The sequence below is a fragment of the Sulfitobacter sp. L-8 genome (assembly GCF_056859255.1).
In genome coordinates this window covers 1-112,707 of record NZ_JBSXOD010000035.1, presented here as the reverse complement: position 1 = coordinate 112,707, position 112,707 = coordinate 1, and the positions used below count along the sequence as shown (strand labels likewise).

The window sequence follows — 112,707 nt, the reverse complement described above, 5'->3', positions numbered from 1 at the left end:
GTCATCGAGATCGACGGCCATAACCCCGACGAGATCGACGCCGCCCTGACCGAGGCGCGCAAATCCGATCTGCCAACGATGATCGCCTGCAAGACGCATATCGCGCTTGGTCACGCCGCGCAGGATACCTCGAAAGGTCACGGCGCGCTGACCGACGCCGACCAGATGGCCGCCGCCAAATCCGCCTATGGCTGGACAACCGGCCCGTTCGAAGTCCCCGCCGATGTGAAATCCGCCTGGGAAGAGATCGGCAAACGCGGCGCAGACGACCGCCGCGCCTGGGAAGAGCGTTTCGACGCCATGTCGCGCACAAAGCGTGAAGAGTTCAACCGCGCGCTGGCCGGTGACGCCCCCAAGAAGCTGAGCGCGACGGTCAAGGCATTCAAAAAACAGACCTCGGAAAACGCGCCGAAACTGGCCACCCGCGCCAGCAGCGAAAAGACGCTCGAGGTGTTGAACCCGCTCTATACAGAAACCGTGGGTGGGTCCGCTGACCTGACCGGTTCGAACAACACAAAGACCGCTGATCTGGGTGTCTTTGATGTGGACAACCGTGGCGGGCGTTATGTGTACTGGGGGATCCGCGAACACGGCATGGCCGCCGCGATGAACGGCATGGCGCTGCACGGCGGCATCCGACCCTACGGCGGCACGTTCATGTGTTTCACCGACTACGCCCGCCCCGCCATGCGTCTGGCGGCCCTGATGCAAATCCCGACCGTGTTTGTGATGACACATGACAGCATCGGTCTGGGCGAAGACGGCCCGACCCACCAACCGGTCGAACATCTGGCGATCAGCCGCGCGACACCGAACACCTATGTGTTCCGCCCCGCTGACACCGTTGAAACCGCAGAGGCCTGGGAAATCGCGCTGAGCAGCAAAAAGACCCCGTCGGTGCTGTCGCTGACACGTCAGGGCCTGTCCACCGTCCGGCTTGAGCACAAGAACAAGAACCTCACCGAACAGGGGGCCTATGTTCTGGCGGACGCCGAAGGCAAACGTCAGGTCATCCTGATCGCCACCGGCTCTGAAGTTGAGATCGCGCTGAAAGCCCGTGACCTGCTGCAAGCCGAGGGCATCGGCACACGCGTCGTGTCCATGCCCTGCATGGAGCTGTTCGCCGCCCAAGACGAAGCCTACCGCCGCCGCGTCCTCCCCGCGGGCCCCGTGCGCGTCGGCGTCGAAGCCGCCGCACGTCAGGGGTGGGACCGGTGGCTGACTGGCGAACGTGGTAAATGGAACAAGGCCGATTTCGTCGGCATGGACCGCTTCGGTGCCTCCGCCCCCGCGGAAGAGCTGTTTGAAAAGTTCGGCATTACCGCGCAGAATGTAGCCGATAAAGCCAAGGCGCTATTGTAAGCGGCAGACCCGTATCTGCACGAGCCAACCAGAGACCAATAAGAGCATCCAACTCTGGTTCTTGCTGTGAATGATGCAAATCGCACAGCAAGGATGGGAGGCGACAGCGGTCAAGGGTTACAGAGATCCCGAAGCGGCTTTCGGGGTCTCTGACGCAAGCCGTTGTCAAGACCAAGCCCGTTCCATAAGCGCGGGAAAGGCGGAAGCTCCTTCAGACCCAAGCCATGACTGCGTGTGGCGGTGAGGCGTCAAGTGGCCTTTTTCATCTCGATCAGTTGTATAAGGTTTCCACAGGTGTCATCGAAAACACCCATGCGGACAGAACCGGCATCCAGCGGCTCGGTGACAAACTTTACACCGCGCTCCGTCAGCTTCTTCCATTCCGCATCCAGATCTTGCACCTGAAACGAGTGAGCGGCGATGTTGTCAGCAAATAACGCTGCTTTGTATGGTCCGACCGAGGGATGGTCGCTCGGTTCAAGCAGCAGCTCGGTTCCTTCCGGGTCTTCTTCGGAGACGACGGTCAGCCAACGATTGGCGCCCAGGGCAATGTTGTGTTTGACCTTGAAGCCTAAGGTTTCGGTGTAGAACTTTTCAGCCTTGTCCTGATCATCGACAAAAATGCTGGTTACATAGATCTTCATCAGTTACTCCGTTTTCGTGCTTCGATCACGCACATCGGTGTTCGGCTGTTCAAGCCGCGTGCTTGCTCGACTTTTTGCCGCTGAATACTGCGCGCCACAGCGGGGTGATGATCTTTTCTCCGATCGGGATCAGGATCAAACCCAATGCCAGCCCCAGGACGCCGTCCATGGCGGCGGTGGCGATCCATTCAGCAGCACCGCGATAGGACTCGGGGAACAGATGTGCCGCACTGACCGCATAGCCTTCGATGAGATGGCCAAGGCTGGTAAAGCCCATTTCCTCCATGCCGTGAACGATGATGGACCCGCCGACCCACAACATCGCGGCGGTCCCGACGATCGTCAATAGCTTGAGAAAAGCGGGCATGCCACGCGCAATGCCGCGTCCGATTTTACGGGTCAGCGAGAAGTTGCCATTCTTCGCCAGATAGAGGCCCATGTCGTCCATCTTGACGATCAACGCGACGGATCCATACACCGCGACGGTGATGATAACCGCCGCGGCGGCCAAAGCCGCGGCCTCCATCCAGACGTTGGTCACCGTGAGGTTGGATAGAACAATGGTCATGATCTCGGCAGAGAGGATCAAATCTGTCTTGATCGCGCCCTTGGCCTTTTGCTCTTCCAGATGCGCGGGATCTTTGATCGCGGCCTTGTCGGCACCGGGGGGGTAATCTGTATGCCCCGCCCCGCCGATCCCCACAGCATGCGCGACTTTTTCAGCACCTTCAAAACACAGATATGCCCCGCCCAGCATCAACAACGGTGCAATGGCCCAAGGCGCAAAGTTCGAAAGCAGCAAACCTGCCGGCAGCAGGTATACCAGCTTGTTCTTGAACGACCCTTTGGTAATGCGCCAGATTATCGGCAGCTCGCGGCTGGCTTTGAAACCGTGGACATATTTCGGGGTTACCGCCGCGTCGTCAATCACCGCGCCCGCGGCCTTGGCACTTGCCTTGGTGGCTTGCCCTATAACATCATCAGCGCTGGCCGCAGCCACTTTGGCTATCGCCGCAACATCGTCCAACAGGGCCAGCAAACCGCTCATCTAATATCTCCAAAATCAATTCAGGTAAGGGTAGCGCACCGCGCCGAGAAGGCAAAGCCCCGCCTACCTTTACCGCTAACATAAACTTTTAACGCTAACATGAGGAAATCAGGAGGTTTTAGACCTTTAACCTCGCCATGGCCTCCAGATATAGAGCGCACAAAGTCACGCTTTTGCCAAAGGACGCCCCCCCATGACGATCAAAGTAGGTATCAACGGATTTGGCCGTATCGGTCGCTGTACCCTTTCTCACATCGCGGCTTCGGGGCGCGAAGATATCGAAGTGGTGCGCATCAATGCCACCGGCCCGATCGAGACCGCAGCGCACCTTATCAAATATGATTCCGTCCATGGCAGGTTCCCCAACGAGGTCAAGGTCGGCAACGGGACGCTTGATCTTGGCCGTGGCGAAATGCAGGTCATGTCTACGTACCGTATGGAGGAGCTTGACTGGGACGGCTGCGACGTTGTGTTGGAATGTACCGGAAAATTCAACGACGGCACAAAAGCAAATGTTCACCTGGACCGCGGTGCCAAGCGCGTCTTGCTGTCAGCACCCGGCAAAAACGTCGACAGGACAGTGGTTTTCGGCGTAAACGATAACGAATTGATCGCATCCGATAAAATGGTGTCGAACGGATCGTGCACAACCAATTGTCTGGCCCCGCTTGCCAAGGTTTTGCACGAAGCGTTTGGCATCGAAAGCGGTGTGATGACCACGGTACACAGCTATACCGGTGACCAGACTACGCTGGATCGCCGTCATGACGATCTTTACCGTGCCCGCGCTGCCGCAATGGCGATCATCCCCACATCGACAGGGGCCGCGGCGGCGTTGGGCGAAGTGCTGCCTGCGCTGAAAGGTAAGCTGGATGGCACGGCAATGCGTGTGCCGACCCCGAACGTCAGCGCGGTTGACCTGACGTTCTGCGCCTCGCGCGATGTCACCGTCGACGAAGTCAACCAGGCGGTGCTGGCTGCCACCAATGGCCCCATGGGACGCGTTCTGGCCTATGATCCCGAACAGAAGGTATCGATTGATTTCAACCATACTGAACACAGTTCCATCTTTGCACCGGACCAAACCAAGGTTGTCGGGGGGCGGCTTGTGCGCGTCCTGGCATGGTACGACAATGAGTGGGCATTCTCGGTACGCATGGCCGACGTCGCCGTCGCCATGGGCAAACTAGGCTGAACCCTTGCGACATGGTCGTTGCCCTGTCATATCAACGGGCAACGACCGATCAAGGACCCCAACGATGACAACACCCATAGCTATCGTTCTTGCGGCCGCGGTGATCGTAGCATTGGGCGTCGACACGATGATGTACGGCAATCAGCACCTGATCTTCCTCGTGAAAAAGTTTGTTGATCTCATCGAATGGGTGGCCTTCTGGCGTTGACCCGACCGCGGTCCGATCCAGAAAACCCACAACCCCCCCCCCGGCATCGGTTGACATACCGCGAGATTCATGAATGTTAGCGCTATCACATTCAGGAGGACGCTTTCATGGCCACTAAACTGGCAATCAACGGCTTTGGTCGCATCGGTCGCAATGTGCTGCGCGCTCTGATGGAACAGGACAATACCGATCTTCAGGTGATCGCTATCAACGATTTGGCCCCGGTCGGCACCAATGCACATTTGTTTGAATTCGACTCTGTTCACGGACGCTATCGCGGTCGCGTAACTGTCGAAGGTGATACGATGGACGTGGGCCAAGGCCCGATCCGTGTGTCAGCCGAACGCGATCCCGCTGCACTGGACTGGGGTGATGTCGATATCGTGCTCGAATGCACCGGCATCTTTGTTACCCATGCCGCTGCGGCCAAGCATCTGGAAAACGGGGCCAAGCGGGTACTGATCTCGGCCCCTGGAAAAGATGCGATGAAAACGATCGTTTATGGCGTCAATCATGACCTGATCGACGGCAGTGAAACCGTGCTCAGCAATGCTTCGTGTACGACGAACTGCATGGCTCCGCTTACCAAGACGCTGCACGACGCTTTTGGAATCAAGCACGGCCACATGACCACGATCCACAGCTATACGGGGGATCAACCCACCCACGACACTGCCCACAGCGATCTTTACCGCGCCCGCGCCGCGGCGTTGTCAATGATCCCGACAACCACCGGGGCGGCCAAAACACTTGGCAAGGTGTTACCCGATCTGGACGGGCGCATTGGCGGTACCGCAATCCGCGTTCCCACGCCGAATGTGTCATGCGTCGATCTGGTCGTCGAAGTTTCACGGGACGTGACAAGGGACGAGGTAAATGCGGCGTTGCAGGATGCGGTGAACGGCCCGCTCAAGGGGATCATGGGGATGGTGGACCGCCCACTGGTGTCAATCGACCTTAATCACGACAGCCATTCATGCGTCGTGGCAACCGACCAGACATCGGTACAGGCCAAAACGCAAATACGCTTGCTGGCCTGGTACGACAACGAATGGGGCTTCTCGAACCGGATGCTGGACACCTCCAGGGTGATCGCGAAAACGCTTTAGGTTCGAAACCGTTTCAACAGTTCGGCATTAACGGCGGGCGTCACAAACTTGCTGACGTCGCCGCCAAGCCGGGCGATCTCCTTGACCAACTTGCTGGCGATCGCCTGATGTTCGGCCTCGGCCATCAGAAACACGGTTTCGATACTGTCATCAAGCTTTCGGTTCATACCCACCATCTGGTATTCGTATTCGAAATCGGCGACAGCACGTAAACCGCGTATGATCATCTGCGCACCCACATCACGTGCACAGTCGATCAGCAGGTTTTCAAACGGATACACGATAATTTCGGTACCTGTCTCTACGCGCAATTTGCTGCATTCTTCCTCAATCTGCTGCACCCGCTCTTCCAGCTCGAACAAGGGGCCCTTGTCACGGTTGATCGCAACGCCGATCACCAGTTTATCAACCAATGTAGCAGCACGCCGGATGATATCGATATGCCCCAGAGTGATGGGATCAAAGGTGCCGGGGTAAAGGCCAACGCGCATAGGGCAGTCCAGTCAATTGAAGTCGAAAATTAAACGCACGCAAGCATTTACGCCGGCAAAATGCAACGGGTATTCGGCGGGTCAATGACCCATGATCATCCCTTGCAAGGCATCTTTTTCCATTGAAAGCTCCATCAACCGCGCCTTGACCACGTCGCCCAGTGATATCAGCCCGATCAGCGTACCATCCTCCAGAACCGGCATATGGCGAAACCGCCCCTCGGTCATCTTGGCCAAAATATCATCCGCACGCTCGTTTTTCGCACAGGTGACCAGCTTGCTGGTCATCAATTCCTCTACGGTCTTGGTCAGACACCCGCCGCCCTGCTGGCCAAGAGCGCGGACGATATCACGCTCGGACAGGATCCCGTCGGGGCGCTTGCCATCGCTGGAAATAACCAAGGTACCGATCCGCTTCTCCGATAAAAGCTTCGCGGCTTCCGAGATCAGCATGCTGGGCTTCACTGTCGTCACACTATCATCGGCTTTTGTTTTCAGGATTTGAGAAACCAGCATGGTCAGCCCTCTCGCAATAAAATTACCTACCAGACCAGGTTCTCTTTAATACTGTTGCGTGTCAAGCTATTGCCTCAAGCCGGGCGACTTCTGTTCGAACCCCTTGGGTCAGCTTTTCGGCAAACCGGCTCAGCCTCTGATTTCGCCGGTCGTCCTCGTGACGTATCAGATAGAACGCCCGACTTAATTCCACCTCCCCTGCCAAGATGCGGGTCACCCCCGGTGTCGCCGATAGCGCGAAATCATGAACGACCCCGACACCGCCACCCTGCCTGATCATGTTCATTTGCACCGATACCGAATTGGAGGCGAGCGGTACCCGCGTCAGACTCAATTCGGCCAGATAATCCAGCTCTCGGTCAAAGATCATGTCAGGTATATACCCGACAAGCCGATGGCGCTGAAGATCGGCCACCGTCCGGATGGTATCATGGGCGGCCAGATACCAGTCTGAGGCCGCCAGATGTAGGCGGTAATCGGTCATCTTATGCACGACCAATCGCCCCGCTGTCGGAACGCTGACGCCAATCGCCATATCGGCTTCGCGCCGGGAAAGGTTGAACACCCGGGGCAAGGCGACAATCTGAATGTCCAGTTCCGGATTCTCGGCCACCAAGGCCGCACACACCTGCGGCAACAGATAGTTCGCGCAGCCATCCGGCGCGCCGATGCGAATTTGACCGCGCAGCTGATCCGTCGGATCTGGCACCTCCGCCGTGGCGATTCGCATCGCCTGTTCTGCCGCTTCGGCACGCTCCAGCAACTGACTTCCGGCCTCGGTCACCGCATACCCCGTCGGTGACTTGACAAACAACGCCGTACGCAACTCCTTTTCCAACCGTGCCATCCTGCGGCCAAGCGTAGCCGGGTCCAACCGCAAGACCTTGCCCGCCCCCGACAAGCTGTGTTCGCGCGCCACCGCAATGAACAGCCTCAAATCGTCCCAGTTTTCCGGCACCTTACATACCTTTCCATTTCATTTTGCCAAACAAACTCCGGGGGAGTCCGCAGGACGGGGGCTGGCCCCCGACACTCCCTAGCCACAACCCTACGCTTTGCAAAAATGCAAAGCCACCCTGACTTCATTCCTCTTTTCGTTTGTTTTTCGCAAGGCTACCCTGCCGACAAATTCAAGGAGGATTCCAATGCAAGAGCTCACCCACTATATGAACGGTGCCCATGTCAAAGGGACGTCGGGCCGGTTTTCAGACGTGTTCAACCCTGCGACCGGCGAAGTACAGGCAAAATGTCCCCTCGCCAATGAGGCCGAGCTGGACCAGGCCGTGCAATATGCGATGGCGGCACAACCCGCGTGGGCGGCCGTGAACCCGCAGCGCCGTGCCCGGGTCATGATGAAATTCGTCGACCTGCTGAACCGCGACATGGACAAACTGGCCGAGGCCCTGTCCCGCGAACACGGCAAGACCCTGCCCGACGCCGCGGGCGACGTTCAGCGTGGCCTTGAAGTCGTCGAATATTGCATCGGCGCGCCCGAGCTGTTGAAAGGTGACTACACCGATAGCGCCGGTCCCGGCATCGACATGTATTCCATGCGCCAGCCGTTGGGGGTCTCCGCAGGCATCACGCCGTTCAACTTCCCCGCCATGATCCCGATGTGGATGTTTGCCCCCGCCATCGTTTGCGGCAACGCCTTCATCCTCAAACCGTCCGAGCGTGATCCATCCGTGCCCCTGATGCTGGCCGAATTGCTGGAAGAAGCGGGCTTGCCCAAAGGTATCATTCAGGTCGTTAATGGCGACAAGGAAGCGGTTGACGCGATCCTTCACCACCCTGTTATTCAATCTGTCGGCTTCGTCGGCTCCACCCCCATTGCCGAATATATCTACGGCACGGGCTGCGCGAATGGGAAACGCGTCCAATGCTTTGGCGGTGCCAAGAACCACATGATCATCATGCCGGACGCCGATCTGGACCAGGCCGCGGACGCGCTGATCGGCGCGGGCTATGGCGCGGCTGGCGAACGCTGCATGGCGATATCCGTAGCTGTTCCTGTGGGCGAGGAAACGGCGGATCGCCTGATCAAGAAGCTGGTCCCTCGCATCGAAAAGCTCAAAGTCGGGCCCTACACATCCGGCAAGGACGTGGATTACGGCCCGGTTGTCACCGCAGCGGCCAAGGCCAATATCGAACGTCTGGTCCAATCCGGCGTCGATCAAGGTGCCACATTGGTCGTAGATGGCCGCGACTTCAGCCTGCAAGGCTACGAAGAAGGATTCTTTGTCGGGCCGCATCTGTTCGACAACGTGACCAAGGACATGGACATCTACAAGCACGAGATTTTCGGCCCCGTTCTGTCCACGGTTCGCGCCAATACCTACGAAGAGGCGCTTGGTCTTGCGATGGATCACGAGATGGGCAACGGCACTGCGATCTTTACCCGTGACGGCGATGCGGCACGTGATTTCGCCAACCGCGTCAACGTGGGCATGATCGGCATCAACGTGCCGATTCCGGTACCACTCGCCTATCATACCTTTGGCGGCTGGAAAAAATCGGTCTTTGGCGATCTCAACCAGCACGGACCGGATGCGTTCAAATTCTATACGCGCACCAAAACCGTGACCTCTCGCTGGCCCTCGGGCATCAAAGAAGGCGGAGAGTTCAACTTCAAGCCAATGGAGTGAACCACGTCTTGCGGGGGCCTCGGTCCCCGCACCTGCTTGCGCCTTGTACGGGCAGCGTTATAATTTAACGTACGTTCAATTCGTCAGATCTTGGGAGGGATCACCGCCATGGATTTCGCACTTTCCGAAGAGCAAACCGCCATATTCGATATGGCTTATGGCTTTGGCCAAGAACATATCGCCCCATTTGCGCGCCAGTGGGAAAAGGACGGCACCATTCCGAAAGAGATCTGGCCCAAGATAGCCGAGCTTGGGTTTGGCGGCTTGTATGTATCCGAAGATGCAGGGGGCTCTGGTCTGACACGCCTTGATGCGACGCTTGTGTTCGAGGCGCTGAGCATGGCCTGCCCTTCTGTCGCGGCGTTTCTGTCGATCCACAATATGTGCGCCAAGATGCTGGACAGCTTCGCCAGCGACGATCTCAAGGCGCGCATCATGGATGATGTGCTGTCGATGAATACGGTGCTGAGCTATTGCCTGACCGAACCCGGTTCAGGTTCTGATGCCGCGGCTCTCAAGACCAAATGCGACCGGACCAACGATGGATATACCCTGAACGGTACCAAGGCCTTCATTTCCGGCGGAGGCTATTCAGACGCCTACGTCGCCATGGTCCGCACCTCGGATGACGGCGCTGCCGGAGTGTCCACCGTCTATGTCGAGGATGGCACTCAGGGGCTTTCGTTTGGCGGGCTTGAGGACAAGATGGGCTGGCGCAGCCAACCAACAGCGCAGGTGCAGTTCGACAACTGCAAAATTCCTGCCGGGAATTTGGTCGGTGAAGAAGGCAAGGGTTTTAAATATGCGATGACGGGGCTGGATGGCGGCCGATTGAACATCGCGGCATGTTCACTGGGTGCGGCGCAGACGGCGCTGGACGCCACCTTGCGATATATGGGCGAACGCAAGGCGTTCGGGAAGCCGATCGACCAGTTCCAAGGCCTGCAGTTTCGTCTGGCAGATATGGAAATAGAGATGCAGGCAGCGCGTGTGTTTTTACGTCAGGCCGCGTGGAAACTGGACAGTGGCGCACCGGACGCCACCAAGTTTTGTGCAATGGCAAAAAAGTTCGTCACAGACACCGGCAGCCGGGTAGTGGACCAATGTCTGCAACTGCATGGCGGGTATGGCTACCTTGCCGATTATGGCATTGAAAAGCTGGTGCGTGATCTGCGCGTGCACCAGATATTGGAAGGCACGAACGAGATCATGCGCGTCATCGTCGCCCGCGACATGTTGAAAAACAGATGAACGATATCTCGATCCGCGTAACCGGGCGCGCCGGACGTATTACCCTTGACCGCCCTCAGGCCTTGAATGCGCTGACCTACGACATGTGCCTTGCCATCGAAGATGCGCTCGACCGGTGGTCGAACGATACATCGGTTGATCTGATCGTAGTCGATGCAGCGGGCGAGCGCGCGTTCTGTTCCGGCGGCGACATTGCCGAGCTTTATGCGACGGGTAAGGCAGGCGACTATGACTATGGCAGGAAATTCTGGGCTGACGAGTACCGCCTGAATGCTAAAATTTTCAGCTACTCCAAGCCGGTTGTCTCTTTCATGCAAGGATTTACCATGGGCGGCGGCGTCGGCCTTGGCTGTCACGGGTCGCACCGTGTGGTAAGCGAGACCAGCCAGATCGCAATGCCCGAATGCGGGATCGGGTTGATCCCGGACGTGGGCGGTTCGCTGATGCTGGCCCTCGCTCCGGGACGGATCGGCGAATATCTGGGCGTCACTGCGACGCGAATGTCGGCGCAAGATGCGATTTTTGCCGGATTTGCAGACCGTTACATTCCGCAGCACCTGTGGCCTGACTTGATCGCCAAGCTTGAGGATACCGGGGATGCCGCCATATTGACACCCGCGACACTGGCCCCCCCGGCGTCTGAGCTGCAAGAACACCAGGCCCAGATTGACGCGTTGTTTGACGGAGAAACACTGGGGGACATCCTGAACAATCTGCGCAAAGACGATGGAGAGTTCGCCCGAGAGACCCTGAAGAAAATGGAACGGATGAGCCCGCTCGCGATGGCAAGCACCATCGAGGTGATCCACCGGCTACGTGGCCCGTCGCTCACCATCGAAAAAGCATTGGACCTGGAATACCGGTTTACCTACCGCGCCATGGAGCATGGCGATTTCCTTGAAGGGATCCGTGCCGCAATCATTGACAAAGACCGAAAGCCCGCCTGGCAATTCGCCGATATGAACGTACCCCTTGCTGCCACGGGAAAAATGTTGCGCCCCTTGGGAAACGCGGCCCTAACACTGGAGAACACGAGATGAGCAAGAAGATTGGATTCATAGGTCTGGGCAATATGGGGGCACCGATGGCCGCCAATCTGGCCAAGGCCGGTCATAGCGTCACTGGATATGACGTGGCGGGCACCACCGCCGAAGGTGTGACCGCGGCGAGCAAGCTGGAAAGTGCAGCCGCGGGGATGGACGTGGTCATCACGATGCTGCCGAACGGGTCGATCCTGCGGCAGGTGGCGGCACAGGTTCTTCCTCTTATGGAACGCGGCAGCCTGTTTATGGATTGCTCAACCGTGGATGTGGAGAGTGCGAAGAACACCTCTCAAGCCGCTGAGGATGCAGGGATTCTTGCAATAGACGCCCCGGTATCAGGTGGCATCGGAGGCGCATCCGGCGGGACCTTGACGTTTATGGCCGGGGGGTCGGCGGAGGCGTTTGCGATAGCCAAGCCCCTGTTCGATATCATGGGGCAAAAAGCCGTGCACTGCGGTGATGCCGGCGCAGGCCAGGCCGCCAAGATCTGCAACAACATGATTTTGGGCGTCACGATGATCGCCACTTGCGAAGCCTTCGCGCTGGCGGACAAATTGGGACTGGATCGACAAAAGATGTTTGATGTGGTCAGCACCTCATCGGGGTACAGCTGGTCGATGAACGCATACTGCCCCGCCCCCGGCGTCGGCCCGACATCACCCGCCGACAACGGCTATGCGCCCGGGTTCGCAGCGGAGTTGATGCTGAAGGATCTGGGTCTGTCGCAACAGGCAGCGGAAATGGCCAATGCCGATACCCCGATGGGAGAATTGGCGCGGGCGATCTATGCACAGTTCGTGGAAGAGGAAGATGGCCACGGGCAGGACTTTTCCGCGATGTTGCCGCGGTTTGAAAAGCGCAACCGGGGTTAGTCACAGCAGGCCGGACCGGGGGTTTCACACCCCCGGACCCCCGTGGAGTTTTTCCGGCAAAATGAAAAGGTCCCCTATTCAGCTGCAACCTTTCGAGACGTCAGCATAGGTTTCAGGTATGTGCCGGTGTGGCTTTCGGGGACTTCGGCGACCTGTTCCGGGGTCCCTGTGGCGACTACCTGGCCGCCCCCGTCGCCGCCTTCGGGGCCGATATCGATAATGTGGTCGGCGGTTTTTATCACATCGAGATTGTGTTCGATGACGATTACCGAGTTACCCTGGTCGACCAGTTCGTGCAGGACCTCGAGAAGCTTGCGGACATCTTCGAAATGCAGGCCGGTCGTGGGTTCATCCAGGATGTAAAGGGTTCGCCCTGTTGACCGTCTGCTGAGTTCTTTTGACAGTTTCACCCGCTGGGCCTCGCCCCCGGAGAGGGTCGTCGCTTGTTGGCCCACCTTGATGTAGCCGAGCCCTACCCGCATCAGCGCATCCATTTTCTCGCGGATGCTTGGCACGGCCTGGAAGAAGCTCTGGGCGTCTTCAACGGTCATGTCCAGCACGTCGGCGATGGATTTGCCCTTGAACTTGACCTCGAGTGTTTCGCGATTATAGCGCTTGCCCTTGCAGGTTTCACATTCGACATAGACGTCGGGCAGGAAGTGCATTTCGATCTTGATGACGCCATCACCCTGGCAGGCTTCGCAGCGGCCGCCTTTGACGTTGAAGCTGAACCGCCCTGGCTTGTATCCGCGCGCCTTGGCTTCGGGAAGCCCGGCGAACCAGTCGCGGATCGGAGTGAAGGCGCCGGTATAGGTCGCGGGGTTTGACCGGGGCGTGCGCCCGATCGCGCGCTGATCGATGTCGATGACCTTGTCGAGATGTTCGAGACCCTTGATGGTTTCGCAAGGTGCGGGCGTTTGACGCGCGCCGTTCAGGTTCATCGACGCGGTTTTGAACAAGGTTTCGATGGTCAGTGTCGATTTACCACCGCCAGACACGCCGGTCACGCAGACGAATTGGCCCAGCGGGAAGCTGACGGTGACGTCTTTCAGGTTGTTCCCCGAAGCTTTGACAACCGTGACGGCCTTTTTGTTGCCTTTGCGCCGTTTGGTCGGCACCACGATCTCGCGCTTGCCGGTCAGGTATTGCCCGGTCAGCGAGGCGGGGTCATTGGCGACCTGTTCGGGGGTGCCGTGGCTGACAACCTGGCCGCCATGTACACCGGCACCCGGCCCGATATCGAAGACATAATCCGCTTCGCGGATGGCCTCTTCGTCGTGTTCGACCACGATCACGGTGTTGCCCTGATCGCGCAGGTTCTTGAGGGTTTGCAACAGGCGGTCATTGTCGCGTTGGTGAAGACCGATCGACGGTTCATCCAGCACGTAAAGCACACCGGTCAGCCCGGATCCGATTTGCGACGCCAGACGAATACGCTGGCTTTCGCCGCCGCTGAGCGTTCCGCTGGACCGGGCCAGCGTAAGATATTCCAATCCCACGTTGTTCAGGAACCCCAAGCGCTCGCGTATTTCCTTGAGGATCGCGCGGGCGATGTCGTTCTTCTGGGCGGAAAGGTGATCGGGGACGGTGTTGCACCAGTCGAATGCCTCGCGGATCGACATCTGTACAACCTGACCTGCATGGCGCAGCTGGTCCGGCGCACCATCGGCCGGCCCGATCTTGACCGCGAGCGCTTCGGGGCGGAGACGGTAGCCATGGCAGGTTCCGCAGGGGCGATTGTTTTGATATCGTTCAAATTCTTCGCGGACCCAATTGCTGTCGGTCTCGCGATAGCGCCGCTCCATGTTCGGGATCACGCCTTCGAAAACGCGGCTGACCTCGTAGACGCGCCCGCCCTCGTCATAGCGAAACTTGATCTCTTCCTTGCCGGAACCATAGAGAAAAACCTGCTGCACCTTTTCGGGAAGGTCCTTCCATTTGGTGGTCTCGCTGAATTTGTAGTGTTTCGCGATCGCTTCGATTGTTTGCTTGAAGTAAGGAGATTTTCCTTTGCGCCACGGGGCCAATGCACCGTCGTACACCTTTAGATTCTGGTCCGGGACGACCAGGCGTTCGTCAAAAAACAGTTCTTTCCCCAACCCGTCGCAGGATGGGCAGGCACCAAAAGGCGCGTTGAACGAAAACAGCCTCGGTTCGATCTCGGGGATGGTGAATCCGCTGACGGGGCACGCAAACTTTTCACTGAACGTGTGACGTTCGGGTTCGCCTTCACCCGGCGCGGTTTCGAGTATCGCGATGCCGTCCGCCAGATCCAGCGCGGTGCGCAGGGAATCGGCCAGGCGGGTTTCGAGCCCTTCGCGAACAACGATCCGGTCCACAACCACGTCAATATTGTGACGGAATTTTTTATCCAGCGTCGGTGGTTCATCCAGCTCGTGGAATTCGCCATTGACCTTGACACGCTGGAAGCCCTGCTTGCGCAGCTCAAGAAACTCCTTACGGTACTCGCCCTTGCGATCGCGCACGATAGGCGCAAGAAGGTATGCACGGGTACCCTCCTCCATCGCCATAACGCGGTCCACCATGTCCTGCACCTGCTGCGCCTCGATAGGCTTGCCGGTGGCCGGCGAATATGGCGTGCCGACACGGGCGAAAAGAAGGCGCATGTAGTCGTAGATCTCGGTCACGGTGCCGACAGTTGACCGCGGGTTTTTCGACGTGGTCTTTTGTTCGATCGAAATCGCCGGCGAAAGGCCGCTTATGTGATCGACGTCGGGTTTCTGCATCATATCCAGAAACTGGCGGGCGTAGGCGCTTAGCGATTCGACATAGCGCCGCTGACCTTCGGCATATATCGTATCAAAGGCCAAACTTGATTTGCCAGAGCCTGACAAGCCGGTGATAACCACCAGCTGATCACGTGGGATATCCACATCGATGTTCTTTAGGTTGTGTTCGCGCGCGCCGCGGACTTCAATGTTCTTCAGCTCAGCCATATCGGACCCCCGTTAAGGTTATGTACATAAGGTCGCGATGCGGATTCTCCAATGAAAAAATGAGAACGCAGCAAGAACACGCATATTGGTCACACGCTCGCCCCGCGAAACACGCGTGCTTGAACCATTCCCGGGTACGAAACCGGCTTTGACAGCTGGGGTCGCAGCCCTTGCCACACCCCCACCTGCGGGACGATCGCGGTTAGATGTGGATGACGCGACCGTATGCGGCAAGCACGGATTCATGCATCATCTCTGACAAGGTCGGATGCGGGAACACCGTGTTCATGAGGTCTTCTTCCGTGGTTTCCAACTGACGCCCGACGACATACCCCTGGATCAGTTCGGTCACTTCGGCACCGATCATGTGCGCCCCCAAAAGCTCACCGGTTCTTGCATCGAACACCGTTTTGATCATACCTTCGGGTTCGCCGAGTGCGATGGCTTTACCGTTGCCGATAAATGGGAAACGACCGATTTTCACGTCATATCCCAGTTCCTTGGCTTTTGCCTCGGTATAGCCGACAGAGGCCACCTGGGGATAGCAATAGGTACAGCCGGCGATGCTTTCAGGCTTGATCGGATGTACATCCTGGCCGGCGATCAATTCGGCTACCATGACGCCTTCGTGTGAAGCCTTGTGCGCCAGCCACGGGGCACCGGCCACATCACCGATAGCATAAAGACCGTCAACACCGGTGCGGCAATATTCATCTGTCACCACATGGGTGCGGTCGATAGCGACCCCCAGTTCCTCGAGGCCAAGATCCTCGACGTTACCGACAATGCCGACGGCGGAAATCACCGTATCGAAATCTTGCTTTTGGACCTTGCCGCCGGTTTCTATATGCGCAGTCACCTTCGCATCGGAGCGGTCAAGTTGCTTGACGACAGCCTTTTGCAAGATCGTCATGCCTTGCTTTTCAAACTGTTTTTTCGCGAACTTGCTGATCTCTTCATCTTCGACGGGCAAAATACGGTCCATCACTTCGACGACTGTAGTTTCGGCCCCCAAGGTATTGTAAAAGCTCGCAAACTCGATCCCGATTGCGCCGGATCCGATGACCAGCAGTTTTTTGGGCATATGCGGCGGCTTCAGCGCGTCGCGATACATCCAGACCCGTTTCCCGTCGGCTTCGAGCCCGGGAAGATTGCGGGCACGTGCACCTGTGGCCAGCACGATATTCTTCGCTGTCAGTTCTTCGGTGCCCTTATCGGTCTTGACGGTAACCTTGCCCTTGCCCGCCAGCTTGGCGGTGCCCATGACGACGGTGATCTTGTTCTTCTTCATCAGATGGCCAATGCCGCCCGACAGTTGTCCCGCCACCTTGCGCGACCGCTTTACAACCTCGTCAAGCTCGTAACCGATATTATCCGCCTTGAGGCCGAATTCTGCGGCGCGGTGCATCAGATGAAATACCTCGGATGAACGCAACAAAGCCTTGGTTGGAATGCACCCCCAGTTCAAACAGATCCCACCCAGATTTTCACGTTCAACGATCGCGACCGATAGCCCTAGCTGGGCACCGCGAATAGCAGCGACATACCCCCCCGGGCCAGAACCGATCACGATCAGATCAAAGGATTTGGCAGCCATCAGAAAAACCTCGCAGTGTGGGGGATCAAATATAGTTTAGTGGTAAACTATATAAATCGTGTCAGCAACCGCGAGATTTGTCCCGGTGGTGTACAGCGTCATGCGACCTTGGAGTGTTGCTCGATGTCATTCAATGTCGTCCGATAGCCGCCCTTTGCGATATATGCCTGTTCGACCGCTGTCGGCATTCTTTCGAGCGCTTCGTTACGGTATGGAAAGCGGCCAAAGTCACGGATCACCTGTCGGTGCGCACGTGCATGCAGCAAATTGCTGGCGCTTTCCGGCAGGCGTTCACACATAAGACGGACGCAACGGTCCTGATCAATCAGGTTTTCGGAATGCATGAGCGGTAAATAAAAGAATTGCCGCGCCGGTGGATCAATCTTGATATCCCAACGCTTTTGGATGGATGATTTCGCCGCCGCCAATGCGGCACGATCCGTTGAAAACGCCCGTCCCTCTCCGCGAAACATATTCCGCGGGAACTGATCGGTGAGGATGATATACGCCAACGCGCCGGACGGGTACGTCAACCACAACGAAAACTTGCCTTCGCGTGCCGCTTCCCAAGTTGACAGGAATTGATCTCGAATAGACTGGTCCAACGCTTCATCAACGGCGTACCAGTCGCTTGGGCCGGTCTCGTCCAGCCAGAAATTTAGTATGTCCTCCGGATTTTTCATCGTAGGCTCCTTACTTAAACTTTTTCTTAATTATTACTAACGCCACAAACCGGGTCTTGGACAAACAAAAATTGTAACGAAACGGTCATAAACCCCACATTATCAAGCATTTTCGCTGCTTTGGTCGCTTTCGATGGCATATTCTTGCGCAAGTTCCACCGCGACGGCGGTCGCAGCAGCGTAAATCGGGACAAATTCTCCGGTCTCGGTCGCGGGGACCGCAGGGCGCACCGTCGCACGATACGAGGCATAAACCGCCAGCACCACAAACAGCACGGCCGTGAACAGATAGAACCCTCCGGGGCCAAGGGTGGTGCCCATCATCCAGCCGGTGATTATCGGGCCCATGATAGCACCCAGGCCGTTGATAAAGATCATACCACCGGACGCCGCGGCCATGTCCTCATGTTCCAGAAAGTCGTTGGTGTGCGCGATAAGCAGGGAATACAACGGGTTGGACATGCCGCCGACGACGAACGACGCGACAAGCAGGACCGGGAAGATATGCCCGAATATCATCCCCCCAAATGATCCGGCCGCCCCGATGATCGACGTAATGACAATCAGCAGACGGCGATCCATCCGGTCCGAAATCCACCCGATTGGATATTGCAGAACCACAGAGCCGACAAAAAACGTCGCGACGAAGATCGAGATCTGGGCGACGGTTAACCCCGCTTCGGCACCGTATACGGACGCCATTCCGAACTGTGCCGAGAAAACGCCGCCCAGCAAGAACATGCCGACGCAACCCAGGGGTGAAAAGCTTGCAAGCTCGCGCAGGCTCATCGGTTTGGTTGTGTCAAACGCCGGGGTCGGGCTGATGGACAGCAGGATCGGTGTCACCGCCAGGCTGACCAATACCGACGGAATGACGAAAAGCACAAAGCCCGAAGGGTCTGCCGTCAGCAACAGCGCCTGTGCTATCACGATGCCAAAAGTCTGCACGATCATGTATACCGACAGGGTTTGCCCGCGGTTCTCGTTGGTGGCAGCGTTGTTCAGCCAGCTTTCCGCGGTTACATACACCGCCGAAAAGCAAAAGCCGATCAACACGCGGCCAAGTGTCCAGACCGCCACGTTGGGAAACGTCGGGTAAAGGATCATCACAGCCGAGATCATCGACGCAAGCGCAGCAAAAACCCGCACGTGGCCCACCCGACGGATCATGCCGGGCGCAATACGCGACCCTCCGAGAAACCCGACGAAATACGCGGACATCACGATTGACATGTTAAAAGTCGAGAAATCTTCGATACTGCCGCGGATACCCAGCAGCGTGCCTTGCATGCCGTTACCCACCATCAGCAACCCCATGCCGAGCAAGAGCGCCCATGAGCTGATAAACACCTTGAACATAACTCGAATCCTTTAACGCCGTCTGGCCTCTACTGACGGTCTTCCAGGAGACTGTCACTCCCATGAACGACAATCAGGCGGGTTTTTGCGCCTGTGGGATCAACAAGGAGGCGTCGCCATAGGAAAAGAAGCGATATTTTGACTGGATGGCATGCGCGTATAGCGTCTTGATGGCCTCTTGCCCCATCAACGCCGCGACCAACATCATCAGGGTGGATTTGGGCAGGTGAAAGTTTGTCATCAGCGCGTCGGTTACCTTGAAGGAAAATCCAGGGGTGATGAAGATGTCGGTATTCCCTTCCCACGGCTCGATCGTGCCCCCCCGCGCAGCGGTTTCGATCAGGCGCAAGGCCGTCGTACCAACAGGGATGACACGCCCGCCTGCCTGTTTTGTCGCTGCGATTTCGGCGGCGGCCGTGGCGCTTACCTGTCCCCATTCGCTGTGCATCTTGTGGTCTGCAACATTGTCCACCTTTACAGGCAGAAAAGTACCTGCCCCCACATGCAAGGTCACATGCGTGAAGTTCACCCCTATATCGGCCAGCCGCGCCAACAACGCGTCGTCGAAATGCAAGGATGCCGTCGGGGCGGCGACGGCCCCGCTGTTTCGCGCGAACACCGTCTGATAATCAACCAGATCGCGTTCGTCGGCCGGACGTTTTGCAGCGATGTAGGGCGGCAGCGGCATGGCCCCGGCCGCGTTCAACGCCGCGTCAAACGCGTCGCCGACATGGTTGAACCGCAGGTGTCCTTGCCCGTCCTCGATACGCTCAAGCGTGGCGCTCAGATCATCGGTGAACACGACTTCTTCACCCAGCTTCAACTTTTTGAGCGGTTTGATGAGCGCCGCCCAAGTGCCATCGCCGCGTGGTTCCAGCAGCGTGGCCTCGATCCGGGCCTGCACGGGCCCCTGCGCACTTTGCCGAAAGCGCTGTCCGTTCAGTCGCGCCGGGATCACACGGGTGTCGTTCAGCACCAGACGATCCCCGGGCCGCAACCAGTCGGTCAGGTCAGTGACGTGCCTGTCGTGCAGTACAGGACCGTCGGCAACCAGTAAACGGGCTGACGTACGCGGCACCGCAGGCCGTGTCGCGATCAGCGCTTCGGGTAGGTCGAAATCAAAATCACTTAGTTTCATAGCCGCCGCTTAGCGCCCCTCAAAGCGCGGAACAACCGTTTTTTGCTTTGCCGCGCCAGACGGTGGCAGCGTAGAGCGGGTATTGCCCTCGACCTCGGGCAGTTCTGGAGGCGGGGCGCGAAATATATCACGCAAAAACCCCGGAGCCAGCGCCGACAGCGGATTGACCGAAACCGAGGGCTGCTGGGTGGTCCCGCCGATGGCATAGTTGAAGCCAACCAGGCCCTCGCCCTTGCGGGTCAGAAAACTTGCCATCCCGTTAAGCATATATACCGGGGAGATCACGCCCTGAAGCGCCATGCGTCCGGTATCGGTGCTGAAAACGCCATCCATCGAGATGCCCAATGACGCGCCGGTGGCGCTTGCTTGGGTAAGTGTCACGCGATTGGGCGTCATTCGGAAATCGGCCTCTACCGCGTCAAAATAAATTCCGTCGCCGTTCAATTCGTTGATCAACCCAACAACCGAAACTGCATTGACCAGCGCGGCGATGGTCGGCGCGTTCTTGATCCTCACATCGGTCATTTCCGCACGCCCGTCAAAAGCCCCTCCGGTCCCTACAGGCAGCAAGGTCAATGAAAGGGTGCCCCCCATAACCTGCTGCACCATATTGGCCGACCGCAGCATTCCTCCCGCGTCACTGGATTGTATCTGGATCGCACTGCGCCCGTTTTGCGGAACGACGCGCCCCGATACTGCCGTCCCTTCATTGAGTTCGGCGGTGAAACGGCCATCAAGTCCGCGGGCCAGGTCAAACGAACCTTTCATCGCGGTCAGCGCAATCTTGTCGGTGATTTGCAGGCGGTCGAGGTTCAGCAGCATCGGCGGCCCCGCAATGCCACTGGGTTTGGTTTTTCCAAACTGTGCGCGTCGCATGTCGATTGATCCGTTGCGCACCACGACCTGGACAGGCTTGCCCGCGCCTTTACCAATCAGGTCAACCGCGATGCCCATCCAGTTTTTAACGTTCAATCTGTCGAAATGGACCTTGTCCAGCGATCCGTCCGCCGCCAGGTCAACCCCGCCTTTCGCAGTTAACCCTGCGCCCGAAATCTCGAGCGTGTCGACCTGCGCAACCGATCCCAAGGTGCCCGAAGCGGCAAGCTTTCCGCCGGTGCCAGCGGGTTTTACCCATCCGATTTGAGGCACGGACAACCGCACACCCACCAGGTCTGACTTGATGGAAAAGAGCGGCGCTTTGCCCTTAGCCAGGTCCAGAGAGAACTGCGCCTGTCCCTGCCCCGATACAGTTCCTTCGGGAAGCGCCACCTTGAACGTATCGAGGGTATTCTGATTCAGTGTGACATCGGCACGCACAGTACTGATTGCGCCCGGCCTGCCCAACGGTTGCGACCAGCTTCCGTCAAAGCCAACCCCATCGATCGTGCCTTGGCCCTTGATCGTGATATTATCGTTGGATGCCCTGACAGACAGTTTTTCCGCGCGCAGACTGCGCCCCTTAACCAGCACGTCGCTGTGTACATCCTGAATATCGCCGCTGAAGTCGAAAATGGTCAGCTTGGGGTCTGACCCTTTTTTCATCGGAAACGCCAGCGTACCGGTAAGATTGGCCGTCGCGTCGGCAATCGCCACCGGCAGGTTTGCTTTATCCATCACGCTGAGGGGCGGAAGATTTAGCAACGACAACACCGATGTTACCTCGGTACTGCCGTTCAAGCGCACGATACCTGGCGGGCCGTCCTTGACCGTTACATCCGGCATGATGAACGAGGATGCGCTGATGTTGACAGTGCCGCCTTCGGGCGGCGTGAGCTGCGCTTCGTCCACACTGACGACAAAGCGGTTCTCCAGCAGGCTGGCATGGCCCCGGCCGTTGGTCAGGTTCGGCATGCTGCGCAAAAACCGCACCTCGGCATCCTGAAAATCGAAACCAAGGTAGACAACCGGCTTTTGTGCAGGATCCAGACGGAACGCCATTTCCACGTTGCTGAGACTGCCCTTATAAACGTTCTCGGCCACCCATTTACGCGTTTTGATTTTCGCGTTTTGTGGCCATAGCTCAAGCAGACGTTCTGGTGATATGGCGTTCAGACCGGCGTCTACCGCCACCTTCCACCCGGCATAATCAGCCCTCAGATCACCCGAAATGTTCAGTGTGGTTCCGGCGTCTGTTATGTCCATTCGCCCCAATGACAGGTGGAACGGATTGAATGATATTCTGGCGTCCACATCTGCGCCTGCGATGGAAATCGGGTCGGCGTAAATACCCGCGGGGTTGGTGACAAGATCACGCAGACGAACCTGCGCGACGAGATCGCCAAGCTTGCCGGCGTCGTCGATCCCAAGACTGGCATCGCCCTGAATACGCCCCGTGACCCATTGGCTCTGTACCGACAGATCGTCGAACCGCAACAATTTTTCATCTGGAAGATATCTGAAATAGCTGCGGACCCCATCAAATGGAATTGGTGTCGCGTGTGGACTTGGCTGCACGACCCCGGCCCCGATCTGGAGAGCAGCATTCAACGGTTCAAAGCTTCCGTCTTCGTCCAGACCACTACGTACCGATCCCGAGATAGGGGCGCGCAGAACCTTGAGCCATGCAAAAGCCGGGCTTTGAACGGCGATATCCTCCGACGCCACCCCCGCAAACGACACACCGAACTGCGACGCCGTTTCACCTATCTGACTGGTATAATTGGCCGATAGTGTGGTCACATCGGCTCCGCCCGCCAGCACGGCAAGTTCGGCAGATATCCGAAGGGACTTGCCTTCACGGTCAAGCAGCAGTCGGCCTCCGTCCACTGTCCACGCCCGACCCGCGCGCAAATCGCTGTAACGCAAGGTCAGGGCGCGCAGCTCGATTGAGCGTAAGCGCCGTAATGCGGGGCTGTCGAAAGCAGCATCGAGCTGTCCGATGAGTTGTGGCATCGTCGCGGCGCGACGTTCGACCGGTGCCTGACCGGTGCTTGCGCTCAACGCCACCCGACCGTCGCGGTCGCGCCGCAGGTTGGCGACAACGCCTGACAGTAAAATATCGTGCGGCTGGACCGTTCCTTCAATCAACCCCCGTACCGAGAAACTGGCTCGCACTTCTCGGAAGGCGACAAATTCGGCGCCGGAGGGGTTGGATACCACGACGTTTTGCAAGCGGATACGCGGGCGCCATCCTTCGTCCACGATCAACACCATTTCCCCAAATTCGAAACGCGTCATGGGAAGATCGCGCGCCAGGCGTTCTTCGATCCGCGTCTCGAGCCAATGAGGGATCACGATCGGGCTGCGGATCATGTATATTGCCGTACCGGCAATCGCCGCCACAATCACGACAATCGTCAACAAGGACCATTTTGTCGCCTGCCACAGTCGCTTGCGTCTACGGTACTTTGGTCTTGAGAGGTCGTCTGACATCTTCTTCCGCTTCTGGGGCCGCTAGGGCTTTAAGTTCTGCCAAGCCAGTCTAGTATGACAGCGCGGCCAATGGCTTCCAACACTTAAGCGCAGACCACATAAGAAAGTGACCCATGCCAGATATTTCCCAACCAGCGCCAGATTTTACAATGCCGGTTACGGGGGGCGGCGAAACATCGCTTTCCGACCTGCTGGGCAAAATCGTCGTCCTGTATTTTTATCCTCGCGATGACACACCCGGATGCACCAAGGAGGCGATCGAGTTTTCGCAGGATCTGGCGTCGTTCAGGCAAGCTGGCGCAGAGGTGTTCGGCATTTCCCGTGACACCGTCGCCAAGCACGACCGCTTTGCCGCCAAACACGCGCTGACTGTGCCGTTGCTGGCAGATGTCGATGGTTCTGTCACAGAAGCCTATGGGGTGTGGGTCGAGAAAAACATGTATGGAAAGAAAGCCATGGGCATCGAACGGGCGACTTTCTTGATAGATGCGCAGGGCAACATCGCGCGCATCTGGCGCAAGGTGAAGGTGGCCGGGCATGTCCAGGAAGTTCTTGATGCGGTACGTGCGTTGTGATTGCGCTTGCGGAAATGGCCGTAGCGGTGCTGCGCACCGCCGATGGCCGCGAAAAAACAGCCCTGTCGCGCAAGTATGCCGCGCAATGGCAGGAGGCGCGCCGCGACGGTGAAGCCCCTGCAATCGGCATAAGCGCCCCGCCGCTCAAACCCGCACGACCCGACCGTCCCGAGCTTCTTTCGCCGCGTGACGTGCCACACCGCAAGCCCGGTTCGCCCGAGGGGCGTATTGCCCTGCTGCATGCCGTCGCGCATATCGAGCTCAACGCAGTCGATCTGCACTGGGATATCATTGCGCGCTTTACGGATGTGAAAATGCCGATGGGGTTCTATGATGACTGGGTCAAAGCCGCGGACGAAGAATCAAAGCATTTCAACCTGATGTGCGATTGTCTTGAAGCGTTGGGCAGCCATTACGGGGCCTTGCCGGCCCACGCGGGTATGTGGCGCGCGGCGGAAGAAACGGCGGATGATTTCATGGGCCGGCTGGCGGTTGTGCCAATGGTGCTAGAGGCGCGCGGTTTGGACGTCACCCCCAACATGATCGAGGTATTCAAACGCGCGAAAGCCCATCAGGCCGTCGAGGCGCTTGAAACGATCTATGCCGAAGAGGTCGCGCACGTGGCCTATGGGTCAAAATGGTTTCACTTTCTGTGCGGGCGTCACGAGCTTGACCCGAAGGACGCTTTTCACGACCTTGTTCGCAGATATTTCCACGGGGTATTGAAGCCACCGTTCAACGAAGAGAAACGCGCCGAGGCTGGCATACCCCCGGATTTCTACTGGCCATTAACTGAAAAAGTGTGAATTATCGTCATTAAGTCCTTGAATGGGCGGTTTTTTGCCAAATTATGATTTAATTTCAGTATATCCGCCTGCGATAGGGTCTCAAGGGTTGCCCGATCAGACACCACTGGCTAAGCACATCAGAGGAAAAATAACGCTTTGGTTGGGGGATCAATGCGTTGTTGAAGTACGGGACAAGGATATCTGGCGTGCGGACAAGACTGGCAATTAAAATTCACTCTGCTCTCGAAGCATTGTTTCCTGAACGCCGCGTTTTTCTAAAATCAGATACCGATACCCGATTCATCCGCCTTCGTCCCGTCACTCAGCTGGTTGCTTTCACCGGCTCTGCCCTGCTGGTTGCTTGGGCAATCGTGGCGACCGCAATCATCTTGATGGACAGCATTGGATCGGGCAATTTCCGCGCCCAGGCCAAACGGGATCAAAGCACATACCAGGCCCGTCTTAGCGATTTGTCGGCACAGCGTAATGGGCGCGCCGAAGAAGCGGTTGCCGCGCAGGAACGGTTCAATGCCGCGCTCAAGCAGATCTCCGTGATGCAATCGGAGTTGCTGCAATCGGAAACCCGCCGCAGAGAGCTGGAAACTGGTATCGAAGTAATCCAGAGCACGTTGCGCGACACCATGAAAGATCGCGAGGAAGCACGCACGCAGGTCGCGACTTTGGAAGAGGCCGCTGTAGGTGACGGCGTGGGAACGGCGCAAACTGCCGCGTCGTCAGCGCCTATTTCGCTTCTGGCCGAGGCGCTGGCACGCACCGCCGCTGAGCGGGATCAGGTCGTTGTTGATGCCCAGGACGCACTGATCCAGGCCGACGAACTGACGCAAAGGCTGGCGTTGATGAAAGATCAGAACGACGCCATATTTCGCCAGTTGGAAGAAGCGATGACAGTATCTGTCGCGCCACTGGACAAAATGTTCCGTAGTGCCGGCATGCCCACGGAACGCATGCTGGAAACCGTTCGCCGGGGATACTCTGGTCAAGGCGGGCCGCTGATGCCGCTTAGCTTTTCAACCCGTGGCGAACCGCCGACCGCCGATACCTTGCGGGCCAATCGCCTGCTGAACCAGATGGACCGGCTGAACCTTTACCGCATCGCTGCACAGAAGGCACCGTTCGCAACGCCTGTGAAATCGGCGTTTCGCTTCACCAGCCAGTTCGGCTTTCGACGCGATCCCAAAACCGGCGGCAGACGGATGCACAAAGGCGTTGATTTCGCCGCAAGCACGGGCACCCCGCTATATGCGACAGCCGATGGCGTAGTGACACATTCCGGCTGGGCGTCAGGTTATGGCCGTCTGGTTAAGATACAACATGACTTCGGTGTTGAGACCCGATATGCGCATATGTCAAAATTGCGTGTTAAAGTTGGCCAAAGGGTATCGCGCGGACAGCTTATTGGTGATATGGGGGCATCAGGACGGGTTACCGGTGTCCATCTGCATTATGAAGTCCGTGTTGGTGGCAAGGCTGTAAATCCCATGATCTTTATCAAGGCTGCAAACGATGTTTTCTAAAAGCAAAATCAACGATCCCGCACCCAAGTCTGACACAGACACGTCCAGCACGGCTGCTTCTTCGATGTCTACCTCGCCTTCTGCACCCAAGCAGAGCGATTTCAAGGCAAGCACCCCCAAGGCAAAGCCCCCCGCGTCAATTTTGTCGTCAGACCTCCACATTACGGGAAATTTGAAAACCACCGGTGATATCCAGGTAGAAGGAACGGTTGAAGGCGATATTCGCGCCCACCTTCTGACCATCGGTGAAACGGCAACGATCAAGGGCGAAGTTGTGGCCGATGATGTTGTCATAAACGGTCGTATCGTCGGACGTGTGCGGGGCTTGAAAGTCCGCCTGACGTCAACGGCCCGCGTCGAAGGCGACATCATCCACAAAACCATCGCCATTGAATCCGGCGCGCATTTCGAAGGTTCGGTCCAGCGTCAGGACGATCCTTTGACACCGGGGGCGAAATCAGCACCTGCACAAAAACCGAACCCGGCTTCCTGAGGTTTCATCGACTGAACGTCGAATGACAAAGGGCGTCAGCTATGCAGCGACGCCCTTTTTCTTTGTCTTGGATAGTTCGTTGTCTTGGTTGGGGTAAGCCGGGGGCAGACGCCATAAAGTTGCCCGCCCCGCCCAGACTTGATCAGTCAGTGACCTTGACGCTGACCATACGATCAGGCGTACCTGCCACCGCCCCGTTGCCACCAGTACCGCGCTTGATGGCATCCACGACGTCCATTCCTTCGGTGACCTTGCCCACAACGGTATATTGGCCGTTCAGGAAATATCCCTTGTCGAACATGATGAAGAACTGCGAGTTCGCGGAATCGGGGTTTTGGCTTCTCGCCATGCCGACGACGCCGCGATCGAACGCTATGTCAGAGAACTCTGCGGGCAGGTCGGGAAGATCAGAACCACCCGTGCCTGCCCTGCTGATGTTTTCACCGGCTTTGCCGAATTCCACATCGCCGGTCTGCGCCATAAAACCGTCGATTACACGGTGAAAGACAACGCCGTCATAGGCACCGGAAGCGGCCAGCGTTTTCAAACGCTCTGCGTGTTTCGGCGCGACGTCCTCGGCCAGATCGATTTTGATGACGCCTTGGGCTTCTCCGTCAACGGTGATTTCAAGGCCGTTTGCCAAAGCGGTGCCGGCCAGCAGCATCGACGCCATTCCTGCTGCAATAAAGTTACGCATCCGCAGCAACCTTAACGCTGATCATGCGATCGGGATTCGCCGCCGGTTCACCGCGGGTGATCGCGTCGACATGTTCCATCCCGGAAATGACTTGCCCATAGACCGTGTACTGGCCGTTCAGGAAATCATTGTCCTTGAAGTTGATGAAGAACTGGCTGTTTGCACTGTCGGGGTTTGCCGAACGCGCAGCACCGATACTGCCCCGCGCATGCGGAACCTTGGAAAACTCGGCAGGCAGGTTGGGCAGGTCCGATCCACCGGTCCCTGCCGCACGCAGGTTAAAGTTGCTTTCCATGTTGCCATTGGCCACGTCGCCGGTCTGCGCCATGAAACCGTCGATAACACGGTGGAAGGCTACGTTGTCATACTTGCCGGCACGCGCCAGTTCTTTCATGCGCTCTACATGCTTGGGCGCAATGTCGGGCAGCAACTGGATCGTTACCGTCCCGCCCTTCAGTTCCATTAGAATCGTATTTTCTGGATCTTTGATCTCGGCCATGCCGTTCTCCTGCAAAAATTTCGTTGGCATTTAACTAGGGCGTGTTCGCCCGATTGCCAAGGTGCATTGACCCCGACGGCGATAACGGCAAAACACAGCGCAACTACGACAATGGATGAGGGATAAGATGGGCTGGAAAACTCTGGATGACATGGACCTGCGCGGCAAGCGGGTGCTGGTGCGCGTAGATATCAACGTACCCGTTGAAAATGGTCGTGTTACTGATGACACCCGCATCCGACGTATTGTACCTACATTGCACGACATTCTTGATAAGGGGGGCAAACCGATCCTGCTGGCCCATTTCGGGCGGCCTGACGGAAAAAGGGTGCAGGACCTGAGCTTGCGCATCGTTCAACCCGCGCTTGCGGCCGCGTTGAACCGCAAGGTGGTCTTGGTCGAGACCCTGGAAGGCGCGGAGACCGGGACCGAGGAAATCAACGCGGCCGATGTGCTGCTGTTGGAAAATATCAGGTTTTATCCCGGTGAAACGGACAATGATCCCGAATTTGCGCGTCGTCTGGCCAGCTTGGGTGACGTTTATTGCAACGATGCTTTTTCTGCGGCTCACCGGGCTCACGCGTCAACCGAGGCGCTCGCGCGGCTTTTGCCGTGCTGCGCTGGTCGCCTGATGCAGGCAGAGCTGTCCGCACTGGAAGCGGCGCTTTCGCGGCCTGAGCGCCCGGTTGGTGCAGTGGTCGGCGGGGCCAAAGTGTCAACCAAGATCGAGCTGCTCGAGAATCTGGTAAACCGCCTTGATCTGTTGGTGATCGGCGGTGGCATGGCCAATACGTTTTTGGGAGCGATGGGGGCCGACCTGGGCAAGTCATTGCTAGAACCGGACTTTTTTGAAACCGCCAAGGAGATCATGACGCAGGCCGATAAGGCGGGCTGCCGAATTCTGCTCCCGGTCGATGGACAGGTGGCGCGTGAATTTGCGGCGGGCGCGGCGTATGACGTCATAGCGCTAGGGCCGGAAACCGTGTTGGACGGTGATCAGATGGTGCTGGATGCCGGCCCCGGTTCGGTCGCCTTGATCGAGAAAGCCCTGGCCGGGTTAAAGACGCTGATCTGGAACGGGCCTCTTGGTGCCTTTGAAATTCCACCTTTCGACACCGCAACGCTGGCGGCAGCGCAAACCGCTGCACGCCTGACCCGTGACGGTGCATTGATTTCAGTAGCCGGCGGCGGTGACACCGTGGCGGCGCTGAACCAAGCCGATGCAGCCGATGACTTTACTTATATCTCGACCGCCGGGGGTGCGTTTTTGGAATGGATGGAGGGCAAAACCCTGCCCGGGGTCGCTGCACTTGATCGCTGAGGGTCGTGGGTAAGCTGGAATGAAGCGTGAAAGTGTGCGGTTTCTGCAGAACAAACAGATTTTTGCCGATCGCGCAGCATAGGGATTCCCTTTGCGAATCGCCTGTGACATAGTGGGTGTACGCCCATCAAGAGGCGGCATGAGGCAGACGAGTATGAAACGCAGTGCAAAGCCGGCCTTCGGCACACTTTTATTTTTCGCCATCGCTTTTGCGTTAAGTCTGTACTTTGCCTTTGCGGCGATTCAGGGCAACTTTGGCCTGTTTCGCAGGGCAGAAATTGTCGCCGAAGGGCAAGATTTGCGCGTTCAGTTGGCCCAAGTGAAAACCGACGTCGCCCGGATGGAAAACCTGACCTCTCGTTTATCGGACGATTATCTTGATCTAGACCTGCTGGACGAGCAGACCCGCAAGGTTCTGGGGATGATCCGCTCGGATGAGATCGTCATACGCTAAGCCAATCCAACCCCGGATGTTTTGGTGGTTGCCATCTGCATTCCTAACGGAAACACTGGGCTGTGATGTGCTTGGTTAAATGCCTCTCGCATTCACGGCTCGAATCCGATAAGAGATAGTTTAACGCTAAACTATTTTGCGCGTGCGCGGGACAACTGTACGGAGGAATTGCCCCATGGCTGCCCAGAAACCGACCAAAAAGACGAATGCCAGTGCTGAAGAGCTAAAGGCCTATTACCGGGATATGCTGCTAATCCGGCGGTTCGAGGAAAAAGCAGGCCAGCTTTATGGCATGGGATTGATTGGCGGTTTCTGCCATCTCTACATCGGACAGGAAGCTGTTGTCGTCGGGCTCGAGGCATCGGCCAAAGAAGGCGACAGCCGCATCACCACCTACCGCGATCACGGGCATATGCTGGCATGCGGGATGAACCCTGATGGCGTCATGGCAGAACTGACAGGCCGCGAAGGCGGCTATTCCCGCGGCAAGGGCGGTTCTATGCACATGTTCTCGAAAGAGAAAAAGTTTTACGGCGGCCATGGTATCGTTGGTGCCAACGTGCCGCTTGGGGCGGGCATCGCCTTTGCCGACAAATACAAGGGCAACGACAACGTCACCTTTACCTATTTTGGCGACGGTGCGGCCAATCAAGGTCAGGTTTACGAGACTTTCAACATGGCCGCCCTGTGGAAACTGCCGGTGATTTTCATCATCGAGAACAACCAGTATGCAATGGGCACATCGCAACAACGCTCTACCTCGAGCGCCGAAATCTGGGAGCGCGGCAAAGCGTTCGGAATCCCCGGCGAAGCGGTCGACGGCATGGATGTGCTGGCAGTCAAAGATGCAGGTGAACGCGCGGTCAAACATTGCCGGTCGGGGGATGGGCCTTATATCCTCGAGATCAAGACTTACCGTTATCGCGGCCACTCCATGTCGGACCCGGCGAAATACCGGACCCGCGAAGAGGTTCAGAAAATGCGCGATGAACGTGATCCGATTGAACAGGTCCGCAACATCTTGCTCGACGGGAAACATGCGACCGAAGATGATCTGAAAGCCATCGATAAAGAAATCAAGAAAATCGTCAACGACAGCGCAGAATTTGCCAAGGAAAGCCCCGAACCGACCCCCGAAGAGCTTTGGACAGATATCTACGCAACTGAAGTCCCACAGGAGGCATAAGAAATGGCTACCGAAATTCTCATGCCCGCACTGAGCCCCACAATGGAAGAAGGCACGCTGGCCAAATGGCTTGTCAAAGAGGGCGACACCGTGTCGTCTGGCGATATCATGGCCGAAATCGAAACCGACAAGGCCACGATGGAATTCGAGGCGGTTGACGAAGGTACAATCGGCAAGATCCTGATCGAAGCGGGTACCGAAGGCGTCAAGGTCAACACGCCGATCGCCGTCCTGCTTGAGGAAGGCGAAGACGTGTCGGCCATCGACAGCGCATCAGACGCCGCCCCCGCGCCCGCCGAACCTGGAACGAAGGAACCCGCGGCGGCAAAACCGGCCGAAGCCAAAGCCCCGGCAGCGCCAGAAACGGACACCTCCCCTGACTGGCCCGAAGGCACCAAGCTGAAACAGCAAACCGTACGCGAAGCGTTGCGTGATGCGATGGCCGAAGAAATGCGCCGTGATGAGAACGTGTTCCTGATGGGCGAGGAAGTCGCGGAATATCAAGGGGCCTATAAGATTTCCCAAGGACTGCTGGATGAATTTGGCAGCAAGCGGATCATTGACACTCCCATCACTGAACATGGTTTTGCAGGCATCGGTGTCGGTGCGGCTTTCGGCGGTTTGCGCCCGATTGTGGAATTCATGACCTGGAACTTTGCCATGCAGGCGATCGACCACATCCTGAACTCCGCCGCCAAAACGCTGTATATGTCCGGCGGTCAGATGGGTGCACCGATGGTCTTCCGTGGTCCAAACGGTGCCGCCGCCCGCGTCGGCGCGCAACACAGTCAGGACTATGCCGCTTGGTATATGCAGATCCCCGGGCTCAAGGTGGTGATGCCTTATTCAGCCTCCGACGCCAAAGGGTTGATGAAAACCGCCATTCGCGATCCGAACCCGGTGGTATTTCTTGAGAACGAAATCATGTACGGCAAAGCGTTCGACGTGCCTGATGTCGACGATTTTACCGTTCCGTTCGGCAAGGCCCGCATCTGGCGCGAAGGATCAGATGTCACCATCGTCAGCTTCGGCATCGGCATGACCTATGCGTTGCAGGCAGCCGACAAGCTGGCTGAAGAAGGTATCGAAGCCGAAGTCATCGATCTGCGCACCCTGCGCCCGATGGACACCGCCAGCATCATCAAATCAGTGATGAAGACCAACCGTTGCGTCACAGTCGAGGAAGGCTGGCCGCAAGGGTCCGTCGGCAACTACATCTCCAGCGTGATCATGCAGGAAGCCTTCGACTATCTGGACGCGCCCGTGATCAACTGCACCGGCAAGGACGTGCCAATGCCCTACGCCGCAAACCTTGAAAAGCTGGCACTTGTGACCACGGACGAGGTCATCGCGGCGGTCAAGCAAGTCACATACAAATAAGGAGCGGTCGACATGCCAACAGAAATCCTAATGCCCGCCCTGAGCCCCACGATGGAAGAAGGCACATTGGCCAAATGGCTGGTCAAAGAGGGCGATACCGTGTCTTCCGGCGATGTCATGTGCGAGATCGAGACAGACAAAGCCACGATGGAATTCGAAGCTGTCGACGAAGGCACCATTGGCAAGATTTTGATCGCCGACGGCACCGAAGGGGTGAAGGTCAACACGCCAATTGCGGTGTTGCTGGAGGAAGGTGAAAGCGCCGATGATATCAGCGCACCGTCATCGCCAAAGACCGAACAGTCCTCGAACACGGCCCCGGCCGACGCATCGGATAAAACCGCTCCGGCAGCGGGTTATGGGCGCGGTGCCACGGATGCCACGCCTGCCATTACATCCGCCGCGCCTTCCGGTGGTGATGGCAAGCGGATCTTCGCAACCCCCCTCGCCCGCCGGATCGCGGCAGAAAAGGGCCTGGATTTAAGCCAGGTGTCAGGTTCCGGGCCACGTGGTCGGATCATCAAAGCAGACGTCCAAGGTCTGTCCCAATCGGACGCGCCGAAAGCAGCACCCGCACAATCGGCCCCTGCGGCACCGGCAGCCATAGCGGCCCCCGCTTCAGGTCCATCGGCCGAAACTGTCATGAAGATGTACGAGGGGCGCGACTTTGAGGAGGTTACGCTTAACGGGATGCGCAAAACCATTGCCGCCCGCCTGACCGAAGCCAAGCAATCCATCCCGCACTTTTACCTCCGCCGCGACATCCAACTTGATGCATTGATGAAGTTCCGCGCCGACCTGAACAAGCAACTCGAAACCCGCGGCGTCAAACTCTCGGTAAACGATTTCATCATCAAAGCCAGCGCGCTCGCGCTGCAATCTGTGCCTGACGCCAACGCCGTTTGGGCCTCAGACCGGATTCTCAAGCTCAAACCTTCCGATGTTGCGGTGGCGGTGGCTATCGAAGGCGGACTCTTTACACCGGTCCTAAAAGATTCAGAGATGAAGTCTCTGTCAGCCCTGTCCGCCGAAATGAAAGACCTGGCTGCCCGCGCCCGAGACCGCAAGCTGGCACCGCATGAATATCAGGGCGGCAGTTTTGCGATCTCAAATCTCGGTATGTTTGGCGTCGACAACTTCGACGCCGTCATCAATCCACCGCACGGGTCGATCCTTGCGGTCGGCGCAGGGGTAAGAAAGCCGGTCGTCGGCAAGGATGGTGAATTGACTGTTGCCACTGTCATGTCGGTCACGCTGTCCGTAGATCACCGCGTCATTGACGGTGCCTTGGGCGCTCAATTGCTGACGGCGATCAAGGACAATCTTGAAAACCCGATGACGATGCTCGCCTGACCCGCTTCCAAATGGATTATATCCTCAGGGGGTCCGGGGGGCAGACGCCCCCCGGCGCTCCGGCTTCATAAAGATGATCTGCTCGTAAACCTGACCAAGCCCTTTATACAGCCCGCCACCAAGAATGAGGTTTCCAACATCCTGGCCAAGATCGTCCTGGCCAGGATCGCCTAACGACCATGGGCAAGAGGCCTCTCAGATATCTTGTGGGCCAAGCATATGATCCATCAGCACCGACGGTTGATCGCAGCCAGCCTCCCCAACTACCCGCGCCGGGATGCCTGCTACGGTTTTACACGGGGGGACATCCTGCAAGACCACAGAACCAGCAGCAATCCTGCTGCATTGGCCGATCGTGATATTACCCAGAACCTTGGCACCAGCCCCGATCAAGACACCATTGCCGATTTTAGGATGACGATCTTGCTCTTCCTTTCCGGTACCGCCAAGGGTCACAGAATGCAGCATCGACACATTATCGCCAACCACGGCGGTCTCGCCGATAACCACTGAATGGGCGTGGTCAATCATGATACCCTTGCCCAAGGTCGCAGCAGGGTGAATGTCGACGCCGAAAATCTCACTCACACGCATCTGAACGAAATAGGCCAAATCACGCTTGCCCTTTTTCCATAAATGGTTCCCCACACGATAGGCTTGGACCGCTTGGTAACCTTTGAAATACAAGATGGGTTGGAGCAAACGGTGGCAGGCGGGATCGCGTTCATAGATCGCGACAAGATCGGCACGCGCAGCCTTTATGAGTTCCGGGTCGTTCGTAAACGCTTCCTCCACCATCTCGTGGATCACCATCATCGACATCTCGTTCGATGCAAGCTTAGCCGCAATACGGTAACAAAGAGCCTTTTCAATAGACTTATGATGCAAAATACACGCGTGGACGAACCCGCCGATCAGCGGTTCATCCTGAACCGCCTGCTGTGCTTCAGTTAAAATTTGATCCCAAACCGGATCAACCGAGGCGATGTTTACATGAGATACGGCCATGGCAACTTCCTTCTTTGATCCTTAATGTAGCATCTAAGCGAACGGAACCAAATGCAAACATCCCCCGATTGTTGATAAATTTCTTAAATTGTTGTTTTGCTTGGAGTTAGCCACGCGCAGCTTCAAAAAGACACACTGATCAGCGCGGGCGGTCCGGGTCCATAACTCGCTGAAACCTGGGCTACGCTCATCTCGAAAGCCCCTGCTATGCCATCCGACTGTCGTGTCTCCGCTTCGTATCGCCATTCAGGGTCCGTGGTGATCGCTTCACGGAGAACCTTACCATCTTGCAGAAGTCGAATGATGTATCGTTCATTCTCTTCGGCCAAGGGTACTTCAAAACTGTCCCAACTGTCGCCCCCAACCCTTGTGCGCCGTATCCAGTTGAAGATTACGTCTTCCGTCTGCACACGGGCACGTAAATGACAGGGGCGCAGGGGGCGCAGACCGTTTCCCTCAAAAGCCGCGCCCAACTGAATATAGGATGGATCGTCATATGAACGTGTCGCAGGACCGATGCGGTATTGCTGTTCGACCCGACGCAGGTTGGGGCTTGATGTTATCTGCACAGGTACGTCATTGAGCAGAACAAATCGAGATCCCTGTGGCCACACCGGAGGCATCAATGCATCCGTCCCGGCCTGACCTCTCAGCCTTTTCGACAGCCGGTAAGTGTTCGGGGCAACCAACTCCGCCTGTTCGAACTGGAAAATCTCCCACTGGTCCGCCGACCCGTCACCGATCGCGGCCAAATTCATTCCATTCATCAAAGACGTTTCATCGACGCTTTCCAGTTGCCCACTGTTCAACCTGACTTGAAGCCCGTCACCATGATCGAATACACCCGGTCGCGCCGCGACAAGCTCGGTTTCGGTAGTTCCCATCGTCGCACCAATAGGCAGTATAGAATTCAACCCAAAGCCGGATGTGCCGCTTGATTGATATACCGCGACGCTCCCGGGCCAAGGCGTCGCCGATGCCGCGATATATGGAGCATAAGGGGTTTCATCGCCGCGCAGCAAGGGCAGATCCAGAAACACTGCGGTAACCGGAACAGGCGCGGTAAAGGGCTGGATCTTCGCCAGTTCATCGGCGAACGATGCCGTTTCATAAATCGTCGGCTCAATCCGTACCGCCTCGACAATCTGCATCTCGCCCTGCTCCACCCGATCAATTCGGTACAGGCCATCGCGCTCGCCGTCCTCGGCAGGCAGTTCAACCACGTCGCCGGCACCCAATTCCATCTGCGACGGGGGCAAGGCAAGGCGTAAGGATTCGCGTGACATACGGGCTTCCGCCAACCACCGCTCCAGAATCTGTCGGCCTTCGGTGCGGGTCAAGGACATGTTCAGTTCGGAAGCCACAACCGAATGCGTTGCGTCGTCCGCTAAAACCGCTTCCTCTGCGATGGTGTCAAAGTTGCCGTCCGCTTGCACAAACCGCAACCTTACACGCCCCGCGATTTCGGCATCGGTCTCGCGCGCTTGTTCGGTAGTACCGCCAAGTTCATCGCTGACGGCCAGTGTCCGAGGATCAAGGCGCACAAACCCCGGCCTGTCACGCATTACAAACACAAGACAGCCGTCGCGCTCTACCGCGTCGAACCCAAACCGTAGCATCAACGGCTGAAGACTGGCGCGCGCGTCGCTGATTTGGTCAACGACATATCCGCGAACATACCCATACAGACGCGATGTGTCGTAAGCCAACACACCGGCATCGCGGCAGATTTCCCCCACCAGCGAAGAAAGCGGATACGAGGAACTGCGCCCATTTAGCCAATGCCCGCGCGCATAACTCGACCCGTCGCTCCATAGCACGTCGTTGTTGGGAAAATAGGGATAGGGACGTGCATCCCACGCCCAAACAAATGCCCGAGACATATCAATCATCGGACCGCCGTATTCCGCGGAAACAGGATTGTGGCTGGGATCGTTCCAATAGGCGTTGAAGGCCTGCAAATATTGCATCTGGATCAGGTCGTCGCGTGCGCCGGTCGAATAGCGCGGCAAGCTGCTTTCCGAACTTTTGAGATCAAGAAACTTGTTTGGCTGGTTGGTGCCTTTGTCTATCGCGGCGCATCCGTATTCAGTAAACCAGACCGGTTTCGATTCAGGTATCCACGCGGTTTTAGTATCCGATCTCTGCCCATTGACGCGTTCGTGGTGTGTAGATGCCCACCAACTACGAATATCCTTGTATCTATAGATCCATGCCTCATCTGCATCTTCGTCGGTTATTGGTGTGCGAATTTGTGCGGCCCGCGCTTCGGGGGAATGATAGAACCAGTCAAATCCTTCACCTCCCTCCATGTTCGATTGCAGATAACCAAGATTATAGATCGTATCCCACGTCTGGGCGTCCAAGTGATCGTGCCCATCGCGCCAGTCGGAAACCGGCATGTAGTTGTCGATACCGATGAAATCGATGTTGGCATCGGCCCAAAGAGGATCGAGATGGAAATACCGGTCGTTGTTTCCGTCTTGTGGTTGATATCCAAAATACTCGGACCAGTCCGCCGCATAACTGATCTTGGTGGTGCTTCCCAATAGCGCCCGCGCTTCGGCAGCCAACGATCGTAACGCAGATACAGCCGGAAACCCATCGTTGGCACCGCGGATCTGCGTCAAGCCGCGCATTTCGGTACCGATACAGAACGCATCTACCCCACCAGCGACCGCGCAAAGCGCGGCGTAATGCAATATAAATCTCGAGAACGTCCATTCATCGGGACCCGAGTAGTGTACCTGTCCTGATGTGACATCGAAATCCGCTGCTTTGACGGACCCGAAAAAGGCGGCGACTTCTTCATCGGCGACCGAGGTGCGATCTGGGCTACCTGCCCTTCCCGGGGCCTTGGACAACGTAATCCGGCCACGCCACGGCAATTTGGCTTGCGACGTGGCATCAGTATAAGGATCGGGTAATACGTTGTTATCAAGCTGATCCATAAGAATAAATGGGTAGAACATTACCGCCTTGCCAGCGGCGGACATCGCTTGGATGGCCTCGACCACCGAGGCATCGGTAGGTGTGCCGCCATAAACCGGGCGGTCCTCCTCACGGGCGATAACCTCCGCCTCGGGTCGTGTCAGATCGGATACTTGCCAAGGCATGTTTTCCGCCTCTATCGCAGAACTCTCGACCTTGGGGCGTACATCGCACTGGCCACAGCGCAAGTCATTGCCAAACCACGAAACCACCAACGATGCCGCCTTGAGCTTGGGAAACTCATCAACCAGATTGTCCACTGATGCCGCAAAGTCAGTTTTCCCCGCAGGGGTCGTTACATTTGCGCTCCAGCGGGCACCGTTATGATCGGCGTAATGAACCGGCGTTGTCGCCAACGCGTATTCGCCGGTTCCTGGAATCAGGGCGACCCCATTAACCGCCTGAGTAACACTTTCCACGGTATCTGCTGCATCGGTGGCCTCTGGGCGCGTCACCTCGAAAGAAAACTGCGGGACCCGATTGCCAAACTGTCCCAACGCAAGGTTTTCCATAACCACATAGGCGGTCCCCCTGTAAGCAGGTACATTGTCGGCCCCTTCAATGGCCGAGATGGTCGGATCGGGCAACTGATCGCGCGTACCGTAATAAACGCTCATGTTCAGGTCACGTTCTGCCACCAATGCGCCATCGGCCCAGATGCGGCTGATACCTGTAATTTCCCCTTCGCACAGCGCAATTGCCACGCTTAAAGAATACGAGTACTTGGTCGTTCGCGGCGTAGCTGGTGCCCCCTTGCCTCCGCCACCCGATACCGTCGTGGTCTGCGCAAAGTCCGACGCCCAAATCACCTGGCCCCCGACACGCATACGACCATAAAGCTGAGGAATCGGGGAGCCTTCTCCGGCTTGGGTCAGACGAAAACGATCAACCTTGCCGGTTTCCACCGCTTCTGCGCCTTGTCCCAGCAATCGCTGATCCATCACGCGGCCAAGGGTGGCACCAAATGCGCGCCCTACCGCGACCGAAGATAACCCTGCGACGGTGCCACCCAAGGACCCGCCGACCGCAGCACCCGCTGTAGATAATAGTATCGTCGCCATCAGATCGCCTCTCTCGGGAATTCGAAACGCGCGACAAGCCTGCGTCGCCAAGAGACACCCAGCGGGCTCTCCACTACTCCGTGACCACTATACGCGTGGATAAATCCCGCAGCTGATCCGACCCGTGAAGCCACACCGAGATGCTTTGCCACAGAACCGCTGCGCATACGAAACAGCAGCACGTCACCTACATCTTCAACATTGAAACCCTTGGGGCGCAGATGCCGGCTTGCCGCCTGCCACAATCTCTCCTCTCCCTGTGGTTCAGACCAGTCCTTTGAATAGGCAGGGATCATTTCCGGCTCAGCTCCCACTACCTCGCGCCAGATGCCGCGCAGCAAGCCCAGGCAATCACATCCCGCACCTTTGGTCGCGCTCTGGTGGACGTAGGGCGTACCAATCCAGCTTCTTGCCGATCTCACAATCAGATCTTGACGGAGCGTCATCGCATGGATCCTCCTGTGTTAGTACCCGAAGGCTGAGGCGTCGCCATCATCCAATCGTCACTCGGGATGTCTGGAAACCCCTGAAAGTTCAGCAGGTTATTGAATTTCAGTCGGCATGTGGTCATTCGTTTGTCACAGCCCGCACTGAGCCGAATACCGACGCCTTGTTCAATTGCGCCGCGGATTGGCTCCCATAGTTCTATCTCGCGTTGCCCGTCAAGAACGCGGTCATGCTTGATCATTCCCCACAACCCCTTGGCTGGCCCGTCAGTCACATCGACCCTGCCACGCGTGAACCAACCAACTTCAAAACCCGGCAAGTCATCCCACCGGAATACGCGGCCGTCTTCATGTGATTGAACCGTGGCAAACTGAATATATCCCGAAGTCGCGACGTCAAACCCGCAGGCTCCATCACCCAACACAGCAGTGCATGGCTTTTGAAATATTCGACCCATTGGCCGGTTCAGTGCTTCGGTCAGCCCGCGCAATTCGGCACGAAACACGCCGCCTGCGCGTTGAATTTCTCCGATCGTCCCACGAAAGATTAAAGTTCGTTGGGCGACATCGGTCCAGTTCACCCGCCAACAGGAAACGTCGGCCCCGTCAAACCGCCCTTGTTCGATCTCATCTTCGCGTATGGCAAAGTGGCTTAGCGCTCCCATCGCCTCTGTATTGTTTACCGACAACCCGGTGGAGTGCGACAAGGCACGCACGTTTAAGCCCCGATCTGGCGTAAACTCCAGCCCACCAAAGCTAAGCGGGGCATCATGATCGGTAAATGTCAGTTCAGCCCCATCGCGTCGTCGGATTGCCCATGCGTGGCAAAGGGTCGTCAGGCCGGTCTTTAGGTGTGCGGCCAGACCATCATCCATATTTCCAATCATATCCGCACCTCGATCACCGGAACATTCGGCACTTGCCCCGCCTGAAAACTCGCCACACTGACCAATATGCGGTCGGTGTCGAAACGCACCGGCACGTCAAACTCGTACCCCGCCGAGACTGGCATATCCGGGTCGGGAGCGTGGGCAAAACGGATCATTCCGGTAGACGTATCAACCTCATAATCCACGCCTTCTTGCAGTTCATCTTGCGCAATTCCGACGCGCACCGTTCCCTCGACCGGTTTGGTGACCGGTCGCGCATAGCTGTGTCCACCGGAACGATAGGTCTTTACCAACTGATAGTCGTTTCGCAGCCCGTCGCCCACGCCCAACATCTGGTCCTCAAACGCGACACCCTCCGACGACCTACAGGACTTGAAGTCCGCCCAGTCCTTCCAGCGAAACCCATACATCTGCCCATACCGCGCTTCGAAAAACGCAGTAAGAGCCTGGACATCGTCGATAGATCTCATCCCCAAGCCGGCATCGTATACCCGACGAGAATGCGCCCAAGGCGTGTTGCGTTCTTCAAACCCATTGGCAAGGGTCACCACGTCGGTGCGGCGTTGCGGTCCTCCGAGTGCGCCGAAACTAAGGCTTGGCGGAAATCTAACATCATGAAAATTCACCGGCACATTCCTTTTATCGATTGCGATTGCCGTTGGAGAGCGCGCGGCTCATCTGCGCTGCGATCTGGCTTTGACTCCGCTGAAATCCCTGCACATCCGGTGTCGAGATATTCATGACGACCGTTGTCGCGCCACCGCCACCGCTTCTCACACCCAATTTGCCGTCTGGGCCACGGGCCAATGGCATGATGGCTTCTGGACCGGCTTCCCCCATTAACCCCATGCCCCCGCGCATCCCAAAGCCTGTCGCTGTGCTGACAATCCCGCCCTGAGCGAACGGCATTACCTTTCCCTGAGAAAACGCTGCTCCGTTGGCAAAAGGCAAAATGCCCTGCACCAAAGCCCCCACCCCTTGGCTGACCAGTCCGCCAAACTGATCACTCACGGGTTTTATCGCCGCGTTGAACGTCGTGTTGGCCAAGGATCTAGCGACAGTTGTCAGTGCGTCGGACAGGTTCTTCCCATCGAAAGCAACCCCTTCAAAAGCCCTTCGCAAGCCGCGGCTCAGGCCTTTTTCAAGGGTATTGATGTCTTTTCCAGTAGCCGCCAATGCCGAACGCATACGGCCTAGTTCCCGGTCAAACCCCTCGACCAGCAAACTTGTATCTTCCAGCGTTGCATTAAGCTTTTCGGCACCGCTTCCTAACGTTTCGAAGGATTCTTCATCCTGCATCGCAATTTCCTCTCTTCTCATCGGGATAGGCTGCCATCAGTTGCGCCAGACCATCATTCAACAACGGTACTTGTGCATGGCTTGGCCCTATCATCAGTTGCAGTTCCGCTGGGGTCAGTCGCCAGAATGCGTCTGGCGTCATCCCCAAGCCGTTTAACCCCGCGCGCATCAGCACCGGCCAATTGATCCCCTTGCCGGATGTCATGAAGGAACCGAAAAAGCCCGCGCCAACAGCTCAGCGGCGGCACGGGCAGCAGCCATCGGTCCGCCCTCAATCGAAGCTTGGGCTAACGACGTTTCCGTAAAATCCGCTCCGCCAGCCCGAAGACCGGCTGTAAGTAAGCAAAGGACATCGCGGCTCGAAAACCGGTTAGCTTCGAACCGCTCCACCAAAGCTACCAGAGATGGCTGTTTCAGCGCATCCTCGAGCTCTACCAATGCCCCGAGCGTGAGCCGCGCAACATGTGCTCGCCCATCGATTACCAAAGCTACATCACCGCGCCATTTGTTAACCATCTGCTCAAACCACCGGTTCAGCGATGTCAGGTGTAAAGTTCAGCTGACCGGCGGACTGTAGGCTCAGCTCATAGGTCGCCTCGCCGTTCAACGCGCCCCCATAATCAATCGAGGCGACTTGGAACGGTCCCTGGATGATCCCAAAGCTGGGTATTACAATCTGGAAATCCGGCGTCAGCCCATCGAAAAACAGCTGACGTGCTCTTTCGTCCGTACCGGCGTCACGAAACACCCCGGAGCCGCTGATCGCTGCCGACCTTACCCCCGCTCCGGCAAGAAGCTCGCGCCATCCGCCGTCACTATCCAGCGACGTCACTTCAACCGGCTCGGCGTTAAAGGAGACCCGCGTCGCCCGAAGTCCCGCTATGGTCTCGAATTGACCATCGCTCGTCATGTCCACCTTGATCAATAAGTCTTTACCTGCTTGAACAGCCATATCTAATCTCCTGTATCTGTCTGAAAACACATAGTTTAATCGTCCTGCACCCGTGCCCGGAACCGCATATCGACCCGACGCAATTGTTGGGCTCCGACTGACCTGGCGGTCGCTCGGTCGAAGCTGAGACTGATCAACTGGCCCCTGTTCAACGTCAGCTCACCGTCGTTGAGCACATCGCTGACGGCTCCTGCCACGCGTTTGGCGACAGCAAATCCTGGCTCGGTGCTCACCACGGTAATGTCAAACCAATGTATCGCTCCGCTTCCCGACGCATCCGATGCATCACGCACGGTTTCGCCGCCCAGTTGAACATAAACGGGAGGCAGCACACCTGTTGGCGCAGCGTCGAAAATTGCCGTGCCTACAAGCCCAGCCAGAACAGGATCGTCGCCAAGGGCTGCATAAACGGCCTGCTGCAAAGGAGCGGATAGGGCAAAGCTCATACCACTGTCTCCTCTTTGACGCGACAGATCAGGTAACGTCCTTGCGTGTCCCGTTCAGCGACAGATTTGATGTGAAACACCCTTGATCCCTCGCGAAAGCGCTGTTGCGGTACCGGCCGGGCAGCATTCCCCGCCGGGGCACCGCGAACCGTGATCACAAAATCCACCCGGCTGACCAACACGCCGCCCTGAACGGCTTCTCGGCCGGTTCGGGCGGCGACATGAGCCCATAGTACGCCTACTGGTACCCAACTCTGCTCATAGCCACCTGCTCCATCCGCCTGACGGGCGGGCTTTTCCAGCACGAGCTTTCGGTTCAACTCAACAACACTCATCCGCCGATCCCCATGCCAAGGCGCATCGGCCGATAGCGTTCAATCAAGCTGCTGACGCCAAAAGGCATGCACCCATCGCTCAGCGTGGTCTCATGCCGAAACTCGTAGTAATGCGCCGCGAGCAAAAACACTGCCTGCTGCAAATCGGCCGGCACTTGCGACCAGTCCGAACCCAACCCGGCCTCGAACCCGATCGTTACCATCCCAAACCGAGGGATAGACGCCAGCGCCGCGCCGGTTGTACGCAGCGCCGGACGCTGCATGTCGCGGTCCAACCAATACATTTGCGCGTCGACGAGGGTTTCGACCCCATCCGCGCTTTTTATCGTTACGCTGTCGACAGAGTGCACCGGTGCGATGGGAAAGTGTTGGGCACATTCATTCCGCCACGACGACAAAGACCAGCTGAAACTGCGCCTTATCAAAGCCTTACCGGTGCGTGCCTCGACTGCGGCGACGGCGGCCCGCAGAAAGCTGACCAATACTTCATCCTGCAACGTCTCGTTGCCAAAGCCACTACCCATCCGCAGATGCGCCTTGAACACGTCTACCGGCAGAGTGGTATCCGCCACACCGGTTTCTTCGATCAACATCATCGAGATCTCCAATCATCCCATTCGTCCCAGCCCCTTTTGGAACCCGGACACGCCCCGGCTGCATCGCTCGGTCGGAGGGGGCAGCTAGACAATGCACCCTATCCTTTGGCACGCGTCCGAGCCGGGGCCAGGTTGCCCTGACCCCGTGTTCGACCTCGCTTTAAGCGGTGCCGAATTTCAAAAGCTTAATCGCGGCAAAGTCACTCACGTCGCCCCCGACGCGCTTGGTCGCGTAGAAAAGCACGTGAGGTTTGGCGCTGAAGGGATCGCGCAGGATCCGCAAGTCGGGCCGCTCTGCTACGGTGTAACCGGCGGCAAAATCCCCGAAGGCGACCGAGAATGAATCCGCCGCCACATCGGGCATGTCCTCGGCCACCAGCACCGGATAGCCCATCAGCCGCGCGGGCTGGCCCTGCGTCATCCCGTCAGACCACAAAAACCGCCCGTCCAGATCCTTGAGCTTGCGCACGATCCCCGCGGTCTTCGAACTCATCACAAAACTCGCCTGCGCGCGGTACTGCGCCCCAAGCGCATAGACCAGATCAACCACCGCATCCGCCGTGATCTCGCCTGCGACACCGGTGGGCACATAGCCCAGATTGCCCCACTCCCAGATCACATTGTCGACCGTAGCATGGGCCAGAAACCCCTTGGGCTTGTCGATCCCGTCCCCGTGGATAAAGGCCGCTGCTTCGGCCCGCGAGAATTTGTCGGCGATCCGCCCGGCCAGCCACGCTTCGATGTCAAAGGCACTGTCATCCAGCAACCGCTGCGAGGCTTTGGGCAGCGCGCTCAGCTCGTGCAGCGGGATGGTAATCCGGTCGATCTGCGGCGTATCGGTCTCTGACACGGCCCCCGTTTCTGTCGCCCAACCGGCCCCGACATCCGCATGATCCACCAGCACGTCGTAAGAGGTCGCCTCGACCTGCACCACCGATGCAATCGCCCGGATAGAGGCCGTGGCATTCAACACCGACTTCACCCGATCCGAGGTCTGCGGGTCCACCAGATAGCCACCATCCGAATTTACCGCAGCCGACAGCGCCTTGCTCTCCAGCTCAAGCCCGCGCAGGCCATCATCGTCACCGTTGCGGATATAGGCGTTCATCGCTTTTTGATGGGGTGCACCACCGTCCACAGCCCCAGCCAAAGGCGTGCGCGCGGGCAAAGTCATCTTTCGATCCAACATAGTCATTCGCTCTTCTGTTTGTTGCAACTTGGTCGTCATATCGTCCTGAAATCCTTTGAAATCATGAACAAAATCACCGACAGCGCGGCGTATCTCCACTACCGCGCCACTTGGCTCATCGCCCATGTCATCCACCATCCGCTCCATCCGATCAGCCTCCGTTCCGGTTTAAATTCTGCCGTGCCTCGTCAAAGACACCGGCCACCCCGAGCAAGATTTCTCCGACGCCGATGAAATCCCCCTTGGCCGCAATCCGCGCAGTGGGGAGCATGGGAAAGGTCACCAGCGACACCTCCCACAGGTCCAGCGTTTGCAGCACCCGTTGGCCCGCGTCATTCTTGGCCGCCCGCTGCGTGCGATAGCCAATGCTCAGACCGTCGATCGCTCCTGCCTCGATCAAGGCCGCCGCCTCGCGTCCCCGCGCCACACTGTCCAGCAACCGCCCCTTGACCCAAAGCCCCCGCGCGTCCTCGCGCATCTCGTCCCACACGCCGATGGGCTGTGCCGGATCATGCTGCCACAGCATCTTGATGCGCCGCCCCGCGGCCTGCGCCGCCGCCAGTGACGCGCCATAAGCCCCCCGTGCCACCAGATCACCACCCTGATCGACCCGCCCGAACAGGCTGGCGTAGCCGCTGATTTCGGTACCGCCCTCCACCACAAGCCCCGCGTCGAAATGTGCGAACTTATGCTCCAACCCGCCGCCCATGTGGGGCAAACCTCTCCCGTTCTCCGACCCGAGGCCGAAGCGCATGCCATCTTCCATGACACCCTCCCTTGCGTTCAATTTGCTACGGCGCGACCACCAGAAACGACTGTACCGCCTGCGCCAAAATCACCGCGACCACACCATAGACGGTCAACCACAACCGCCGCTCCAGCCGCTCCATCATCTCTTCCAGCCGGTCGAGCCGCTGCAAAAGGTTCTCGTGGTGGATCGCGCTCACCCTCTCATGCGCCTGCAACCGCAACCCCGGCGCACATTCAAACCGGTCATATCCCATCTCCTCAACCATCCGCCGCCACCGCTGGCAGCCCCAACAAAGACCGCTTTTCCGCCTGCGTCAGGAAATCCGCCCCTGCCACCCGCGCCCATTGCGCGTCACGCTCCTGCGCCAGGGCGGGCACCTGATCCAGATCGGGCTTCAACGTCACCGCCTCATGCGTGAACCCCGCCAGCCACGCACCAAGCGCCGCCGCAACCCGCGTGGCTAAAGGCAGGACCGTCAGCCGGTAGAACGCCCGATGCGCCTCCTGATAATTGGCATAGGTCGCATCCCCCGCGATCCCCAGCAGCATCGGCGGAACCCCGAAGGCCAGCGCGATCTCTCGCGCCGCCGCCTCCTTGGTCTGGTGAAATTCCATATCCGACGGCGAAAACCCCATCGGTTTCCAATCAAGCCCGCCTTCCAGCAGCATCGGGCGCCCGGCGTTACGGGCACCTTGATGATGGCTCTCCATTTCGGTCACAAGACGGTCATATTGATCGTCGCTCAGCTTGCCCTGCCCCTCCGCACCGCGATACACAATCGCCCCCGATGGCCGAGCGGCATTGTCCAGCAACGCCTTGCTCCAGCGCGACGCTGACGTGTGCACATCCATTGCCATTGCCGCCGCTTGCATCGGACTAAATCCATAATGGTCGTCCTGCGGGTGAAAATTCTTGATATGACAGACCGGCACCTCGGCCCTGCTGACATCGAACCGGTGCTTGCGTCCGCCCACGGCATATTCATAGGCAACCGGCCACCCGTCGGCCCCTGGTACCACCGACATGCGATCGGATCGCAACACATGCAGTTCAAAAGGCAACTGACCATCTCCGCCCGCGGCCTCGATATAACCGTTGCCGGTCAACAACATCTGCGCATATAGCGCCTCCAGCAACTCGGCGCGCCCCTGCGCCCCGTTGGGACGCTCGACCAAACTCAATACAGGGTGCGTTTCAAAACGTTGCGTGGCATCCTGCAGAACCAACGGCAATGCCGCCGCCGCTTCCGCAATCAGCTTCACCGACCTGAACCCCACCGGATTTCCGCAAAATCCCGTGCGCGTCAGGCTGGCCACATCGCGCGGGCTCCAGGCTACGCGCCCGCTGGTATGATACGCCACAACCGGTCCAGTGGCCGAAACCTTCTGCTCAGGCACATCAGCAACCGCTCCCCGTTTTAAAAAATCAAAAACCATTCCGCCGCTCTCCCCTGCTCCTTGGCCACCCGATCATAATTTCACCAACCTCTTAAGAACCTCGGACCGTACCGGTCGCCCGTTCCGCAACACAGTTTTCATTTTGCCGCACAAACTCTCCCCGAAGGGCCGCTCTGCCTCGTGCGCCGCGGGTCAAAGCCTACGCACCCCCGGCATCCGCCACTGAGCTGCCGGTTCGATCATCAACTCGTGCAGCGCCCAGACCAGCGCATCGACGCGGTCAGGCGACCCAGTCCCCTCAAATCCTCGCGCTGTCATCCTGCACATCTGGTCCTCCAGCGCGTCCAGTCCCGGCACATGGCCCACACGCCCCTGCTCATAAAGCGCGGCCACAGGCTCCGCTCGCGCAACCTTGCCACGGCTGGCGTGGACCGATTTGACCGGCACCAACGGGTCGACCTGGCGCAGAACCTCTACGACCATCTGCCCACCTTGGTTAACCTCGGCGACCAACCGGTCTGCGCCGTACTGCTCCATCGCGCTGATCGCTGCGCGTGCCCACCCCGACGGAGTCGCCCCCTGCACCGTACAGTCTGCCAGCACGACGGCGCGCCAATCCTGCGGCGGGCCTTGCGTCTGCGCGCCCACCACCACGATCCCGCATTCATCCGACCCCGCGCCGGCGGTGGTGGCAGGGTCCAGCCCCACGACGATCCGGTCCAGCAAGGGCACATCCCGCACCCGCCCCGCCTCGATCCGCTCGGATGTCCACAGCGCCCCCTCGGCATCGGCCAGCAGCACACCATCCAGCTCCTGCCGCCCCAGCCGCGTCCCGCGATACCGTGCGCGTACTTCCTCCAAAAATGACCCCGCCAGATTTGCAGCGTTCGCCTCGGTCGGGGCATGGGTGGTCACGGTCGACGGTGACGCCAGCAGCTTTTTCAGCACGCCGACATTGCGCGGTGTCGTAGTCACGCACACCCGCGGATCATCCCCCAACCGCAAGGCGAACTGCAATTGGTCCCACGTCTCTTCGGCCTTCTTCCACTTGGCCAGTTCGCCCACCCAGGCGGCATCAAACTGCGGCCCGCGCAGCCCTTCGGGGTCGTGCGCTGTGTGCACCGTCGCCACCGCCCCGTTTGGCCAGACCAACCGCTTGCGCGTCGCCTCCCAATCCGGTCGCCGATCCGCAGGCGAGCACGCCAATATCCCGCTGTCGCCAAAGATCATCACCTCGCGCACCTGCTCGATGGTCTCTCCCACCAACGCCACACGGCGACAGCGCCCCGCATCCAAGGGCCGCGCCCCTTCGACCTGCGCGCGCACCCATTCCGCGCCCGCGCGCGTCTTGCCCGCCCCGCGACCGCCCATAGTCACCCATGATCGCCAATCGCCTTTTGGCGGCAGTTGATGCGGCATGGCCCAGAACTCGAACAAAAAAGGGAGAGCCATAAGCTCTCCCTCGTCCAACTCACTTAAGAACCGGTCTTGCACCGCAACATCGGCGGAGCCGATCCAGTTTGCACCCAATGTCAGCCCGCGCCCGGTCAAGGTCGAGCGCATATCCGCCCCGAGCAATGCCCGCTTGTCTGTTTCTACAGTCACTTAGATAGGTCTCCACTTTTACGCAGGTCGCCACCATGCCGCTGGCTTTACCCAGTGCTTTCGACGCCGCAGTTTCGTTTATGTCCTCCCCGGATCTGGCCTGTTCTCTCAGGCTCTCGATTTCACGACGCAGGTCGCGGATTGCAATCTGAAGCGCTTTGAAATGCTCTTCGCTGGTCGCAATCTCCTGTTCCGGAGTAATCATTGTCATTGTTGCTCTGACCTCTCGTTTGGTAATTCCAAACCGAGCGCAAACGAAAAACGGCCACCGGAATTTAATCCGGGGCCGTTTGCCCATCTCGTCTAGCATGCCTATAGTTGTACGCTGGAACGTACGCAAAGTCAAGAATTATTGGGTTAACTAAACCTTACAACCCCTTACGATACTTAATAAATGATTAAGAAACAGGGGTGCAGACGCGCCTCAGTTTCCCCCGGTCGAAGCATTGCCCGCAGCTTCCGCGCCACGCTCGGCTTCTATCTTGCGCCAGCGCGCGACGTTGGCATTATGCTGTTCCAACGTTACGGCGAATGCATGGCCACCGGTGCCGTCTGCAACGAAAAAGACGAAGTCCTCTTTCGCCGGTTGCGCAGCCGCCATCAGGCTGGCACGTCCTGGGTTGGCAATTGGCGCGGGTGGCAGCCCGGGAATGACATAGGTGTTAAAGGGTGTCTCACCGCGTAATTCACTCCGCCTAAGCCCACGCCCCAGCACCCCTTGGCCCTTGGTGATGCCATAGATAACCGTGGGGTCCGTTTGCAGGCGCATTCCCTGGTTCAGGCGGTTCACGAAAACACTTGCCACCTGTTCGCGTTCTTCCGGAACACCGGTTTCTTTTTCTATGATCGACGCGAGGATCAACAGTTCCTCTGGCGATTCCACAGGCAATCCGGGGTCGCGAGCGTCCCATGCCGCTGCCAACCGCTTTTCCTGCGACGCTATCATCAACGAAATCACTTCATTGCGGTCCTCGCCCTCGGTGACCTCATAGCTGTCTGGGGCAAGTATACCCTCGGCCGGTACCTCAGCTACAGTCCCGGTCAGCATATCGATGGCTTTCAGCCCTTCAACGACCTGCCAACTTGTCACACCTTCCGCCATGGCAATACGAAAACGCGTATCGGCCTGCGCTTTGGTTCTGGTATAAACTTCAGGCACTTCGTCGACGCCAGGCGTGAATTCGGCACGCTCTTCAAACCGGTTGGTCGCCGGATCCAGTTCGCGTACTTGGGTGCTGATGCGGTTTACGCCGATCCGGTAAACAACCTCGGTGCCACAGGTGCTGGCCCCTCCGCGTGTTACGGTATCCACGATTTCCTGCATAGACGCATCGGGGGGGATCAGAAAGCTGCCGGCCTTGAGCGCACGGGTTTTGTTTTGATATTCGGCACCGATGCGAAAAATCGAAGCAGAGGTAACTGCGTCTTGAGCAACGAGGTTATCCCCGACGGTGCGCATATTCGACCCGCGTTCCACCTGTAGACAAATCGCTTGGGTAAGCGGACCAGGGGCACTGTATTGCCCGCGGCCCCACATGATCACGCCACCCAGCAAGAACAATGCCACGATCAGAAATGTAACCGCGTTAGACGCTATGTGGCGCCACATTAGGAAGCTTTCCCAAATATCACGCTGGCATTGGTGCCGCCGAAACCAAACGAATTGCTCAGCGCCACCTCAATCTTGCGTTCCACCTTCTTGTTGGGGGCAAGATCGATCTTGGTCTCAACCGCGGGGTTATCCAGGTTGATCGTAGGGGGCGCGACCTGATCACGGATCGCCAATATCGAAAAGATCGCCTCGATGGCTCCGGCCGCTCCTAGCAAGTGCCCCGTCGCCGATTTCGTCGAAGACATGGTCACCCCGTCGACGGCATCACCAAGCATCCGCTCCACAGCGGCCAGTTCGATCACATCTGCCATGGTCGAGGTACCGTGCGCGTTGATGTAATCGATATCTTTCGGTTCAAGCCCGGCGCCACGCAACGCGCTGCGCATGGATCTTTCGGCCCCGTCGCCATCTTCGGCAGGGGCCGTGATGTGATAGGCATCGCCCGACAGACCATAGCCCAGTACTTCGGCATAGATCTTGGCGCCGCGTGCCTTGGCGTGTTCATACTCTTCCAAAACAACAATACCGGCCCCCTCGCCCATCACGAAGCCATCACGGTCTGCGTCATAGGGGCGGCTGGCCTTCTTCGGATCATCGCCGCGCTTGGTGGACAAAGCCTTGCAGGCGTTGAAACCGGCTATGCCGATCTCGCAAATCGCGGCCTCGGCACCGCCGGCAATCATCACATCCGCATCGCCATGCATGATCAGGCGGCTTGCATCGCCGATCGCATGTGCACCGGTCGAACACGCCGTGACAACCGAATGGTTTGGCCCGCGAAACCCATAGCGAATCGATACCTGGCCTGAAATCAGGTTGATCAGCGCACCAGGGACAAAGAACGGGCTGACCCGGCGCGGTCCTTTTTCGTGCATCATCACTGCGGTATTCGCGATCGAATTCAATCCACCGATACCCGATCCGATCAGAACGCCGGTGCGGTCCAGATCTTCGCGATCCGTCGGCATCCACCCCGAATCCTCGACCGCCTGCTGGGCCGCGGCCATACCGAAGAGAATGAACGTATCAACCTTACGTTGTTCTTTGGGCTCCATATACTTGTTGGCGTCGAACGTGCCGTCGGTACCGTCGCCAAGCGGAACCTCGCACGCGTACTGCGTCACCAATCTGCTTGCATCAAATCCCGTGATGGGGCCTGCGCCCGACTGCCCATCCAGAATTCTGGACCAGCTTGCCTCGACTCCATCAGCCAACGGAGTCACCAATCCCAAACCTGTCACAACTACTCTGCGCATATCCAAGCCCCTTGGTGTTTCTTTGCGTTGACCGGCTATACCTTGTTGAGACCGTGAATTTCAAGTCGCGAAGCGCCCTGACGTGGATCAGATGGGCGGCCCCTTGCGCGCCATCAAACAAACCCTGCCACCGTCGGAATCAACTTCGCGCATCGGCTTGTAACCAAGATTCGCGGCCAAGCGCAGTGACGCCTCGTTTTGCACCGAAATCATGCAAACTGTTCGTCCTGTGACCACTCTGTCAAACCAATCATGCGCGGCGCTCGCGGCCTCGAAACCCAAACCTTTTCCCTGCGCCTCCAAAGTCAGGGCCCAACCAGCTTCGGGGAATGGATCGAAATCATCACCAAACCCGCGCGAACCGAAGAAAAAGCCCGTCTGGCCATCCATCTCGCGGGTGCCCCGTGGCTGTATCGCCCACTGCCCAAAGCCAACAATTTGCCAGTGGCCAGCATTTTGCAGGAAAGCTTCCCAAGATTGCGCCTTCCGCTTGGGTGCGGCGGCCTCATGGCAAACCACTTCAGGCATTGCCCAGATCTCGGCGTATCTGGAAAAATCTTCAGATCGCATCCCCCTAAGCGTCAGCCTGGCGGTGTTGATGGTTGGTACAGCTCGTGACATCGGGTGAATTACCTTCACGCTTGAATTTCTGCCTGGCCCATTGTCGCCTACCCGCGCGGGTTGAGACAAGTACGAACGATACGCAGAATAAAAAAACGGCGTGCTTTCGCTAAGAAAGCACGCCGTTTAAGAATTAATGCGCCGATCAACCCCGAAAGGGGCTGGTCAGCCAAGCGTATTAGGACGCTTCTTTGATAAACTTGACTGCGTCGCCGAAGGTCTGAATGTTTTCAGCCGCATCATCGGGGATCTCGATGCCGAACTCTTCTTCGAACGCCATGACCAGTTCAACCGTGTCGAGGCTGTCTGCGCCCAGATCGTCGATGAACGAAGCGTTCTCAACAACTTTGTCTTCTTCAACACCCAAGTGTTCTACAACGATCTTCTTAACGCGTTCTGCGACGTCGCTCATATTCTGTCCTCATTCATTCGGGCTACAGCGCCCTCTTCTGTTTCCGTTCAAAACCGTTACCGGTCTGTCTGGATCGTGCCCCGAAGGGCGGCTATGGTCCTTGTTGTCACAAGGTAAGGGTAGCAATCAAGCCTCCCTGTCGTGGAATCTGCGCTTCCTTTAGCATAAGACACAAGTTTGGCAAACGCTTTGCGGCACAGGGTCACAACATGGCCATACCACCGTTCACATGCAAGGTTGTTCCTGTGACATAAGAAGCTTCTGCACTCGAAAGATATACGACCGCTGAAGCGATCTCGGCAGCATTGCCCATCCGGCCGGCAGGAATCTGCGCCATGATTCCCGATTTCTGATCGTCGGTCAACTTATCGGTCATCGCTGTGGTGATAAAACCCGGTGCAACAGCATTCACTGTGATCCCGCGGCTTGCAACTTCGTAAGCCAGGGATTTCGACATACCGATCATACCCGCCTTGGACGCGGCATAGTTGGCCTGCCCGGGGTTTCCAGTTGCCCCGACGACGCTTGAGATATTTACAATCCGGCCCCAACGCGCCTTCATCATCCCGCGCATCACACCTTTGCACAGCTTGAACGTCGCGGTAAGATTGACATCCATCACCGAATTCCATTCGTCATCCGACATGCGCATGAACAGGTTGTCACGTGTGATGCCGGCATTGTTGACCAGAATATCAACCGATCCCATTGCTTCGATCGCCTGTTTCGGTAGCGCCTCGACCGCCTCCATGTCGCTCAGGTTGCAGGCAAGCACATGCGCCCGCTCTCCCAGCTCCGCTTTAAGGCTCTCCAAGGGTTCTGTCCGGGTCCCAGACAATCCCACAGTCGCCCCTTGAGCGTGAAGAGCGCGCGCAATTTCGGCACCTATGCCGCCGGATGCACCGGTTATAAGCGCCATTTTACCTGTTAAATCAAACATTTGATGTTCCTTTTATCTCGAGGATTCAGGCTGGTTTCATCGCGGCGACATCCGCCGCAGTCCCGATGTTTACCGTGGCGAGGTTCTTGTCGATCCGTCGGATCATACCCGATAATGCCTTGCCTGCTCCGATTTCCCATATTTCAGTGACGCCCTGCCCCGACATCCATTCAATCGACGACATCCAACGTACTTGGCCAGTGACCTGTTTGATCAGCAACTCGCGGATCTCGGCCGGATCACTGACCGCCTTGGCGATGACGTTGGCAACGACAGGCACCGCCGGGGCCTGCATGTCGACCTCTGCCAGCGCGTTGGCCATTTCTTCAGCGGCCGGGGCCATAAGCGCGCAGTGGAACGGTGCCGACACCGGCAACAGCAAGGCGCGTTTCGCTCCGGCAGCCTTGGCCAGATCAATCGCGCGCTCAACGGCGGCCTTGCTGCCGGACACGACATTTTGCGCCGGGTCATTTTGGTTGGCGACCTGGCACACATCACCCTGACCAGCTTGCGCGGCAACTGTTTCGGCTTGCTCAAAGCTAAGCCCCAAAAGCGCGGCCATCGCACCCTGCCCCACCGGAACAGCCGACTGCATCGCGCGGCCACGTATGCGCAGCAACCGCGCGGTGTCAGCCAGCGAAAATGTACCCGCGGCACAAAGGGCCGCATATTCACCCAGCGAATGACCCGCGACATAGGCCGCGCGGTCCAGTGTGATTCCCTCGGACTTCATCGCGGCCATCGCAGCCATTGAGGTCGCCATAAGAGCAGGCTGCGCATTCTGTGTAAGGGTGAGCTCCTCGGTGTCTCCCTCCCAGATAAGCGTTGACAGCTTTTCGCCCAATGCCTCGTCCACCTCGTCAAAGACGGCCTTGGCTGCGGGATAGGCGTCTGCCAGGTCACGTCCCATACCGATGGTCTGCGCACCTTGGCCCGGATATACGAATGCGATGGTCATAAGGTCTCCCGATTTTTCGTTTCATGGGCTTTAACGTGTGGGTGCGGTGCAAACAAGCCTGCACGCAGGATGTGCGCGTATCGGCATTTGTGCCACCCGGTCTGTGCGCTAAGTATCAGGTGCAGCAATTTTCGGAGCCCCTTCATGTCTCTTCACAATACCGCAATTCGTTATGGTGCGGTTACCAAATTTTTTCACTGGTTCATTGCCCTGCTGATTATCACCCTGATCGTTCTTGGGCTTTATGCCGAAGACCTGCCTTTTGACACCCAGGCCGAACTTAGCGCAAAGGCATGGTATTTTTCGCTGCACAAAACCTTGGGCGTCACAGCGTTCCTTGCTGCTTTGGCCAGAATATCCTGGGCGTTTTTCCAACCTCGACCAGGCTCGTTGAACGCCGGTCACAGGTGGGAAAGCTGGCTTGCGGAAACCACGCACTGGGTGTTGTACGGATCATTGGTCATCGTACCGTTAGCAGGCTGGATCGCCCATGCCGCCGCATCGGGATTTGCCCCCATCTGGTGGCCGTTCGGCCAAGGTTTACCGTTCATACCTAAGAACCCCACAGTCGAACATATCTTTGCCACGGTGCACGAGGTCGCGGGCAATGTATTGATCGGCGCGGTGATCCTGCACTTTCTCGGAGCGATGAAGCACCATGTGATCGACCGTGACGCGACCTTGCGGCGCATGCTGCCCGGCACCCCGACGCTAGGCCCGCTGCCAGCTCAATATCACAGCGCCGCGCCCGCGTTGACAGCTACAGCCGCTTGGGCCGCTACCATTCTTCTAGGGCTGGCATTGGGATTTACCGGTGCGAAAGCCGATCAATCCACTTCGCTCGTTAGCTCTTCGGTGCCACTGAACACCGTCGCGTCTGAGTGGCAGGTACAAGAGGGGACGATCGGTCTTAAGGTCACTGCGTTCGGATCACCAGTCGAGGGAAGCTTTACCGACTGGACCTCGTCGATATCTTTCGACGATTCTGTGGAAACCGGTAAGGCGGGTGAGGTCCAGACCACCATTTCCATCGCCTCGCTGACGTTGGGGTCAGTCACCTCTCAGGCGTTGGGGGCAGATTTTTTCAACGCGGCGACGTTTCCAACCGCAACGTTTACCGCAGACATTATAGCAGGGTCAGACGGGTACACCGCCCAAGGTGCGCTGACGGTAAAAGACCTCACCGTGCCCGTGGTTTTGCCCTTCACCCTGGCGCTTCAGAAAAACACCGCGCAAGTGCATGGCACTCTATCATTGGATCGACGTGATTTTGGTATCGGTGAGACAGTTACAGATGCAGGCACCTTGGCGTATGAAGTACAGCTAAACATCGCGTTGACGGCTGCGCGCGAACCGGGCTGACGTGTTTTTGGCTCGTCCTCTGCCGCTAACCTATCCACCATTGCAAACATTGCGCAGCATCCGGCTTCCCCCTTTTCGCCCCGCGACGACCTTTCCAAAGGTCAAGCTGACGGTGTGCCGATCCATATCGGTCGGCTGAGGTACAAAAAACTCGCGGTGACCTCTCGCAAGGGAAACGCCGGGAAGATTTCCCGGCGTTTCTGCTTGCAAGGTGGTGATCGAGGTTTATTCCGCCTTCATCGCTTCAACAGAAATGTTTATCTTTACTTCGTCACCAATGAAGGGAGCAAACTTGCCCAGATTATAGTCCGTGCGGCTGACTGTAGTTGTCGCGTCGAACCCCGCCCAAGGCTTATTCGCCATCGGATGCTCGCCCATCTGGTTTAGCTTGGCATCGAGAACGACAGACTTGGTAACGCCGTTCAGCGTCAAATCGCCCGTGATCAATCCGGTTTTATCGCCCGTAACCTCGATCCCGGTCGATTTGAAAGTAACCATATCCCCTTCCTTGGCTCCAAAGAAATCCGGGCTCATAAAATGTTCGCTGCGCGGGTCCCAACCGGTGATCATGTCCATCACGGGAAATGAAACCGACACCGACGAATTCGCGGGTTCGGCTTCATCCAGCATGATTTCGCCATCGAAACCGCTGAACATTGAAGTGGTGGTCGAGAACCCGAGGTGATTGTAAGTGAAAACAATCTGGCTATGGCCCGGATCAAGAACGTATTTCTCGGCGGCAAAAGATGGGCTGGCCCCCAAGGCAAGGGCAGCGGCGAGTACGACAGGCTTAATATTCATGTAAAACTCCAGTTGGTATTAATCACTGCAACACCATGAAGCAAATCCCGTGCGCGGCAACCCAATAGCGTTCAACAGTTAGTGCGCGGGATTGAACACCGGGGCAGCAGGCGTGTTGAAGCGTCGCAACTGAATCAGACCGCTTGGCCGGAATCAAGCAAGCCAGATATCAGGACATCCATGACGCTTTGATGCCCGATGTACACGTCTGCGATGAAGTCACCCTTTTCATCCCAAAACATCAGCACCCGATCCTCTCGTTTGACCTTGCTCAGATCAGAGAACCGGCATTTTTGCAGCAACAGGTCTGCACCCAAGGGACCGGGACGCACCAGCCGCACTTCGCGTCGCACCGTGTCGATCTGGATTTCCGGTGCGGCGGGCTTCTGACCTGATAAAATCAGCCAAACTCCGACAAGCAATGAGATGGCGGAAAGCGCCATCTTCATGAGCATCACTTCATTGTTCCAGTTCGCACCGGGTGCCAACCACAGGCCGGAGGACGCCATCAACAACGACACACCTACCAACCGTTGCATCAACCGAAGTATCGATCGTGTACCGCTTACCGTACCACCTGTTGATAAACGGATCTGGCCGCTGGTCATAAAATCGGATGTTACCGTCATTTCCTTACCCTACAGATTGTGCACACCCTCCCTGGTACGTTCTGTGGTAGCGGGCAATTTTGACTTAAACGCGGCGGAGGCTTGTCAAAGGTCGGACAACGTCGAACCTATGACAGGCATCGATTTTTCAAAACACGGGTTGCCTATTGCTCAACTGTGGAAACCCTGTATATGAGCGGTTCGTTTTGCATCAATTCATGAACCGCGCAGTCTCTCGTGGTGGGGCCGCAAAACGTTCTTGCCCTACCTATGAAATGCGCCTTGATAGAAATAGGAGTGCACATGCCGCTTTATGAGCATGTTATGATTGCGCGTCAGGATTTGTCCAACACGCAAGCAGAAGGCCTTATCGAACATTTCGGCACAGTTTTGGCTGACAACGACGGCAAGCTCGTCGACAGCGAATACTGGGGCGTCAAAACGATGGCCTACAAGATCAACAAAAACCGCAAGGGCCACTATGCCTTCCTGCGTTCGGACGCACCTGCGACCGCCGTTCAGGAAATGGAACGCCTGATGCGTTTGCATGATGACGTGATGCGCGTTCTGACCATCAAAGTTGATGAGCACAAAGAGCTGCCGTCGGTTCAGATGCAGAAACGTGACGAACGTCCCGAGCGTGGCGAACGCCGCGAACGTCGTTGATCATCAGCTTGACAGAAAGGACATAAACCATGGCTGCAAAACCATTTTTCCGCCGTCGTAAAGTCTGCCCCTTCTCGGGCGACAACGCACCGGCGATCGATTACAAAGACACACGTCTGCTGCAACGCTACATCTCTGAGCGCGGCAAGATCGTTCCATCCCGTATCACAGCAGTTTCTGCGAAAAAGCAGCGTGAATTGGCCCGTGCCATCAAACGCGCCCGCTTCCTCGCCTTGCTGCCCTACGCCGTCAAGTAAGGAGAAAGCACATGCAAGTTATCCTTCTGGAACGTGTGGCCAAGCTTGGCCAAATGGGCGAAGTCGTGGACGTAAAACCCGGCTACGCACGCAACTTCCTGCTGCCCCAAGGCAAAGCGCTGTCGGCTTCCAAAGCCAACATCGAAGCCTTTGAAGGTCAGAAAGCTCAGCTTGAGGCACAAAACCTCGAGACCAAAAAAGAAGCCGAAGCAATGGCGGACAAGCTGAACGGTCAGCAGTTCATCATCATTCGCTCCGCTTCTGATTCGGGTGCTCTTTACGGGTCGGTTACGACACGTGACGCGGCCGAAGCTGCAACAGCCGAAGGCTTCACAGTCGACCGTAAGCAGGTCGTACTGGGTAGCCCGATCAAAGATCTGGGCCTGCATAACGTTAACGTCATCCTGCACCCCGAAGTCGAAGCGACAATTCAGCTGAACGTTGCGCGTTCCCCTGAAGAGGCCGAGCTTCAGGCTGCTGGCAAATCCATCCAGGAACTGGCCGCAGAAGAAGAAGCTGCTGCCGAGTTCGAGATCTCTGAATTGTTTGACGATATCGGCTCTGCCGCGTCCGATGACGACGACGACGATCGGTCCGAGGCTGCAGGCGCGCAAGACGACGACGCCAAAGCCTGATCGACCAACTCAAGATCAAAGCGCCGCTCCAAATCATTTGGGGCGGCGTTTTTCTTTTTCGCGACGGGGTGCGTATCTCGCCACTTCCAAACGTAAACCTGACCTTTCGACCCGCCGATTTTCGGCCCAGACATTGGCAAGAATCGCTTTCCAGCGTCAAAAGCGAGTTTGTCGCTATAAAATTTCATCATTTGTCTACGAAAACATGGACGTCGGAATCCGACCGTTTGCGATTCTACGCTCATTCTCAGTGGCGCTAAGCGGCAGCATGCCCACCCTTTACCAACAATATTGTCCTGCGTCGTTCACTGTGTAGGGTCCTGGAAGCCAACAAAACGAGCTTCATATGAAAGTCTTTACCCGACGTATTATGTGTCAGATGCTGGTGAGCACCCCGACCCTTGCCGCCTGTGCAAGCGCCTCTGACCTTCCGCAGCAAGCATTTGTTGCTGCCCCAAGGATACCTTTGCACCCCAACGAAACCCCCGAACTGCGCCGCCTGATCAACAAATGGGCAGACTTCTACGATGTGCCGCGACCTTTGGTGCACCGGCTCGCAATTCGGGAAAGCACTCACAACCCGCATGCCCGCAACGGGCCCTATTACGGGTTGCTGCAAATCCTTCCTGCCACCGCTCGCGGTATGGGGTTCAGAGGCGATACGGGCGATTTGCTGGACCCGGATATCAACCTTAAATACGGTGTCAAATATCTGCGTGGCGCGTGGCTGCTGGCGGAAGGTGATCATGCCACAGCGATAAAATGGTACGCACGCGGTTATTACTACGAAGCCAAGCGCAGAGGCATGCTGGTCGAAACCGGATTGCGTAAAGGGTGACGCCGAATTGGTCAGGTAGCCATTCTATATCCAGTCAAGGTTGACCTGACGCACGGGGTATTTTTTGGAAAATGCCTCGCGCAACGCACGAAACCGTGGCCGAAGCTCTGCGAATTTGCGCTCGTGAGTTTCAACCACCAGACAGCGGATATCCTTGATCAAGTCGGCGGCATCCATCGCCTCGAGCAAATCAAGTTCGGCCCCTTCAATATCCATTTTCACAAATGCAATTTCACCGCGGTTTTCAATTTCGTCACTCAGTATTGCCAAGAAATCCAGTAACTTTACGTCTACATAATTTTCCGCAGCAATCATACGGCCACCATCAACGATGGTGCTTTTGACCGATGCACTCTTTTTATCGTCATCGAAGTTGGAAGCTCTCATCAGGCGCACGGTACCAGAGCTTGCGCCGACGGCAGCATTGACAAGCTGCACATTCTGCCTGTCCCCCAATGCGGCGTTCAATTGGGCAAAGGCATAGGGATCAGGTTCATAGCTGATTACGTCAGCACCCGTCTCGGCCAACAGCGACGACACTACCCCCACGTTGGCCCCACAATCCAGCGCCAGGTCGCCGGGCTTCAACATGGCCGTGACACCCTTCAGGAATCCCATGGCTTCGGCGTGGCGCAAATTGCGCTTCGCCCGCCGGCGAGCCTTCCGTTCGTCTTCGGTCAAGGGTTGTTGTTTACGGGCCGCGCGGCGCGCTTGCTTGTCTGGTTTGTCCATTCGGGTCGAAACCTCACTGCCAGCCTATAATTATTATGCAGTCTGTTTAGACCAGATAACCGTGCCCAGCACCAACGAAAAAGGCCGCCCGATGACGGGCGGCCCAAGCTACAGAACTGAACGTTACCGCTTATTCGTCTTCGAGCGACTCAACAGCTTTTTGAAGGTCTTCTTTAGACACTTCTTTCTCGGTCAACGTTGCTTGATCGAATACGTGGTCAACAACCTTGTCTTCGAACAGTGGCGCACGCATCTGCTGCTGCATCTGCTGGTTTTGCTGAACGAATTCAAAGAACTGACGTTCCTGGCCAGGGTATTGACGCGCCTGGTTCATGATTGCCTGGGTCATCTCGGCGTCGGTCACCTGAACCTCGGCTTTCTGGCCCAATTCAGCCAACAACAGGCCCAGACGCACACGGCGTTCGGCCAAAGTCTTGTGCTCGTCTGTGGTTTCGATCTCGGGGTGATCGTGGCCTTGTACGTCCGGATTTTCTTCATGCCATAGCTGGTGCGCGATCTGGCCGGCTTCGGCTTCGACCAATGATGGGGGAAGATCAAAGCTGACCAGCTTGTCCAGCTCGTCCAGCAGGCCACGCTTCATGACAGCGCGCGCAGCACCGGCGTATTCGGCCTCAAGGCGTTCGGATATCTGGGTTTTCAGCGCGGCCAGATCTTCGGCACCGAACTTCTTTGCCAGTTCGTCGTCGATCTTGGCGGGAACAGGCTTCTTCACTTCTTTGACTTTACACTCAAAAGTGGCTTCTTTGCCAGCGAGATGAGGTGCCTGGTAATCTTCTGGGAAGGAAACCGTTACGTCTTTTTCATCACCTGCAACAACACCGACCAGCTGCTCTTCGAAGCCAGGGATGAAGGAGTTGGAGCCCAGCACCAGCGGATAATCCTCTGCCGCGCCGCCTTCAAAGGCTTCGCCGTCTACCTTACCGAGGAAATCGAATACAATCTGGTCGCCATCTTTGGCCTTCGTACCGGCCTTGCGAGGTTCGAAATCCTGCGCGGTTTCGGCAAGGTTGGCCAGCGCTTCTTCCACTGCGGCGTCATCTGCTTTGACAACCAGCTTTTCCAACTTGATCGACGACAGGTCGATTTCAGGAATCTCAGGCAACGCTTCATAGGTCATCGTGACCTCAATATCGTCGCCTTCTTTCCAGTCTTCATTCGCCATTTTCACATCTGGCTGCATCGCGGGGCGATCGCCGGTTTTTTCAAAATGTTCCTGCATGGCACCATCGATGCTTTCCTGCATCGCTTCGCCCATGATTTTCTGACCGAACTGCTTTTTCATAAGCGCCAGAGGTACTTTACCTTTGCGGAACCCCTTCATTTCGACTTCAGGCTGCGCTTCGGTCAGCTTTTCGTTGACCTTGGCGTCCAGCTCAGCTGCTGTCACAGTGATGGCATAGCCGCGTTTAAGGCCGTCGTTCAGCGTCTCGTTGACCTGCATGTTTGCTCCATAGGGTAAGGCCGCGCAATGGGTGGCGCGGGCGGAAAAATTTCCGCTCTTCTATTGGGGCCTGCGCTCGGGCGCAAGCGGATTTGGCTTTGAGGCACGGAAAACCCCGCCCGTCCATGCGCTGATTTGCCCACCCAAGACTGTTGCGTTCATTTAAGCCCGCACCCCAAAGTTAAGCATGCGGCTGCCCTTTGTTAAGCGGTTGGAAAGCGCTACGCCACAATTCAACCGATTCCTGACCCCCGAAAATCATTGTGCCGGACCCGGACCGACAGGGTGTGTGCTGCATGCGATCTTATATCGCATCGAACTGTCACCCGCCCTGATAGGGTTGACTATCACAGCTGACCACGATCGCCATCCGATCAGGCCAGGTCAAGATCACGCTTGCATTCTCAAACAGCCCTAAAGCATGTTAATGCTACCTCAGGGTGGTCCACAAGGCAGCCGCCTGTTGGTTCGCGTGCCCATTTGGCGACCGCTTTGCAGCGTGATCAAGCATGCTCCATTTTTTGGCGTTTCGCTTACGCCGCAACGGCAGGGATCACTTGGGCGAAGTTCCATAGGCCCGTTTGGGCAGTTAGGCGATCAATGGCCACAGAACAATCGACATCTCGACGGGCTCACTTCTGGGCGAATTGGCGCTGTTGCCGGTGGCCGGTTAATTGCATTTGCAACCCTGTGGCGCTGGCTTTCGGGGTTGGGGCCCTCCCGCGCCCGCCGCAGTGGGGGAACACACGGCAGGACTACGGGTTGACCCATCAGTCTCAGCAATCATCAACAAGAGGAGTATCACATGATGGGATATGGAATGGGCGGCATATGGATGCTGTTGGTCATCGTATTGGTCGTGTTGGCGATCTTGGCGCTGATCAAATATCTATCGAAGTAATGAAAAGGACACTGGCATGACCTATACCTACAATCGCACTTTGACCGGCGTGGATATCGACGCGGCAGATACCCGCATCCGCGCCGCGCTAAAAGACAACGGCTTTGGTATCCTGACCGAGATCGACGTCAAGGCCACCATGAAAAAGAAGATCGATGTCGAAATGCAGCCTTATCGTATCCTTGGGGCCTGCAACCCCAAGATGGCGTACAAGGCGATCGGGATCGAGCCGCGAGTGGGAGCGATGTTGCCCTGCAATGTAATCCTTCGCGCCGTCGACGGCGGCACCGAAATTAGTGCGATTGATCCGGTGGCATCCATGCAGGCGATAGACAACGACGAACTGCACAGCGTGGCCGGTGAAGTCCGCGACATGATGCGAACCGCCGTGGATGCGGCATAAAAACCGCAATGCGCGGAACGGAAAGGGGTTTATCAATGCCACTGACACGACGTGATTTGATCAAGCGCGCGGGCGCAGCTGGACTTGTCGCCGGCTGGCCCGGGCTCTCACTGGCGCAATCTGGCGGTGGTATTTTGCGGATGCCGCCGCTGGTTGACGCGACCACGTCGCGGGCCTTTGATCTGCTGGCGCGGACTGGCGAAACAAACTTCCTTGGCCAAAGCGCCACGTCAACCTGGGGCTTCAATAATCAGACGTTTCTGGGACCAACCTTGCGGCTTGCCCATAACAGCCTGACAAAAGCGTCAGTTCGCAATGGCGTAAGCGAGCCATTTTCCCTTCATTGGCACGGGCTTGAGATCCCCGGACAGGCTGACGGAGGCCCACACCAGCCCATCGCGACGGGCGCGACATGGGCGGTTGATCTGAACATCGACCAGCCGCCCGCGACGGTTTGGTATCATTCGCATACCCACCTGCGCACAGCCGATCACGTTCAAAAGGGTCTGGCCGGGGTCATACAGCTTACCGACGGGCGTGACGATGAACGCGGCTTACCTTCGGATTATGGCACGGATGACCTGACGCTCGTAATACAGGACCGCCGGTTTGATCGAAGCGGGCGCGCGGTGTACGACCCCGGCATGCATGACAGAATGATGGGTTTTACCGGGGACGTCATCTTGGTCAACGGTCAATTCGGGGCGCAGGCTGTCGTCCCGAAGGGTATCGTGCGGCTGCGCCTATTGAACGGGTCCAATGCCCGTATCTACAATCTGGCCTCTCGGGCCGGTCGTACATTGCACCTGGTGGCAACGGACACTGGGTTCCTGAATCGCCCCATCGCCATTGACAGCCTACAACTGGCACCCGGCGAACGTGCAGAAGTGCTGTTGGATTTCTCGGACGGCACAAGCGACATGCTGGTCAGCAGCTCAATTGCCAATGGCGGTATGATGGGCGGCGGCATGATGGGTGGCGGCATGATGGGCGGCTCTGGCGGCAGCTTCGACATTCTGCCCATCTCGGTTGATCCGTCGCGCCGCGCCCGGATTGATCGTATTCCCGAAGGTATTGGCGGTACGATGCCCGATCTGGATATTCGGGGCGCTTCTCGGCGCGATATAGCGCTTCAATCCGGTATGGGCGGCATGTTTCGGCGCCGTCGCAACCAACATTCCATCAATGGCAATTCATTCGAGATGGATAGGCTGAACTTCAGCGTGCAACGCGGTGCCACCGAAATCTGGGCGATCGATGGCCAGAATATGGCCCACCCCTTTCACGTTCACGGCGTTAGATTTCAGGTGCTGAGCGAAAATGACGGTCCAGTATCAAGCCGCAACAGCGGCTGGAAGGATACCGTTCTGGTAAACAGACGTGCGGAAATTGCCATTCGGTTCGATCAACCGGCACCGGCTTCCACCCCGTTTATGTTCCACTGCCACATCCTCGAACACGAGGATGGCGGAATGATGGGGCAATTCAGCGTAGTTTGACCCCATGTGCTGCCGGGACGGGCCGTTTGTTACGGTCTGTCCCCTGCGGCAATCTAACCACCTGTCCGCAGCGACTGCCCACGTCGCCCAAAAAGCGCACCGGTGCCAGCAGTCTTCAACCAGCGGGGAAAGTGCGCGAACGCCCAAGTCAAACCGCTCGAATATGAATAAAGCCTGAACCTTTTGCCGAGAAGCAGATGCCAGGCGGACATGTGCAATTCTTGTCATTCGGCCAATTAGCTTGAGCGCAACCAATGATTAACAAATTGGTATTTTGGCTGCCTGATTGCCTTGCTTAAGGTGACCCAAGCGTGCCGTCGGGGCTGCTCTGAGCAAAGGATCAACATGCTACCTGAAAAGACGGATACCGTAATTGTCGGCGGCGGTCAGGCCGGGCTGGCGATGAGTGAGCATTTAAGTAAATATGGCATTCCCCATGTGATCCTTGAACGACACCGGATCGCTGAGCGGTGGCGGACCGAGCGATGGGATTCACTGGTGGCAAATGGGCCAGCGTGGCACGACCGCTTTCCCAGCATGGAATTTCCCGATACCGCGCCCGACGATTTTGCAACAAAACACAGTGTCACATCGTATTTTGAAGCCTATGCCAAGCAAATCGCTGCGCCCGTTCATTGCGGTGTCGAGGTGCTCAACGCGACGCGTAACGCGCATGGAACTGGTTTCGTGGTGGACACTTCACAAGGAACGATTGAGGCACGCAATATCGTCGCCGCGACCGGGCCTTTTCAGACCCCGGTCGTTCCGTCGGTTTTGCCTGACCTTCCCGGCATCACCCAGATGCATTCCACCGCTTATCGCAGCCCGGATCAACTGGCCCGAGGTGCGGTGATGGTCGTTGGTGCGGGCTCGTCGGGTACCCAGATCGCGGATGAGCTTCGGCGTTCGGGCCGCGAGGTCTATCTGTCTGTCGGCCCTCATGATCGTCCGCCGCGCAGTTACCGGGGCCGCGATTTCTGCTGGTGGCTGGGCGTGCTGGGTAAATGGCAGGCGAAAACGCCTCCCGCTGGCAAAGAGCACGTCACGATTGCAGTCAGCGGTGCGCGCGGCGGTGAAACGGTCGACTTCCGCAGGATGGCCGCAACCGGGATCACGCTGGTCGGGCGTACGCAGAGATACAGTGATGGTCACCTGCACTTCGGCCCGGATCTTGCCAAAAACATTGCGGAGGGCGATGCCAATTATCTCTCTGTTCTTCGCGAAGCCGATGACTACATCGCGCGTAATGGCCTTGATTTCCCGCCGGAGCCAGAGGCCCATATCATCCCCCCCGACCCTGCCTGTATCAGCGATCCTGTCTTGTCAGTCGATATCGCAAAAGCGGGGATCACAACGGTCATCTGGGCAACGGGGTTTGTGCAGGATTTCAGCTGGCTAAAGGTCGATGCCTTTGCCCCGGACGGGAAACCGTTGCATGACCGCGGGGTCACGGACATACCCGGCGTGTACTTTCTGGGGCTGCCGTGGCTGTCGATGCGGGGATCGGCGTTTATCTGGGGCGTCTGGGTCGATGCGCAGTATCTGGCCGAACATATCGCTGCGTCACCCGCTTTGAAGGCAGGATAGCTTGCTTGTGGACCGAACCGACATCCTGAGACAGTTAATCAGCTTTCCCACCATCAGCGCGAACCCCAATGGCGACCTGATCGCCTATTGCGCGGATCTGCTGCAAAGCGCGGGTGCACAGGTTGTGATTATCAAAGATCCTGTTCAACCCAAGGCCAATCTGTATGCGACCATCGGGCCCGACGACCGCGCGGGCGTCATGCTGTCGGGGCATACGGATGTCGTCCCCGTCGCGGGCCAGGATTGGACCGTGCCTCCGTTCGAAATGACCGAAAAAGACAGCAAGGTCTTTGGCCGAGGCACCACCGATATGAAAGGGTTCGTCGCCTGTGCATTGTCAGCCGCGCTAAGGGCCGCGTCGATGGACCTGAAAACACCACTTCATCTGGCATTATCATATGACGAGGAAATCGGCTGTATCGGCGTGCGATCAATGATTGATATGTTGGCCAAGGCCCCGTTCCGGCCCAAGTTTTGCATCGTCGGTGAACCGACCGGGATGAAGGTCGCCACCGGGCACAAGGGCAAGACCGCATGCCGTGTGAAATGCACCGGACGCGAGGCGCATTCAGCGCTTGCACCGACGGCCCTCAACGCGATCCATCTGGCCTGCGATATGATTGCAGCTATCCGAGATATCCAGAGGGAAATCAGTCGCACCACCACACCTGACACCGATTATGACGTGCCTTATTCCACGCTGCATGTCGGGACGATTACCGGCGGCGTGGCGCTGAATATCGTGCCGAATTCGGCTGAGTTCGCCTTTGAAATACGCAACCTGTCCGAAGATGATCCACAGGATATTCGCGATCGCCTTGACCGGGCGGCACAAGATCTGCTGACCCCGGTGCGCGCCCAATTTCCAGAGGCCAACATCGAAATCGAAACAACTGGCAGCTACCCCGCCCTCGCGACTGGCCCAGACGCAGAGGTCGTCAGCTTTGTGAAGTCGTTGACGGGGCTAAATGCGACGATCAAGGTGGCGTTTGGCACTGAAGGCGGGTTGTTTTCAACGCGGCTTGATATTCCGACGGTGGTATGCGGGCCGGGGTCGATGGCGCAAGGTCACAGACCCGATGAATTCGTGCATGCCGATCAGCTCGCTCAATGTGATGCGATGCTCGACGCGCTGCTTGAGCGCCTTGCAGCCGGCATTTAAGCAGGATCGTGCGGACCCGGCAGCCCGTGTATTTGCAGGTGTTCCTTCACGTGCTTGAAAAACGCCGCCACAATCCCGGAGCGATGTTCAGACTGCTTTGTCGCCAACCCCAGGCTGACCGACCGCACATCCCCCAACAGCGGCAGCACAACCAATTTCTCGCCGTCGGGCGCGATGTCGGACCGGGTGCGCATGTTGACCAACCCGAACCCGAACCCGTTGGCCACAAGGCTGCGCGCCATTGCCATATCCGACGTGCGTTCGGTGATATTCGGGCGAAAACCGCTGTGCTGGAACATCGACAGAAAATATTCCCGGCTCAGCGGAAGGTCGAGCAGGACCATCGGTTCATCTTCCAGTTCCGCCAAACTCAGGGACGGTTGTCTGGCCTTGGGGTGATCTTTTGCCAACATCACATAGGGCGGCAGCGATATCAGTTCGCTGAAAGCGATGTCTTTGGGAATTTCGATGTCATAGGTGATCGCGACGTCGATCTCGGCCTGCCCCAGCATGCGTAACAAATCCGTCTGGCTTCCCTCTTTCAGCGCGACAGAGGCATCGGGAAACTTTGCTTCGAACGTCCGGCGCAATTGTGCGCTTACGACCGGTGCGACGGTTGAAAGCGCACCGATCGTGATCGGGCCGCGCACGGTGTCGACAATATCAATGGCAAGATCGTTTATGCCATGGGCAAGAAACAAGATGCGCTTTGCCTCGTTGAAAACGCGCCGTCCACCGGGCGTCAGCGTCAACCCCTGCGCGTGATGGCGCACAAACAGCTGGACGCCCAGATCCGTTTCAAGCTGGCTGATCGCAGAGGAAATCGAGGGAGGCGATACGTTGACGCGCTGTGCCGCCAACGCAATTGTGCCCGCCTCGCCAACAGCGATCAGATACTCCAACTGTCTGAACGAAAAACGCAAAGCCATGAACCTGCATGACTCTGAGCGCGCGGAATATCAAGCCCCACGCGTCGCAGGTTCCGGGGCCATGTCTTGCCGCGCTTGCCATGCCAAAAAGTCAAACACCGTCCCTTCGTAATCGGCACCGGCAAGCGGACCACCGGTTGCGTGCACCGACGACAGCGCGGTTTGCATGAGCTCCAGCTTTTCGCGATCCTCACGATTGACTTCTTCCCACAACGAAATTCGTTTCTCGATAGTGTCACCGTCAAGTTCGTCACCAAACGTGGACATGGTCCAGGTCACTTCGATTTCATCTACCTTCAGGGGCCGGATCGACAGCGAAACCAACAAAGAAGCCGCGACGCTTGCGACCTGGCAGGGGAACACGGAAAACAGCGAAGATCGCGAACGTTCGTCGTCGTCAAGTTCCGGTGCGCCCTGCCCGCGTGATTCGATGCCCTGGGGGTATTTGGCGAAATAGCTGGTAAACCCGTCGCCCGACGGCCCCTTTTTACTCAGCCCTGTCGGAGTGTAGCCATGCAGGGTTTCGGGATGCACAACCGATAGGTGGTAGCCCTCCATGAAGTTCTCGACCAGGCATTTCCAGTTGGTTTTCCAGATTTCAGTTGCAGTATGGACGATGCGAAACCGTTCTGGCTGATAGTGCCCGATAACGGTTTCCAAACCCGCCAGCGCCTTGTCGAGGTCTGGCGGCGTGCTGTCCAGACAGACATAGACAAATCCGAAACGTTCCTGGCTGACGATTTCCGGCAGGCGGCACGACTTGACGTCAAAGCTGGCATTTTTCATGCGTGCCGCACGCAACAGCGCACCGTCCGTGCCATAGGTCCAGGCATGATAGGAACAGACGAACCGCTTGGCGTTGCCGGTGTCCTTGACCAAAGGCATGCCGCGATGTCGGCACACATTAGAAAGCACCTTGATCCTGTCGATATCGCGCACGACGATCAGCGGCTCGTCCAGAAGCTGGATTGCCCTGTAGTCGCCGACGTTGGCCAGTTCGTCGGCCCGGCCAACGCAATGCCAGTTCCGGCGCAAAACGGTTTTGCGCTCGTAGTCAAAATAGGCGGGGTCTGTATAGAACCGCCCGGATGGGCCTCGCGGTGCGTCGGCAGGCGCGTTGGCAATCTGCGCCAGTTCGCTCCGCATCTCTGTCACCTGCTGTATCACCATATCGTTGTCAGTCATCGCCCGGGACTCCGTAAGATGGCGCTTCTCGAGGGTCGAGCGCCCGCTGCACATAGGCCTTAAGTTGCGGTTTATAGATGCCCCACGCGGTCGCGACAGCTTCAATGGGGCAGTCGTCCGTCCAGTCGCAGCGCAGATCAGCCACCGGCCAGGGAACCGCGTCACACAACTGAAGACCGGCGGAATGAACCGGGCCTGCCTCTCCTCCTGCGGCCAAGCCTGCGCGCATCGCGTCGATCAGACGATCTCCAAGGTGGCCTGCCGCATTTTCAAAGGCGGTAACGATCGCTTGGGGTACGTCTTCGTTGGCCAACAAGTTGCCGGCAGCGATCACTCCGTTACCCTCTGCCTGCGTCCATATCCCAAGAGACCTTGGCCCCGAATGGATTGCGACTCGCCCGGCGCTGTCTATTGCCAGAACCTGCCGGTATTCGATGAACCGCGCCTTGTCCCGCACCTCTGCGATCGCTTGATCTGCGGACATGCCCGCTTGCATCAGGTCCAGCGCGAGCGGCCCCAATGTCGGATCGGTGACGTTCTGGCTCGACACTGCGCCGACGCCGGCCCGGGTATAAGAGCACCGCGCAGCAACCGCGGGCGAAGACGACGCGATGGCAGTGCCGAACATTCCGGTTTCGGCGCAGCGGGCGACAAGCGAAAAGGTCATGACGGGATCACTGCCGTGCCGTCGATTTCAACAAGCCATTCAGGACGCGCCAGTGCTTGGACGACAAGACCCGTGGAAACAGGATGCACACCCCTGATATATTCGCCCATGGTGCGATAAACCGCCTCGCGGTGGCGCACATCGGTGATGTAGACCACGATCTTGACCAGATCAGCCATTTCTCCTCCGGCTTCTTCGATCAGCTGTTTGATATTTTGCATCACCTTGTGGGTTTGCGCCACCGGGTCGTGGCTGTCGATGTTCTTGAAATCATCAAGGTCTTGCGGACATTGCCCGCGCAGATACACCGTTTTGCCGCCCTCTGTCACAACGGCCTGGCACAAATCATTGTCCAGCGATTGTTCAGGATATGTTTCCTTGGTGTTGAACGTGCGGATGCGTGTGTGTGTCATGTCTGAACCTGCTGCTTGGCCGCGGCTTGCAAGCGCGCGTTGATATACTGGGCAAAGTCGTAATTCGGTCGTTCAAGGTGCGAGAGATGGCCGGGTGCGGCCGCTTGCGAACACAGCCCGCGATATACCTTTTCGGTGCAGCCTTTGTCTTCGACATTCACCTCGTCCAGCAACGCCTTGAGCTGTCTGAATTTGTCCTGCGCGTCCGGGTCGTTCGCATAGTCGTTGGACATGCCGCCGCCAAAGCCAATCCTAACCTGCCCGACGCCCTGAGGATGGAGCGAGAGATACCAGAAATACCCCGGCGTCAGCGTAATCAGCAGGCTGGGATAGATGGCCAGCAGAAATGTGGTGCGGCGGCGTTCGCCTTCCATACGCTTGTTGCTTGGGTGCGCCATCGCAATTTTAAGTGTCTCATCCTTCAGGATCGTGTGATAGTTGAACGCGTCTTCGCCCGGGGGGCAAATCATCTCGTTCAGCTTTGACAGCCCGCCGATCGTACCAGCATGACAGACCGGCAGGTGATAGCTTTCCATGAAATTCTCGGCCAGGACCTTCCAGTTGGTGTTCCAGATATGGGTCTCGAAAAAGGTCTCGGAGTAGTTGGCCATGTTATAGTCATTCACCAGCTCTTCGACCTTGGAAAGCTGCCGGGCAACGGGCGGCACGTCCGGGTTCAGGGTTACGAAAACCCAGCCCAGCCATTCTTCGCAGCGGATATCGGGCAAACGGTAGTCGGATTTACAAAACCCCGCGTTTTGATCCATGGCGGGCGCGCCGCGCAACGATCCGTCAAGGTTATAGGTCCAGGCGTGGTAGGGGCAAACGATGCTTCGGGTGTTTCCCCTGCCTTCCAGCAATGTCGACATCCGGTGTCGACAAACGTTCGACATGGCTTTCAAGGCACCCTCTTGGTCGCGCAAGACAATGATCGGCTGATTTGCCAAATCAAGCGTGACATAATCTCCCGAATTGGCCAACGCATCAGCCCGCCCGACGCAAAACCATTCATTCGCAAAAATCGACGATGTTTCGAGCGCCAGAAAATCCTCTGACGTATAGACCGACGGCGGCATCGCACGCGCTTGATCAAAGGGCCGTGACACAGTTTCACGGAGTTCTTCGGCGGCGTCTTTCATCTTGTTTCCTTTTTGCACAGACTGGCTGGGCTATCATGACGTTTTCCAGTGCTCGGCGGGACGTGGCAATGATCAGGTCACGCCCACTCAGCCTACCCCCTTCAAGATTGATCGCTTTCTCCCGTGGATAAAGCACTCTCTTTCGCAGGCTTGCTTTGGAAAAAGCTAATCATGAGTTCAGCGAAGCGGACGAGATCGCGAAGTATCTGGATGTTGCGCTGGCTACCGTGCATGTCGCGCGTTTCGCACGGCGAAAGCTTCGGTCAAACCTGTACCCGTGAAACTGGAGCCGCTATCCGGCACCCTGCAAAACCCGCGCTGTCCCAGTTTGATCGGTTGACAGCGGCGTCTTGTTTGCGCGCACATCCTTTCGCCTTCGAGCGTGATGCGCTGCTGTTGCGCCAGCACAATTCCGTGCAATCCGCCGATGGTCATGGAAGTTCTCTGACAGACCGGAATGACAGATAAATCGATATTTAACTTGTTAGTCAATGACTTGTGCGGCGTTGTGCAACCGTTTTCAGCCTGCACAGCGCCATATTTTTTGTCAATTATTGAGCCGTCTCAATGGCTACGTGAAACCCTCACATCCCAAGCGCTTCTTTGTACATCTCAAGAACGGCTTCTTCTTCGGCGATGTCATCCTTGTCGCGCTTGCGAAGCGAAATGACCTTGCGCAATACCTTAGTGTCGTAACCACGTGATTTCGCTTCGGCCATGACCTCTTTTTGCTGCTCGGCAAGGTCCTTTTTCTCGGAATCAAGCCGCTCGATCCGCTCGACGAACTGACGCAGTTCGTTGGCTGTCACACGGTAAGTGGCGTCGCCTATGGCATCGACGGGTTCAGGGTTGGTTGCGCTATCGCTCATGGGGGGCGTCCTGTATGGGGAATGATCAGCACCCTGAGTACCGCCCTGCCTCACTCCCCGCAAGCCACACTTGCCCCTTGCGCGAAATTCGGATAGCCCGCGCGCCATGGATAATGCTTCTCTTTCGATCTTTAATATCTTGATCTGGGCTGGTGCGATCATTTCGCTGGTCGGGCTTGCGGGCCTGATCTGGTCTATCATCAAGGTCACCCGTGCCAAACGTGCCAATCTTGGCGATGATCAGATGCGCGCCGTCCTGCAAAAGGTGCTTCCGCTGAATTTGGGTGCTCTGTTTCTATCCGTCATCGGCTTGATGATGATCGTGGTGGGGATTTTTCTGGGCTGAATTCCGCTCAGGAAACGGTTGTATTCCTTCGCGGCCGCCATCGGATATGACGCATGGCGCGAACAGCGTCGAAATCCATCGTGTCGCCACGCTGCAAATGCTGGACACAGCCCCATAGGCTGGGTAAATCAACGTCATGGATATTCGTCAAATCACCCCCCGCTTCTTTGCCTCGCCTCAGATCGAACCGGCCGATATGGCTGCGTTGAAAGAGGTCGGCGTTACCTTGATTCTATGCAACCGCCCCGACGAGGAAGTTCCCCCGAACCTTCAGCATACGGCGATCAAGAAAGCTGCCGAGCAAGCGGGCATAGCTTTTGCCTTTCAGCCATTGACCCACCAGACAATGACCCCCGACGTCATTGCCCATAACCGTGACATCAGTGTGGCCCGCGACGAAACGGTCTTGGCCTATTGCGCGTCGGGTACCCGGTCGACCATCGCTTGGGCCTTGGGGCAAGCAGGCGATCAAAGCGCGGACGATCTGATCGACGCTGCACGCGCAGGCGGATACGATCTATCGCATCTGCGGGGTCCGCTCAGCGCGCGCTACGCCTGATCCATCAGGATCTTGGGTTTAGTCTCTTGTACTGAATGCGTCTGGGGCAACCTGATCCGGAAGCCTGTGCCCGGCACATCGGGCATATAGTTGATGGTCCCTTGCAATCTCGTGATGATCTCGCGGCAGATGGCAAGACCCAGCCCTGCTCCCTCCCCCCCTTGTCCCGGCACGCGACTGAACTTTTCGAATATCAAATCACGCGATGCCGGTTCGATACCGGTTCCGTTGTCAATCATATCCACTTCGACGCATCCGTCGATCAGGCGGGCGCGAATCTTCAGTTCGGGTTGGTCCGCACCGCAGTATTTCTGTGCGTTGGTGATAAGATTGATGAACACCTGCCCCAGCCGGTCCAGGTCGGTCTCGAGCTGGACGTTTTCAGAGTTTCGGTCCCGATCGATGACAACCGAACGCGTTGCGGCGGCTCCGGCGGTGGTGATGGCGCGATCCAGCAATTCTTGCAACGTACCGGATTGTCGGTTCAACGTGACCTCGCCGTTTTCCAGCACCGACAGGTCAAGCAGATCATCCAACAGCCGCGTCAATCGGATCGTTTCCGAATGGATAATGGACGCATAGCGGGTTTTTTCTTCGGGATTCAGGCCCTTGGCGTCGCGTAGAATTTCGGAGAACGAACGGATCGACGTCATCGGCGTGCGAAGTTCATGGCTGATCTGGCTCAGAAAACTGTCCTTTTGATGAGACAGGTGCGTCAGCTTTTCATTGGCGCGGCGCAGTTTGGCAGCCGTGTCGGTCAAGGCGCGGGACTTGATTTCCAGCTGGCTCGAATATTCCAGCATCTGCGCCGATTCATCCGCGACGGCCAGAAGGTCCTGCACCGATACAGAGGCCCCGCCCACCAACTGCGCCACCATCGCATGCGCCGTTGCCGCCCCGACCGACGCTGCCAGCTCCCTCTCGAGCGCCTGAACGAACCGAGGTGTCGGCTCCGGCAGGCCTTCGGACTTTTCCTGTAGCCTTGCCTGTGCCCTGAAAAACGCCTGGGCTTCCGGGGCACCCAGTATGCGCTGCGCCATGATCATCAGATCTTCGCTTGCGGCGACTGAAGCGGTCCACCCACGCGCCGGACTGGAATGATCGAATATATTGACAAACTGCGCGCCTTGCAGCCTTTCGACCGGCGACGGAAAGCTGAACAGCGACGCCAGGATAAACGATAGTGTGTTCAACGACAGGCTCCAGATTACCGCGTGTACGGTCGGGTCCAGACCACGCACTCCGAACAGCGCTTCGGGGCGCAGCCAGGCAATGCCGAACAGCCCCTGCTCGAAGGTCGCGGCAGACAACGCGGCCCCCGGGCCGAAACTGGGCAAAAGCATTGTGAAAATCCAAAGCGCAAAACCCACGCACAGGCCGGTCACCGCTCCGATACGTGTGGCACCTCGCCAAAAGATGCCTCCCAACAGCGCCGGCAAAAACTGGGCAACCCCGCCAAAGGAGATCGTCCCGATCGCAGCCAATGCGCCGCCACCGCCGGAAAGACGGTAATAGAAGTAACCCAAGGAAATGATCAGTAATATCGACAACCGACGCGACAAGATCACCACATGGCGCACGTCACCCGATTGCTGTACGGTATTTTGTCCATACGCCAGCCAGATCGGCATGACGATATGGTTGCTGACCATGGTCGATAGCGCCAGCGTCGCCACGATAACCATTGATGTAGCAGACGAAAACCCGCCCAAAAACGCGAACATGGCCAGGTTGCTTTGCCCCTGACTGAGCGGTAGGCTAAGCACGAACAGGTCGGGGTTAGATCCTTCGGGCAGCAGATCAAGACCGACCACGGCGATCGGTACCACAAAGAGGCTCATCAACATCAGGTACAGGGGGAAGGCCCAGCTCGCGATTTGCAGGTGTCGCTCGTCGTCATTTTCGACGACCAGCACCTGAAACATCCGCGGCAGGCAGATAAACGCCGCGGCCGCCAATAGCGTCAGCGCGACCCACCTGCCGCCCTCGACCTGCCAATGCCCCAAAGCGGACCGGTCAATCTGGGCCAGTGCTTCATCGATCCCGCCGGCTAGCCCCCAAACCACGAAAATGCCCACCGCCAACAACGCCAGCAGCTTGACGACCGCCTCTACGGCGATGGCAATGACCACACCGTGATGGCGTTCATTAACATTCAGATTTCGGGTGCCGAACAGCACCGTGAAGAGCGTGAGCCCAACGGCGACCCAAAAAGCCGCTTGGGCAGAGTTGATCGGATCAGCCCCCGGTACCACGCCGTTTTCAGCACTTGCAAATATTGATAACGAGAGGGTAACAGACTGTAATTGCAAGGCAATATAGGGCGTCACCCCGATGACGGCCATGGTGGTCACCAAAATCGCCAGCAAATTCGATTTGCCGTAACGCGAAGAGATAAGATCCGCGACCGACGTGACGCGGTGCGACCGTCCGATACGCACAAGGCGGCGTAATATCCACCACCAGCCAATCATCACTATGCTGGGGCCCAGGTATATGGTCACAAACTCCAGACCCGAACGCGCGGCATAACCAACGGCCCCGTAAAAGGTCCAGGCGGTGCAGTAAATCGACAACGAAAGTGTATAGACCAAAGGGGATCGAAGCAGCCAGTTTCCGTGCCCGCGCACCGCGGCTCGCTCTGCGGCAAAGGCAACCGCGAAAAGGCCGATCACATACAACAAACACACTGCGATCAGCTGATTCAGCGAAACCATCAGCGTTGGGTTTCCTGTTCGATCTGGCTCGACGTACGTCGCCACAACACAAAACACAGTATGACCGCCGCAAGCCAAGCCCCGAATACATATCGCAACGCGTGTGACATGGGCACTGACTCGGCTGTGACGGTCTCGTGAACCGGCCAAAGCAGCGGGACCATCCAGAATGCCAATACGATAAAAGGCAGCATCCGCACCGCGTCCATCAGTCGTCGAAACCGATAGCTGCGCCGTTCGAGAAACAGCGGCGTTCCGGGGTATCGGTTCATGCGTCCGCCGTGCCCGAGGCGGTTAGATCACGCACGGCACTTAACATTTCCTCGTTGGAAAACGGCTTGGTCATGAACCGGCTTACCCCTGCATCCTGGGCTATGTCACGGTCACGCGACTGACCGCGTGCCGTCAGCATAAGGATCGGCAGATCGGCAAATGCTGTGTCCGCACGCAGTTCCTTCAGTATCTCGAAACCACTTTTACCCGGCAGCATGACATCCAGCATCACCAGATCGGGCACCGCCTTGCGAATGACCTCTACCGCTGTGGCCCCATTGGCCAGGGTCTGCACCCGCCACCCCTCGCGCCCCAGCAAAAACCGTATCGCCTCGGCGATGTTCGTCTCGTCTTCCACGAGCACAACATGCTTGCTCATTGGCAAAAATCCTCCCAGTCGGCCCTGGTCACGTTAAAAGGCGATCTTTAAAGGCCGAAGATTAGGATGCACCGTTTTCAGGCCCCTGTCAAAAGCCTGTGATGCGAACCTATACACCGTCGTTCAGTATCGAAGGTTCTCGCCGTGCCGCGCAGGCTTGACGCGGGCAAACACGGCAGGTTGCGCCGACATCAAGCTTCATACTCGTCGCCACGGGATTCCGCGCCGGTAAGATCAACATCACGGCCTGAACCAAGGGCGGGACGTTATACCCCTGAGCGGGGAGCGACTCGCAGGTGGCGACACAGTCGAATTCCGAATGCCCCCGCCCCAATTGTTCCAACCTGGCGTGGGTCACGACCCCGGGGTTGCCCAGAACCGCAAACAATGGCCACAGCGGGCAACATGCCCCGAACCGCGGCACGACAAACCCGTCGATGGATTTGCGGAAGATCACCGTCCCCGACCGGTCGCAAATCAACAGTCCGGCCCGCAATTCAGGCATCGCCGCCATGCGCCGCAATACCCGCCCCACGGGGTGTTGAACCTGCGCCGCCACCGCCACCGGGTCCGGTCCGAGCGTATCCATTGCTTTGGTCAGGGTGACCATTGGCAAAGCGGCGGCATCCAGCGCGACCTGATGCAGCACATCGCGGGCAATATGGCGTGCAGCAACGCTTTTGAGTTCCGGCGCTGTCTGGGTGAGCCTGTCAATGACATCGGCGTCGCGGCCCGCCGTTTCCAACGTGGCAAATCGATAACGATGCGAAGCGAGAAAAGCCTCCACCTCCTCCTGAGGCGAATGGGCGACCGGCGTGGTTTCGGGGTCGGCCTCCAGATACCCCACAAGGGCCTGGGCACTGTCGGCCAGCCGCCGGCTGTCCTGATCTATGTTGATGTGAAACCGGTCGCGCCATTCCGGCTCGAGCGTCTTGGTATCGGCAAGGATCGAAGCCGTGGACCTGATCGCGGCGGCGGTCGACAGAAGTTCGTGCATGGAGGCCGCCAAATGCGGGTCGTGCGCCAAACGGTCAGTCAGGGTTTCGACCGTCCGCTCCAACGTGGCGATACGGCGCTGCGCATTGGCCAGCACATCGGCCCACCCCGGAAAGCGCCCGGCGAATTCATCGGCACGCGCCGCCTCGGTCGCACTTAGACCCGCGTCATCTGCGGCCTCGCGCAATGTCGAAATCAATGCGGCTTCGGCCCCTTCGGTCAGGGTTGTCGGCTCAACCCCAAGTGCGCTTGCAATGTTCAGCAACAACTTGCCGCCGATTCTGCGACGGTTATGTTCGATCAAATTCAGGTAACTTGCCGAGATACCGATCGCTTTGGCCAGGTCGGCCTGCTTTTGACCCGCCATCACGCGCCTCTCTCGGATGCGACTGCCGGTCAGCCCCTCACGAGACATGGGGCCCCACCCAAGAATAACATCTTATTTTCAATGACTTTCTGCACTGCAATATCATAAAATTTACATATCCCCGATAAGCTTTGCGAATATATTTACAGAATAATCGTTTTTATCAAGGGACTTATTGATTGGTTTTCAGTTTTACCATCTTATCATATTTGCACCTCTGTGCATCGTGGACCCGGAACCATAACCGAGCCGCGATTTCAACATTTGGGAGGAACTACATGTCATTTTCGAATTTGACACGTCGTGGCGTGATCAAAACCGGCGCAGTCGCCGGGGCTGGTCTGGCGCTGCCGACGTATCTAAGCGCCGCGGCGCATTCCGGCTTCACGAACGCACCGACAGGCGATACCGTGACGCTGGGTTTCAACGTACCACAGTCCGGCCCCTACGCAGATGAAGGTGCCGACGAATTGCGCGCATTCGAGCTTGCCGTTGAACACCTAAACGGTCAAGGCGATGGCGGCATGCTGAGCACCTTCAGCTCCAAGGCGCTTGAGGGTAACGGCATCATGGGCAAAAAGGTCCAGTTCGTTACCGGCGACACCCAGACCAAATCTGATGCGGCACGCGCATCGGCGCAGTCGATGATCCAGAAAGACGGCGCGATCATGATTTCCGGCGGCTCGTCCTCGGGTGTGGCGGTTGCTGTTCAGGGTCTGTGTCAAGAAGCTGGCGTTATCTTCATGGCCGGCCTCACGCACTCCAACGACACCACCGGCAAGGACAAGAAGGCGAATGGTTTCCGTCACTTCTTTAACGCCTACATGTCCGCCGCCGCTTTGGCACCGGTTCTCAAGAACCTCTACGGCGATGACCGCAAGGTCTATAGCCTGACCGCCGACTATACATGGGGCTGGACACAGCAGGAATCCATTCAGGCCGCGACTGAAGCCATGGGCTGGGAGACCATCAACGACGTGCGCACACCGCTCGCCGCGACTGATTTCTCCTCCTATATCGCGCCTGTCCTGAACTCCGGTGCCGATATTCTGGTCCTGAACCACTACGGCGGGAACATGGTAAACTCTTTGACCAACGCCGTGCAGTTCGGCTTGCGTGAAAAGCAGGTTAACGGCAAGAACTTTGAAATCGTCGTTCCGCTGTATTCCGAGCTGATGGCCCGTGGTGCAGGCAAGAATATCGCCGGTATCGTTGGTTCGCAGAACTGGGACTGGAAGCTCGAGAACGAAAAAGGCGACCGCTATAAAGGTACGAACGCCTTTGTTAAATCGTTTGGCGAAAAGTACGGCTTCCCACCCAGCCAGGCGGCGCAGACGTGCTATGCACAGACGCTGCTGTATGCGGACGCGGTTGCGCGTGCGAAATCCTTTAACCCCTGCGCCGTTGTCGAAGCCCTTGAGGGGTACGAATTCGACGGTCTGGGCAACGGGCCGACGCTGTACCGTGCTGGCGACCACCAGTGCTTTAAGGACGTTGTCGTCGTGCGCGGCAAGGAAAACCCCGAGAACGAATTTGATCTCGTGGAAATCGTCGAAGTCACTCCGGCCGAGCAGGTTACTTACCCAATCGATCACCCAATGTTTGCGGGTGGCGAACTGGGCGATTGCAACCCCGGCGCATAAACCAAGTCTAAGGCGGGGGGGAAACCCCTGCCTTTCCTTGCCGGCGGACCTGCTCCGCCTTTCATTCTTCAAAAATTCGAGGGCACCGCGATGGACGCCATTCTTTTGCAACTTCTAAACGGGTTGGACAAAGGTTCAGCCTACGCGCTCATCGCGCTTGGTCTGACCCTGATTTTCGGGACCTTGGGCGTCGTCAACTTTGCGCACGGGGCACTGTTTATGATCGGTGCTTTCTGTGCCGTCACGCTCAGCAAGATCTTTACCCTTAGCCACAAGGCAACAGAGCCGTCGGGCACCGATTTCCTTGGCAATCCCAAATTCGACGACGTTTTGTACGTCAAGGATTGGTTCGGAGAGACTGTCGGCGCTTGGTTGCTCGACTGGTCCGTCCCATTGGCGATCCTGTTCGCCATCCCGATCATGCTGGCCATCGGCTTCGTCATGGAACGCGGGCTGATCAAACACTTTTACAAGCGCCCTCACGCTGACCAGATCCTTGTGACTTTTGGTCTGGCGATCGTGCTGCAAGAGGTGATCAAGTATTTCTATGGCGCGAACCCGATCCCCACAGCCGCGCCCGAAGCATTTCGCGGGTCGTTCGATTTTGGCATCTTGCTGGGCTTTGACCCGAACGCGATCATCTATCCCTACTGGCGTCTGATCTATTTTGCCTTTTCGGCCCTGATCATCGGCGGTGTCTTTGCCTTCTTGCAGTTCACCACCTTCGGGATGGTCGTCCGCGCCGGCATGGCAGACCGCGAAACCGTGGGTCTGCTGGGCATCAACATCGACAAGCGCTTTACCATCATGTTCGGAATCGCCGCCGCCGTAGCGGGGTTGGCAGGTGTCATGTACGCGCCGATCAATTCGCCCAACTATCACATGGGAATGGATTTTCTGGTGCTTAGCTTTGTGGTCGTCGTGGTCGGTGGCATGGGGTCGCTGCCCGGGGCCGTTCTGGCGGGGTTCCTGCTGGGAATACTGGAATCCTTTGCTTCGATGAACGAGGTAAAAGACATTCTCCCAGGTATCGACCAGATCATTATTTACGTTGTCGCGATCATCATCTTGCTGACACGCCCCCGTGGCCTGATGGGCCGCAAAGGCGTGATGGAGGAATAAGCCATGCTCTCACTCAATAAAAAAGATTTCGGACTATTATTGGTGGTGGCGATTCTGACCCTAGCCGCCCCTATCATCCTGAACCCCTTCCCCGCCAATTCAGGGATGGCCCAGTTCAACGCAGGCTATCCAGACCTGATGCAACGCTTTGTCATCTTCGGCATCTTTGCCATCGGCTTTAATATCCTGTTCGGATTGACGGGCTATCTCTCTTTCGGACACGCCGCGTTCCTGGGTGTCGGCAGCTACTCTGCCGTCTGGATGATGAAGCTTTTGTCGATGAACGTTATTCCGGCGATCTTGCTGTCGGTGATTGTGGCCGGTTTGTTTTCGGTGGTGATCGGCTATGTCTCTTTGCGGCGCTCTGGGATTTACTTTTCGATCCTGACGCTGGCCTTCGCACAGATGTCCTTTAACCTTGCCTATTCGGTACTTACCCCCATCACCAATGGTGAAACCGGGCTACAGATCTCGCTCAGCGATCCACGGATTCTCGATGGTGCCAACGCGCCGAGCTATCCGAACCTGTTCGGGGCCCAGATGAACTCGGCCGCTACGGTTGAACTTGGTAACTGGATATTCACGTTCTCGGTCGGGTATTATTTGTGCGCCGTTATCATGCTGGCCGCATTCTATATATCTATTCGCGTATTCCGGTCGCCTTTTGGCATGATGTTGCGGGCGGTGAAGTCAAACCAGCAGCGCATGAACTATACCGGGTTGAACACCAAACCCTATACACTGGCGGCCTTCGTCATCTCGGGGATGTATGCCGGTCTTGCCGGCGGGCTGCTGGCGTCGATGGACCCGCTTGCCGGCGCCGAGCGGATGCAATGGACAGCATCGGGCGAAGTCGTCCTGATGACCATTCTTGGCGGTGCAGGTACCCTGCTGGGGCCGGTTCTGGGCGCGGGTTTTATCAAGTACTTTGAAAACATCTTTTCCAAGATCAACGATAACGTGCTGCACGGGTGGTTCTCGTTCATGCCCGACGGGTTCGAAGACTTTCTCGTCACCGTGATCCACCCGTTTGTGGGCAAGGGATGGAACCTGACCCTGGGTCTGTTGTTCATGCTCGTTGTGATCTTTCTGCCTGGCGGCCTGGTCGAAGGGGGTCAGCGTTTTGGCCGCGTATTCCGACGCAAGGACCGAAATGCCGGGTCTGTCGAAGCGGACGCCGCCAAGCAACGCAACCAAACCGCAGCCGAATAAAAAGGAGCTGAACAGATGGCCATTCTTGAAGTCAAAAATGTCGGCAAGCGCTTTGGCGGGTTGCAAGCGCTGAGCGACGTGAACCTGAGCGTTGCGGAAAATTCGGTGCATGCCATTATCGGGCCGAACGGCGCGGGCAAATCCACTCTGCTGAACTGTCTGGTGGGCAAGCTGATCCCCGACACAGGATCCGTGATGTTCGACGGGCAATCCGTGCTGGGGCGCAAACCCTACGAGATCAACCAGATGGGCATTTCCCGCGTTTTCCAGACCCCCGAAATCTTTGGCGACCTCAGCGTACAGGAAAACATGTTGATCCCGTGCTTTGCCAAACGCGATGGGTCGTTTCAGATGAACGCGCTGACATCGGTTACCAGCCAGCGCGATATCCTGGACAAGGCCGAGGAAATGCTTGTCGAGATGAAGCTGGCGGACAAGCGTCACATGCATGCGGCCTCCATGTCCCGCGGCGACAAGCGCCGTCTGGAAATCGCAATGTGTCTGTCGCAAAATCCACGACTGTTGTTGTTGGACGAACCGACCGCCGGGATGGCGCGGGCCGATACCAACAACACGATCGACCTTCTCAAGCAGATCAAGGAAGAACGTGACATCACCATCGCCATTATCGAACACGACATGCACGTCGTGTTTTCCTTGGCCGAACGCATCACCGTGCTGGCCCAGGGCACGCCGCTGGTCGAAGATACGCCCGACAAGATCAAAGGCCACCCCAAGGTGCGCGAAGCCTATTTGGGCGAATCCCAGGACGCGGCGTGAAGCAGGCTGTGCCGCCGCCGCGCCATTTGTCTTTGTAAGGATATGAACATGAATACCAAGCCCGACTTTTCCAGCAACGCCAATCAGGCTGCCACTGCTTCTGCCTTTCTGTCAGTGTGGGATATCCACGCCTATTACGGCGAAAGCTACATCGTTCAGGGCGTCAGCTTTAACGTCCACGAAGGCGAGATCCTTGCGCTTTTGGGCCGCAACGGTGCGGGCAAGACATCAACCTTGCGTGCGATTGCCCAGATCGGCAACCCGGAGCTGCGCAAGGGCGAGGTCTGGCTTGACCATAAGCCGTTGCACAAGATGGCCAGTCACGAGGCCGCCGCACACGGGTTGGCCCTGGTGCCCGAAGACCGCCGTATCATTGCCGGTCTCACCGTCGAAGAGAATTTGCAGCTCGCTCAGATCGCTCCGCCGATCGGGTGGTCTCTTGAGCGGATTTACGAGCTTTTCCCACGCCTCAAGGAACGTCGCAAGCAAGAGGGTGTGACCCTGTCGGGCGGTGAACAGCAAATGCTTGCCATAGCACGCGCCCTGGCCCGCGACATCAAAGTGTTGTTGCTGGACGAACCATACGAAGGCCTCGCCCCGGTGATCGTCGACGAGATCGAAAAAACCCTTTCGTTGATCAAATCGCAAGGCATCACAACGATCCTGGTGGAACAGAATGCTGTGCGTGCGCTTAAATTGGCGGACCGTGCGGTTATCCTTGATACGGGTGGCGTGGTGTTTGACGGCACCGCTGAAGAAGTACTTAACAACGCCGAGCTTCGGGCCGAATATCTTGCTATCTAATACTGCGCTACGGGTGGCGTGACGGTTTTTGCAGTGCGGTTGCGCTGTAAAACCGGGCTGCCGCCCGCAGCGGATGCCACGGCAATTGCCGCATTCACCCAAGAAGCTTGCGTAGTTCTGTCTTGAGCACTTTGCCATAGTTGTTCTTTGGCAGTTCCGGCAGCCGGATATATTCTTTTGGCCGCTTGAACCGAGCGATCTGCGCCAGGCAAAGCGCGTCCAATTCGGCCTCTGGTGCCGTCCCCACGACAAAGGCGACAATCACCTCTCCCCACTCGGGGTGCGTGCGCCCCACGACCGAAGCCTCCGCGACATCAGCATGTTGCAGCAACACTTCCTCGACCTCGCGCGGATAGACGTTTGACCCCCCGCTTATGATCACATCCTTGCTGCGGTCCTGTAGTGTGACAAAGCCTTGCTGGTCCATCACCCCGATATCACCCGTCATCAGCCAACCCTCGCGCAGGGTTTTGGCGGTGGCTTCGGGATTGTTCCAATAGCCCTGCATCACGGTTTGGCCACGCACCATGATCTCTCCGGGTTGGCCGGCTGGAACCGCCGCGCCATTGGCATCGCCAATCTGCACCTCGACCGCCGATTGCGCCCGCCCGACAGAGGCGAGGCGATGCCGCCAGGCAGGGTGATCGCGGTCGCTCACTACCTCGCGCGGCAATGCGGTGATTCCCATAGGGCATTCCCCTTGCCCGTAGATCTGCACGAAAACCGCGCCAAACTGATCTACTGCCTGGATGATATCGGCATTATACATCGGACCGCCCCCATAGACGACCGTCCGCAGCCCGCTACCGTCCCAGCCCGCCGCCTTGGCACCGTCGGTCATACGCTTGACCATCGTTGGCGCTGCAAACATGTGCACGCAGGTAAAGTGTGACGCCAGCTCTATAATTTCGGCGACGTCGAACCCACCGGAAACCGGGCAGACATGTCGCGCCCCCGCCTGAACGTGCATCAGGGTGTATAGGCCGGCACCGTGGCTCAAGGGGGCAGCGTAAAGTGCGGCATCCGTCGACAGTACCTGATCAACATCGGCCCGGTAACACAACGCCATCGACAGCAACATCCCATGGGTAATGATCACCCCTTTGGGCTTGCCTGTGGTACCCGACGTATAAAACAACCACGCCAGCTCTGCTGTGTCCCGGGGTGCGATTTCGGCAACCGGATCGCTGCGCAAGATCGCGCGGTAAGCGTCGCCTGGAACAGATATAACGGGACGGCCCCCGCTTAGGCTCGCCCCTTGCGACGCGCTGGCAAAGACGATCTTGGCATCTGCATCGTTCAGGATGTAATCAGCCTCGCGGCCATGCAGCTTGGCGTTGACAGGCACGGCGGCGGCACCGGCGTACCAGATCCCGAAAAGGACAGCCAAATAGTCCGGTATATTTTTCATGAAGATTGCAACGCGGTCGCCCGGCCCCACCCCCTGACCAAGCAGCCAAGACGCGACGGCGCGCGCCTGCATGTCAAATCCACCATAATCAGAGACCAGGGTCCGGCCGCTGAACAAGGCTGGCCGAAACGGGTCTTCCTTGGACCTGCGGGCCAGCCAATGCGCTAAATTCATCAATACCCCCCGTTTGCCGGCAGTTTGCCAAGCAAGTTTACCTTACGCAACTGGTTGCTTTCCATGCCAGCCTGCATGGCCTATAAGGCAACAGCTTTGGGGCACAGGCATTGCCCTACCGAACAAGACTGGCTGAGGAAAACATGACAAAAAACACCCATGACGCCGATGTGGCTTTTATCCGTGCGCTTGCCGAATTGCTGAACGAAAATGACCTGACTGAACTTCAGGTTAAGCGGGATTATGCCGAAGATGACAGCCTGAATGTGCGTGTCAGCCGCAAGCCACCGCAGCAACTTGTGGCACCGCAGCATATGCAATCGGCACCTGCCCCGGCAGCGGCGGCCGCTGCACCCGCGTCGCCCGCACCCGCCGCCGCTGCGCCTGCATCAGATAATGCCGACCCTGCCGATCACCCCGGTGCTGTGGTGTCGCCGATGGTCGGTACCGTTTACATGCAGGCGGAACCCGGTTCACCGGCATTTATTTCGGTTGGTGCTTCGGTTGCCGAAGGTGACACATTGCTGATCGTCGAAGCCATGAAAACGATGAACCATATTCCTGCGCCGCGTGCGGGTACTGTCAAGCGTATCCTCGTTGATGATGGTGCCGCAGTCGAATTCGGTGCTCCTTTGGTGATACTGGAATAAGGCGGAACCCATGTTCAAAAAAATCCTAGTCGCCAACCGCGGCGAGATCGCGTTGCGCGTGATCCGCGCGGCCCGCGAGATGGGCATCGGGTCGGTCGCGGTGCATTCCACCGCTGATAGCGACGCGATGCATGTGCGTATGGCCGACGAATCCGTATGCATCGGTCCGCCGTCATCGCAGCAGTCCTATCTGTCGATTCCGTCCATCATTGCCGCCTGCGAGATCACCGGAGCCGAAGCGATCCACCCTGGATACGGCTTTCTGTCGGAAAACTCCGGCTTCGTGCAAATCGTCGAAGACCACGGCCTGACGTTCATCGGTCCCAGAGCCGCACATATCCGGATCATGGGCGACAAGATCACCGCCAAGGATACGATGAAGGAACTCGGCGTGCCCTGCGTTCCGGGGTCGGATGGTGGGGTCCCGACCTTGGCTGATGCCAAGCGGATCGGGGACGAGATCGGTTACCCCGTTATCATCAAGGCGACAGCCGGTGGCGGCGGCAAGGGCATGAAGGTTGCACAATCCGCCGCTGACATGGAACGTGCATTCATGACAGCCCGCGCCGAAGGCAAGTCGAACTTTGGCAACGACGAAGTCTATATCGAAAAATACCTAACCACGCCCCGCCACATCGAAATTCAGGTGTTCGGTGATGGCAAGGGTGGCGCTGTCCATCTGGGCGAACGGGACTGTTCTCTTCAGCGGCGTCACCAAAAGGTTTTCGAGGAAGCACCCGGACCTTCCATCACAGCCGAAGAACGCGCCCGTATCGGCAAGGTCTGTGCCGACGCGATGGCCAATATCAGGTATAGCGGCGCTGGAACAATCGAGTTTCTTTATGAAAACGGTGAGTTCTACTTTATCGAGATGAATACCCGCCTCCAGGTGGAACATCCCGTTACCGAAGGTATCTTTGGGGTTGATCTTGTGCGCGAACAAATACGTGTCGCGGCCGGGCTGGACATGTCCTTTACCCAGGACGACCTGCACATCAACGGGCACGCCATCGAAGTGCGGATCAACGCGGAAAAGCTGCCCAACTTTTCTCCGTGCCCCGGTAAGATCACCCAGTATCACGCCCCTGGCGGTCTTGGCGTGCGGATGGATAGTGCATTATACGACGGCTATAAAATCCCACCATACTATGACAGTTTGATCGGTAAGCTGATCGTACATGGCCGCGACCGTCCCGAAGCATTGGCGCGTCTGAACCGGGCTTTGGGTGAATTGATCGTCGATGGGGTGGATACGACCATTCCGCTGTTTCACGCACTGTTGCAGGAAAAGGACATCCTGACGGGGGATTACAATATCCACTGGCTCGAACATTGGCTTGAAACAAACCTGGGCAATGCCTGAGCTTACGGCCGAGCTTTTACTGCGCGGCTATTCTGTCGGGATATTTCCGATGGCTGAACACCGCGGCGACCCGGAGATCTTCTGGGTCGACCCGCAACGACGTGGCATCTTTCCTCTGGACAGATTCCATATTTCGCGCAGTTTGGCGCGCACAATGCGGCATACCGCTTTTACCATCACCATCAACACGGCCTTTACCCAAGTGGTAGAAGGCTGCGCCGACCGTGCCGAAACCTGGATCAACGATGTAATCTTCACACTGTACAAACAGCTCTTCAAACAGGGGCATGCCCATTCGCTGGAGGTGTGGGAAAACGATACGCTGGTGGGTGGTGTATACGGCGTGACCCTGGGGGCCGCGTTTTTCGGCGAAAGCATGTTCTCACGCCGTGATAACGCATCAAAGATCGCTCTTGCCTGTTTGGTGGACCGGCTGAACCGGGCTGGCTTCAGCCTGTTCGATACGCAGTTTCTAACAGCGCATCTTGCATCATTGGGGGCGGTTGAAGTGTCTCGGGACACCTATCAAGCGTATCTTCGGCTTGCCCTGCAAAAGTCAGCCGAGTTTTCGCACCCCGCATTGGCCACCCCTTACGAGGTGGTGCAGCGGATGACCCAAACATCGTAGCGCGGGTGCTCCAGCGCGGATAACGCCGGAGAAGACGCGATCATCCAGCCAGAAAAGAGCCTGCCGTCGCCGCCCGATTCAGTAATTTCAAGCTCCGCATAGGCATCACCGGACGGGTTACCTACCGGAAAGCGGCAATCGTTCAGCTGGACGGTCAAGGATCCGATTTCAACGCTCTGGCCGCGGGTGATTTCAACATCCCGCGCGGCCCCTGATACTTTGTCCAACGCCCTCAGCACCGCGCCGTTTGCGCTTGTCGCTTCCTGCGCGTGGGCTGGTACGGCAATAAATGCCAACAAACACAATAATTTACGCATCACTTGTTACCTTGCCCCGATACAAACTTCAACAGCAGCGATATAAGGCTGACGGCACCTTGCGTGTCACTTATCACGTCACCTTGGGTAAAGTATGACGCAGACCCACCGGGTACGATTTCCATGTAGTTCCCACCGAGCAACCCTTCGGAGGATACGATCAACGCGCTGTCGTCGGGTATTTCTATACCATCAGATATTTTGACGGTCGTATCTGCCCGAAATGTTTCACCGTTCAACGAAACGTCGGTGACCTTGCCGATCTTGACACCGGCCAGCCGCAGATCCGTACCAACATCGACGCCCTCGAGGCTACGGAAGCTTGCATGTAACGTATAACCGCCGCCACTGCCCCCAACGCCTGCTGCCTGACCGGCGAAAACCGCAAATCCCAGTGCTGCCGCCAATACGACGCCACCCACGAGTATCTCTGGCAGATCTTCGCGCATGATCTATTCCGGGCTCCATGCCTCGTAATCACCACGCTCCACCGGTTGCTTCTTTCGGATCGACCCGGCCGGGGCATAGGCCAAGGGCGTACCGGTAAGGTTTTCCTGATGCGGTTTTTCCCAAACCTTGCGAACCAGCGGTTGATCCTCCGGGGTCTTGTCCCATGTCCGGTGCAGCCACCCGTGCCAATCGACATTTACCCGCGTCGCTTCGATTTCTCCGTTGAAGATAACCCAGCGTTTGCTGTCATCGGCATTGCGATAATAGATGTTTCCTTGGGCATCTTCGCCAACCTTGATGCCCTTGCGCCAAGTAAAAAGCTGTGTATTCAGCGTTTGGCTGTTCCACCAAGACACGCCGCGCAAAATAGAAGTGAGAATGCCCATGAAGGTCTCCTGAAGCTGTGACAGTTATATGCACCAAGGACGCGCAAAGGTCTAGCGTGGTTAGGGCAGCTTTATGACGGTTTCGGACCGGGATGACAGGCAGTCACTTCGATTTCGATACGGTATTTGGGGTCGATCAAGCCACATTCTATCATCGTTGCCGCAGGTGGGGCGTCACCAAAGGTTTCGGCAAGGATTGGCCAGCATGGTTCAAATTCGGCACGGTCTTGCAGATAATAGTTAACTCGAACGACATCGGCCATATCACAGCCCGCCTCTTGCAACGCGGCCTTGATTGTCGTCAAGGCCGCACGGCACTGGTCGGTCACCGTGTCGCCCTGCCCCACTGTCCCCGCGACATGGACAAAACCGCCTGCGACCACTGCGCGGCAATAGCCGATCTTCGCTTCGAATTCGCCGCCTGAATAAATTCGCTGTGTCATGGAGTTTCCTGATTGACTGTTATACCGCACTCAAAGCGGGTTGCCGTATCGTGGTCAAGACGCATTTGCGCAAATGGCTGTATGCTACCATCGCAAACGAAAAAGGCGTGCCACCCTGACACGCCTTCATCGACATTAAATTTCTGAAATCAGCCCGCTGTCGCCGACGTTTTCTCGGCATCGGCGTGGATCATCAAAGGTGCCGCATCAGACATGACGGCCTCTTCATTCACGACGACCTCGGTCACGCTATCCATACCAGGTAATTCAAACATGGTATTCAGAAGGATATCCTCAAGAATGGAGCGCAAGCCGCGAGCGCCTGTCTTGCGTTCAATCGCACGTTTCGCGATCGCCGTGAGCGCATCATCGGTGAACGACAACTGCGTGTCCTCGATCTCGAACAGACGCTGATACTGCTTGACCAACGCGTTCTTTGGTTGGGTCAGGATCGTGACCAACGCGTCCTCGTCCAGATCTTCGAGCGTTGCCAAAACCGGCAAACGACCGACAAATTCAGGGATCAGGCCGAATTTCAACAGGTCTTCGGGTTCCAGATCGGTAAAGATCTCACCGATGCCGCGCGCATCCTTGTCGCGGACATCGGCACCGAAGCCCATGGCCGACCCCTTGCCGCGTGCGGCGATGATCCGATCCAGTCCGGCAAAGGCACCGCCGCAGATGAACAGGATGTTGGTAGTATCCACTTGCAGGAACTCTTGCTGTGGATGTTTGCGCCCGCCTTGTGGCGGTACGGATGCGACCGTGCCTTCCATCAGCTTGAGCAACGCTTGCTGAACGCCCTCGCCCGATACGTCACGGGTGATCGAAGGGTTCTCGGACTTGCGCGTGATTTTATCCACTTCGTCAATATAGACGATACCGCGCTGCGCGCGTTCGACGTTATATTCGGACGCTTGCAGCAGCTTGAGGATGATGTTTTCCACATCTTCGCCCACATATCCCGCTTCGGTCAGCGTGGTGGCGTCAGCCATGGTAAACGGTACATCCAGAATACGCGCCAACGTCTGCGCCAGCAGGGTCTTGCCGCAACCGGTTGGGCCGATCAGCAAAATGTTGGATTTTGCCAATTCGATGTCACCGCCCTTTTGGGCATGGTTTAGACGCTTATAGTGATTGTGGACCGCAACCGACAAAACCTTCTTTGCCATGGCTTGGCCGATGACATAGTCATCCAACACGGCGCAGATGTCCTTCGGAGTAGGTACGCCATCGGTCGCTTTCAGGCCCGACGCCTTGGTTTCCTCGCGAATGATGTCCATGCAAAGCTCAACACATTCATCGCAGATGAACACGGTTGGCCCTGCAATCAGCTTGCGCACCTCATGCTGGCTTTTGCCACAAAAGCTGCAATAAAGTGTATTTTTGCTGTCGCCGCTCGTAGTATTAGCCATTTCAACCCTTTCAGGTCTGTCGTTTGATCGCGCCCGCCATTTGGCGATGCATTTAATTATTTGCTCCTGACCAGCTTAGGCCAGCAGTGCGTGGTCCACAATCGTAAAATCACAGGCCACGCACGCCTTGTTTACTTGCCTTTCTTACCGCCGTCTTTAGGGGCATCGGGATCGTCCATCTTACCGCGATTTTCAACGATCTCGTCAATCAGGCCCCAATCCTTTGCTTCTTCTGGTGACATGAAGTTGTCCCGTTCAAGCGCCGCTTCGACTTTCTCAAGCGACTGGCCAGTGTGTTTGACATAAATTTCATTCAAACGTGTCTTGAGTTTTTGGGTTTCCTGCGCGTGGATCATGATGTCGGTCGCCTGTCCCTGATACCCGCCGGACGGCTGGTGTACCATGACGCGGCTGTTGGGCAGGGAAAAGCGCATGCCCGGCTCGCCGGCCTGCAACAGCAAAGACCCCATCGAAGCGGCCTGCCCGATCACAAGGGTGGATACCTTTGGCTTGATGTACTGCATCGTGTCGTAAATCGACAGACCCGAAGTCACGACCCCGCCGGGGCTGTTGATGTACATGGAGATTTCCTTGGAGGGATTTTCCGCCTCAAGGTGCAGCAATTGCGCGACGATCAGCGACGACATGCCGTCATGCACTGGACCGGACAGGAAGATGATCCGTTCTTTCAGCAACCGCGAGAAGATATCGTAGGCACGTTCACCACGGCTGGTTTGTTCAACCACCATAGGGACGAGCGTATTCATGTAAGTATCATAGGGATCGTTCATAAAGCCTGCCTGATTTTGCCGTTCACAGGACCATCCCCGCGAAATCTTGCACTAAGATTAGTCGCGCCCAACATGGGGTTCAAGGGGGGCCGGTCGGATCATCGAAATCCCGGCTGCTTTGGCGTGGCACCGCATGTGTCATGAAGTAAGCTGTATTTCCTTTCGCGCCCAAACTTATTGGCTAATATCAAGGGTGCCGGCCGCCAGGGCCTTGTCATAGAACTGTCATCCGGTCTGCATATCTTTGTGACAGAATTATATTAAGTTTTGCCAAACCGATTATCACCCAACAAGGAGCAGCAATGACCCGCCGCCAGATCCTCAGTGACCCGACCATTGGCAACAAGGCCGAAGCGTTCGAAGCCTTTGACGACATTCCAACCAACCAGAACCTAGGCACGACCATCGGCGATGTGATCAATGCCCGCTATGGCCGCCGCGGTGTTTTGCGTGGCATGTTGGGCGTCACTGCCACCACGGCGCTTTTCGGGACCTCGGCGCTTGTCGCACCGGGTCAAGCCCGCGCCGAGACCTCGAAAAGCCGTTACGCCTTTGACGAACTGACGTGGGGCAACGATGAAACGCACCATGTCGCCGACGGCTATGATGCCAAGATTCTGTTGCGATGGGGCGACCCGATTGTGGCCGACGCGCCCGAGTTTGACGTGATGAACCAAACCGCCGCTGCGCAGCTTGGGCAGTTCGGGTATAACAACGACTATGTCGGGTTTGTAGCGCTCAACGATGACGGGTCGCGCGGATTGCTGTGCGTGAACCACGAATACACCAACGAAGAGGTCATGTTTCCCGGCCTGGGCCGTCAGGACCGCGCACAGTTTTCCGGCATGACCCCGGCGCTGATCGACATCGAAATGGCCGCGCATGGCGGGTCGGTGGTCGAGATTGCCAAAGACGGCGCAGGTGCCTGGCAGGTTGTGCGCGACGGCAAAATGAACCGCCGTATCACCCCGCTCGAGACCGCAATGACCCTTGATGGACCGGCTGCCGGCCATGCACGGATGAAAACCAATGATGACCCCGATGGGGCCAATGTTATCGGCACGTTGAACAATTGTGCCGGAGGCATGACACCTTGGGGTACCTGGCTGATGGCCGAGGAAAACTTTCACGGCTATTTCTGGACCAACATGCTGGATGACGACGGCAAACCCGTGATCGCCGATGATCACCCAGAGGCGGCCTCTTATAAGAGATACGGCATTCCCGGAATGTGGTACGCGTGGGGGGCGCATCATGACCGGTTCAACATCGACGCCGAACCCCATGCCCCCAACAAGTTTGGCTGGGTCGTCGAAGTGGACCCGATGGACCCGACCTCGGTTCCCGTCAAACACACGGCTTTGGGCCGGTTCCGCCACGAAGGTGCCGAAACCACGGTTGCGAGCGACGGGCGTCTGGTCGTCTACATGGGCGATGATAACCGCTTTGATTATCAATATAAATATGTGTCGGCTGGCAAGGTATCGGATGACCGCAGCGCGAATTCCAACCTGCTGAGCGACGGGACGCTTTACGTTGCCCGATTTGACGCGGACGGTACCGTCAACTGGTTACCGCTGATCCATGGCGAGGGACCGCTGACCCAGGAAAACGGGTTCGCTGACCAGGGCGATGTGATGATTGACGCGCGCATTGCCGCAGACTTGTTGGGCGCGACCCCGATGGACCGCCCCGAAGATGCGCAGCCACGCGGCGACGGCACCGCGTATATCATGCTGACCAACAACACCAAGCGCAAGCCAGATCAGGTAAACGCCGCCAACCCCCGCGCCGAAAGCAGCTTTGGCCACATCATAGAAATCAAGGAAGACGGCGCAAACCATTCGGCAACGTCAGGAACCTGGTCTATCCTGGTAAAATGTGGCGACCCCGACGTGACCGAAGTGGGTGCCCAATGGAACCCGGACACGACGGAAAACGGCTGGTTCGGCAGCCCCGATAACTGCGCGATCGATGCCGATGGCCGCCTGTGGGTGGCCACTGACCAGGGTGGCAATTGGGACAAGACGGGCAAATCGGACGGGCTGTACGCTGTCGAAACCGAAGGCGATGGCCGCGGCACGTCCAAGCTCTTCTTTCGTTGTCCTGTCGGAAGCGAGATGTGCGGCCCGTACTTTACCGACGACGGTGAGACATTGTTTGTGGCGGTGCAGCACCCCGGTACCGATGGTACCAAGAACCTTGCGGGTTTTGAACGCGAAAGCACGTTCGAAGATCCCGCCACGCGTTGGCCTGACTTTGATCCCAAGATGCCACCCCGCCCGTCGGTGGTGGTGATTACCAAACAGGGCGGTGGCAAAATCGCCGTCTGACCATTTCTGCCCCGCAAATTTGACCGCGATATTTACATTCGGATTTTTCAACAGGTGCTGCGCCCAAGAACCCCCCTTGGGCGCAATTTATTTGTTCACCTTTCCCTCTGTGCTATCCGCAGCCAAGAACGTCAGTGTCAGAGGCGTAGCGACATGGGGTAAGCCAAGGTTACTGCGTCAGACAGGCCGTGAATGCGGTTCCGACGCTCTCGATCAAGGCGGGATACAATTCGGGACCTTGGGGTAATTTTGCCCCAAGCGGGTCGATGGATGCTGTGGTCAAGGTGGCTTGAGTTTGCAGCGCAGTGATGATCCCGGGGTTGAACTGCGGTTCCGTGAACACACAGGTTGCCCCGGTTTGTCCAACGACATTCTTGACCTCGGCCATCCGTGCCGCGCTCGGCGCGACTCCGTCGCTCAAAGAGATGGCGGCGCGCGCCTCGACCCCAAAGCGCGCCTCGAAATAGTGATAGGCGTCGTGGAAAACGATGAACGGACGCCCCTGAAGGGGGGCAAGTTGCGCCTCTAGCCGTGTTTGCAGTTCATCCAATTGAGTGGCCCCTTGGGCGGCATTCGCAGCATAAGTTGCGGCGTTTTCCTGATCGCGCGCTGACAAGGCATTCGCAATGGTGCCTAGCCATAGTTTCGCGTTTTCGGGGTCCAGCCAGACATGCGGGTCAAAACCGCCCGCGGCGTGAACATCACCGTCAGCATGTGCGGGCGCGGTTTCCGCCTCTGCCTGCGCCGATGGCACCGCTTGGTCCGCGGCACCCCCCGTGGCGACCGCGTCATGCGTGTCAGCCTCAAAGGCCACCCCAGTGCGGTTTGCCAGCAATTGCGTACCTGCCACCGCCATCAGTTCGATTGATTGAGCGTTCGGTGCCAGGCTTTTGATCGGATCAGCCAGCCACGGCGTCAGCGCGGGGCCGACCCATATCACCATATCAGCCTGCGCAAGCGCGCGGGCCTCTGAGGGGCGCATGGCATAGCTGTGCGGCGTAGCACCCGATGGGATAATCAGATCCGGTGTGCCCACCCCTTCCATCACCATCGCGACCAATGAATGCACAGGTGCGATATCTGTGGCGACGCGGGGCACGTCGGCGTGCGCCGCGGTGCCCGAGATAAGAAAGATCGAAAATAACCAAGCGCGCATCGCCAACACCCTTCTTGCAAATGAATATAACATTGATATAGTGGATGTTATAACATATCAACACCGGAACGCCATAAACTGACCGGAGAGGCGCAGGAATGTCTGACCTTGGATTCAAAGCCCACGATCACAGCGATTGTGTAAACAGCGCGATATCTGCCGCAGAGGCCCGCTGCGCTGCTTTCGACCTGCGCCTCACGCCGGTACGTCGTCGCGTTCTCGAGCTGCTTCTGGCGGAACATCGGGCACTTGGAGCCTACGATATACTGGCGCAGCTTTCAGCCGAAGGTCTGGGGGCTCAGCCCCCTATCGCGTACCGGGCGCTGGATTTTTTGGTCAAGGCAGGATTTGCCCACCGGATCGAAGCGCTCAACGCCTATATTGCATGCACTCATCTGGGGGCTGACCATACGCCCGCATTCCTGATCTGCCGCAGCTGTCAATCAGTGGCCGAAAGCGATACGGCGATGACCCAGGGCCGCTTGGGGGATGCCGCACGGGCCGCCGGTTTCCATATCGAACACACCGTCGTCGAGGCGCAGGGGCTGTGTCCCGCTTGCCAAGCTCAGGACGCGGCCTCTTGAGCCTGATTTCCACCCATAATCTTACCCTGCGTCTTAATGGCCAGATGGTGTTGGAAGACGTCAACATTGCCATCGAAGCAGGTGAGATCGTCACAATCGTCGGTCCGAACGGATCAGGCAAGTCAAGCTTGCTTCGAGTCCTGATCGGCGCGCTTAAACCCACCAGCGGCAGCGTGACCCGCGCACCCGAATTGCGCATCGGATATGTGCCGCAAAAACTGCAAATTGACGCTACTCTTCCCCTGACCGTGCGGGGTTTTCTGAATTTGCCAAGGCGTAAAACCGGTGCCGTCGTTGCCACGGCGCTGACCCAGGCAGGGGTGACCGACCTTGCCAGAAAACAGATGGCCGATCTATCCGGAGGCCAGTTCCAGCGCGTATTGCTAGCGCGTGCACTGCTGGATAAACCCGATATTCTGATCCTCGACGAGGCGACGCAAGGACTGGATCAACCCGGTTCGGCTGCGTTCTACCGCCAAATTGAAGACGTGCGCAGCGAAATGGGATGCGCGGTGCTGATGGTCAGCCACGATCTGCATGTTGTCATGGCCGCATCGGATCGTGTGTTGTGCCTGAACGGTCATGTGTGCTGCGAAGGTACGCCCGAAATCGTCGCGGACGCGCCAGAGTACCGCGCATTGTTCGGCACAGGCACCCAAGGGGCGCTTGCCCTTTACCGTCACGAGCATACCCATTCACACGACCATGATCATGATCATCACCATAAACACGAGGCTCACGATGCTGGATGACTTCTTAATCCGCGCGGGTCTGGCAGGTATAGGGGTAGCGCTGGCCGCGGCACCCTTGGGGTGTTTTGTCGTCTGGCGACGTATGGCGTATTTCGGCGATGCGACCGCACATGCGGCATTGCTCGGGGTGGCGCTGGCACTGTCTCTTGAGCTGCCGGTGTTCGGTGGCGTCTTGCTTGTGTCCCTTGCGATGGCGTTGATCGTCAGCGGATTGAACGGGCGCAGCGTCAGTACCGATGCCTTGCTGGGGGTGATGGCGCACGGAGCCTTGGCGATCGGTCTGGTTGCGGTGTCACTGCTGCCGAACCAACGTGTTGACCTAAGCGCTTACCTGTTTGGCGAAATTCTGGCGGTGACGAAAACGGACCTGTTGATCATCTGGGGCGGTGCCGCGGCTTCGGTCGCCTTGTTGATCTGGCGCTGGCAGGCATTGCTCGCGGCCACACTCAACCCCGATCTGGCCACCGCCAGCGGCGTAAACCCGCGCCGCGAACAACTGTTCTTGACCCTCGCACTCGCCCTGACCGTCGCCGTGGCCTTGAAGGTCGTTGGCGCATTGCTGATCGCAGCCATGCTGATCATCCCCGCCGCAGCCGCCCGGCCCTTTTCACGGTCACCGGAAACCATGGCCATCATGGCGGCAATCATCGGTACCGTTTCGGCCTTGGGTGGGCTGGCGGCGTCCTTTACCTTCGACACCCCGACCGGCCCGAGCATTGTCAGCACTGCCGCGATACTGTTTGCCATATCGGCGGGGGTTGCCCCTGCCCTTCGCCGCTAGCGCTTTGCAATGACTGCGGTTGCCTCGATCTCGACCTTGGCTTCATCCTCGATCAATCCCGCGACAACTACCATGGCCATGGCGGGAAAATGCCGTCCCATCACCTCGCGGTAAGCACGCCCGACCTCAGCCTGTGCGGCAAGGTACTCAGCCTTGTCCGTTACGTACCAAGTCAGACGCATGATGTCGTCGGGGGTGCCGCCTGCGGTTTCGACCACATCGCGAATATTCATCAATGCCTGCTTCATTTGCCCGATGAAATCATGTGCTTCGAACTTCTGCTGCGCAGTCCAGCCGATTTGGCCACCGACGAACAGGTGCCCGTCCGCGCTGAGCATGCCGTTGGCATAGCCTTTTGCAGGGGCCCACCCTTCGGGCTGGATCACTTGATGAGACATTGGTTTTCCTTTTCGTACGGGCGGTTAAACACCAAGGTATTGATCTGCGATAGCGTTATCCACCGCCGCCATCTTGCCTGACCAAACTGTCCGACCGCGTTCAAGAATGACGGCGCGATCGGCAACGTGGCGCAATTCAGCAAGCGACTTGTCAACCACCAGCAAGGCCAGGCCACTGTCGCGTTTCAATCGCGCGACGGCGGCCCATATCTCTTGCCGCACCACCGGGGCCAAGCCTTCGGTCGCTTCATCCAGCATCAGCAAAGTCGGATTGGTCATCAAGGCGCGTCCGATCGCCAACATCTGCTGTTCGCCACCGGACAGAGATCCGGCAAGCTGGTCACGCCGTTCACCCAACCGTGGAAACAGGTCGCAAACCGCTGCGAAGTCCCACCGCCCCGGTCTGGCGGCGGCGATCAGATTTTCATGTACCGTCAAGGGCGCAAAACAGCGCCGCCCTTCTGGTACCAGCCCCAGGCCCGCACGCGCCGCGCGATGACTGGACAAGGCGGCCAGATCGCGCCCGTCGAAATGCAGTGTTCCGCCATTGTGCTTCAGCATCCGGCAGATCACCTTGATCGTTGACGATTTACCCATACCGTTGCGGCCCATCAAGGCACAGACTTCGCCGCGCTCCAGTTGGATATCAACGCCGAACAACGCCTGCGAAGGCCCGTATGATGCTGTAATGCCTTGAAGATCCAGAAAACTCATGCGGCGTCCTCTGCCCCTAGATAGGCCTCGCGGACCAATGGATCACGGCGGATTTCGTCGGCCGAGCCGGTGGCGATGATTTGCCCGTAAACCAACACGCTGATGCGGTCAGCCAAGGCAAAGACCGCATCCATGTCATGTTCAACCAGCAGTATCGGGGCCTCTGCGCGCAGCGTATGCAGAAAGCCAGTCAATCGTTTTGACCCCGACGCGCCCAGCCCGGCCATGGGTTCGTCCATCAGGAATACCTTCGGCTCGAGCGTCAGGGCCACCGCGACCTCAAGCAGACGGCGCTGCCCGTGTGACAGATCGGCGGTGCGCTTGGTGGCAAGATCCGCCATCCCGACCCGCGTCAGGGCAGCCATGCCCTGATCAACCAGCTTGCGGTTCTTCATGACCGGCTGGAAAAACCTCATCACGTGTCCGTCGCGCCCCAAGGCACCCAAGACGGTATTTTGCAAAACGGTATATTCCATCGCCAGGGACGAGATCTGAAACGTGCGCCCCAGCCCCGCCCGCGCCCGTGCGACAGTGCCCAGGGCCGTCACATCCCGCCCCGCAAATTCGACCGTGCCACTATCTGATCGCAGCCCGCCTGCAATCTGCTTGATCAGCGTCGATTTGCCCGCGCCGTTGGGGCCGATCAGGGCGTGGATCTCGTTGGGCATCAACGTAAGCGATACGTCATCCGTGGCTTTCAGTGCACCAAAGCGCTTCTTCAGATGGGATACTTCAAGCAGCGGTTCAGTCATGGGCTGTCTCCTTGCCAGCAAGCGTGCCGATCAATCCGCCACGGGCGAACAGCACCACCAACAGCAGCAGCAGCCCGAGGTACACGTGCCAGAAATCGCTGAGACCCCCCAAAACATGTTCCAGCAAGATGAAAAGAGCCGCCCCCGCGACCGGCCCGAACAATCGGCCCACGCCGCCCAGAATGACGAATACCATGATCTCTCCGCTGGTTTGCCAGCTGAACATTGTGGGGCTGACAAAGCGGTTAAGATCGGCAAACAGCGCCCCTGCCAAACCGGTGACCGCCCCCGAAATGATAAACGCCACCAGACGCAGCCGAAACGGCGCGACTCCGACAGTTTCGACACGTTCGGGATTTTGACGAGCGGCAGACAACGCCAGCCCGAACGGTGCTTTGGCCAGACGCCCGGCAATGAACAGCACCGCTGCAAGCACCGTGAAGGCGATTGCGAAAAACTGGATCGGGTCGAGTGTGTTGAGACCGGGAAAGTCGTTGCGAATGTAAATCGACAACCCGTCTTCACCTCCATAGGCGGGCCACGGTATCGCAAAGTAATAAAGCATCTGACCAAAGGCGAGCGTGATCATAATGAAATACACGCCGGTGGTACGAAGGCTGAGAACCCCGATGAGCAAAGCGGCCAACGCAGCCGCCACAACCGCGACCCCCCATATCACCAACATGGATTTGGTCCCCTCGATCAGGATCGGGGTTTCCATTATCGGCGTATAACTTTGGGCATGGCTGGCAAGAACCCCCATCGCATACCCACCGATGCCGAAAAACGCGGCATGTCCAAAGCTGACCAACCCACCAAGCCCCAGAGCGATATTCAACCCGACTCCTGCCAAAGCCAGGATCGCCGCCTTGGTCACCAGCGTGATGATGAACGGCTCGCCCAGCACCATCGCAACACCCGCTGTGACGGGGAACAATGCAAATAGTATAATGTTGATAAGGGGTTCGCGTGCCATTTTACGTCGCTCCGAACAGGCCAGAGGGTTTGAATAGCAAGACACCCGCCATCAGAATGTAAATCGCCATCGACGCCACAGCTGACCCAATGGTGTTGGCCGAAGACGGCTCCATGAAGGTCGCGAAAAGCGTCGGAAGCAGGGCACCGCCCAACGTGTCTGTTAATCCGACAAGCAGCGCACCGATCAAAGCCCCCTTGATCGATCCGATCCCGCCAATGACAATGACGACGAAGGCAAGGATCAAAACGGGTTCTCCCATTCCCACCTGCACCGACTGGATTGCCCCGACCAAAGCACCGGCCAAACCGGCCAGCGCCGCACCCAAGGCAAACACCAGTGTGTAAAGCTTGGAGATATCGACGCCGAGCGCTGCAATCATTTCGCGATCTGCTTCGCCTGCTCTTATCTGGATGCCGATACGGGTTTTCGCGATCAAAACAAACAGGCCGGCGGCAACCAAAAGGCCAACGGCGATGATCACCAACCGGTACAGCGGATACAAAATGCCCCCGGGCAGCAGGACCGGCCCCGACAAAGCTGCGGGAATATCAAGGAACAAGGGGAAAGACCCAAAGATATAGCGGGTACCTTCCGAAAAGATCAGGATCAGCGCGAAAGTCGCCAGGACCTGATCCAGGTGGTCGCGGTCGTAAAGACGGCGGATCACCAACAGCTCTACCAGCGCGCCGGCGGCAGCGGCAGCGGCAAGTGCCGCGATCAACGCAAGCGTAAACGACCCCGTCCACCCGGCGACCGCGGCAGCGGCAAACGCCCCGACCATGTAAAGCGAACCATGGGCAAGGTTAATCAACCCCATGACGCCGAAAATCAACGTCAAACCGGCAGCCATCAGGAAAAGCATTACCCCGAACTGAATCCCGTTCAGCACCTGTTCAATCAGCAATATCAACGACATATGGGGGCTTTCTCAGGCATTTTCATGCAGCGTAACAGTTCACAGGATCGCTGCGCCCCGTTTTCAGGGGCACAGCGTCTTGTCTTACATCTTGCACTCGGCGCCATAGACATCCTGATGATCCGGAGATGCGACACCGATCACTTTATTGGTTACCACATCACCTTCCTTGACCACTTCGCGCATGAAGATATCCTGGATCGGGTGGTGATTGGGCGCGAACGCGAATTTTCCGCGAACCGACGCAAAATCAGCTTCTTCCAAGGCAGCTTGGAACGCGGCCGCGTCTTTTACGTCGGCCTTGCCCATGGCACTTTGCAGCAGCAAAGCCGTGTCGTAGCCCTGCGCTGCATATAGCGACGGCAAGCGACCGTATTCAGCCTGGAAATCGGCGACGAATTTCTTGTTGGCCTCGTTGTCGATATCCTTGGACCAATGCGACGTGTTCTTGACGCCCAGGGCCGCATCCCCGATAGCGCCCAGAATACCCTGGTCGAAACTGAAGGCTGGGCCCATGACTGCCTTGTCAACGCCAGAACCCGCATATTGTTTCATAAATGATATTCCCATGCCGCCAGGCAGGAAAAAATAGATAGTATCAGCATCTGATGCTCTCATTTGTGCAATCTCAGCGGCATAGTCGGTCTGGCCGAGCTTGGTATAAACCTCTTCGACCACATCGCCTTTGTACGTCCGTTTGAAGCCGGCGATCATATCCTGCCCGGCTGGATAGTTAGGGGCGATCAAGAACACTTTCTTGATACCGTTTTCGTTGGCCCACGCCCCGGCGGCTTCGTTGAACGCGTCATTTTGCCAAGCCACGTTGAAGTACAGCGGGCTGCACCCCTTGCCGGCCAGCGCCGAGGGTCCGGCATTCGGCGACAAGTAGAATTTTCCTTGCGCCGTCGCAGCCGGAACCACAGCCATCGCCAGGTTTGACCAGATGATGCCAGTGAGCACATCCACTTTCTCGGACTGGATCAGCTTGTCGGCCAATTGTACGGCAATATCCGGCTTGCGCTGATCATCTTCGATCACCAGTTCCAAATTTTCGTTGCCTTTGGCCGCCAACATAAAACCGTCGCGCACATCAATGCCAAGCCCGGCACCGCCGCCGGATAGGGTCGTGATCATGCCGACCTTGACCTTGCTTGAATGGGCGTCTGCCCATGCAGCACCGCTGCCCAGTGCTGCGATGGAAACCGCAGCGATAAGTGATTTAATCTTCATTTCTCTCTCCCTTGGTGTTTGGACCTCATGATGCGGGCCCGATTTACAAATCTTACAGTGCCGTTTGTGACGGGGGCGTCAAGCAAAGGTCCCTAGGTTACCCTGGATTTCACCTTATACTTGTCCTCGTCCCACAAATCGTTGTTCATCACGTCGGAAATCACCTTGACCGCAGCGGACACGTCGCCGCCGTCGATGTACAGCGGCGTAAATCCAAAGCGCATGATATCGGGTGCTCGGAAATCACCGATCACACCTCGGTCGATGACAGCTTGCATCGCCGCATAGCCGTGATCGAACTGCCAAGACACTTGCGACCCCCGCATGGACGGATCGCGCGGGCTCGCCAAGGTCAACTGGGGTACATCGCGCTCTATCTCTGTGATGAACTGTTCCTGCAAGGTGATCGAAGCGGCGCGCAGGCGATCCATGTCCACGTCCTGCCACAGCTCCATCGCGGTCTCTAGTGCCGTTAACTGGATAACCGGAGGCGTGCCGACCCGCATGCGTTCGATTCCGCTGCCCGGTGCATAATTCAATTCAAAATCAAATGGTTGTCGATGCCCCAGCCAGCCAGCCAACGCAGGTTGGACGGCATCCGCCAAATCGGGCCGTACATAAATGAACCCCGGCGCGCCGGGGCCGCCGTTGAGGTACTTGTAGGTACAGCCAACCGCGAATTCGGCGTTCGACCCGGTCATATCTACTGGCACCGCGCCGGCCGAATGCGCAAGATCCCACACCATAATCGCGCCCGCTGCTTGCGCCTGCTGAGTGACCGTTCTCATGTCGTGTTTACGTCCCGTACGGTAATCAACCTCGGTCAACATTACCACGGCTACGTCATCTCCGATGGCCTGCGTGACCTCTTCGGGTGCCACCGTGCGCAGCTCGTACCCTTGGTCGAGCAGTTTCACCAGTCCCTCGACCATATACAGATCCGACGGGAAATTACCGGTATCGCTTAAAATCACCCGCCGATCGCTGCGCAATTTCAGCGCGGATGACACTGCCTGAAACACCTTGATCGACAAGGTGTCGCCCATCACGACCGATCCCTCAGCGCCCCCGATGATCCGCGCAACCATATTGCCCACCCGCATCGGCTGATCCATCCAACTGGCCTTGTTCCACCCGCCAATCAGCAGCTTGCCCCACTCATCGGTCAACATCTGCTGCACACGCAGCGGCACCGCCCGCGGCAACGGGCCAAGCGAATTGCCGTCCAGATAGATAACGCCGTCAGGTATATAAAACGCGCATTTATTCAATATATCAGCCACTTAAAGGGTTCCTCTCACGTTCCACAATTCCGGGAAAAGTTCGACCTCAAGCATTTTGCGCAGATAGCTCACCCCGTTGGTACCCCCTGTACCGCGTTTGAAACCAATGATCCGTTCAACCGTGGTCACATGATTGAAACGCCATCGACGAAAGTAATCTTCGAGATCGACGAGCTTTTCTGCCAACTCGTAGAGCGCCCAGTGTTTTCCAGGATTTTCGTAGACCTGTTGCCACAGATCCTGGATGGCAGCCTTGGTCACCCACGGGTCCGTGGACGGGTCGCCTGCCAGGTTCGCGTGGCCAAGCTCTTTGCACAACAGGCCAATCGCAACCTGATAAAGGCTGGGCTGACCCAGCTCGTCTTGCAGCGCCTTCAGCGCATCGGGTCGATGTTCGTGCACCTGCATCAGCGCCTTGTTTCGATTTCCAAGCAGATATTCGACCAAACGATACTGGTGCGATTGAAAGCCGCTCGAATTACCAAGCGAGGGGCGGAACGCAGTATATTCGCTCGGCGTCATGGTGCGAAGCACGTCCCACGCGCTGTTCAACTGTTCAAATATTCGCGCCACCCGGGCCAGCATCTTGAACGCCGCTGCCTGATCGCCAGCCTGCATCACCCGCCGCGCGGCCTGCAATTCGTGGATCGCCAGCCGCATCCACAATTCCGAGGTCTGGTGCTGCACGATGAACAGCATCTCGTCATGCGCATCGCTCAGCGGCTTTTGTGCAGACAAGATCGCGTCAAGGTGCAGGTAATCGCCATAGGACATGTCTCTGGAAAAATTCAGCTTGGCACCTTCTGATGCCTTGTCAAACTCGGTCACGGTTTTTCCCTCAGCGCGAAACGCTGGATCTTGCCGGTCGGTGTCTTGGGCAAGCCATCGATGAACCGCACGTCCCGAGGGTATTTGTAAGGCGCGATGCTCGCCTTGACATGATCCTGCAACAGCTTGATCGTGCTCGCATCTTTCGGGGTCCCTTCAGTCAGAACCACAAAGGCCTGCACAATTGTCCCACGTTGCGGATCGGGCTTGCCAACCACGGCGCATTCAACAACCATCGGATGCGACAGCAAGGCCGCCTCGACCTCGGGGCCCGCGATATTGTACCCGGCCGATACGATCATGTCGTCGTTGCGCGCCGCGAAGTGCAGATACCCTTCCGCATCCATGCTAAAGCTGTCGCCGGTGATGTTCCATCCATCCTTGACATATACCGCCTGCCGGTCATCAGCGAGATACCTGCACCCCGTTGGCCCGCGCACCGCAAGCCGCCCTACAGTCCCCCGCGGCACCTCTGCCCCGTGCTGATCGACGATCTTGGCCTCATACCCTGTCACCGGTTTTCCCGTACAGGCGGCGCGGTGATCGTCAAAGCGGTTCGAAATAAAGATATGCAGCATCTCGGTTGCCCCGATACCATCCAGCATCGGCTTGCCGGTTTTCTGCTTCCAGTCGTCAAACACCGGTGCCGGCAGGGTTTCCCCGGCACTGACGGCTGCACGCAAGCTCGACAGATCCGCGCCCTGGTCCATCGCTGCCAACATCGCGCGATAGGCCGTCGGCGCGGTGAAACAGACCGTGGCTTTGTATTTCTCGATGATCTCGATCATATTTGGCGGGGACGCGTTTTCCAGCAGCGTCGCAGCCGCCCCAAACCGTAGAGGGAAAATCGCCAGCCCCCCCAACCCAAAGGTAAACGCCAATGGGGGCGAGCCGACAAAAACGTCGTCGGGGACGACCCGCAGGATTTCACGCGCATAGCCGTCGGCAATGATCAGCAAATCGCGATGAAAATGCATGGTCGCTTTCGGTGTGCCCGTGGTACCGGACGTAAACCCCAACAGGGCCACATCGTCCTGGGCCGTATCGACCGCCTCGTAGCTCACCGGTTTCTCCAGCGCCAGTCGGTCCAGCTCTGCGTCATGGTTGCTGGTCCCGTCAAACCCCACCACCGACTTGAGGAACCGCGAGGTCTTTGCACAGGCGGTCATTTCGTCCATCAGTCGGGTGTCGCACAACGCATGGCTGATTTCAGCCTTGTTGACCAACGCGGCAAGCTCTCCGGCGCGCAACATCGGCATTGAATTCACAACGACCGCGCCCGCTTTTGTGGCCGCCAACCAACAAGCCACCATCGCCGGGTTGTTCGCAGACCGGATCAAAACCCGATTGCCCGGCTTCAGCCCCAGATTTTCTACCATCGCGCGGGCCAACCTGTTGGTCCAATCGGCCAGTTCCTTATAGGTGCGTCGACGACCGTTACCGATCAAGGCAATGCGGTCACCATACCCCCGGTCAACCATCGCATCGGTCAGTTCCACCCCGACGTTCAACCGGTTAGGATAGCTGAAACCGTCCAACAACAGCTCCGGCCAAGTCCCAGGGGCCGGCAGGTTATCACGGGCAAAGCTATCGGTATGTCCGGAAGGTTGCATGTCTCTCTCTCCTACACCGCGCCCAAGGTCTGCCGCGCAATGACAACGCGCTGCACGTCGGACGCCCCCTCGTAGATCCGCAAGGCGCGTATCTCGCGGTACAGGCTTTCGACCACCATACCCCGGCGCACGCCATCTCCGCCGAAAAGCTGAACCGCCCTGTCTATCACGCCTTGGGCATGGTCCGTGGCGAACAGTTTGGCCATCGCGGCCTCTCGGGTGACCCGTGCGGCCCCCTGATCCTTCAACCATGCCGCCCGGTAGACCAGCAGCGCCGACGCATCCACTTCGACCGCCATATCGGCGATGTGACCTTGCACCATCTGCAAATCCGCCAGCGGCCTTCCCTGCACGTGTCGCTCCCTGACCCGCACCACCGCTTCGTCGAGGGCGCGGCGTGCAAATCCCAGTGCCGCCGCCGCGACGGTGGATCGGAAAACATCCAGGACCGACATCGCTATCGCGAACCCCTGACCGGGCTTCCCGATCAAAGCGGTCGCAGGCACCCGGCAATCGGTAAACCGTAACGTCGCCAATGGATGCGGTGCCATGACTTGCAACCGTTCGGTGATATCGAAACCCGGCGCTCCTGCGGGCACGATGAATGCCGACAAGCCCCGCGCCCCCGGTGCCTCTCCGGTACGGGCAAACAGCGTATACACATCGGCAATGCCGCCATTGGATATCCACGTCTTCTCGCCGTTCAACACGAAGTCGTCGCCATCACGAGTCGCGGTCATGGTAGAATTGGCTACATCGGACCCCGATTGTGGCTCGGTCAAAGCGAAGGCTGAAATCGCCTTTCCGGCACGGGTGTCCGGCAACCAGGCCTGTTGTTGCTCAACCGTGCCGAACAGACTTAACGCACCGGTCCCGAGCCCTTGCATCGCAAAGCTGAAATCCGCCAACCCATCATGCCGCGCCAGCGTTTCTCGGATCAAACACAGGCTGCGCACGTCCAGCGTCGCCCCGGCCTCTGCTCCGGAGTGCCGCAACCAGCCGGCCTCTCCCAGTCTGCGGACCAACCACCGGCAGGCCGCATCCACGTCACTGTGATCCAGACTGCCCAAGGTCGCGGCCGCCCAGCCATCCAGTTCGTCGGTCAACACACGGTGCCGATCTTCAAAAAATGGCCAGTCCAGAAAACTTCGATCAGACATTTCAACGCGCCTCTTTTTCATTTTGCCGGATAAACTCCCGCCGGAGGCTCCCGCACTCAATCCCCCCCCGCCGCTCGAGGTTCAATTCCCCTCGAAAACCGGACGCCGCTTTGCGACGAATGCCGCGTATGCCCTCTCAAAGTCGCCGGTCTGCATACAGATCGCCTGCGCCTGGGCCTCGGCCTCGATCGCCTGTTCGATCGACATCGACCATTCCTGCGCCAACATCGTCTTGGTCATCATATGGGCAAAGTTCGGCCCGGTCTGGATCTGTTGGGCCAGCGCCAGCGCCTCCGCCTCAAGCGTGCCCTCGGGGACCAGCCGGTTGAAAAAACCCCAGCGTTCCCCTTCCTCCGCGGTCATCGACCGGCCCGTGTACAGCAATTCCGCCGCGCGGGTCTGTCCGATAATCCTGGGCAAGATCGCGCAGGCCCCCATGTCGCATCCCGCCAGTCCGACACGGGTAAACAGAAACGCCGTCTTGGCTTGGGGTGTGGCGATCCGCAGGTCCGAGGCCATGGCGATGATCGCCCCTGCTCCGACACAGATACCATCCACCGCCGCAATCACCGGCTTGCCGCAGTTTATCATCGCCTTGACAAGATCGCCGGTCATCCGGGTAAAGCGCAGCATGTCCTTCATGCTCATGCGGGTCAGTGGACCGATGATATCATGCACATCCCCCCCTGAACTGAAATTGCCACCGTTGGACCCAAAAATCACGACGTCCACGTCGTCGGCATAGACCAGGTCACGAAACCAGTCGCGCAGTTCGGCATAGCTTTCAAAGGTCAACGGATTCTTGCGGTCGGGGCGGTCCAGACGGACCGTGGCGATGCCATTGTCGATCTCGCACAGAAAATGCTTCACGTCGTCACGCATTTGTTGGGTCATCCAAAGCTTCCTTATTTTCAGCGGCCTGCGCCACTATAATCAACTGTGCCGCCATCGCGCGTGCGTCGGCGGCGCTGATCCCGCCAAGCATGGCGTTGATCCAGCCCTCGTGGGCTTTTGCCTGCGCTGCGAATTCGCTTTCTCCGTCGGCAGTCAGGCGCAGGGTCATGGCACGGCGGTCTCGCGGCACCGGAACCCGTTCCACCAACCCTTCTTCGGCCAGCCGGTCGGCTATCCCGGTGACATTGCCGTTCGACACGCGCAACACCCCGGAAAGCTGGCTCATCTTCAACCCTTCGGGATGGCGCGACAGGGCCGCCATCACGTCGAAACGCGGCAGGGTGGTCTTGAATTCAACCCGCAAACGATCGCGCAAATGCGCATCGACATGGCGCGTCAGGCGTAACAGTCGCAGCCACAGCCGCAACCGATCCTTGGCACCTTCGCTTCCGGTCATATCTCGCCTCCGGACAGGCTCAGGGTATGGCCGTTGACCGCTCCTGCCGCATCCGACAACAGATATAGAGCGGCGGCTGCAACCTCGTCGGTGGTGACAAAGCGGTTCTGGGGACTGGCGCGCTTCAGGATCCCGCGGGCCTCTCTAGAGGTTTTTCCGGTATGGGCAGTGATCGTTTCAACCGATCGCTCCAACAGCGGGGTGTCGATGAAACCGGGGCAGATCGCATTTACGGTGATACCGGTGCTGGCCAGTTCCAGCGCCAATGCGCGTGTCAGTCCGACAACGCCATGCTTTGCCGCAACATACCCAGCCACGTAGGGGTAGCCCTTGAGCCCGGCGGTTGACGCCACAACGACAAGACGCCCGCGGCCCGCAGTTTTCATGCCCGCGACCGCCGCTTGCCAGACATTGAAGACACCTGTCACATTGACCGCCATCAAGTCCGAAAGATCCTGCGCTGTCGTCCTCTCGAAGGGGGCCGAATGCGCTGCACCCGCATTGGCAACGACCCCGGTGACCGGGCCGCGCTGTTCCACGGCCGCGTCAAAGGCCGCCCCGACCGCTTTGGCGTCGGTTACGTCGCACACGAGATACGGCAGCCCCTGCGCCGCCAGCGGCGCTTCGCGCCGCCCCATGATGGTAACCTGCGCGCCGGTCGCGGCCACTTTGCCGGCGATCCGAGCGCCAACGCCTGAGCCGCCCCCGGTGATTACCACATGCGTCATCACACTGTCCCCGGTTGTTCGGCAGCACGGTCGGCGAGCCGCCACAATTGGTCGCGCCCTGCCTCGTAAGGTTTTGGCCACGCGGCTTGACGGTCGCCAATGGCCGCAGCCTGATGCAGGGTCCAGTACGGGTCCGCAAGGTGTGCACGCGCCACACAGACCAAGTCGGCGCGTCCCGCCATCAAGATGGAATTGACGTGATCGGCCTCATAGATATTGCCCACTGCCATGGTTCTGATACCGCTTTCGTTGCGGATACGATCGGAAAACGGTGTCTGGAACATCCGCCCATAGACCGGTTGCGCCTCGCCTGATGTCTGGCCCGCCGACACGTCGATAATATCGGCACCGGCCGCGTCGAACATCCGTGCAATCTGCACGGCATCATCGGGCGTAATGCCCAGGTCTCCGACCCAGTCATGCGCGGATATGCGCACCGACATGGGCTTGGCCTCGGGCCAGGCCGCCCGCATGGCTGAAAACACTTCGAGAGGATAGCGCATCCGATTGGCCAGGCTGCCTCCATATGCGTCGTCGCGCAGGTTCGATACCGGCGATATGAACGACGATATCAGATACCCGTGCGCGGCATGCAATTCGATCATGTCGAACCCTGCGCGATGCGCCATTTCTGCGGCGGCCACGAACTGATCCTTGACCTCGTCCATCTGGGTGCGGGTCATGGCCCTGGGCATGTCGTTGTTCACGGACCAAGGCACCGCCGAGGCCGATATCAATGGCCAGTTACCATCCGGCAGCGGCGCGTCCATAATCTCCCAGCCGACCTGGGTCGACCCTTTGCGCCCGGCGTGGCCAATCTGGCAGCAGATTTTTGCGTCGGTTTCGGCATGTACAAAATCCGTCAGCCGTCGCCACGCGGTCTGATGTTCTGGCGCATAAAGACCGGGACAGCCGGGCGTAATCCTGCCGTCAGCAGAAACACATGTCATTTCGGTATAAACCAGCCCCGCACCGCCCTTGGCACGTTCGGCATAGTGAACAAAATGCCAATCCGTAGGTGTACCATCAACGGCTTTGTATTGCGCCATCGGGGATACCACGACGCGATTTTTCAGGGCCATCTCGCGCAGCCTGAACGGCGCGAACATCGGTGCACGGGCGTCGTGCACGTCAGTTACGCCAGCCTGCCCCATGAACCATGCCTCGGCACCGGCCAGCCAGTCAGGGTCACGTGCACGCAGGTTTTCATGGCTTATCCGCTGGGACCGGGTCAGCATCGAATAATTCAACTGAACCGGATCAAGATCCAGATAGCGTTCGACATTCTCGAACCATTCCACCGAATTTCGCGCCGCAGATTGCAGGCGCAACACCTCGAGCCGTCGGGCATCTTCGTATTTCGCGAAGGCGGTTTCCAGATCGGCATCCTGGGTCACATGGTTGGCCAAGCTGATTGCGGATTCCAGTGCCAGCTTGGTCCCCGACCCTATCGAAAAATGTGCCGTGGCCGATGCGTCACCCAGCAGAACGACATTACGGTGGCTCCAGTTTTCGCACAGAACGCGGGGGAACCTGATCCAGGCCGAACCACGGATATGGCTGGCATTGGTCATCAGCTTGTGGCCGTCCAAATGATCGCTGAATATTTCTTCGCAGATCGCAAGGGAGTCTTGCTGGCTCATCGAGCCGAACCCGAAGGCATCAAAGGTCTTTTGCGAACATTCCACGATGAACGTGGCGGTGTCGTCGTCAAACTGATAGGCGTGCACCCAGATCCAACCGTGTTCGGTCTTTTCAAAGATAAAGGTGAACGCGTCATCGAATTTCTGGTGCGTCCCCATCCAGACAAACGGGCATTTTCGAACATCTATGTCCGGCTTGAAGGTCTGTTCGAATTCGATCCGGGTCTTGGAGTTCAACCCGTCACAGGCAACGACAAGATCATAATCGGCCATGTAGTCCGAGGCCGGCCTTGCTTCGGTTTCGAATTGCAAGTCGACGCCCAAACCGCGCGCCCGGTCCTGCAAGATCAACAGCAGTGTCTTGCGACCTATTCCGCAAAATCCATGCCCCGAAGACCGAATGACCTGCCCGTGGTGGTGCAGCGCGATGTCGTCCCAATAGGCAAATTGGCTGCGGATCTCATTGGCGCTCTCGGGATCGTTCTGCGCCAGATTGTCCAATGTCTCGTCAGACAGAACCACACCCCAACCGAAGGTGTCGTCGGGCTTGTTACGCTCAATAACGGTGACTTGCGCTTCTGGCTGGCGCAGCTTCAGGGAGATCGCAAAATATAGCCCCGCTGGCCCTCCGCCCAAGCATATCGCGCGCATCACTTCCCTCCCCTGATACCGGAACGCTAAGCTGAGTCTCGATTTACTTCAAGTGAAAATATTTTACACATAAAATATATGTGGCTCCCGCCTGCACCCGTGCCTGCAAAACCGCCATCGGCGGACGCCCCCGTAACTGACTGAAATGAAACACACACAATGGTTATCTCTCTCAAGCGACGGTAAGTTGACTTGGCCGGTCGGTCACACAGATCATTCTGTATGATGGGAATGATTTCATCAGCGTAGCTTCCTACGCTGGTCATTTCCCAGGGAGATCAAATGTTTAAAACACTGGTTGTAAGCAGTCTTTTCGGACTTGCGACGCTCACGGCGGCCGTGGCCGAACCTGTTTCCGTCAAAGCGGTCATGGTACCGCAAGAAACCATTCGCATGGACTTTGGCGATGGAAGCAAACACTTTGTTCTCATGGTGCGCCGCGAAGGCAAATCCGAAGGAACAAGTGCGCTGGCCGGTGCGTCAGTGTCAGAGTTCGGCTGGCATGACATCAACCCACCCAAAGACGGCGACCCGCATGGATATCTGCAATTCACCGCCGAAAACGGCGATATCGCCAATATCAAGTTCACCGTGCGCGCCGTGTTCATCAAGGAAGAGGAAAAGCCCCGTCTGACCGATTATGGCTATTGGGAGCTGGTCAGCGGCACCGGCCAGTTTGAAAACATGACCGGTATCGGTACGTTGACGATCAAACCGGCATCCGAAACGGATCGCCTGTTCACGCTGGACGGGGAACTGGGCGCACGCCGCTAAGACCGCCCAGAGCCGCGGCCCCGGCCTCGGGGCTGCCTCTGGCCGGGCGTGACGCGTTGTATGGTAACCACTCCGTTGGGACCACCTGCCTGATTTCCTGATGATTTGCTAAGAGACGGGCTTAACGACGTCGTTAGCGACGTGTCTTAGGTGGGGGTCGGCGATGCGGGGTGAGATACTGGGGTTTGAACGTCGTCGGCGCTG

General features: G+C 57.7%; 113 protein-coding genes (1 of these 113 only partly in view). 41 read left to right on the top strand and 72 right to left on the bottom strand.

The annotated features are described in order from the left end of the window. Positions 1-1,362 carry the 3' portion of a transketolase gene (gene tkt / locus AC13DE_RS04100; RefSeq protein WP_483047131.1) on the top strand. Its footprint begins 654 nt before the window's first position, so only the last 1,362 of its 2,016 coding nucleotides appear in the window; its start codon lies beyond the left edge, outside the window; it ends in the stop codon at positions 1,360-1,362. A gap of 248 nt (positions 1,363-1,610) precedes the next feature. Here tkt and AC13DE_RS04095 read toward each other — a convergent pair whose 3' ends face one another. Both AC13DE_RS04095 and AC13DE_RS04090 read right to left on the bottom strand, forming a co-directional pair. Continuing rightward, complete coding sequence (locus AC13DE_RS04095; protein ID WP_446313069.1) at positions 1,611-2,006, bottom strand: VOC family protein; 396 nt, start codon at positions 2,004-2,006, stop codon at positions 1,611-1,613. 49 nt (positions 2,007-2,055) lie between these two features. After that, a complete protein-coding gene (locus AC13DE_RS04090; RefSeq protein ID WP_446297039.1) occupies positions 2,056-3,054 on the bottom strand; it encodes a DUF808 domain-containing protein in 999 nt (332 codons plus the stop codon). A 193-nt stretch (positions 3,055-3,247) separates the two neighbouring features. Between AC13DE_RS04090 and gap (AC13DE_RS04085) the strand changes: the two genes are divergently transcribed. The 3 genes from gap (AC13DE_RS04085) to gap (AC13DE_RS04075) all read left to right on the top strand — a co-directional run bounded on the left by gap (AC13DE_RS04085) (position 3,248) and on the right by gap (AC13DE_RS04075) (position 5,566). Further along, positions 3,248-4,249: a type I glyceraldehyde-3-phosphate dehydrogenase gene (gap, locus tag AC13DE_RS04085; RefSeq protein WP_446297038.1), complete on the top strand. Its 1,002-nt coding sequence runs from the start codon at positions 3,248-3,250 to the stop codon at positions 4,247-4,249. Between the two features lie 64 nt (positions 4,250-4,313). Next, positions 4,314-4,457, top strand: a complete 144-nt coding sequence (locus AC13DE_RS04080; RefSeq protein ID WP_483047130.1) for a hypothetical protein — start codon at positions 4,314-4,316, stop codon at positions 4,455-4,457. 107 nt (positions 4,458-4,564) lie between these two features. Continuing rightward, entirely contained in the window at positions 4,565-5,566 is a 1,002-nt protein-coding gene (gene gap / locus AC13DE_RS04075; RefSeq protein ID WP_483047129.1) for a type I glyceraldehyde-3-phosphate dehydrogenase, read from the top strand. Here gap (AC13DE_RS04075) and coaD read toward each other — a convergent pair. From coaD to AC13DE_RS04060, 3 genes are all read right to left on the bottom strand, one after another. Further along, positions 5,563-6,057 carry a pantetheine-phosphate adenylyltransferase gene (gene coaD, locus AC13DE_RS04070; protein WP_446297035.1) on the bottom strand — a complete coding sequence of 165 codons (495 nt, stop codon included), beginning with the start codon at positions 6,055-6,057 and terminating at the stop codon, positions 5,563-5,565. The genes gap (AC13DE_RS04075) and coaD overlap by 4 nt on opposite strands. Positions 6,058-6,138: 81 nt before the next feature. Next, positions 6,139-6,573 (bottom strand): CBS domain-containing protein, encoded by a 435-nt coding sequence (locus AC13DE_RS04065; RefSeq protein ID WP_483047128.1) that lies wholly within the window; start codon positions 6,571-6,573, stop codon positions 6,139-6,141. 61 nt (positions 6,574-6,634) lie between these two features. Continuing rightward, positions 6,635-7,531 carry a LysR family transcriptional regulator gene (locus AC13DE_RS04060; protein ID WP_483047127.1) on the bottom strand — a complete coding sequence of 299 codons (897 nt, stop codon included), beginning with the start codon at positions 7,529-7,531 and terminating at the stop codon, positions 6,635-6,637. 187 nt (positions 7,532-7,718) lie between these two features. Between AC13DE_RS04060 and AC13DE_RS04055 the strand changes: the two genes are divergently transcribed. The 4 genes from AC13DE_RS04055 to mmsB all read left to right on the top strand — a co-directional run bounded on the left by AC13DE_RS04055 (position 7,719) and on the right by mmsB (position 12,384). Then, positions 7,719-9,218, top strand: coding sequence for a CoA-acylating methylmalonate-semialdehyde dehydrogenase (locus AC13DE_RS04055; protein WP_483047126.1), 1,500 nt, complete (start codon positions 7,719-7,721; stop codon positions 9,216-9,218). Between the two features lie 108 nt (positions 9,219-9,326). Continuing rightward, positions 9,327-10,469 (top strand): acyl-CoA dehydrogenase family protein, encoded by a 1,143-nt coding sequence (locus tag AC13DE_RS04050; protein WP_446297031.1) that lies wholly within the window; start codon positions 9,327-9,329, stop codon positions 10,467-10,469. After that, on the top strand, positions 10,466-11,509 hold the full coding sequence (locus tag AC13DE_RS04045) for an enoyl-CoA hydratase/isomerase family protein (RefSeq protein ID WP_483047125.1): 1,044 nt from the start codon (positions 10,466-10,468) through the stop codon (positions 11,507-11,509). Before AC13DE_RS04050 ends, AC13DE_RS04045 begins: the two co-directional genes overlap by 4 nt. Beyond that, complete coding sequence (mmsB, locus tag AC13DE_RS04040) at positions 11,506-12,384, top strand: 3-hydroxyisobutyrate dehydrogenase (RefSeq protein WP_483047124.1); 879 nt, start codon at positions 11,506-11,508, stop codon at positions 12,382-12,384. The genes AC13DE_RS04045 and mmsB overlap by 4 nt, the downstream gene beginning before the upstream one ends. Before the next feature lie 74 nt (positions 12,385-12,458). Here mmsB and uvrA read toward each other — a convergent pair whose 3' ends face one another. The 6 genes from uvrA to AC13DE_RS04010 form a co-directional block, all read right to left on the bottom strand. Next, positions 12,459-15,341, bottom strand: a complete 2,883-nt coding sequence (gene uvrA, locus AC13DE_RS04035) for an excinuclease ABC subunit UvrA (protein ID WP_483047123.1) — start codon at positions 15,339-15,341, stop codon at positions 12,459-12,461. Between the two features lie 202 nt (positions 15,342-15,543). Further along, a complete protein-coding gene (gene lpdA / locus AC13DE_RS04030; protein ID WP_483047122.1) occupies positions 15,544-16,938 on the bottom strand; it encodes a dihydrolipoyl dehydrogenase in 1,395 nt (464 codons plus the stop codon). A 98-nt stretch (positions 16,939-17,036) separates the two neighbouring features. After that, positions 17,037-17,621 (bottom strand): DUF924 family protein, encoded by a 585-nt coding sequence (locus AC13DE_RS04025; protein ID WP_446297026.1) that lies wholly within the window; start codon positions 17,619-17,621, stop codon positions 17,037-17,039. Between the two features lie 102 nt (positions 17,622-17,723). Beyond that, a complete protein-coding gene (locus AC13DE_RS04020; protein WP_446297025.1) occupies positions 17,724-18,980 on the bottom strand; it encodes an MFS transporter in 1,257 nt (418 codons plus the stop codon). A 73-nt stretch (positions 18,981-19,053) separates the two neighbouring features. Next, a complete protein-coding gene (gene queA / locus AC13DE_RS04015) occupies positions 19,054-20,118 on the bottom strand; it encodes a tRNA preQ1(34) S-adenosylmethionine ribosyltransferase-isomerase QueA (protein ID WP_446313063.1) in 1,065 nt (354 codons plus the stop codon). Between the two features lie 9 nt (positions 20,119-20,127). Continuing rightward, positions 20,128-23,490: a DUF3971 domain-containing protein gene (locus AC13DE_RS04010; protein WP_483047121.1), complete on the bottom strand. Its 3,363-nt coding sequence runs from the start codon at positions 23,488-23,490 to the stop codon at positions 20,128-20,130. A gap of 113 nt (positions 23,491-23,603) precedes the next feature. Here AC13DE_RS04010 and AC13DE_RS04005 point away from each other — a divergent pair, with 113 nt between their 5' ends. The 4 genes from AC13DE_RS04005 to AC13DE_RS03990 all read left to right on the top strand — a co-directional run bounded on the left by AC13DE_RS04005 (position 23,604) and on the right by AC13DE_RS03990 (position 26,881). After that, entirely contained in the window at positions 23,604-24,065 is a 462-nt protein-coding gene (locus AC13DE_RS04005) for a peroxiredoxin (RefSeq protein ID WP_446297022.1), read from the top strand. Beyond that, on the top strand, positions 24,062-24,871 hold the full coding sequence (locus tag AC13DE_RS04000) for a ferritin-like domain-containing protein (RefSeq protein WP_483047120.1): 810 nt from the start codon (positions 24,062-24,064) through the stop codon (positions 24,869-24,871). The genes AC13DE_RS04005 and AC13DE_RS04000 overlap by 4 nt, the downstream gene beginning before the upstream one ends. A 188-nt stretch (positions 24,872-25,059) precedes the next feature. Next, positions 25,060-26,388, top strand: coding sequence for a M23 family metallopeptidase (locus AC13DE_RS03995; protein WP_446297020.1), 1,329 nt, complete (start codon positions 25,060-25,062; stop codon positions 26,386-26,388). Further along, positions 26,378-26,881, top strand: coding sequence for a bactofilin family protein (locus AC13DE_RS03990; protein ID WP_446297019.1), 504 nt, complete (start codon positions 26,378-26,380; stop codon positions 26,879-26,881). Before AC13DE_RS03995 ends, AC13DE_RS03990 begins: the two co-directional genes overlap by 11 nt. Positions 26,882-27,023: 142 nt before the next feature. On the opposite strand, the gene AC13DE_RS03985 is transcribed toward AC13DE_RS03990, so the two are convergent. Next, entirely contained in the window at positions 27,024-27,578 is a 555-nt protein-coding gene (locus AC13DE_RS03985; protein WP_446297018.1) for a peptidylprolyl isomerase, read from the bottom strand. Then, positions 27,571-28,077, bottom strand: a complete 507-nt coding sequence (locus AC13DE_RS03980; RefSeq protein ID WP_446297017.1) for a peptidylprolyl isomerase — start codon at positions 28,075-28,077, stop codon at positions 27,571-27,573. The genes AC13DE_RS03985 and AC13DE_RS03980 overlap by 8 nt, the downstream gene beginning before the upstream one ends. A 127-nt stretch (positions 28,078-28,204) precedes the next feature. Here AC13DE_RS03980 and AC13DE_RS03975 point away from each other — a divergent pair, with 127 nt between their 5' ends. The 5 genes from AC13DE_RS03975 (at position 28,205) to AC13DE_RS03955 (ending at position 33,771) form a co-directional block, all read left to right on the top strand. Continuing rightward, on the top strand, positions 28,205-29,398 hold the full coding sequence (locus AC13DE_RS03975; RefSeq protein WP_483047119.1) for a phosphoglycerate kinase: 1,194 nt from the start codon (positions 28,205-28,207) through the stop codon (positions 29,396-29,398). A gap of 154 nt (positions 29,399-29,552) precedes the next feature. Continuing rightward, complete coding sequence (locus AC13DE_RS03970; protein ID WP_446313060.1) at positions 29,553-29,852, top strand: FtsB family cell division protein; 300 nt, start codon at positions 29,553-29,555, stop codon at positions 29,850-29,852. Positions 29,853-30,027: 175 nt separating this feature from the next. Next, a complete protein-coding gene (gene pdhA, locus AC13DE_RS03965) occupies positions 30,028-31,038 on the top strand; it encodes a pyruvate dehydrogenase (acetyl-transferring) E1 component subunit alpha (RefSeq protein ID WP_483047118.1) in 1,011 nt (336 codons plus the stop codon). A 3-nt stretch (positions 31,039-31,041) separates the two neighbouring features. After that, positions 31,042-32,418: a pyruvate dehydrogenase complex E1 component subunit beta gene (locus tag AC13DE_RS03960; protein WP_483047117.1), complete on the top strand. Its 1,377-nt coding sequence runs from the start codon at positions 31,042-31,044 to the stop codon at positions 32,416-32,418. Positions 32,419-32,430: 12 nt separating this feature from the next. Continuing rightward, positions 32,431-33,771: a pyruvate dehydrogenase complex dihydrolipoamide acetyltransferase gene (locus AC13DE_RS03955; protein WP_483047116.1), complete on the top strand. Its 1,341-nt coding sequence runs from the start codon at positions 32,431-32,433 to the stop codon at positions 33,769-33,771. A 195-nt stretch (positions 33,772-33,966) separates the two neighbouring features. On the opposite strand, the gene cysE is transcribed toward AC13DE_RS03955, so the two are convergent. The 23 genes from cysE to fabD form a co-directional block, all read right to left on the bottom strand. Beyond that, the gene (gene cysE / locus AC13DE_RS03950) at positions 33,967-34,779 is read right to left on the bottom strand and encodes a serine O-acetyltransferase (protein ID WP_483047115.1); all 813 of its coding nucleotides are present in this window, start codon (positions 34,777-34,779) and stop codon (positions 33,967-33,969) included. A 122-nt stretch (positions 34,780-34,901) separates the two neighbouring features. Next, on the bottom strand, positions 34,902-38,831 hold the full coding sequence (locus AC13DE_RS03945; protein ID WP_483047114.1) for a baseplate multidomain protein megatron: 3,930 nt from the start codon (positions 38,829-38,831) through the stop codon (positions 34,902-34,904). Beyond that, positions 38,831-39,277 carry a C40 family peptidase gene (locus AC13DE_RS03940; protein ID WP_446297009.1) on the bottom strand — a complete coding sequence of 149 codons (447 nt, stop codon included), beginning with the start codon at positions 39,275-39,277 and terminating at the stop codon, positions 38,831-38,833. The genes AC13DE_RS03945 and AC13DE_RS03940 overlap by 1 nt, the downstream gene beginning before the upstream one ends. Beyond that, positions 39,274-40,161, bottom strand: coding sequence for a DUF2163 domain-containing protein (locus AC13DE_RS03935; protein ID WP_483047152.1), 888 nt, complete (start codon positions 40,159-40,161; stop codon positions 39,274-39,276). Before AC13DE_RS03935 ends, AC13DE_RS03940 begins: the two co-directional genes overlap by 4 nt. Then, on the bottom strand, positions 40,161-40,793 hold the full coding sequence (locus tag AC13DE_RS03930) for a phage distal tail protein, Rcc01695 family (protein WP_483047113.1): 633 nt from the start codon (positions 40,791-40,793) through the stop codon (positions 40,161-40,163). The genes AC13DE_RS03935 and AC13DE_RS03930 overlap by 1 nt, the downstream gene beginning before the upstream one ends. Before the next feature lie 13 nt (positions 40,794-40,806). Continuing rightward, complete coding sequence (locus AC13DE_RS03925) at positions 40,807-41,466, bottom strand: phage tail tape measure protein (RefSeq protein WP_483047112.1); 660 nt, start codon at positions 41,464-41,466, stop codon at positions 40,807-40,809. After that, a complete protein-coding gene (locus tag AC13DE_RS03920) occupies positions 41,456-41,671 on the bottom strand; it encodes a rcc01693 family protein (protein WP_483047111.1) in 216 nt (71 codons plus the stop codon). Before AC13DE_RS03920 ends, AC13DE_RS03925 begins: the two co-directional genes overlap by 11 nt. Further along, positions 41,668-41,982 carry a gene transfer agent family protein gene (locus AC13DE_RS03915; protein ID WP_446313052.1) on the bottom strand — a complete coding sequence of 105 codons (315 nt, stop codon included), beginning with the start codon at positions 41,980-41,982 and terminating at the stop codon, positions 41,668-41,670. The genes AC13DE_RS03920 and AC13DE_RS03915 overlap by 4 nt, the downstream gene beginning before the upstream one ends. A gap of 4 nt (positions 41,983-41,986) precedes the next feature. Next, the gene (locus tag AC13DE_RS03910) at positions 41,987-42,418 is read right to left on the bottom strand and encodes a phage major tail protein, TP901-1 family (RefSeq protein ID WP_446297003.1); all 432 of its coding nucleotides are present in this window, start codon (positions 42,416-42,418) and stop codon (positions 41,987-41,989) included. A gap of 35 nt (positions 42,419-42,453) precedes the next feature. Then, entirely contained in the window at positions 42,454-42,864 is a 411-nt protein-coding gene (locus tag AC13DE_RS03905) for a DUF3168 domain-containing protein (RefSeq protein WP_483047110.1), read from the bottom strand. Continuing rightward, positions 42,861-43,199, bottom strand: a complete 339-nt coding sequence (locus AC13DE_RS03900; protein ID WP_483047109.1) for a head-tail adaptor protein — start codon at positions 43,197-43,199, stop codon at positions 42,861-42,863. Before AC13DE_RS03900 ends, AC13DE_RS03905 begins: the two co-directional genes overlap by 4 nt. Then, a complete protein-coding gene (locus tag AC13DE_RS03895; RefSeq protein WP_483047108.1) occupies positions 43,196-43,795 on the bottom strand; it encodes a head-tail connector protein in 600 nt (199 codons plus the stop codon). Before AC13DE_RS03895 ends, AC13DE_RS03900 begins: the two co-directional genes overlap by 4 nt. A 160-nt stretch (positions 43,796-43,955) precedes the next feature. Further along, the gene (locus tag AC13DE_RS03890) at positions 43,956-45,110 is read right to left on the bottom strand and encodes a phage major capsid protein (RefSeq protein WP_483047151.1); all 1,155 of its coding nucleotides are present in this window, start codon (positions 45,108-45,110) and stop codon (positions 43,956-43,958) included. Between the two features lie 25 nt (positions 45,111-45,135). Further along, entirely contained in the window at positions 45,136-45,750 is a 615-nt protein-coding gene (locus AC13DE_RS03885; RefSeq protein ID WP_483047107.1) for an HK97 family phage prohead protease, read from the bottom strand. A gap of 25 nt (positions 45,751-45,775) precedes the next feature. Next, entirely contained in the window at positions 45,776-46,000 is a 225-nt protein-coding gene (locus AC13DE_RS03880) for a GTA head formation protein, RCAP_rcc01685 family (RefSeq protein WP_005852894.1), read from the bottom strand. Continuing rightward, positions 45,993-47,171, bottom strand: a complete 1,179-nt coding sequence (locus tag AC13DE_RS03875) for a phage portal protein (protein WP_483047106.1) — start codon at positions 47,169-47,171, stop codon at positions 45,993-45,995. The genes AC13DE_RS03880 and AC13DE_RS03875 overlap by 8 nt, the downstream gene beginning before the upstream one ends. Positions 47,172-47,324: 153 nt before the next feature. Then, the gene (locus tag AC13DE_RS03870; RefSeq protein ID WP_483047150.1) at positions 47,325-48,695 is read right to left on the bottom strand and encodes a DNA-packaging protein; all 1,371 of its coding nucleotides are present in this window, start codon (positions 48,693-48,695) and stop codon (positions 47,325-47,327) included. A 466-nt stretch (positions 48,696-49,161) separates the two neighbouring features. Beyond that, complete coding sequence (mltG, locus tag AC13DE_RS03865; RefSeq protein WP_446313043.1) at positions 49,162-50,346, bottom strand: endolytic transglycosylase MltG; 1,185 nt, start codon at positions 50,344-50,346, stop codon at positions 49,162-49,164. Then, positions 50,346-51,605, bottom strand: a complete 1,260-nt coding sequence (gene fabF, locus AC13DE_RS03860) for a beta-ketoacyl-ACP synthase II (protein WP_446313042.1) — start codon at positions 51,603-51,605, stop codon at positions 50,346-50,348. The genes mltG and fabF overlap by 1 nt, the downstream gene beginning before the upstream one ends. An 87-nt stretch (positions 51,606-51,692) precedes the next feature. Continuing rightward, complete coding sequence (locus AC13DE_RS03855; RefSeq protein WP_446296030.1) at positions 51,693-52,226, bottom strand: GNAT family N-acetyltransferase; 534 nt, start codon at positions 52,224-52,226, stop codon at positions 51,693-51,695. 178 nt (positions 52,227-52,404) lie between these two features. Next, positions 52,405-52,638: an acyl carrier protein gene (locus tag AC13DE_RS03850; protein WP_093914756.1), complete on the bottom strand. Its 234-nt coding sequence runs from the start codon at positions 52,636-52,638 to the stop codon at positions 52,405-52,407. 202 nt (positions 52,639-52,840) lie between these two features. Next, positions 52,841-53,578, bottom strand: a complete 738-nt coding sequence (gene fabG, locus AC13DE_RS03845; RefSeq protein WP_483047105.1) for a 3-oxoacyl-[acyl-carrier-protein] reductase — start codon at positions 53,576-53,578, stop codon at positions 52,841-52,843. Between the two features lie 25 nt (positions 53,579-53,603). Next, a complete protein-coding gene (fabD, locus tag AC13DE_RS03840; RefSeq protein ID WP_446296032.1) occupies positions 53,604-54,536 on the bottom strand; it encodes an ACP S-malonyltransferase in 933 nt (310 codons plus the stop codon). Between the two features lie 144 nt (positions 54,537-54,680). On the opposite strand from fabD, the gene AC13DE_RS03835 reads away from it, so the two are divergent. Continuing rightward, complete coding sequence (locus AC13DE_RS03835) at positions 54,681-55,898, top strand: cytochrome b/b6 domain-containing protein (protein ID WP_483047104.1); 1,218 nt, start codon at positions 54,681-54,683, stop codon at positions 55,896-55,898. Positions 55,899-56,123: 225 nt separating this feature from the next. Here AC13DE_RS03835 and AC13DE_RS03830 read toward each other — a convergent pair whose 3' ends face one another. Both AC13DE_RS03830 and AC13DE_RS03825 read right to left on the bottom strand, forming a co-directional pair. Further along, the gene (locus tag AC13DE_RS03830) at positions 56,124-56,699 is read right to left on the bottom strand and encodes a YceI family protein (RefSeq protein WP_446313038.1); all 576 of its coding nucleotides are present in this window, start codon (positions 56,697-56,699) and stop codon (positions 56,124-56,126) included. Between the two features lie 134 nt (positions 56,700-56,833). Next, positions 56,834-57,328: a hypothetical protein gene (locus AC13DE_RS03825; protein ID WP_483047103.1), complete on the bottom strand. Its 495-nt coding sequence runs from the start codon at positions 57,326-57,328 to the stop codon at positions 56,834-56,836. A 282-nt stretch (positions 57,329-57,610) separates the two neighbouring features. On the opposite strand from AC13DE_RS03825, the gene rpsF reads away from it, so the two are divergent. The 4 genes from rpsF (at position 57,611) to AC13DE_RS03805 (ending at position 59,703) form a co-directional block, all read left to right on the top strand. Further along, on the top strand, positions 57,611-57,973 hold the full coding sequence (gene rpsF / locus AC13DE_RS03820; RefSeq protein WP_005852867.1) for a 30S ribosomal protein S6: 363 nt from the start codon (positions 57,611-57,613) through the stop codon (positions 57,971-57,973). Between the two features lie 29 nt (positions 57,974-58,002). Next, a complete protein-coding gene (gene rpsR / locus AC13DE_RS03815; RefSeq protein ID WP_005852865.1) occupies positions 58,003-58,230 on the top strand; it encodes a 30S ribosomal protein S18 in 228 nt (75 codons plus the stop codon). An 11-nt stretch (positions 58,231-58,241) separates the two neighbouring features. Further along, positions 58,242-58,865: a 50S ribosomal protein L9 gene (rplI, locus tag AC13DE_RS03810; protein WP_483047102.1), complete on the top strand. Its 624-nt coding sequence runs from the start codon at positions 58,242-58,244 to the stop codon at positions 58,863-58,865. Between the two features lie 346 nt (positions 58,866-59,211). Then, positions 59,212-59,703 (top strand): transglycosylase SLT domain-containing protein, encoded by a 492-nt coding sequence (locus AC13DE_RS03805; RefSeq protein ID WP_446296705.1) that lies wholly within the window; start codon positions 59,212-59,214, stop codon positions 59,701-59,703. Between the two features lie 24 nt (positions 59,704-59,727). Here the strand turns inward: AC13DE_RS03805 and AC13DE_RS03800 are convergent, their stop codons facing one another. Continuing rightward, entirely contained in the window at positions 59,728-60,435 is a 708-nt protein-coding gene (locus tag AC13DE_RS03800) for an FkbM family methyltransferase (RefSeq protein WP_446313035.1), read from the bottom strand. A 130-nt stretch (positions 60,436-60,565) separates the two neighbouring features. Further along, complete coding sequence (gene tig, locus AC13DE_RS03795; protein ID WP_446296707.1) at positions 60,566-61,897, bottom strand: trigger factor; 1,332 nt, start codon at positions 61,895-61,897, stop codon at positions 60,566-60,568. Between the two features lie 917 nt (positions 61,898-62,814). Between tig and AC13DE_RS03790 the strand changes: the two genes are divergently transcribed. The 4 genes from AC13DE_RS03790 (at position 62,815) to argE (ending at position 67,449) form a co-directional block, all read left to right on the top strand. Next, positions 62,815-63,201 carry a DUF302 domain-containing protein gene (locus AC13DE_RS03790; protein WP_446298283.1) on the top strand — a complete coding sequence of 129 codons (387 nt, stop codon included), beginning with the start codon at positions 62,815-62,817 and terminating at the stop codon, positions 63,199-63,201. 35 nt (positions 63,202-63,236) lie between these two features. Beyond that, positions 63,237-64,700, top strand: a complete 1,464-nt coding sequence (locus AC13DE_RS03785) for a multicopper oxidase domain-containing protein (protein WP_483047101.1) — start codon at positions 63,237-63,239, stop codon at positions 64,698-64,700. A gap of 345 nt (positions 64,701-65,045) precedes the next feature. Then, on the top strand, positions 65,046-66,287 hold the full coding sequence (locus AC13DE_RS03780) for a flavin-containing monooxygenase (protein WP_483047100.1): 1,242 nt from the start codon (positions 65,046-65,048) through the stop codon (positions 66,285-66,287). Between the two features lie 7 nt (positions 66,288-66,294). After that, on the top strand, positions 66,295-67,449 hold the full coding sequence (gene argE / locus AC13DE_RS03775) for an acetylornithine deacetylase (protein ID WP_483047099.1): 1,155 nt from the start codon (positions 66,295-66,297) through the stop codon (positions 67,447-67,449). On the opposite strand, the gene AC13DE_RS03770 is transcribed toward argE, so the two are convergent. The 6 genes from AC13DE_RS03770 to AC13DE_RS03745 form a co-directional block, all read right to left on the bottom strand. Next, positions 67,446-68,378, bottom strand: coding sequence for a LysR substrate-binding domain-containing protein (locus AC13DE_RS03770; RefSeq protein WP_483047098.1), 933 nt, complete (start codon positions 68,376-68,378; stop codon positions 67,446-67,448). The two genes, argE and AC13DE_RS03770, sit on opposite strands and share 4 nt — an antisense overlap. Before the next feature lie 30 nt (positions 68,379-68,408). After that, positions 68,409-69,563, bottom strand: coding sequence for an aromatic ring-hydroxylating oxygenase subunit alpha (locus tag AC13DE_RS03765; RefSeq protein ID WP_483047097.1), 1,155 nt, complete (start codon positions 69,561-69,563; stop codon positions 68,409-68,411). Continuing rightward, positions 69,556-70,230 (bottom strand): DUF1028 domain-containing protein, encoded by a 675-nt coding sequence (locus AC13DE_RS03760; RefSeq protein ID WP_483047096.1) that lies wholly within the window; start codon positions 70,228-70,230, stop codon positions 69,556-69,558. Before AC13DE_RS03760 ends, AC13DE_RS03765 begins: the two co-directional genes overlap by 8 nt. Further along, the gene (locus AC13DE_RS03755) at positions 70,227-70,643 is read right to left on the bottom strand and encodes a RidA family protein (RefSeq protein WP_446298276.1); all 417 of its coding nucleotides are present in this window, start codon (positions 70,641-70,643) and stop codon (positions 70,227-70,229) included. Before AC13DE_RS03755 ends, AC13DE_RS03760 begins: the two co-directional genes overlap by 4 nt. Further along, entirely contained in the window at positions 70,640-71,782 is a 1,143-nt protein-coding gene (locus tag AC13DE_RS03750; RefSeq protein ID WP_446314368.1) for an aromatic ring-hydroxylating oxygenase subunit alpha, read from the bottom strand. The genes AC13DE_RS03755 and AC13DE_RS03750 overlap by 4 nt, the downstream gene beginning before the upstream one ends. 584 nt (positions 71,783-72,366) lie before the next feature. After that, the gene (locus tag AC13DE_RS03745) at positions 72,367-72,651 is read right to left on the bottom strand and encodes a DUF2312 domain-containing protein (RefSeq protein ID WP_413842288.1); all 285 of its coding nucleotides are present in this window, start codon (positions 72,649-72,651) and stop codon (positions 72,367-72,369) included. Between the two features lie 106 nt (positions 72,652-72,757). Between AC13DE_RS03745 and AC13DE_RS03740 the strand changes: the two genes are divergently transcribed. Both AC13DE_RS03740 and AC13DE_RS03735 read left to right on the top strand, forming a co-directional pair. Beyond that, the gene (locus AC13DE_RS03740; protein WP_483047095.1) at positions 72,758-72,997 is read left to right on the top strand and encodes a hypothetical protein; all 240 of its coding nucleotides are present in this window, start codon (positions 72,758-72,760) and stop codon (positions 72,995-72,997) included. Positions 72,998-73,133: 136 nt separating this feature from the next. Further along, entirely contained in the window at positions 73,134-73,556 is a 423-nt protein-coding gene (locus tag AC13DE_RS03735; protein ID WP_483047094.1) for a protein tyrosine phosphatase family protein, read from the top strand. On the opposite strand, the gene AC13DE_RS03730 is transcribed toward AC13DE_RS03735, so the two are convergent. The 4 genes from AC13DE_RS03730 to AC13DE_RS03715 all read right to left on the bottom strand — a co-directional run bounded on the left by AC13DE_RS03730 (position 73,547) and on the right by AC13DE_RS03715 (position 78,336). Continuing rightward, positions 73,547-76,273 carry an ATP-binding protein gene (locus AC13DE_RS03730; RefSeq protein WP_483047093.1) on the bottom strand — a complete coding sequence of 909 codons (2,727 nt, stop codon included), beginning with the start codon at positions 76,271-76,273 and terminating at the stop codon, positions 73,547-73,549. The genes AC13DE_RS03735 and AC13DE_RS03730 overlap by 10 nt on opposite strands. After that, entirely contained in the window at positions 76,273-76,545 is a 273-nt protein-coding gene (locus tag AC13DE_RS03725) for a hypothetical protein (RefSeq protein WP_446314365.1), read from the bottom strand. The genes AC13DE_RS03730 and AC13DE_RS03725 overlap by 1 nt, the downstream gene beginning before the upstream one ends. Then, complete coding sequence (locus tag AC13DE_RS03720; protein ID WP_446298269.1) at positions 76,542-76,925, bottom strand: response regulator transcription factor; 384 nt, start codon at positions 76,923-76,925, stop codon at positions 76,542-76,544. The genes AC13DE_RS03725 and AC13DE_RS03720 overlap by 4 nt, the downstream gene beginning before the upstream one ends. A gap of 109 nt (positions 76,926-77,034) precedes the next feature. Continuing rightward, entirely contained in the window at positions 77,035-78,336 is a 1,302-nt protein-coding gene (locus tag AC13DE_RS03715) for a short-chain fatty acyl-CoA regulator family protein (RefSeq protein WP_483047092.1), read from the bottom strand. Between the two features lie 230 nt (positions 78,337-78,566). On the opposite strand from AC13DE_RS03715, the gene AC13DE_RS03710 reads away from it, so the two are divergent. The 5 genes from AC13DE_RS03710 to AC13DE_RS03690 all read left to right on the top strand — a co-directional run bounded on the left by AC13DE_RS03710 (position 78,567) and on the right by AC13DE_RS03690 (position 83,849). Further along, positions 78,567-79,931: a substrate-binding protein gene (locus tag AC13DE_RS03710; protein ID WP_446298267.1), complete on the top strand. Its 1,365-nt coding sequence runs from the start codon at positions 78,567-78,569 to the stop codon at positions 79,929-79,931. 90 nt (positions 79,932-80,021) lie between these two features. Beyond that, positions 80,022-81,053: a branched-chain amino acid ABC transporter permease gene (locus AC13DE_RS03705; protein ID WP_446298266.1), complete on the top strand. Its 1,032-nt coding sequence runs from the start codon at positions 80,022-80,024 to the stop codon at positions 81,051-81,053. A 3-nt stretch (positions 81,054-81,056) separates the two neighbouring features. Then, positions 81,057-82,265, top strand: coding sequence for a branched-chain amino acid ABC transporter permease (locus AC13DE_RS03700; RefSeq protein WP_446298265.1), 1,209 nt, complete (start codon positions 81,057-81,059; stop codon positions 82,263-82,265). 15 nt (positions 82,266-82,280) lie between these two features. Further along, positions 82,281-83,045 (top strand): ABC transporter ATP-binding protein, encoded by a 765-nt coding sequence (locus AC13DE_RS03695; RefSeq protein WP_446298264.1) that lies wholly within the window; start codon positions 82,281-82,283, stop codon positions 83,043-83,045. A gap of 48 nt (positions 83,046-83,093) precedes the next feature. Continuing rightward, the gene (locus AC13DE_RS03690; RefSeq protein WP_446298263.1) at positions 83,094-83,849 is read left to right on the top strand and encodes an ABC transporter ATP-binding protein; all 756 of its coding nucleotides are present in this window, start codon (positions 83,094-83,096) and stop codon (positions 83,847-83,849) included. A 94-nt stretch (positions 83,850-83,943) separates the two neighbouring features. Here AC13DE_RS03690 and AC13DE_RS03685 read toward each other — a convergent pair whose 3' ends face one another. Beyond that, positions 83,944-85,434 (bottom strand): class I adenylate-forming enzyme family protein, encoded by a 1,491-nt coding sequence (locus AC13DE_RS03685; protein ID WP_483047091.1) that lies wholly within the window; start codon positions 85,432-85,434, stop codon positions 83,944-83,946. Positions 85,435-85,577: 143 nt separating this feature from the next. On the opposite strand from AC13DE_RS03685, the gene accB reads away from it, so the two are divergent. From accB to aat, 3 genes are read left to right on the top strand one after another with little or no spacing between them, the layout of a single operon-like run. Continuing rightward, the gene (accB, locus tag AC13DE_RS03680) at positions 85,578-86,084 is read left to right on the top strand and encodes an acetyl-CoA carboxylase biotin carboxyl carrier protein (protein WP_446298261.1); all 507 of its coding nucleotides are present in this window, start codon (positions 85,578-85,580) and stop codon (positions 86,082-86,084) included. Positions 86,085-86,094: 10 nt separating this feature from the next. Next, positions 86,095-87,447 carry an acetyl-CoA carboxylase biotin carboxylase subunit gene (gene accC, locus AC13DE_RS03675; protein WP_483047090.1) on the top strand — a complete coding sequence of 451 codons (1,353 nt, stop codon included), beginning with the start codon at positions 86,095-86,097 and terminating at the stop codon, positions 87,445-87,447. After that, positions 87,440-88,075 (top strand): leucyl/phenylalanyl-tRNA--protein transferase, encoded by a 636-nt coding sequence (gene aat / locus AC13DE_RS03670; RefSeq protein WP_483047089.1) that lies wholly within the window; start codon positions 87,440-87,442, stop codon positions 88,073-88,075. Before accC ends, aat begins: the two co-directional genes overlap by 8 nt. Here the strand turns inward: aat and AC13DE_RS03665 are convergent. The 6 genes from AC13DE_RS03665 to AC13DE_RS03640 all read right to left on the bottom strand — a co-directional run bounded on the left by AC13DE_RS03665 (position 88,039) and on the right by AC13DE_RS03640 (position 91,877). Further along, on the bottom strand, positions 88,039-88,392 hold the full coding sequence (locus AC13DE_RS03665; protein WP_446298258.1) for a DUF2155 domain-containing protein: 354 nt from the start codon (positions 88,390-88,392) through the stop codon (positions 88,039-88,041). The genes aat and AC13DE_RS03665 overlap by 37 nt on opposite strands. Then, the gene (gene mlaD / locus AC13DE_RS03660) at positions 88,392-88,841 is read right to left on the bottom strand and encodes an outer membrane lipid asymmetry maintenance protein MlaD (protein WP_446314362.1); all 450 of its coding nucleotides are present in this window, start codon (positions 88,839-88,841) and stop codon (positions 88,392-88,394) included. Before mlaD ends, AC13DE_RS03665 begins: the two co-directional genes overlap by 1 nt. A 3-nt stretch (positions 88,842-88,844) precedes the next feature. Then, entirely contained in the window at positions 88,845-89,228 is a 384-nt protein-coding gene (locus AC13DE_RS03655) for an NADH:ubiquinone oxidoreductase subunit NDUFA12 (RefSeq protein WP_446298256.1), read from the bottom strand. 71 nt (positions 89,229-89,299) lie between these two features. Further along, a complete protein-coding gene (locus AC13DE_RS03650) occupies positions 89,300-89,671 on the bottom strand; it encodes a RidA family protein (RefSeq protein ID WP_483047088.1) in 372 nt (123 codons plus the stop codon). Between the two features lie 149 nt (positions 89,672-89,820). After that, positions 89,821-91,086, bottom strand: a complete 1,266-nt coding sequence (clpX, locus tag AC13DE_RS03645; protein WP_446298254.1) for an ATP-dependent Clp protease ATP-binding subunit ClpX — start codon at positions 91,084-91,086, stop codon at positions 89,821-89,823. Between the two features lie 131 nt (positions 91,087-91,217). Further along, positions 91,218-91,877 carry an ATP-dependent Clp protease proteolytic subunit gene (locus AC13DE_RS03640; RefSeq protein WP_446298253.1) on the bottom strand — a complete coding sequence of 220 codons (660 nt, stop codon included), beginning with the start codon at positions 91,875-91,877 and terminating at the stop codon, positions 91,218-91,220. A 302-nt stretch (positions 91,878-92,179) separates the two neighbouring features. Between AC13DE_RS03640 and AC13DE_RS03635 the strand changes: the two genes are divergently transcribed. Next, positions 92,180-94,210: a PhoX family protein gene (locus AC13DE_RS03635; protein WP_483047087.1), complete on the top strand. Its 2,031-nt coding sequence runs from the start codon at positions 92,180-92,182 to the stop codon at positions 94,208-94,210. A 169-nt stretch (positions 94,211-94,379) separates the two neighbouring features. Here the strand turns inward: AC13DE_RS03635 and AC13DE_RS03630 are convergent, their stop codons facing one another. After that, complete coding sequence (locus tag AC13DE_RS03630; protein ID WP_483047086.1) at positions 94,380-95,366, bottom strand: zinc ABC transporter substrate-binding protein; 987 nt, start codon at positions 95,364-95,366, stop codon at positions 94,380-94,382. A 98-nt stretch (positions 95,367-95,464) separates the two neighbouring features. On the opposite strand from AC13DE_RS03630, the gene AC13DE_RS03625 reads away from it, so the two are divergent. From AC13DE_RS03625 to AC13DE_RS03615, 3 genes are read left to right on the top strand one after another with little or no spacing between them, the layout of a single operon-like run. Next, entirely contained in the window at positions 95,465-95,950 is a 486-nt protein-coding gene (locus tag AC13DE_RS03625) for a transcriptional repressor (RefSeq protein ID WP_446298250.1), read from the top strand. Beyond that, the gene (locus AC13DE_RS03620) at positions 95,947-96,702 is read left to right on the top strand and encodes a metal ABC transporter ATP-binding protein (RefSeq protein ID WP_483047085.1); all 756 of its coding nucleotides are present in this window, start codon (positions 95,947-95,949) and stop codon (positions 96,700-96,702) included. Before AC13DE_RS03625 ends, AC13DE_RS03620 begins: the two co-directional genes overlap by 4 nt. Next, positions 96,692-97,483, top strand: coding sequence for an iron chelate uptake ABC transporter family permease subunit (locus tag AC13DE_RS03615; RefSeq protein ID WP_446313841.1), 792 nt, complete (start codon positions 96,692-96,694; stop codon positions 97,481-97,483). The genes AC13DE_RS03620 and AC13DE_RS03615 overlap by 11 nt, the downstream gene beginning before the upstream one ends. On the opposite strand, the gene AC13DE_RS03610 is transcribed toward AC13DE_RS03615, so the two are convergent. From AC13DE_RS03610 to AC13DE_RS03545, 14 genes are all read right to left on the bottom strand, one after another. After that, complete coding sequence (locus tag AC13DE_RS03610) at positions 97,480-97,881, bottom strand: RidA family protein (protein ID WP_446313842.1); 402 nt, start codon at positions 97,879-97,881, stop codon at positions 97,480-97,482. The two genes, AC13DE_RS03615 and AC13DE_RS03610, sit on opposite strands and share 4 nt — an antisense overlap. Positions 97,882-97,905: 24 nt before the next feature. Next, a complete protein-coding gene (locus tag AC13DE_RS03605; protein WP_446313843.1) occupies positions 97,906-98,595 on the bottom strand; it encodes an ABC transporter ATP-binding protein in 690 nt (229 codons plus the stop codon). After that, complete coding sequence (locus AC13DE_RS03600; protein WP_483047084.1) at positions 98,592-99,347, bottom strand: ABC transporter ATP-binding protein; 756 nt, start codon at positions 99,345-99,347, stop codon at positions 98,592-98,594. Before AC13DE_RS03600 ends, AC13DE_RS03605 begins: the two co-directional genes overlap by 4 nt. Beyond that, positions 99,340-100,323 carry a branched-chain amino acid ABC transporter permease gene (locus AC13DE_RS03595; RefSeq protein WP_483047083.1) on the bottom strand — a complete coding sequence of 328 codons (984 nt, stop codon included), beginning with the start codon at positions 100,321-100,323 and terminating at the stop codon, positions 99,340-99,342. Before AC13DE_RS03595 ends, AC13DE_RS03600 begins: the two co-directional genes overlap by 8 nt. A 1-nt stretch (position 100,324) precedes the next feature. Then, positions 100,325-101,242 (bottom strand): branched-chain amino acid ABC transporter permease, encoded by a 918-nt coding sequence (locus AC13DE_RS03590; RefSeq protein ID WP_446298243.1) that lies wholly within the window; start codon positions 101,240-101,242, stop codon positions 100,325-100,327. An 84-nt stretch (positions 101,243-101,326) separates the two neighbouring features. Next, positions 101,327-102,472, bottom strand: coding sequence for an ABC transporter substrate-binding protein (locus AC13DE_RS03585; protein WP_483047082.1), 1,146 nt, complete (start codon positions 102,470-102,472; stop codon positions 101,327-101,329). Positions 102,473-102,564: 92 nt separating this feature from the next. Beyond that, entirely contained in the window at positions 102,565-103,755 is a 1,191-nt protein-coding gene (gene kynU, locus AC13DE_RS03580; RefSeq protein WP_483047081.1) for a kynureninase, read from the bottom strand. Further along, a complete protein-coding gene (locus tag AC13DE_RS03575; RefSeq protein WP_483047149.1) occupies positions 103,756-104,529 on the bottom strand; it encodes a tryptophan 2,3-dioxygenase in 774 nt (257 codons plus the stop codon). It abuts the gene before it with no gap. Positions 104,530-104,579: 50 nt separating this feature from the next. After that, the gene (locus AC13DE_RS03570; protein WP_483047080.1) at positions 104,580-106,196 is read right to left on the bottom strand and encodes an AMP-binding protein; all 1,617 of its coding nucleotides are present in this window, start codon (positions 106,194-106,196) and stop codon (positions 104,580-104,582) included. An 11-nt stretch (positions 106,197-106,207) separates the two neighbouring features. Further along, positions 106,208-107,356 carry an acyl-CoA dehydrogenase family protein gene (locus AC13DE_RS03565; RefSeq protein WP_483047079.1) on the bottom strand — a complete coding sequence of 383 codons (1,149 nt, stop codon included), beginning with the start codon at positions 107,354-107,356 and terminating at the stop codon, positions 106,208-106,210. Positions 107,357-107,437: 81 nt separating this feature from the next. Then, on the bottom strand, positions 107,438-108,238 hold the full coding sequence (locus tag AC13DE_RS03560; RefSeq protein WP_446298285.1) for an enoyl-CoA hydratase family protein: 801 nt from the start codon (positions 108,236-108,238) through the stop codon (positions 107,438-107,440). Then, on the bottom strand, positions 108,231-108,707 hold the full coding sequence (locus tag AC13DE_RS03555) for a MarR family winged helix-turn-helix transcriptional regulator (protein ID WP_446298238.1): 477 nt from the start codon (positions 108,705-108,707) through the stop codon (positions 108,231-108,233). Before AC13DE_RS03555 ends, AC13DE_RS03560 begins: the two co-directional genes overlap by 8 nt. Continuing rightward, positions 108,704-109,435 (bottom strand): SDR family NAD(P)-dependent oxidoreductase, encoded by a 732-nt coding sequence (locus AC13DE_RS03550; protein ID WP_483047078.1) that lies wholly within the window; start codon positions 109,433-109,435, stop codon positions 108,704-108,706. Before AC13DE_RS03550 ends, AC13DE_RS03555 begins: the two co-directional genes overlap by 4 nt. After that, positions 109,435-111,729, bottom strand: a complete 2,295-nt coding sequence (locus AC13DE_RS03545) for a bifunctional salicylyl-CoA 5-hydroxylase/oxidoreductase (protein ID WP_483047077.1) — start codon at positions 111,727-111,729, stop codon at positions 109,435-109,437. The genes AC13DE_RS03550 and AC13DE_RS03545 overlap by 1 nt, the downstream gene beginning before the upstream one ends. Before the next feature lie 282 nt (positions 111,730-112,011). Between AC13DE_RS03545 and AC13DE_RS03540 the strand changes: the two genes are divergently transcribed. Further along, entirely contained in the window at positions 112,012-112,503 is a 492-nt protein-coding gene (locus AC13DE_RS03540; protein WP_483047076.1) for a hypothetical protein, read from the top strand. Positions 112,504-112,707: the final 204 nt, after the last annotated feature.

What these genes read in the sequence shown, in the direction of transcription:
- AC13DE_RS03825 (WP_483047103.1), bottom strand. Translation starts at nt 57,328, where the DNA reads ATGACGGTAACATCCGATTTTATGACCAGCGGCCAGATCCGTTTATCA.
- accC (WP_483047090.1), top strand. Translation starts at nt 86,095, where the DNA reads ATGTTCAAAAAAATCCTAGTCGCCAACCGCGGCGAGATCGCGTTGCGC.
- gap (WP_483047129.1), top strand. Translation starts at nt 4,565, where the DNA reads ATGGCCACTAAACTGGCAATCAACGGCTTTGGTCGCATCGGTCGCAAT.
- accB (WP_446298261.1), top strand. Translation starts at nt 85,578, where the DNA reads ATGACAAAAAACACCCATGACGCCGATGTGGCTTTTATCCGTGCGCTT.
- AC13DE_RS03870 (WP_483047150.1), bottom strand. Translation starts at nt 48,695, where the DNA reads ATGCGCTCGACCTTGACCGGGCGCGGGCTGACATTGGGTGCAAACTGG.
- AC13DE_RS03610 (WP_446313842.1), bottom strand. Translation starts at nt 97,881, where the DNA reads ATGTCTCATCAAGTGATCCAGCCCGAAGGGTGGGCCCCTGCAAAAGGC.
- AC13DE_RS03625 (WP_446298250.1), top strand. Translation starts at nt 95,465, where the DNA reads ATGTCTGACCTTGGATTCAAAGCCCACGATCACAGCGATTGTGTAAAC.
- rplI (WP_483047102.1), top strand. Translation starts at nt 58,242, where the DNA reads ATGCAAGTTATCCTTCTGGAACGTGTGGCCAAGCTTGGCCAAATGGGC.
- AC13DE_RS03975 (WP_483047119.1), top strand. Translation starts at nt 28,205, where the DNA reads ATGGGCTGGAAAACTCTGGATGACATGGACCTGCGCGGCAAGCGGGTG.
- AC13DE_RS03685 (WP_483047091.1), bottom strand. Translation starts at nt 85,434, where the DNA reads ATGAATTTAGCGCATTGGCTGGCCCGCAGGTCCAAGGAAGACCCGTTT.
- AC13DE_RS04055 (WP_483047126.1), top strand. Translation starts at nt 7,719, where the DNA reads ATGCAAGAGCTCACCCACTATATGAACGGTGCCCATGTCAAAGGGACG.
- AC13DE_RS03730 (WP_483047093.1), bottom strand. Translation starts at nt 76,273, where the DNA reads ATGGTTTCGCTGAATCAGCTGATCGCAGTGTGTTTGTTGTATGTGATC.
- AC13DE_RS04005 (WP_446297022.1), top strand. Translation starts at nt 23,604, where the DNA reads ATGCCAGATATTTCCCAACCAGCGCCAGATTTTACAATGCCGGTTACG.
- AC13DE_RS03545 (WP_483047077.1), bottom strand. Translation starts at nt 111,729, where the DNA reads ATGCGCGCGATATGCTTGGGCGGAGGGCCAGCGGGGCTATATTTTGCG.
- AC13DE_RS03740 (WP_483047095.1), top strand. Translation starts at nt 72,758, where the DNA reads ATGGATAATGCTTCTCTTTCGATCTTTAATATCTTGATCTGGGCTGGT.
- AC13DE_RS03885 (WP_483047107.1), bottom strand. Translation starts at nt 45,750, where the DNA reads ATGGAAGATGGCATGCGCTTCGGCCTCGGGTCGGAGAACGGGAGAGGT.
- AC13DE_RS03800 (WP_446313035.1), bottom strand. Translation starts at nt 60,435, where the DNA reads ATGGACAAACCAGACAAGCAAGCGCGCCGCGCGGCCCGTAAACAACAA.
- clpX (WP_446298254.1), bottom strand. Translation starts at nt 91,086, where the DNA reads ATGGCTAATACTACGAGCGGCGACAGCAAAAATACACTTTATTGCAGC.
- AC13DE_RS03760 (WP_483047096.1), bottom strand. Translation starts at nt 70,230, where the DNA reads ATGACCTTTTCGCTTGTCGCCCGCTGCGCCGAAACCGGAATGTTCGGC.
- AC13DE_RS03565 (WP_483047079.1), bottom strand. Translation starts at nt 107,356, where the DNA reads ATGTCTGATCGAAGTTTTCTGGACTGGCCATTTTTTGAAGATCGGCAC.
- AC13DE_RS04080 (WP_483047130.1), top strand. Translation starts at nt 4,314, where the DNA reads ATGACAACACCCATAGCTATCGTTCTTGCGGCCGCGGTGATCGTAGCA.
- coaD (WP_446297035.1), bottom strand. Translation starts at nt 6,057, where the DNA reads ATGCGCGTTGGCCTTTACCCCGGCACCTTTGATCCCATCACTCTGGGG.
- fabG (WP_483047105.1), bottom strand. Translation starts at nt 53,578, where the DNA reads ATGTTTGATTTAACAGGTAAAATGGCGCTTATAACCGGTGCATCCGGC.
- AC13DE_RS03945 (WP_483047114.1), bottom strand. Translation starts at nt 38,831, where the DNA reads ATGGCGACGATACTATTATCTACAGCGGGTGCTGCGGTCGGCGGGTCC.
- AC13DE_RS03600 (WP_483047084.1), bottom strand. Translation starts at nt 99,347, where the DNA reads ATGACTGAACCGCTGCTTGAAGTATCCCATCTGAAGAAGCGCTTTGGT.
- AC13DE_RS03880 (WP_005852894.1), bottom strand. Translation starts at nt 46,000, where the DNA reads ATGGTTGAGGAGATGGGATATGACCGGTTTGAATGTGCGCCGGGGTTG.
- AC13DE_RS03705 (WP_446298266.1), top strand. Translation starts at nt 80,022, where the DNA reads ATGGACGCCATTCTTTTGCAACTTCTAAACGGGTTGGACAAAGGTTCA.
- AC13DE_RS04010 (WP_483047121.1), bottom strand. Translation starts at nt 23,490, where the DNA reads ATGTCAGACGACCTCTCAAGACCAAAGTACCGTAGACGCAAGCGACTG.
- AC13DE_RS03890 (WP_483047151.1), bottom strand. Translation starts at nt 45,110, where the DNA reads ATGGGCGATGAGCCAAGTGGCGCGGTAGTGGAGATACGCCGCGCTGTC.
- AC13DE_RS03785 (WP_483047101.1), top strand. Translation starts at nt 63,237, where the DNA reads ATGCCACTGACACGACGTGATTTGATCAAGCGCGCGGGCGCAGCTGGA.
- AC13DE_RS03735 (WP_483047094.1), top strand. Translation starts at nt 73,134, where the DNA reads ATGGATATTCGTCAAATCACCCCCCGCTTCTTTGCCTCGCCTCAGATC.
- AC13DE_RS03985 (WP_446297018.1), bottom strand. Translation starts at nt 27,578, where the DNA reads ATGCGTAACTTTATTGCAGCAGGAATGGCGTCGATGCTGCTGGCCGGC.
- AC13DE_RS03720 (WP_446298269.1), bottom strand. Translation starts at nt 76,925, where the DNA reads ATGAGCAAGCATGTTGTGCTCGTGGAAGACGAGACGAACATCGCCGAG.
- fabF (WP_446313042.1), bottom strand. Translation starts at nt 51,605, where the DNA reads ATGCGCAGAGTAGTTGTGACAGGTTTGGGATTGGTGACTCCGTTGGCT.
- AC13DE_RS03755 (WP_446298276.1), bottom strand. Translation starts at nt 70,643, where the DNA reads ATGACACACACACGCATCCGCACGTTCAACACCAAGGAAACATATCCT.
- AC13DE_RS03960 (WP_483047117.1), top strand. Translation starts at nt 31,042, where the DNA reads ATGGCTACCGAAATTCTCATGCCCGCACTGAGCCCCACAATGGAAGAA.
- AC13DE_RS03805 (WP_446296705.1), top strand. Translation starts at nt 59,212, where the DNA reads ATGAAAGTCTTTACCCGACGTATTATGTGTCAGATGCTGGTGAGCACC.
- AC13DE_RS03980 (WP_446297017.1), bottom strand. Translation starts at nt 28,077, where the DNA reads ATGGCCGAGATCAAAGATCCAGAAAATACGATTCTAATGGAACTGAAG.
- AC13DE_RS03575 (WP_483047149.1), bottom strand. Translation starts at nt 104,529, where the DNA reads ATGTCCTATGGCGATTACCTGCACCTTGACGCGATCTTGTCTGCACAA.
- AC13DE_RS03695 (WP_446298264.1), top strand. Translation starts at nt 82,281, where the DNA reads ATGGCCATTCTTGAAGTCAAAAATGTCGGCAAGCGCTTTGGCGGGTTG.
- AC13DE_RS03635 (WP_483047087.1), top strand. Translation starts at nt 92,180, where the DNA reads ATGACCCGCCGCCAGATCCTCAGTGACCCGACCATTGGCAACAAGGCC.
- AC13DE_RS03910 (WP_446297003.1), bottom strand. Translation starts at nt 42,418, where the DNA reads ATGGCTGTTCAAGCAGGTAAAGACTTATTGATCAAGGTGGACATGACG.
- AC13DE_RS03650 (WP_483047088.1), bottom strand. Translation starts at nt 89,671, where the DNA reads ATGACACAGCGAATTTATTCAGGCGGCGAATTCGAAGCGAAGATCGGC.
- AC13DE_RS03855 (WP_446296030.1), bottom strand. Translation starts at nt 52,226, where the DNA reads ATGTCACGAGCTGTACCAACCATCAACACCGCCAGGCTGACGCTTAGG.
- AC13DE_RS03925 (WP_483047112.1), bottom strand. Translation starts at nt 41,466, where the DNA reads ATGCAGGATGAAGAATCCTTCGAAACGTTAGGAAGCGGTGCCGAAAAG.
- AC13DE_RS03605 (WP_446313843.1), bottom strand. Translation starts at nt 98,595, where the DNA reads ATGAGTTTTCTGGATCTTCAAGGCATTACAGCATCATACGGGCCTTCG.
- AC13DE_RS03955 (WP_483047116.1), top strand. Translation starts at nt 32,431, where the DNA reads ATGCCAACAGAAATCCTAATGCCCGCCCTGAGCCCCACGATGGAAGAA.
- AC13DE_RS03780 (WP_483047100.1), top strand. Translation starts at nt 65,046, where the DNA reads ATGCTACCTGAAAAGACGGATACCGTAATTGTCGGCGGCGGTCAGGCC.
- AC13DE_RS03745 (WP_413842288.1), bottom strand. Translation starts at nt 72,651, where the DNA reads ATGAGCGATAGCGCAACCAACCCTGAACCCGTCGATGCCATAGGCGAC.
- gap (WP_446297038.1), top strand. Translation starts at nt 3,248, where the DNA reads ATGACGATCAAAGTAGGTATCAACGGATTTGGCCGTATCGGTCGCTGT.
- AC13DE_RS03665 (WP_446298258.1), bottom strand. Translation starts at nt 88,392, where the DNA reads ATGCGTAAATTATTGTGTTTGTTGGCATTTATTGCCGTACCAGCCCAC.
- AC13DE_RS03750 (WP_446314368.1), bottom strand. Translation starts at nt 71,782, where the DNA reads ATGAAAGACGCCGCCGAAGAACTCCGTGAAACTGTGTCACGGCCCTTT.
- AC13DE_RS03940 (WP_446297009.1), bottom strand. Translation starts at nt 39,277, where the DNA reads ATGACGCTCCGTCAAGATCTGATTGTGAGATCGGCAAGAAGCTGGATT.
- AC13DE_RS04090 (WP_446297039.1), bottom strand. Translation starts at nt 3,054, where the DNA reads ATGAGCGGTTTGCTGGCCCTGTTGGACGATGTTGCGGCGATAGCCAAA.
- AC13DE_RS03875 (WP_483047106.1), bottom strand. Translation starts at nt 47,171, where the DNA reads ATGGTTTTTGATTTTTTAAAACGGGGAGCGGTTGCTGATGTGCCTGAG.
- AC13DE_RS03835 (WP_483047104.1), top strand. Translation starts at nt 54,681, where the DNA reads ATGTCTCTTCACAATACCGCAATTCGTTATGGTGCGGTTACCAAATTT.
- mmsB (WP_483047124.1), top strand. Translation starts at nt 11,506, where the DNA reads ATGAGCAAGAAGATTGGATTCATAGGTCTGGGCAATATGGGGGCACCG.
- aat (WP_483047089.1), top strand. Translation starts at nt 87,440, where the DNA reads ATGCCTGAGCTTACGGCCGAGCTTTTACTGCGCGGCTATTCTGTCGGG.
- fabD (WP_446296032.1), bottom strand. Translation starts at nt 54,536, where the DNA reads ATGACCATCGCATTCGTATATCCGGGCCAAGGTGCGCAGACCATCGGT.
- AC13DE_RS03850 (WP_093914756.1), bottom strand. Translation starts at nt 52,638, where the DNA reads ATGAGCGACGTCGCAGAACGCGTTAAGAAGATCGTTGTAGAACACTTG.
- AC13DE_RS03570 (WP_483047080.1), bottom strand. Translation starts at nt 106,196, where the DNA reads ATGCAACCTTCCGGACATACCGATAGCTTTGCCCGTGATAACCTGCCG.
- AC13DE_RS04095 (WP_446313069.1), bottom strand. Translation starts at nt 2,006, where the DNA reads ATGAAGATCTATGTAACCAGCATTTTTGTCGATGATCAGGACAAGGCT.
- pdhA (WP_483047118.1), top strand. Translation starts at nt 30,028, where the DNA reads ATGGCTGCCCAGAAACCGACCAAAAAGACGAATGCCAGTGCTGAAGAG.
- mltG (WP_446313043.1), bottom strand. Translation starts at nt 50,346, where the DNA reads ATGTGGCGCCACATAGCGTCTAACGCGGTTACATTTCTGATCGTGGCA.
- tig (WP_446296707.1), bottom strand. Translation starts at nt 61,897, where the DNA reads ATGCAGGTCAACGAGACGCTGAACGACGGCCTTAAACGCGGCTATGCC.
- AC13DE_RS03595 (WP_483047083.1), bottom strand. Translation starts at nt 100,323, where the DNA reads ATGGCACGCGAACCCCTTATCAACATTATACTATTTGCATTGTTCCCC.
- AC13DE_RS03970 (WP_446313060.1), top strand. Translation starts at nt 29,553, where the DNA reads ATGAAACGCAGTGCAAAGCCGGCCTTCGGCACACTTTTATTTTTCGCC.
- mlaD (WP_446314362.1), bottom strand. Translation starts at nt 88,841, where the DNA reads ATGCGCGAAGATCTGCCAGAGATACTCGTGGGTGGCGTCGTATTGGCG.
- rpsR (WP_005852865.1), top strand. Translation starts at nt 58,003, where the DNA reads ATGGCTGCAAAACCATTTTTCCGCCGTCGTAAAGTCTGCCCCTTCTCG.
- AC13DE_RS03690 (WP_446298263.1), top strand. Translation starts at nt 83,094, where the DNA reads ATGAATACCAAGCCCGACTTTTCCAGCAACGCCAATCAGGCTGCCACT.
- AC13DE_RS03715 (WP_483047092.1), bottom strand. Translation starts at nt 78,336, where the DNA reads ATGTCTCGTGAGGGGCTGACCGGCAGTCGCATCCGAGAGAGGCGCGTG.
- AC13DE_RS03640 (WP_446298253.1), bottom strand. Translation starts at nt 91,877, where the DNA reads ATGAACGATCCCTATGATACTTACATGAATACGCTCGTCCCTATGGTG.
- AC13DE_RS03615 (WP_446313841.1), top strand. Translation starts at nt 96,692, where the DNA reads ATGCTGGATGACTTCTTAATCCGCGCGGGTCTGGCAGGTATAGGGGTA.
- AC13DE_RS03560 (WP_446298285.1), bottom strand. Translation starts at nt 108,238, where the DNA reads ATGCGTGACGACGTGAAGCATTTTCTGTGCGAGATCGACAATGGCATC.
- AC13DE_RS03700 (WP_446298265.1), top strand. Translation starts at nt 81,057, where the DNA reads ATGCTCTCACTCAATAAAAAAGATTTCGGACTATTATTGGTGGTGGCG.
- AC13DE_RS03550 (WP_483047078.1), bottom strand. Translation starts at nt 109,435, where the DNA reads ATGACGCATGTGGTAATCACCGGGGGCGGCTCAGGCGTTGGCGCTCGG.
- rpsF (WP_005852867.1), top strand. Translation starts at nt 57,611, where the DNA reads ATGCCGCTTTATGAGCATGTTATGATTGCGCGTCAGGATTTGTCCAAC.
- AC13DE_RS03900 (WP_483047109.1), bottom strand. Translation starts at nt 43,199, where the DNA reads ATGAGTGTTGTTGAGTTGAACCGAAAGCTCGTGCTGGAAAAGCCCGCC.
- AC13DE_RS03920 (WP_483047111.1), bottom strand. Translation starts at nt 41,671, where the DNA reads ATGACATCCGGCAAGGGGATCAATTGGCCGGTGCTGATGCGCGCGGGG.
- AC13DE_RS03585 (WP_483047082.1), bottom strand. Translation starts at nt 102,472, where the DNA reads ATGAAGATTAAATCACTTATCGCTGCGGTTTCCATCGCAGCACTGGGC.
- cysE (WP_483047115.1), bottom strand. Translation starts at nt 34,779, where the DNA reads ATGGCCGTATCTCATGTAAACATCGCCTCGGTTGATCCGGTTTGGGAT.
- uvrA (WP_483047123.1), bottom strand. Translation starts at nt 15,341, where the DNA reads ATGGCTGAGCTGAAGAACATTGAAGTCCGCGGCGCGCGCGAACACAAC.
- lpdA (WP_483047122.1), bottom strand. Translation starts at nt 16,938, where the DNA reads ATGGCTGCCAAATCCTTTGATCTGATCGTGATCGGTTCTGGCCCGGGG.
- AC13DE_RS04065 (WP_483047128.1), bottom strand. Translation starts at nt 6,573, where the DNA reads ATGCTGGTTTCTCAAATCCTGAAAACAAAAGCCGATGATAGTGTGACG.
- AC13DE_RS03765 (WP_483047097.1), bottom strand. Translation starts at nt 69,563, where the DNA reads ATGACTGACAACGATATGGTGATACAGCAGGTGACAGAGATGCGGAGC.
- AC13DE_RS03540 (WP_483047076.1), top strand. Translation starts at nt 112,012, where the DNA reads ATGTTTAAAACACTGGTTGTAAGCAGTCTTTTCGGACTTGCGACGCTC.
- AC13DE_RS03830 (WP_446313038.1), bottom strand. Translation starts at nt 56,699, where the DNA reads ATGAATATTAAGCCTGTCGTACTCGCCGCTGCCCTTGCCTTGGGGGCC.
- AC13DE_RS03915 (WP_446313052.1), bottom strand. Translation starts at nt 41,982, where the DNA reads ATGGTTAACAAATGGCGCGGTGATGTAGCTTTGGTAATCGATGGGCGA.
- AC13DE_RS03905 (WP_483047110.1), bottom strand. Translation starts at nt 42,864, where the DNA reads ATGAGCTTTGCCCTATCCGCTCCTTTGCAGCAGGCCGTTTATGCAGCC.
- AC13DE_RS03770 (WP_483047098.1), bottom strand. Translation starts at nt 68,378, where the DNA reads ATGGCTTTGCGTTTTTCGTTCAGACAGTTGGAGTATCTGATCGCTGTT.
- AC13DE_RS03710 (WP_446298267.1), top strand. Translation starts at nt 78,567, where the DNA reads ATGTCATTTTCGAATTTGACACGTCGTGGCGTGATCAAAACCGGCGCA.
- AC13DE_RS04020 (WP_446297025.1), bottom strand. Translation starts at nt 18,980, where the DNA reads ATGTTCAAGGTGTTTATCAGCTCATGGGCGCTCTTGCTCGGCATGGGG.
- AC13DE_RS03990 (WP_446297019.1), top strand. Translation starts at nt 26,378, where the DNA reads ATGTTTTCTAAAAGCAAAATCAACGATCCCGCACCCAAGTCTGACACA.
- AC13DE_RS03655 (WP_446298256.1), bottom strand. Translation starts at nt 89,228, where the DNA reads ATGGGCATTCTCACTTCTATTTTGCGCGGCGTGTCTTGGTGGAACAGC.
- AC13DE_RS04045 (WP_483047125.1), top strand. Translation starts at nt 10,466, where the DNA reads ATGAACGATATCTCGATCCGCGTAACCGGGCGCGCCGGACGTATTACC.
- AC13DE_RS03790 (WP_446298283.1), top strand. Translation starts at nt 62,815, where the DNA reads ATGACCTATACCTACAATCGCACTTTGACCGGCGTGGATATCGACGCG.
- AC13DE_RS03630 (WP_483047086.1), bottom strand. Translation starts at nt 95,366, where the DNA reads ATGCGCGCTTGGTTATTTTCGATCTTTCTTATCTCGGGCACCGCGGCG.
- AC13DE_RS04025 (WP_446297026.1), bottom strand. Translation starts at nt 17,621, where the DNA reads ATGAAAAATCCGGAGGACATACTAAATTTCTGGCTGGACGAGACCGGC.
- AC13DE_RS04050 (WP_446297031.1), top strand. Translation starts at nt 9,327, where the DNA reads ATGGATTTCGCACTTTCCGAAGAGCAAACCGCCATATTCGATATGGCT.
- AC13DE_RS03725 (WP_446314365.1), bottom strand. Translation starts at nt 76,545, where the DNA reads ATGAACCGATACCCCGGAACGCCGCTGTTTCTCGAACGGCGCAGCTAT.
- AC13DE_RS03590 (WP_446298243.1), bottom strand. Translation starts at nt 101,242, where the DNA reads ATGTCGTTGATATTGCTGATTGAACAGGTGCTGAACGGGATTCAGTTC.
- AC13DE_RS03555 (WP_446298238.1), bottom strand. Translation starts at nt 108,707, where the DNA reads ATGACCGGAAGCGAAGGTGCCAAGGATCGGTTGCGGCTGTGGCTGCGA.
- queA (WP_446313063.1), bottom strand. Translation starts at nt 20,118, where the DNA reads ATGAAACTAAGTGATTTTGATTTCGACCTACCCGAAGCGCTGATCGCG.
- AC13DE_RS03895 (WP_483047108.1), bottom strand. Translation starts at nt 43,795, where the DNA reads ATGATGTTGATCGAAGAAACCGGTGTGGCGGATACCACTCTGCCGGTA.